Annotated in this window: 107 protein-coding genes and 3 tRNA genes (2 of these 110 only partly in view); 71 read left to right on the forward strand and 39 right to left on the reverse strand. The window is 63.8% G+C overall.

Features of this window, described 5'->3' with window-relative positions; all coding sequences use genetic code 11:
* On the forward strand, positions 1–885 hold the 3' portion of the coding sequence (locus tag AC1RUR_RS17845) for a PatA/PatG family cyanobactin maturation protease (RefSeq protein WP_492846259.1). The gene continues 1,698 nt to the left of window position 1, outside the view; the window shows 885 of its 2,583 coding nt (coding positions 1,699–2,583); its start codon lies off the left edge, out of view; the stop codon is at positions 883–885.
* A gap of 215 nt (positions 886–1,100) precedes the next feature.
* On the opposite strand, the gene AC1RUR_RS17850 is transcribed toward AC1RUR_RS17845, so the two are convergent.
* Positions 1,101–4,604 (reverse strand): PAS domain-containing sensor histidine kinase, encoded by a 3,504-nt coding sequence (locus tag AC1RUR_RS17850; protein ID WP_492846261.1) that lies wholly within the window; start codon positions 4,602–4,604, stop codon positions 1,101–1,103.
* Positions 4,605–5,274: 670 nt separating this feature from the next.
* Between AC1RUR_RS17850 and AC1RUR_RS17855 the strand changes: the two genes are divergently transcribed.
* The 6 genes from AC1RUR_RS17855 to AC1RUR_RS17880 all read left to right on the forward strand — a co-directional run bounded on the left by AC1RUR_RS17855 (position 5,275) and on the right by AC1RUR_RS17880 (position 12,107).
* Positions 5,275–5,709 carry a phasin gene (locus AC1RUR_RS17855; RefSeq protein ID WP_492846263.1) on the forward strand — a complete coding sequence of 145 codons (435 nt, stop codon included), beginning with the start codon at positions 5,275–5,277 and terminating at the stop codon, positions 5,707–5,709.
* A 334-nt stretch (positions 5,710–6,043) separates the two neighbouring features.
* Positions 6,044–6,120: transfer RNA gene (locus AC1RUR_RS17860), tRNA-His, on the forward strand.
* 163 nt (positions 6,121–6,283) lie between these two features.
* Positions 6,284–7,624 (forward strand): GSU2403 family nucleotidyltransferase fold protein, encoded by a 1,341-nt coding sequence (locus AC1RUR_RS17865; RefSeq protein WP_492846265.1) that lies wholly within the window; start codon positions 6,284–6,286, stop codon positions 7,622–7,624.
* 64 nt (positions 7,625–7,688) lie between these two features.
* Positions 7,689–7,765: transfer RNA gene (locus AC1RUR_RS17870), tRNA-His, on the forward strand.
* 167 nt (positions 7,766–7,932) lie between these two features.
* On the forward strand, positions 7,933–10,206 hold the full coding sequence (locus tag AC1RUR_RS17875; protein WP_492846267.1) for an ATP-dependent nuclease: 2,274 nt from the start codon (positions 7,933–7,935) through the stop codon (positions 10,204–10,206).
* A gap of 53 nt (positions 10,207–10,259) precedes the next feature.
* The gene (locus AC1RUR_RS17880; RefSeq protein ID WP_492846269.1) at positions 10,260–12,107 is read left to right on the forward strand and encodes a UvrD-helicase domain-containing protein; all 1,848 of its coding nucleotides are present in this window, start codon (positions 10,260–10,262) and stop codon (positions 12,105–12,107) included.
* 16 nt (positions 12,108–12,123) lie between these two features.
* Here the strand turns inward: AC1RUR_RS17880 and AC1RUR_RS17885 are convergent, their stop codons facing one another.
* Positions 12,124–12,717 carry a hypothetical protein gene (locus AC1RUR_RS17885; RefSeq protein WP_492846271.1) on the reverse strand — a complete coding sequence of 198 codons (594 nt, stop codon included), beginning with the start codon at positions 12,715–12,717 and terminating at the stop codon, positions 12,124–12,126.
* Between the two features lie 217 nt (positions 12,718–12,934).
* Here AC1RUR_RS17885 and tenA point away from each other — a divergent pair, with 217 nt between their 5' ends.
* On the forward strand, positions 12,935–13,609 hold the full coding sequence (gene tenA, locus AC1RUR_RS17890; RefSeq protein ID WP_492846273.1) for a thiaminase II: 675 nt from the start codon (positions 12,935–12,937) through the stop codon (positions 13,607–13,609).
* 236 nt (positions 13,610–13,845) lie between these two features.
* Here tenA and AC1RUR_RS17895 read toward each other — a convergent pair whose 3' ends face one another.
* Together AC1RUR_RS17895 and AC1RUR_RS17900 are read right to left on the reverse strand one after the other, a co-directional pair.
* Positions 13,846–14,163, reverse strand: coding sequence for a hypothetical protein (locus tag AC1RUR_RS17895; RefSeq protein WP_492846275.1), 318 nt, complete (start codon positions 14,161–14,163; stop codon positions 13,846–13,848).
* A 48-nt stretch (positions 14,164–14,211) separates the two neighbouring features.
* Entirely contained in the window at positions 14,212–14,622 is a 411-nt protein-coding gene (locus AC1RUR_RS17900; RefSeq protein WP_492846277.1) for a hypothetical protein, read from the reverse strand.
* 261 nt (positions 14,623–14,883) lie between these two features.
* Between AC1RUR_RS17900 and AC1RUR_RS17905 the strand changes: the two genes are divergently transcribed.
* The gene (locus AC1RUR_RS17905) at positions 14,884–15,054 is read left to right on the forward strand and encodes a hypothetical protein (protein WP_492846279.1); all 171 of its coding nucleotides are present in this window, start codon (positions 14,884–14,886) and stop codon (positions 15,052–15,054) included.
* Between the two features lie 27 nt (positions 15,055–15,081).
* On the opposite strand, the gene AC1RUR_RS17910 is transcribed toward AC1RUR_RS17905, so the two are convergent.
* Positions 15,082–15,486: a nuclear transport factor 2 family protein gene (locus tag AC1RUR_RS17910; RefSeq protein ID WP_492846281.1), complete on the reverse strand. Its 405-nt coding sequence runs from the start codon at positions 15,484–15,486 to the stop codon at positions 15,082–15,084.
* Between the two features lie 334 nt (positions 15,487–15,820).
* A complete protein-coding gene (locus tag AC1RUR_RS17915) occupies positions 15,821–16,765 on the reverse strand; it encodes an AEC family transporter (protein ID WP_492846283.1) in 945 nt (314 codons plus the stop codon).
* Between the two features lie 336 nt (positions 16,766–17,101).
* Between AC1RUR_RS17915 and AC1RUR_RS17920 the strand changes: the two genes are divergently transcribed.
* Positions 17,102–17,476, forward strand: coding sequence for a hypothetical protein (locus AC1RUR_RS17920; RefSeq protein WP_492846285.1), 375 nt, complete (start codon positions 17,102–17,104; stop codon positions 17,474–17,476).
* A 435-nt stretch (positions 17,477–17,911) separates the two neighbouring features.
* Positions 17,912–18,589, forward strand: coding sequence for an AAA family ATPase (locus AC1RUR_RS17925; protein WP_100233799.1), 678 nt, complete (start codon positions 17,912–17,914; stop codon positions 18,587–18,589).
* Positions 18,590–18,666: 77 nt separating this feature from the next.
* Here the strand turns inward: AC1RUR_RS17925 and AC1RUR_RS17930 are convergent, their stop codons facing one another.
* The 5 genes from AC1RUR_RS17930 to trxB all read right to left on the reverse strand — a co-directional run bounded on the left by AC1RUR_RS17930 (position 18,667) and on the right by trxB (position 22,531).
* Positions 18,667–18,864: a hypothetical protein gene (locus AC1RUR_RS17930; RefSeq protein WP_492846287.1), complete on the reverse strand. Its 198-nt coding sequence runs from the start codon at positions 18,862–18,864 to the stop codon at positions 18,667–18,669.
* 99 nt (positions 18,865–18,963) lie between these two features.
* Positions 18,964–19,110: a hypothetical protein gene (locus AC1RUR_RS17935; RefSeq protein ID WP_492846289.1), complete on the reverse strand. Its 147-nt coding sequence runs from the start codon at positions 19,108–19,110 to the stop codon at positions 18,964–18,966.
* Between the two features lie 169 nt (positions 19,111–19,279).
* Positions 19,280–20,188, reverse strand: a complete 909-nt coding sequence (locus AC1RUR_RS17940) for a 4-hydroxy-tetrahydrodipicolinate synthase family protein (protein ID WP_492846291.1) — start codon at positions 20,186–20,188, stop codon at positions 19,280–19,282.
* A 448-nt stretch (positions 20,189–20,636) separates the two neighbouring features.
* Positions 20,637–21,560, reverse strand: a complete 924-nt coding sequence (locus AC1RUR_RS17945; protein WP_027534296.1) for a LysR family transcriptional regulator — start codon at positions 21,558–21,560, stop codon at positions 20,637–20,639.
* A gap of 5 nt (positions 21,561–21,565) precedes the next feature.
* On the reverse strand, positions 21,566–22,531 hold the full coding sequence (gene trxB / locus AC1RUR_RS17950; protein ID WP_492846293.1) for a thioredoxin-disulfide reductase: 966 nt from the start codon (positions 22,529–22,531) through the stop codon (positions 21,566–21,568).
* A gap of 267 nt (positions 22,532–22,798) precedes the next feature.
* On the opposite strand from trxB, the gene AC1RUR_RS17955 reads away from it, so the two are divergent.
* Complete coding sequence (locus AC1RUR_RS17955) at positions 22,799–23,278, forward strand: Lrp/AsnC family transcriptional regulator (protein ID WP_027547667.1); 480 nt, start codon at positions 22,799–22,801, stop codon at positions 23,276–23,278.
* Between the two features lie 189 nt (positions 23,279–23,467).
* On the opposite strand, the gene greA is transcribed toward AC1RUR_RS17955, so the two are convergent.
* From greA to AC1RUR_RS17970, 3 genes are all read right to left on the reverse strand, one after another.
* Positions 23,468–23,941, reverse strand: a complete 474-nt coding sequence (gene greA / locus AC1RUR_RS17960; RefSeq protein ID WP_027547666.1) for a transcription elongation factor GreA — start codon at positions 23,939–23,941, stop codon at positions 23,468–23,470.
* 228 nt (positions 23,942–24,169) lie between these two features.
* Positions 24,170–27,634, reverse strand: coding sequence for a carbamoyl-phosphate synthase large subunit (gene carB / locus AC1RUR_RS17965; RefSeq protein WP_492846295.1), 3,465 nt, complete (start codon positions 27,632–27,634; stop codon positions 24,170–24,172).
* Between the two features lie 144 nt (positions 27,635–27,778).
* The gene (locus tag AC1RUR_RS17970; RefSeq protein WP_492846297.1) at positions 27,779–28,948 is read right to left on the reverse strand and encodes an MFS transporter; all 1,170 of its coding nucleotides are present in this window, start codon (positions 28,946–28,948) and stop codon (positions 27,779–27,781) included.
* 112 nt (positions 28,949–29,060) lie between these two features.
* Here AC1RUR_RS17970 and AC1RUR_RS17975 point away from each other — a divergent pair, with 112 nt between their 5' ends.
* Positions 29,061–29,432 carry an ArsR/SmtB family transcription factor gene (locus tag AC1RUR_RS17975; protein WP_492846299.1) on the forward strand — a complete coding sequence of 124 codons (372 nt, stop codon included), beginning with the start codon at positions 29,061–29,063 and terminating at the stop codon, positions 29,430–29,432.
* 362 nt (positions 29,433–29,794) lie between these two features.
* On the opposite strand, the gene AC1RUR_RS17980 is transcribed toward AC1RUR_RS17975, so the two are convergent.
* Complete coding sequence (locus AC1RUR_RS17980; protein WP_492846301.1) at positions 29,795–30,496, reverse strand: class I SAM-dependent methyltransferase; 702 nt, start codon at positions 30,494–30,496, stop codon at positions 29,795–29,797.
* A gap of 113 nt (positions 30,497–30,609) precedes the next feature.
* On the opposite strand from AC1RUR_RS17980, the gene AC1RUR_RS17985 reads away from it, so the two are divergent.
* Entirely contained in the window at positions 30,610–31,134 is a 525-nt protein-coding gene (locus tag AC1RUR_RS17985; RefSeq protein WP_492846303.1) for a Dps family protein, read from the forward strand.
* A 125-nt stretch (positions 31,135–31,259) separates the two neighbouring features.
* On the opposite strand, the gene AC1RUR_RS17990 is transcribed toward AC1RUR_RS17985, so the two are convergent.
* A complete protein-coding gene (locus AC1RUR_RS17990; RefSeq protein WP_492846304.1) occupies positions 31,260–31,781 on the reverse strand; it encodes a hypothetical protein in 522 nt (173 codons plus the stop codon).
* Between the two features lie 147 nt (positions 31,782–31,928).
* Between AC1RUR_RS17990 and AC1RUR_RS17995 the strand changes: the two genes are divergently transcribed.
* Complete coding sequence (locus tag AC1RUR_RS17995) at positions 31,929–32,144, forward strand: hypothetical protein (RefSeq protein ID WP_492846306.1); 216 nt, start codon at positions 31,929–31,931, stop codon at positions 32,142–32,144.
* Between the two features lie 42 nt (positions 32,145–32,186).
* On the opposite strand, the gene carA is transcribed toward AC1RUR_RS17995, so the two are convergent.
* Positions 32,187–33,377 (reverse strand): glutamine-hydrolyzing carbamoyl-phosphate synthase small subunit, encoded by a 1,191-nt coding sequence (gene carA / locus AC1RUR_RS18000; RefSeq protein WP_492846308.1) that lies wholly within the window; start codon positions 33,375–33,377, stop codon positions 32,187–32,189.
* Between the two features lie 146 nt (positions 33,378–33,523).
* On the opposite strand from carA, the gene AC1RUR_RS18005 reads away from it, so the two are divergent.
* A complete protein-coding gene (locus AC1RUR_RS18005; protein ID WP_492846309.1) occupies positions 33,524–34,225 on the forward strand; it encodes an alpha/beta fold hydrolase in 702 nt (233 codons plus the stop codon).
* Between the two features lie 4 nt (positions 34,226–34,229).
* Here the strand turns inward: AC1RUR_RS18005 and AC1RUR_RS18010 are convergent, their stop codons facing one another.
* The gene (locus AC1RUR_RS18010; RefSeq protein WP_492846311.1) at positions 34,230–34,598 is read right to left on the reverse strand and encodes a hypothetical protein; all 369 of its coding nucleotides are present in this window, start codon (positions 34,596–34,598) and stop codon (positions 34,230–34,232) included.
* Between the two features lie 74 nt (positions 34,599–34,672).
* On the opposite strand from AC1RUR_RS18010, the gene AC1RUR_RS18015 reads away from it, so the two are divergent.
* The 6 genes from AC1RUR_RS18015 to AC1RUR_RS18040 all read left to right on the forward strand — a co-directional run bounded on the left by AC1RUR_RS18015 (position 34,673) and on the right by AC1RUR_RS18040 (position 39,487).
* On the forward strand, positions 34,673–35,128 hold the full coding sequence (locus AC1RUR_RS18015) for a GatB/YqeY domain-containing protein (RefSeq protein WP_492846313.1): 456 nt from the start codon (positions 34,673–34,675) through the stop codon (positions 35,126–35,128).
* A gap of 90 nt (positions 35,129–35,218) precedes the next feature.
* Entirely contained in the window at positions 35,219–36,355 is a 1,137-nt protein-coding gene (locus AC1RUR_RS18020; protein ID WP_492846315.1) for an epoxide hydrolase family protein, read from the forward strand.
* Positions 36,356–36,473: 118 nt separating this feature from the next.
* Positions 36,474–38,084 carry an acyl-CoA synthetase gene (locus tag AC1RUR_RS18025; protein WP_492846317.1) on the forward strand — a complete coding sequence of 537 codons (1,611 nt, stop codon included), beginning with the start codon at positions 36,474–36,476 and terminating at the stop codon, positions 38,082–38,084.
* A 9-nt stretch (positions 38,085–38,093) separates the two neighbouring features.
* A complete protein-coding gene (locus AC1RUR_RS18030; RefSeq protein WP_492846319.1) occupies positions 38,094–38,561 on the forward strand; it encodes a MarR family winged helix-turn-helix transcriptional regulator in 468 nt (155 codons plus the stop codon).
* A gap of 126 nt (positions 38,562–38,687) precedes the next feature.
* Complete coding sequence (locus AC1RUR_RS18035) at positions 38,688–39,041, forward strand: nuclear transport factor 2 family protein (RefSeq protein ID WP_492846321.1); 354 nt, start codon at positions 38,688–38,690, stop codon at positions 39,039–39,041.
* A 2-nt stretch (positions 39,042–39,043) separates the two neighbouring features.
* Positions 39,044–39,487 (forward strand): hypothetical protein, encoded by a 444-nt coding sequence (locus tag AC1RUR_RS18040; RefSeq protein ID WP_492846323.1) that lies wholly within the window; start codon positions 39,044–39,046, stop codon positions 39,485–39,487.
* Here the strand turns inward: AC1RUR_RS18040 and AC1RUR_RS18045 are convergent, their stop codons facing one another.
* Complete coding sequence (locus AC1RUR_RS18045; RefSeq protein ID WP_492846325.1) at positions 39,488–41,719, reverse strand: ATP-binding protein; 2,232 nt, start codon at positions 41,717–41,719, stop codon at positions 39,488–39,490.
* Positions 41,720–41,981: 262 nt separating this feature from the next.
* Here AC1RUR_RS18045 and AC1RUR_RS18050 point away from each other — a divergent pair, with 262 nt between their 5' ends.
* Positions 41,982–42,755 carry a DUF2189 domain-containing protein gene (locus tag AC1RUR_RS18050; RefSeq protein ID WP_492846327.1) on the forward strand — a complete coding sequence of 258 codons (774 nt, stop codon included), beginning with the start codon at positions 41,982–41,984 and terminating at the stop codon, positions 42,753–42,755.
* Between the two features lie 28 nt (positions 42,756–42,783).
* On the opposite strand, the gene AC1RUR_RS18055 is transcribed toward AC1RUR_RS18050, so the two are convergent.
* The 5 genes from AC1RUR_RS18055 to AC1RUR_RS18075 all read right to left on the reverse strand — a co-directional run bounded on the left by AC1RUR_RS18055 (position 42,784) and on the right by AC1RUR_RS18075 (position 45,674).
* Positions 42,784–42,975: a hypothetical protein gene (locus AC1RUR_RS18055; protein WP_492846329.1), complete on the reverse strand. Its 192-nt coding sequence runs from the start codon at positions 42,973–42,975 to the stop codon at positions 42,784–42,786.
* On the reverse strand, positions 42,975–43,781 hold the full coding sequence (locus AC1RUR_RS18060; protein WP_492846331.1) for a transglutaminase-like domain-containing protein: 807 nt from the start codon (positions 43,779–43,781) through the stop codon (positions 42,975–42,977). Before AC1RUR_RS18060 ends, AC1RUR_RS18055 begins: the two co-directional genes overlap by 1 nt.
* A 606-nt stretch (positions 43,782–44,387) precedes the next feature.
* Positions 44,388–44,900 carry an SRPBCC family protein gene (locus tag AC1RUR_RS18065; protein ID WP_492846332.1) on the reverse strand — a complete coding sequence of 171 codons (513 nt, stop codon included), beginning with the start codon at positions 44,898–44,900 and terminating at the stop codon, positions 44,388–44,390.
* Positions 44,900–45,367: an SRPBCC family protein gene (locus AC1RUR_RS18070; RefSeq protein WP_492846334.1), complete on the reverse strand. Its 468-nt coding sequence runs from the start codon at positions 45,365–45,367 to the stop codon at positions 44,900–44,902. The genes AC1RUR_RS18065 and AC1RUR_RS18070 overlap by 1 nt, the downstream gene beginning before the upstream one ends.
* Positions 45,360–45,674: an ArsR/SmtB family transcription factor gene (locus AC1RUR_RS18075; protein WP_492846336.1), complete on the reverse strand. Its 315-nt coding sequence runs from the start codon at positions 45,672–45,674 to the stop codon at positions 45,360–45,362. The genes AC1RUR_RS18070 and AC1RUR_RS18075 overlap by 8 nt, the downstream gene beginning before the upstream one ends.
* 116 nt (positions 45,675–45,790) lie before the next feature.
* Here AC1RUR_RS18075 and AC1RUR_RS18080 point away from each other — a divergent pair, with 116 nt between their 5' ends.
* The 3 genes from AC1RUR_RS18080 to AC1RUR_RS18090 all read left to right on the forward strand — a co-directional run bounded on the left by AC1RUR_RS18080 (position 45,791) and on the right by AC1RUR_RS18090 (position 48,611).
* The gene (locus AC1RUR_RS18080) at positions 45,791–47,236 is read left to right on the forward strand and encodes an LVIVD repeat-containing protein (protein WP_492846338.1); all 1,446 of its coding nucleotides are present in this window, start codon (positions 45,791–45,793) and stop codon (positions 47,234–47,236) included.
* 26 nt (positions 47,237–47,262) lie between these two features.
* Positions 47,263–47,772 (forward strand): hypothetical protein, encoded by a 510-nt coding sequence (locus tag AC1RUR_RS18085; RefSeq protein WP_492846340.1) that lies wholly within the window; start codon positions 47,263–47,265, stop codon positions 47,770–47,772.
* Positions 47,773–47,990: 218 nt separating this feature from the next.
* Complete coding sequence (locus AC1RUR_RS18090) at positions 47,991–48,611, forward strand: LysE family translocator (protein WP_492846342.1); 621 nt, start codon at positions 47,991–47,993, stop codon at positions 48,609–48,611.
* A gap of 68 nt (positions 48,612–48,679) precedes the next feature.
* Here AC1RUR_RS18090 and AC1RUR_RS18095 read toward each other — a convergent pair whose 3' ends face one another.
* Positions 48,680–49,483: an N-formylglutamate amidohydrolase gene (locus AC1RUR_RS18095; RefSeq protein WP_492846344.1), complete on the reverse strand. Its 804-nt coding sequence runs from the start codon at positions 49,481–49,483 to the stop codon at positions 48,680–48,682.
* 90 nt (positions 49,484–49,573) lie between these two features.
* Between AC1RUR_RS18095 and AC1RUR_RS18100 the strand changes: the two genes are divergently transcribed.
* The 3 genes from AC1RUR_RS18100 to AC1RUR_RS18110 all read left to right on the forward strand — a co-directional run bounded on the left by AC1RUR_RS18100 (position 49,574) and on the right by AC1RUR_RS18110 (position 51,939).
* Complete coding sequence (locus tag AC1RUR_RS18100) at positions 49,574–50,485, forward strand: transglutaminase family protein (RefSeq protein WP_492846346.1); 912 nt, start codon at positions 49,574–49,576, stop codon at positions 50,483–50,485.
* The gene (locus tag AC1RUR_RS18105; protein WP_492846348.1) at positions 50,486–51,298 is read left to right on the forward strand and encodes a transglutaminase-like domain-containing protein; all 813 of its coding nucleotides are present in this window, start codon (positions 50,486–50,488) and stop codon (positions 51,296–51,298) included.
* A gap of 242 nt (positions 51,299–51,540) precedes the next feature.
* The gene (locus AC1RUR_RS18110) at positions 51,541–51,939 is read left to right on the forward strand and encodes a gamma-glutamylcyclotransferase family protein (protein ID WP_492846350.1); all 399 of its coding nucleotides are present in this window, start codon (positions 51,541–51,543) and stop codon (positions 51,937–51,939) included.
* Here AC1RUR_RS18110 and AC1RUR_RS18115 read toward each other — a convergent pair.
* Entirely contained in the window at positions 51,936–52,499 is a 564-nt protein-coding gene (locus AC1RUR_RS18115) for a chlorite dismutase family protein (RefSeq protein ID WP_492846352.1), read from the reverse strand. The genes AC1RUR_RS18110 and AC1RUR_RS18115 overlap by 4 nt on opposite strands.
* Before the next feature lie 332 nt (positions 52,500–52,831).
* On the opposite strand from AC1RUR_RS18115, the gene dnaG reads away from it, so the two are divergent.
* Positions 52,832–54,862 carry a DNA primase gene (gene dnaG, locus AC1RUR_RS18120; protein WP_492846354.1) on the forward strand — a complete coding sequence of 677 codons (2,031 nt, stop codon included), beginning with the start codon at positions 52,832–52,834 and terminating at the stop codon, positions 54,860–54,862.
* A gap of 375 nt (positions 54,863–55,237) precedes the next feature.
* The gene (gene rpoD, locus AC1RUR_RS18125; protein ID WP_492846356.1) at positions 55,238–57,397 is read left to right on the forward strand and encodes an RNA polymerase sigma factor RpoD; all 2,160 of its coding nucleotides are present in this window, start codon (positions 55,238–55,240) and stop codon (positions 57,395–57,397) included.
* An 85-nt stretch (positions 57,398–57,482) separates the two neighbouring features.
* Here rpoD and AC1RUR_RS18130 read toward each other — a convergent pair whose 3' ends face one another.
* Positions 57,483–57,719, reverse strand: coding sequence for a hypothetical protein (locus AC1RUR_RS18130; protein WP_492846358.1), 237 nt, complete (start codon positions 57,717–57,719; stop codon positions 57,483–57,485).
* 137 nt (positions 57,720–57,856) lie between these two features.
* Here AC1RUR_RS18130 and AC1RUR_RS18135 point away from each other — a divergent pair, with 137 nt between their 5' ends.
* From AC1RUR_RS18135 to AC1RUR_RS18145, 3 genes are read left to right on the forward strand one after another with little or no spacing between them, the layout of a single operon-like run.
* Positions 57,857–59,170, forward strand: coding sequence for a tetratricopeptide repeat protein (locus AC1RUR_RS18135; protein WP_492846360.1), 1,314 nt, complete (start codon positions 57,857–57,859; stop codon positions 59,168–59,170).
* 28 nt (positions 59,171–59,198) lie between these two features.
* Complete coding sequence (locus AC1RUR_RS18140) at positions 59,199–59,642, forward strand: hypothetical protein (RefSeq protein WP_492846362.1); 444 nt, start codon at positions 59,199–59,201, stop codon at positions 59,640–59,642.
* Positions 59,639–60,556, forward strand: coding sequence for a hypothetical protein (locus AC1RUR_RS18145; RefSeq protein WP_492846364.1), 918 nt, complete (start codon positions 59,639–59,641; stop codon positions 60,554–60,556). The genes AC1RUR_RS18140 and AC1RUR_RS18145 overlap by 4 nt, the downstream gene beginning before the upstream one ends.
* 396 nt (positions 60,557–60,952) lie before the next feature.
* On the opposite strand, the gene AC1RUR_RS18150 is transcribed toward AC1RUR_RS18145, so the two are convergent.
* The 3 genes from AC1RUR_RS18150 to AC1RUR_RS18160 all read right to left on the reverse strand — a co-directional run bounded on the left by AC1RUR_RS18150 (position 60,953) and on the right by AC1RUR_RS18160 (position 62,968).
* Positions 60,953–61,306 (reverse strand): hypothetical protein, encoded by a 354-nt coding sequence (locus AC1RUR_RS18150; RefSeq protein ID WP_492846366.1) that lies wholly within the window; start codon positions 61,304–61,306, stop codon positions 60,953–60,955.
* A 74-nt stretch (positions 61,307–61,380) separates the two neighbouring features.
* Entirely contained in the window at positions 61,381–62,325 is a 945-nt protein-coding gene (locus AC1RUR_RS18155) for an OmpA family protein (RefSeq protein WP_492846368.1), read from the reverse strand.
* A gap of 115 nt (positions 62,326–62,440) precedes the next feature.
* Positions 62,441–62,968, reverse strand: a complete 528-nt coding sequence (locus tag AC1RUR_RS18160; RefSeq protein ID WP_492846370.1) for a hypothetical protein — start codon at positions 62,966–62,968, stop codon at positions 62,441–62,443.
* Positions 62,969–63,125: 157 nt separating this feature from the next.
* Between AC1RUR_RS18160 and AC1RUR_RS18165 the strand changes: the two genes are divergently transcribed.
* Positions 63,126–63,932, forward strand: coding sequence for a lytic murein transglycosylase (locus AC1RUR_RS18165; protein ID WP_492846372.1), 807 nt, complete (start codon positions 63,126–63,128; stop codon positions 63,930–63,932).
* Positions 63,933–64,000: 68 nt separating this feature from the next.
* On the opposite strand, the gene AC1RUR_RS18170 is transcribed toward AC1RUR_RS18165, so the two are convergent.
* A complete protein-coding gene (locus tag AC1RUR_RS18170; RefSeq protein ID WP_492846374.1) occupies positions 64,001–64,849 on the reverse strand; it encodes an SDR family NAD(P)-dependent oxidoreductase in 849 nt (282 codons plus the stop codon).
* A gap of 128 nt (positions 64,850–64,977) precedes the next feature.
* Between AC1RUR_RS18170 and AC1RUR_RS18175 the strand changes: the two genes are divergently transcribed.
* The 4 genes from AC1RUR_RS18175 (at position 64,978) to AC1RUR_RS18190 (ending at position 68,567) form a co-directional block, all read left to right on the forward strand.
* Entirely contained in the window at positions 64,978–65,352 is a 375-nt protein-coding gene (locus tag AC1RUR_RS18175; protein ID WP_492846376.1) for a response regulator, read from the forward strand.
* Between the two features lie 59 nt (positions 65,353–65,411).
* Positions 65,412–66,023, forward strand: a complete 612-nt coding sequence (locus AC1RUR_RS18180; RefSeq protein ID WP_492846378.1) for a LysE family translocator — start codon at positions 65,412–65,414, stop codon at positions 66,021–66,023.
* A 671-nt stretch (positions 66,024–66,694) separates the two neighbouring features.
* Positions 66,695–67,906 carry a GGDEF domain-containing protein gene (locus AC1RUR_RS18185; protein ID WP_492846380.1) on the forward strand — a complete coding sequence of 404 codons (1,212 nt, stop codon included), beginning with the start codon at positions 66,695–66,697 and terminating at the stop codon, positions 67,904–67,906.
* A gap of 34 nt (positions 67,907–67,940) precedes the next feature.
* Complete coding sequence (locus tag AC1RUR_RS18190) at positions 67,941–68,567, forward strand: peptidoglycan recognition protein family protein (RefSeq protein ID WP_492846382.1); 627 nt, start codon at positions 67,941–67,943, stop codon at positions 68,565–68,567.
* A gap of 42 nt (positions 68,568–68,609) precedes the next feature.
* Here AC1RUR_RS18190 and AC1RUR_RS18195 read toward each other — a convergent pair whose 3' ends face one another.
* The 3 genes from AC1RUR_RS18195 to AC1RUR_RS18205 form a co-directional block, all read right to left on the reverse strand.
* Positions 68,610–68,951 (reverse strand): hypothetical protein, encoded by a 342-nt coding sequence (locus AC1RUR_RS18195; protein ID WP_492846484.1) that lies wholly within the window; start codon positions 68,949–68,951, stop codon positions 68,610–68,612.
* Between the two features lie 186 nt (positions 68,952–69,137).
* Positions 69,138–70,037 (reverse strand): RNA polymerase sigma factor RpoH, encoded by a 900-nt coding sequence (gene rpoH / locus AC1RUR_RS18200; RefSeq protein ID WP_492846384.1) that lies wholly within the window; start codon positions 70,035–70,037, stop codon positions 69,138–69,140.
* Positions 70,038–70,256: 219 nt separating this feature from the next.
* Positions 70,257–71,264, reverse strand: coding sequence for an RluA family pseudouridine synthase (locus tag AC1RUR_RS18205; RefSeq protein WP_492846386.1), 1,008 nt, complete (start codon positions 71,262–71,264; stop codon positions 70,257–70,259).
* Here AC1RUR_RS18205 and AC1RUR_RS18210 point away from each other — a divergent pair.
* From AC1RUR_RS18210 to AC1RUR_RS18220, 3 genes are all read left to right on the forward strand, one after another.
* On the forward strand, positions 71,263–71,607 hold the full coding sequence (locus AC1RUR_RS18210; protein ID WP_492846388.1) for a hypothetical protein: 345 nt from the start codon (positions 71,263–71,265) through the stop codon (positions 71,605–71,607). The two genes, AC1RUR_RS18205 and AC1RUR_RS18210, sit on opposite strands and share 2 nt — an antisense overlap.
* A gap of 57 nt (positions 71,608–71,664) precedes the next feature.
* Positions 71,665–71,739, forward strand: a tRNA-Glu gene (locus AC1RUR_RS18215).
* Between the two features lie 390 nt (positions 71,740–72,129).
* Entirely contained in the window at positions 72,130–72,312 is a 183-nt protein-coding gene (locus tag AC1RUR_RS18220; RefSeq protein ID WP_492846390.1) for a helix-turn-helix domain-containing protein, read from the forward strand.
* A gap of 657 nt (positions 72,313–72,969) precedes the next feature.
* Here the strand turns inward: AC1RUR_RS18220 and AC1RUR_RS18225 are convergent.
* Positions 72,970–73,395 carry an Lrp/AsnC family transcriptional regulator gene (locus tag AC1RUR_RS18225; protein ID WP_492846392.1) on the reverse strand — a complete coding sequence of 142 codons (426 nt, stop codon included), beginning with the start codon at positions 73,393–73,395 and terminating at the stop codon, positions 72,970–72,972.
* Positions 73,396–73,528: 133 nt separating this feature from the next.
* Here AC1RUR_RS18225 and ocd point away from each other — a divergent pair, with 133 nt between their 5' ends.
* The 3 genes from ocd (at position 73,529) to AC1RUR_RS18240 (ending at position 76,602) form a co-directional block, all read left to right on the forward strand.
* Complete coding sequence (gene ocd / locus AC1RUR_RS18230; RefSeq protein WP_492846394.1) at positions 73,529–74,578, forward strand: ornithine cyclodeaminase; 1,050 nt, start codon at positions 73,529–73,531, stop codon at positions 74,576–74,578.
* A 2-nt stretch (positions 74,579–74,580) separates the two neighbouring features.
* A complete protein-coding gene (gene ctlX, locus AC1RUR_RS18235; RefSeq protein ID WP_492846486.1) occupies positions 74,581–75,528 on the forward strand; it encodes a citrulline utilization hydrolase CtlX in 948 nt (315 codons plus the stop codon).
* A 135-nt stretch (positions 75,529–75,663) separates the two neighbouring features.
* A complete protein-coding gene (locus AC1RUR_RS18240; RefSeq protein ID WP_492846395.1) occupies positions 75,664–76,602 on the forward strand; it encodes a LysR substrate-binding domain-containing protein in 939 nt (312 codons plus the stop codon).
* A 4-nt stretch (positions 76,603–76,606) separates the two neighbouring features.
* Here AC1RUR_RS18240 and AC1RUR_RS18245 read toward each other — a convergent pair whose 3' ends face one another.
* Complete coding sequence (locus tag AC1RUR_RS18245) at positions 76,607–77,578, reverse strand: agmatinase family protein (RefSeq protein WP_492846396.1); 972 nt, start codon at positions 77,576–77,578, stop codon at positions 76,607–76,609.
* A gap of 360 nt (positions 77,579–77,938) precedes the next feature.
* Between AC1RUR_RS18245 and AC1RUR_RS18250 the strand changes: the two genes are divergently transcribed.
* Genes AC1RUR_RS18250 through argH form a run of 8 tightly spaced genes read left to right on the forward strand, consistent with a single transcriptional unit; the run spans position 77,939 to position 86,774 of the window.
* The gene (locus tag AC1RUR_RS18250) at positions 77,939–79,078 is read left to right on the forward strand and encodes an amidohydrolase family protein (protein WP_492846397.1); all 1,140 of its coding nucleotides are present in this window, start codon (positions 77,939–77,941) and stop codon (positions 79,076–79,078) included.
* A gap of 17 nt (positions 79,079–79,095) precedes the next feature.
* Entirely contained in the window at positions 79,096–80,118 is a 1,023-nt protein-coding gene (locus tag AC1RUR_RS18255; protein WP_492846398.1) for an ABC transporter substrate-binding protein, read from the forward strand.
* Between the two features lie 35 nt (positions 80,119–80,153).
* Positions 80,154–81,215 carry an ABC transporter ATP-binding protein gene (locus AC1RUR_RS18260; protein ID WP_492846399.1) on the forward strand — a complete coding sequence of 354 codons (1,062 nt, stop codon included), beginning with the start codon at positions 80,154–80,156 and terminating at the stop codon, positions 81,213–81,215.
* Complete coding sequence (locus AC1RUR_RS18265) at positions 81,212–82,066, forward strand: ABC transporter permease (protein WP_492846400.1); 855 nt, start codon at positions 81,212–81,214, stop codon at positions 82,064–82,066. The genes AC1RUR_RS18260 and AC1RUR_RS18265 overlap by 4 nt, the downstream gene beginning before the upstream one ends.
* The gene (locus AC1RUR_RS18270) at positions 82,063–82,878 is read left to right on the forward strand and encodes an ABC transporter permease (protein WP_492846401.1); all 816 of its coding nucleotides are present in this window, start codon (positions 82,063–82,065) and stop codon (positions 82,876–82,878) included. The genes AC1RUR_RS18265 and AC1RUR_RS18270 overlap by 4 nt, the downstream gene beginning before the upstream one ends.
* A gap of 54 nt (positions 82,879–82,932) precedes the next feature.
* The gene (locus AC1RUR_RS18275) at positions 82,933–83,811 is read left to right on the forward strand and encodes an ABC transporter substrate-binding protein (protein ID WP_492846402.1); all 879 of its coding nucleotides are present in this window, start codon (positions 82,933–82,935) and stop codon (positions 83,809–83,811) included.
* Between the two features lie 20 nt (positions 83,812–83,831).
* A complete protein-coding gene (locus AC1RUR_RS18280) occupies positions 83,832–85,211 on the forward strand; it encodes an MmgE/PrpD family protein (RefSeq protein WP_492846403.1) in 1,380 nt (459 codons plus the stop codon).
* 60 nt (positions 85,212–85,271) lie between these two features.
* Positions 85,272–86,774, forward strand: coding sequence for an argininosuccinate lyase (gene argH / locus AC1RUR_RS18285; RefSeq protein WP_492846404.1), 1,503 nt, complete (start codon positions 85,272–85,274; stop codon positions 86,772–86,774).
* 143 nt (positions 86,775–86,917) lie between these two features.
* Here the strand turns inward: argH and AC1RUR_RS18290 are convergent, their stop codons facing one another.
* Entirely contained in the window at positions 86,918–87,760 is an 843-nt protein-coding gene (locus AC1RUR_RS18290; protein ID WP_492846405.1) for an IclR family transcriptional regulator, read from the reverse strand.
* Positions 87,761–87,896: 136 nt separating this feature from the next.
* Between AC1RUR_RS18290 and AC1RUR_RS18295 the strand changes: the two genes are divergently transcribed.
* Genes AC1RUR_RS18295 through AC1RUR_RS18320 form a run of 6 tightly spaced genes read left to right on the forward strand, consistent with a single transcriptional unit; the run spans position 87,897 to position 96,940 of the window.
* Positions 87,897–89,966, forward strand: coding sequence for a hydantoinase/oxoprolinase family protein (locus AC1RUR_RS18295; protein WP_492846406.1), 2,070 nt, complete (start codon positions 87,897–87,899; stop codon positions 89,964–89,966).
* Complete coding sequence (locus AC1RUR_RS18300) at positions 89,963–91,615, forward strand: hydantoinase B/oxoprolinase family protein (RefSeq protein WP_492846407.1); 1,653 nt, start codon at positions 89,963–89,965, stop codon at positions 91,613–91,615. The genes AC1RUR_RS18295 and AC1RUR_RS18300 overlap by 4 nt, the downstream gene beginning before the upstream one ends.
* Positions 91,616–91,625: 10 nt before the next feature.
* On the forward strand, positions 91,626–93,146 hold the full coding sequence (locus tag AC1RUR_RS18305; RefSeq protein ID WP_492846409.1) for an ABC transporter substrate-binding protein: 1,521 nt from the start codon (positions 91,626–91,628) through the stop codon (positions 93,144–93,146).
* Between the two features lie 4 nt (positions 93,147–93,150).
* Positions 93,151–94,104, forward strand: a complete 954-nt coding sequence (locus tag AC1RUR_RS18310; RefSeq protein WP_492846411.1) for an ABC transporter permease — start codon at positions 93,151–93,153, stop codon at positions 94,102–94,104.
* Complete coding sequence (locus AC1RUR_RS18315) at positions 94,104–95,963, forward strand: dipeptide/oligopeptide/nickel ABC transporter permease/ATP-binding protein (RefSeq protein WP_492846413.1); 1,860 nt, start codon at positions 94,104–94,106, stop codon at positions 95,961–95,963. Before AC1RUR_RS18310 ends, AC1RUR_RS18315 begins: the two co-directional genes overlap by 1 nt.
* Entirely contained in the window at positions 95,960–96,940 is a 981-nt protein-coding gene (locus tag AC1RUR_RS18320) for an ABC transporter ATP-binding protein (protein ID WP_492846415.1), read from the forward strand. Before AC1RUR_RS18315 ends, AC1RUR_RS18320 begins: the two co-directional genes overlap by 4 nt.
* 189 nt (positions 96,941–97,129) lie before the next feature.
* Here AC1RUR_RS18320 and leuD read toward each other — a convergent pair whose 3' ends face one another.
* Positions 97,130–97,783 carry a 3-isopropylmalate dehydratase small subunit gene (leuD, locus tag AC1RUR_RS18325; protein ID WP_492846417.1) on the reverse strand — a complete coding sequence of 218 codons (654 nt, stop codon included), beginning with the start codon at positions 97,781–97,783 and terminating at the stop codon, positions 97,130–97,132.
* A 7-nt stretch (positions 97,784–97,790) separates the two neighbouring features.
* Positions 97,791–99,200, reverse strand: a complete 1,410-nt coding sequence (gene leuC / locus AC1RUR_RS18330) for a 3-isopropylmalate dehydratase large subunit (protein ID WP_492846419.1) — start codon at positions 99,198–99,200, stop codon at positions 97,791–97,793.
* A 152-nt stretch (positions 99,201–99,352) separates the two neighbouring features.
* Here leuC and AC1RUR_RS18335 point away from each other — a divergent pair, with 152 nt between their 5' ends.
* From AC1RUR_RS18335 to AC1RUR_RS18390, 12 genes are all read left to right on the forward strand, one after another.
* The gene (locus AC1RUR_RS18335; protein WP_492846421.1) at positions 99,353–100,150 is read left to right on the forward strand and encodes a GntR family transcriptional regulator; all 798 of its coding nucleotides are present in this window, start codon (positions 99,353–99,355) and stop codon (positions 100,148–100,150) included.
* Between the two features lie 42 nt (positions 100,151–100,192).
* Positions 100,193–101,419 (forward strand): ABC transporter substrate-binding protein, encoded by a 1,227-nt coding sequence (locus AC1RUR_RS18340; RefSeq protein ID WP_492846422.1) that lies wholly within the window; start codon positions 100,193–100,195, stop codon positions 101,417–101,419.
* Between the two features lie 99 nt (positions 101,420–101,518).
* Positions 101,519–102,388, forward strand: a complete 870-nt coding sequence (locus tag AC1RUR_RS18345; RefSeq protein ID WP_008139183.1) for a branched-chain amino acid ABC transporter permease — start codon at positions 101,519–101,521, stop codon at positions 102,386–102,388.
* The gene (locus tag AC1RUR_RS18350) at positions 102,385–103,356 is read left to right on the forward strand and encodes a branched-chain amino acid ABC transporter permease (RefSeq protein ID WP_492846425.1); all 972 of its coding nucleotides are present in this window, start codon (positions 102,385–102,387) and stop codon (positions 103,354–103,356) included. Before AC1RUR_RS18345 ends, AC1RUR_RS18350 begins: the two co-directional genes overlap by 4 nt.
* Entirely contained in the window at positions 103,353–104,111 is a 759-nt protein-coding gene (locus tag AC1RUR_RS18355) for an ABC transporter ATP-binding protein (protein WP_492846488.1), read from the forward strand. Before AC1RUR_RS18350 ends, AC1RUR_RS18355 begins: the two co-directional genes overlap by 4 nt.
* 4 nt (positions 104,112–104,115) lie before the next feature.
* Complete coding sequence (locus tag AC1RUR_RS18360) at positions 104,116–104,817, forward strand: ABC transporter ATP-binding protein (protein WP_492846490.1); 702 nt, start codon at positions 104,116–104,118, stop codon at positions 104,815–104,817.
* A gap of 2 nt (positions 104,818–104,819) precedes the next feature.
* Complete coding sequence (locus tag AC1RUR_RS18365) at positions 104,820–106,199, forward strand: MmgE/PrpD family protein (protein ID WP_492846427.1); 1,380 nt, start codon at positions 104,820–104,822, stop codon at positions 106,197–106,199.
* A 26-nt stretch (positions 106,200–106,225) separates the two neighbouring features.
* Positions 106,226–107,113, forward strand: coding sequence for an isocitrate lyase/PEP mutase family protein (locus AC1RUR_RS18370; protein WP_492846492.1), 888 nt, complete (start codon positions 106,226–106,228; stop codon positions 107,111–107,113).
* Positions 107,114–107,124: 11 nt separating this feature from the next.
* Positions 107,125–108,816, forward strand: coding sequence for a hydantoinase B/oxoprolinase family protein (locus AC1RUR_RS18375; RefSeq protein WP_492846429.1), 1,692 nt, complete (start codon positions 107,125–107,127; stop codon positions 108,814–108,816).
* Entirely contained in the window at positions 108,813–110,873 is a 2,061-nt protein-coding gene (locus tag AC1RUR_RS18380) for a hydantoinase/oxoprolinase family protein (protein ID WP_492846431.1), read from the forward strand. Before AC1RUR_RS18375 ends, AC1RUR_RS18380 begins: the two co-directional genes overlap by 4 nt.
* Complete coding sequence (locus AC1RUR_RS18385; RefSeq protein WP_492846433.1) at positions 110,870–111,481, forward strand: cysteine hydrolase family protein; 612 nt, start codon at positions 110,870–110,872, stop codon at positions 111,479–111,481. The genes AC1RUR_RS18380 and AC1RUR_RS18385 overlap by 4 nt, the downstream gene beginning before the upstream one ends.
* Positions 111,478–112,710: the 5' portion of an FAD-dependent oxidoreductase gene (locus tag AC1RUR_RS18390; RefSeq protein ID WP_492846435.1), read on the forward strand. The gene runs 171 nt beyond the window's last position; only the first 1,233 of its 1,404 coding nucleotides appear in the window; the start codon lies at positions 111,478–111,480; its stop codon lies beyond the right edge, outside the window. Before AC1RUR_RS18385 ends, AC1RUR_RS18390 begins: the two co-directional genes overlap by 4 nt.

Genomic DNA, 112,710 nt, shown 5'->3' on the forward strand with positions numbered 1-112,710 from the left:
GGTGCGGTCACCGATCTGGTCCGGCCGAGCACGGCTCATTCCGGCCTGATCTATGCGCTTGGCCGCCTGTCCTTCGATCTGGCATCCGAAGCCGGTCAGCAGGCACTGGCGCAGCGCATGGCGCGGGCCGTGCAAGCGGGCGAGCTCGATCATGCGGATCCGAACGACGTACGCAGTCTGATCGAATATCTCGACAAGAATCCGACCGAGCGGCGTTGCATCATCTGGACCCTGGAGCTGGATGGCGGACCGATCTACGCGCTGGAGCCGAGGGGGCCTTACGCGGATGCGATCTACGACGTCCTTTTGCAGTTGCTGGCGGGGCAGGTCATGCCTTCCGATGCAGCCGAGTTCGTGGAGCGCGTCAGCATTCCGGCCCGCCGCACCGAACGCACGGTGCAGTTGCTGGCGAACGCCACGGTGCCGGTCGTTGCGCTGTCCGATGTGCGCGGCATCTATGGCTGGCAGATCAACGCGCTGGCGCGCGACGCGGTCGCCTCGGCCGTCCTGCCGCCCGGCGGCGCCCCGGACGATCAGAGGCTTCACGACGGGATCGTCGATTTCCTCAATCGAGTCTATTTCGAGCTGCGCAATTACGGATCCACCTCACGCGATCGGGCCATGAACTTCGCGGCCACCAATTGCGTGCAGGCCGCATCCGGCTTTGCCAGGGCGCTGGCCGAAGGGAGGAAGCTTGAAGCCGTGACTGTGGCGAAGAGCCCGGTTTGCCGAATGCACAGCGATTGCTGGGAATTGTATCTGACGTTCAATGACGCCGATGACGAGCGGCGCGCAACGCGGGTCTTTCACTTTACGGTCGACGTCTCCGACGTCATGCCGGTCACCGTCGGTACCGTGAAATCATGGATGAAGAGGCGGATCTAGTCGCGCGTGTTCGGGTCATTCGGCCATTCCCGACGGCAGCAAGGCCGAGCTGCGCCAGAAACTCGCCGACTACCAGCGCGACTTCTCCGCCTGGATGGAGACCGCGCTGAAGCTGGCGGCCGAGCTGAAGGCCATGTCCGAGGCCTTCTCTTCGGTCGAGCCCGTGATCGAGGTAGAGGTTGCAGCGAGTATGCCGCCGGATCGAGTAAGCCCTCCTACGCCCCCGCCACCACCGGCGCGAACGCCACTTCGATCAGCGTGCCGTGGCCTGCGCTCTTGATGTTGAACCGGGCGCGGTTGGCTTCGACCAGGGCCTTGGTCAGCGACAGGCTGAGCGCCGAATTGTCCTCGGCATCGCCCGGCGGCGGGGTGCGGAACGGCTCCATCGCGGCGGCGACCTCGCGCTCGGTGAGGCCATGGCCGGTGTCGCGGATGCGAAGCGCGATCTCGCCGCGATCGGACAGCGCGGTCGAGACGATGACCTGGCCGCCGGCGCTGGCCAGCCGGATCGAGTTCGAGATCAGGTTCATGGTGATCTGCCGCATCGCGCGCGCGTCCACCGTCACCTGCGGCAGCGCGTGCGCAAGCGAGGTACGGATGATGATGCGCTCGCGGTTGGCCTGCGGCTGCATCACCACGACGCAGGCCTCGACCAGATCGTTGAGGTTGAGGTTGGCGAAGTTGAGGTCGAGCTTGCCGGTCTCGATCCGCGACAGCTCCAGCAGATCGTCGATGATCGCGATGACGCGCTCGCCGGAGGCGCGGATGTCCTTCATGTATTCGCCGTAGCGCTCGTTGCCGAGCGTGCCGAAGCGCTCGGAGATCATCACCTCGGCAAAGCCGATGATGGCGTTGAGCGGCGTGCGGATCTCGTGGCTGATCCGCGCCAGCATGTCGGCCTTGGCATTGGCGGCGCCGTCGACGAGGCGGCGGGCCTGCGTCAGCTCGCTCTCGCCCTTCTTGCTCTGCGAGAGGTCGCGGAACACGGCGAAGAAGTTCGGGCCGTCGGGTCTCGTGCGCCCCATGATCATGGCGAGCGGAATGACGCCGCCCTTCTTCTCGCGTCCCAGCACCTCGCGGCCATGGTCGAGCAGGCTCGCAATGTCCTGGCTCTTCAGGCTTTCGAGATAGTCGAGCACGACGTGCTGGCTTTCGGGCGCGAACAGCGTCACCAGGTTCTGCTGCATCAGGGCCTCGCCGTCGTAACCGAACAGCGCCTCGGCGCTGCGGTTGCAGGCGTGGATGTTGCCTTCGGCATCGAACATCACGATGCCCTCGGCCGTGGTGTCGAGGATCGCGGCGAGATCCTCGGCGTCGGCTTCGCCGGCCTCGGGCTCGGGCTCGTAGGGGAAGGATTCCGCGATGACAGGCTCGGCGACGACGGGCTCGGCGGCAACGGGCGGTGCGACGACAGGCGCGGTAATCACGGGCGCGGCCACAACAGGTGCAGGATTGGGCAGCGCGCAGATCAGCGCATGCGCGCTCTCGCCGTCCCAGTCGATGGTGTGCAGGTGCGCCTCGGTGGTCGGCAGCGGCTCTTCGCCGTTGGCAACCGTCGCGCTGATCGTCACCGGCGTGCCGGCCTGCGAGGTGCTGCTGGCGGACGACACGCCCGGCTCGACATAGAGCGCATCGAGCCCGCCGGCATTCTCCAGCGCGCCCACGCTGGCATGGCCCATGCGCGCGAGGAACGCCGGGTTGGCGTAGAGCAGGCGGTCGAGGCGATAGATCAGGATGCCCGTGGGCAGCAGGTCGAGCAGCGCGCGGTCGCGCAGGCTTTCGCCGCGCGCCGGCGGCGCCGGCTCGGTCAGCCATTGCGCCGGCGCGGGCGTCGTCTCCGGCGCCTCGATCGGCGGCTCGGCTGCGATCTCCTCTGCGGGGGGCTCGGTCGCGCTGGCGGCGATCGTCTCGCGCTCGCGTTCGAGCCGCTCGGACAATTGCCGGGCGAGCTCGTTGAACGCGCTGTTCTCGATCGGCGTCAGCGTCGGCGATCTCTGATCACCGGGCGATCTGGTATCGCCGGGGGTGCGGAACGGCACAACGTTGGGAGGCGTTTCCACTGGCGTTTCCGGTTCGGTCTTGTGTGAATTCGCTTCGATGACGGGTTCGGGCAGTTCGGCGACGGGCTCGGGTGCAGGCTCAGGCTCGGGTTCGGGCGGCCCGGCCGGCGGAGGCGGCGCCTCTGCCACCGGCTCCGGCTCCGGATCCGGATCGGCGATGTCGGCGGAGAGGCCGTGTTGGGCCGGCGGCTCGACGAACAGCTCGAAGCGGCGGAGCGCATCGAGCCGGTTGAGGCCGTCGAGATCGCGGCAGACGCCAAAGCCCTTGAAGCCGGCAAAGTTGCGCGCGTGGTCGTAGACCGGCAGGCCGGCGAGCTCGACCGGCAGATGCTCGCCGCCATCGGCCGGCCAGTTCACGGTGATCCCGGCCCAGGTGTCGTGGCTGGCAAGCGCCTGCGCGACGCGTCCCTCGGGGTCGAGCGCGAACTGCTCGGCGATCTCGTGCCAGGGGCGGCCGAAACCGGCGGCGGTGTGCGCGCCCATCAGGCGGATGAATTCGCTGGACGCCAGCACGAAGCGGCCCTCTGCATCCATCTGCCAGAGGAAGCGCAGCGGATGCTGATGCGGCGCGGGCGTCTCTGTGGGACCCGACGGCGGCTCGACCATAAGGGGCGTGATCGGCGCAGCCTGCGGCGACACGATGGCTGCGGCCAGGTTTTCAACCGGAGATTCTTGAGCGGTTTCGGCTGCCTGGTGGGCCGTTTCCTGAACCGGCTGTTCGCCCGCCTCCCTGACGGCCTGCTGGATCGAGACGAGCTCTGCCGCCGGCTCGCTCGCAGGCACGTCCTGCGCGATCGTCCCGATCGGCGCGGGCGTTTCGACAGGCTCGGCGAAGGCGTCGAACATCGCGATGTCGGACGGAGCCTCGTTCGACGGCGCGCCCTGCACCTGGTCCGGCACCGCGGCCGGAGGTTCGGCCGACGTAATCTCTGGCGCGGGCTGAACGGCCTCTTCGCGCGCGGTGTGCTCTGCGGCCTCAGGCGCAGTCTCCGCCGTGGCCGCCTCCGCCACAGCCGGCTCGATCAGCGCGACCAGGCCGACATCGGCGCCCTTGCCGACCCGTTGCAGCACCATCTGCCCGATGCCTACAGGCGTCTCGGCGCGGCCGTCGCGAAGCGCATCGCTGCGGGCCTGCTCGAGCCCGGCCTCGCCGAGGTCGCGGAAGCCGAGCAGGGACCGGGCGGCCTCGCTGGCGCCGGCGAACATTCCGTCGGGCGCGAACGCCGCCATCGGCACCTGGGCGCCCTCGACGAGGCGATGCAGGCGCTCGACCAGCGGCATGGTGCGCATAGTTGTGTCCATCGCGGTGACGAGCACGCCATGGCTGCCGTCGGCGAAGTCGAGCCGCGCGCAGGCGCAGGTCATCAGCGTGCCGAGCCGGGCGCCGAAGCCGCGCAGCCGTTCGAGCCTGACGGCGCCGCCTCCCGGCAGCTGGAGCGCGAGCCGGACGACCTGGCGGCGATGGCTGTCGGCCGGTCCAAAAGTCCTTTTCGCCAGCGCCGCGGCATGCGCCGCGCCGAAGAATTTCGCGCCGACCGGATTGGCCCACAGCACCCGCGTGCCGTCGACCGACCAGAGCCAGGCGGGCAGCGGGGACGTCGCATGCACGGCCAGCCGGGGATCGCCCACGCCTCGCAACTGGAAATCCGAACTCGTCATCCGACCGGCTTTAAGTCTCGCTGTCACGCGTCTGGTCCCAAGGCTGCCGGGAATGACAGCCTTAAGAAAGGGTTAGTATCGCGCGCGGGCGCGGGCAGGTCCACGGTCCCAGCCTAGGGGGAAGGGCCTAATGCCGCGATAACCTTAATCCAGCCAAACCCGCAAGCCGCACCGACGCGGCATCCGCAGGATTCGCGGGGCGGGGCGTGGCTAGCGCGGCACCAACAGGTGCCCATCCTCCCCTGGAGGGGGAGGATCGGTTCGAAGGGCGCAAAGCGCCCTGCGAACCGAGGTGGGGTGACAGTCTCTCCACCGAGGCGCTGCCCGCGGGGAGAGATCACCCCACCCGCTCGCGCTGCGCGCGATCGACCCTCCCCCTTCAGGGGAGGGTAAGAATGCTGGCCCCTTTCACCAGGTCAGTATCATTTACTCAACCACCGGTTCCGCCACTCCGGAGCCTCATCCTCCCCGAGATTAAATTTTCGCGACGCACCCGGATCGCGTTGCGCTGCACAATGTTGACATGTTAGGCAGTAATACTACCGGGCGTTGGGCGAGCCATCTCGTTTCGCGTATCCGGTCTCCGCACCGCTGAATTCGAAGGCCCAGATTGGGGCCGGCGGGCGCGCCAGAAGGCTCACTCCATTTTCCAATATCGTGAGGGACAACCATGACAGGTGCGACTGATCCATTCTCTGCCTCCATCATCCCGTTCGAGGTGCCGGAGCAGATGCGTGCGTTCGCCGAAAAGGGCGTTTCGCAGGCCCGCGAGAGCTACGCCAAGTTCAAGGACGCGGCCGAAAGCCATAACGGCACCGTCGAGGCCGTGTTCTCCTCAGCCAGCAAGGGCGCGAACGAATACACCGCCAAGCTGATGGAGTTCATGAAGGCCAACACCACGGCCCATCTCGACTTCACCCAGGAGCTGCTCGGCGTGAAATCGCCGTCCGATGCCTTCGCGCTGTGGACCAGCCATGGCCGCACGCAGCTCGAGACCTTCCAGGCCCAGGCCAAGGAGCTCGCCGAGATCGCCCAGCGCGCCGCCACCGCGGCCGTCGAGCCGATCAAGGCCAGCGCCTCGAAGTTCTACCCGCCCGCCGCCTGAGCGGATCGGGTCTGAATGAGTTGAAAACCCGGGCCGCAAGGTCCGGGTTTTTCTTCACCTCTCCCGTGCTTGTCCGCCGAAGCCTTTTGGCGAAGGCGGATGCGGGAGAGGGCTCTCGCGTCACGGGGAGTGTCGCCGCCAGGCGGGCGAGGGGAGCGCAACCTCGCTACGGTCGCCATCAAGCCCGATTTCATCGCGCTCAGGGTGATTTACCCCGGTTTTTCGTCCGTTTGCGGCCTTGCCAAAAACGGCCGTTGCACCTAGTTTCCGCCCCGTCCAGCCCCCCTCGGTGACCGGCCCGTCAGGGCGCCCCCAAGGCGCGGCTCGCAAGGATGCAGTTGTAGCTCAGTTGGTTAGAGCGCCTGTCTGTGGAACAGGAGGTCGGTGGTTCGAGCCCACCCAACTGTACCAGTGCCGGCAATGATTTAGCCCCGACACCCCGGAACGGATTTGTGGCCGCCCGCCTTGGCGGCCGCAATTATCATCATTTCGCGGACTGCGTATAACCGCTTGGGACCCGCCAAAAATCTGTTATACTCAACTTGCGAAATGAGTATAACTCCGGTGAGGAGCGATGGCACCCCCGAAGCTGGTCCTGCAAACCACCTACGCCGAACTGTTGGACCGAAGCACCAACGCGGCGTTTGACGATGCGTTCGCGGAAGATGGTTCGTTCATCGCCAAGACGGTGAAGCAGCGAAAGTACTGGTACTTTCAAGCGGGCGCGGGCGAAAATCGCAGCCAAAAATATGTCGGCCCCGAAACCCAAGAACTGCTGGACCGGATCGCGCGTCACAAGGAGCATCGCGACGACATCAGGGAAAGGCGAGCGCTGGTATCGACGCTTGTCAGGTCCTTTGGTTTGCCGCGACCGATTCCGGACATCGGCAACGTTCTGGCTGCCTTGGCCAAAGCGGGGGTATTCCGACTTCGCGGCGTGCTCGTCGGCACCATTGCATTTCAGACCTACCCCGCGATGCTCGGCGTGCGGCTTCCTGGCGCTTTGCTGCAAACCGGCGATATCGACATTGCGCAATTCACGAATGCGTCCGTCGCGGTTGGAGACAGCACGCCTCCGGTTCTCGACATCTTGAAGGAGGTCGACGCGACTTTCCGGGCGGTGCCGCACGTCGTCGATGGACGGCGCGTGACGAGCTACGCGGCGAAGGGCGGCGTGCGAGTCGATTTCCTCACGCCCAACACCGGTCGCGAAACGGGCGAGCCTCAGGCCCTGCCTGCGCTGCAAACCGACGCGCAACCGCTTCGCTTCCTGGATTATCTGATCCACGATCCCGAACCGGCCGTGATACTGCACGCTTCAGGCATATCCGTTCATGTTCCGGCGCCGGCACGGTTTGCGATCCACAAGCTCATCGTTTCGAGGCGCCGGAGAGAGGGGGCGGCCAAACGCGATAAAGATATTCAACAGGCCGAGGCGCTGTTGCGGACACTTTCCGAGCTGAGGCCGCATGATGTGAAGGAAGCCTGGGACGAAGCACGCGAGCGTGGCCCAGCATGGCGCCAACTGCTGGAAGAAGCACTGACAGAGGTCGAGAGCGTCACCCGTGACCTGACGCTGAGAACGGTCGGTGCCGTGCGGTCTCTGCTTCCGGGCATCGATCTCAATTTCGACAGCGCCCCTCCGCGCTACGATGTCAGCCGGGACGTCGTTGCATTCGCAGGGCGAGCCCTTGGCCGGCAGGTGGCCTGCGCGATCAGCCGGGAGGCGCTCGACGACCACTTCGGGACCGACGGCCTCGACAAGGAGGGAAGGGTGCAGGCTTTCCTCAGGAGCCGGTCGAAGATCGAGCAGATAGCGCGCGCGAAATATCTGAATGGTCCGATCGAGGAGCCGGATGTAGTGCTCGTGAATACGTCGGACGTGCGGGGGGCGGCGCGGCCGTCGCGCCGCTAGGTCTGGATCCAGCCCCTCGGTGACCGGCCCGTTCAGGGCGCTCAAAGGCACGGCTCGCAAGGATGCAGTTGTGGCTCAGTTGGTTAGAGCGCCTGTCTGTGGAACAGGGGGGCGGTGGTTCGAGCCAACCCAACTGTACCAGCGGGATTCCTTCACGACCTCGCCTCACCAAGCAGCGGGCTGCTGTCTTACCCTGTTACCAATCTTCGTCGGTGACGAATTTCATTCGTGACAGTATGTGCCGGCGGCCACATCCTTAGGATGTTTGACGGCTGTTCGGCCAGCCTGCCCTTTTTGGGGGAACTTGTATGCACATCCAGGCACTTCGGATTCGAAACTTCCGGCGGTTGAAGAATGCCCGCGTTGATTTTCAGAAAGATATTTCAATCTTCGTGGGTGCGAACAACAGTGGCAAGACCTCGGCCGCTCACGCCATAGGTCTCTTCCTGGGCGACGAGAGCGGGGGGCTGACGGTTCACGACTTCAACGCCGAGACCTGGACAACGATGAACGCGTTCGGCAACGAAGAGCCCGACGCCGAGTTGCCCACCATTTCCATGGATTTGTGGCTGGCTGTTGGGGAGAATGACCTCTACCGCGTCCTCGAGCTGCTTCCGCGCGTAAAATGGCAGGGTAGTGTCGTCGGCGTGCGAATTGAGTTTGCCGCAAGCGATTCCGCAGGCCTGCTCGCGCGATATAAAGAACGAAGACAAGCTGTTCTCAGCGCCGTACCTCCCGCAAATGGACAGGAAAAGGGCGAGTTCGACCCTTCTCCTAGAAACATGCGCGAGTTCCTGACTACGAACATCAAGCGCGAGTTCGGACTTCGCTATTTCGTACTGGATCGAAATAGATTCGATGCCAATTTTGAGGCCATCGGCGACGTCCAGCCGCAGCCCTTCAGTCGAGAGCATGGCAAACAGGGTAGAGACGTGCTCGCGTCTTTGATCAAGGTGGACATGCTCTATGCCCAAAGACACCTGTCGGATGCGGCGGGTGGAGCTAGAGCCGAGGACCTAACCAAGCGTATCGGACGGATTTACGCGACGGGTGCGAACGAGCGTGGAAACCATCCAGAGGCCCTTCGAGCGCTGATGGATGCCGAGCAAAATTTTAACAAGCATCTCAAGGACGTCTTTGAGCCGTTCCTAGCCCAAGTCGCGCAGATGGGTTATCCCGGTGTCGCTAATCCGCATCTCATCATCAAGTCCTCTCTCAATCCAATGGCGGTGCTGGCTGCCGCGGACGGCGCTCAGGTTCATTATGCGCTCACTGATGCGCAAGGCGACGCTGAACTGACCTTGCCCGATCAATATAACGGCCTCGGGTACAAGAACCTCATCTACATGATTATCGAACTCTTCGATCTGCACTCGAGATGGCTCAAGATCGAGGACAGCCGGCCGCTCCTGCATCTGATATTCATTGAGGAGCCCGAAGCCCACCTGCACATGCAGTTGCAGCAGGTCTTTATTCGGAAGGTCCTCGACATCGTTAAGGTCGTTGGCGAGGCCGCCGACTTCGCAACGAGCCAGGTCGTAGTGACGACGCACTCATCGCATATTGTCTACGAACTTGGATTTGTCCCCGTTCGCTACTTCCGACGCTCTGGTGTCGGGAAGGGGCAGCAGTCAGAGGTATTGAACCTCTCACTCTACTACGAGCAACTCGGACCGCCTTTGAGCGAATTTCTGGTCCGCTATATGAAGTTGACCCATTGTGATCTGTTCTTTGCCGACGCAGCCGTGCTGGTGGAGGGAAACGTCGAACGTCTCCTACTCCCCGAAATGATTGCGATCGCCGCACCCCGCTTGCAGTCCACATATCTCAGTGTCCTCGAAGTTGGTGGTGCCTATGCACATGTGTTCCGCAGCCTAATCGGTTTCATCAACATTACCACCTTGGTGCTTACCGATATCGACAGCGTCGTAGGGCCCAAGGAGGAGGGTGCTATAATCGACGGTGCAGTCGTCGATCTGGCGGGCACTGTCGATACTGATGACGATGACCCCGGTGAGGCCTGCCTTGTTGCCACTCCTGGCGCGATAACGTCGAATCGCACGCTGATCAGCTGGTTGCCAGGGAAGACCAAGATTGCTGATCTTCTCGCTGCCACGCCCGAACAGAAAACGCAGAAAGGTACGCTCGTGCGGATCGAGTACCAAAGCGCCACCGAGTTCACGTCGAACGGCGAGACGAAGGCGGTGGTTGGGCGCACGCTGGAGGAAGCTTTCGCACTCGAAAACTTCGACTGGTGCCAGGGTGCCGAGCGGAAGAGTTTGGGACTTCGGCTTAGGGGAGCGGCCAGCTTGACAGTCGACGAGCTCGTTGAAAAAATTCATAAGCGTGTCACCTCCTCTAGTTTCAAGAAGACAAATTTCGCACTCGCCTTACTGGAACAGGATCCCGGAGCGTGGAAAGTCCCACGGTACATTCGCGAGGGATTGGAGTGGCTTGAGAAGGAGGTGGCCCCGCCTCCATCTCCTTCCGAGGCCAAACCAGAGTTCGTGATCGAAATCGGCACCGCAGAGGACAAGGTCGCGCCCGAGACTTCCCCAGTGCCGGAGGAAACTGGAAAGTGACAATTCGAGTCCATCAACCTGATACTCAGGCCGACCAGGAGCTTAGGGCGTGCTTGGATGAGAAGCCGATCCATAGCTTCGTCATGACCGCCGGCGCTGGATCGGGAAAGACCACATCGCTGGTCAAGGCCCTTGCTCATCTCGCGGCGACAAAGGGCCCGCAGTTTCGCCAGAGAGGGCAACGCGTCGCTTGTATCACCTACACCGAGGTAGCGGTCGGCGAAATTTGGGGAGACGTCGGCAATGGGCCGCTGTTTCATGTCTCAACGATTCACAGCTTTCTCTGGAGCATCATCCGACCGTTCGCCGACGACATTCGGGAGTGGGTGGAGTCGCGTGTCAACGAGAAGGTCGCTGACACTAATGAGCGCATCGAGAAGCCCCGGACCCAATCGGCAACAAAGGCGAGATTGAGAGAGGACCTGGTCCGCTACGCAGAACAGATCGAGGCCATCAAGAGCGTGGCCTATTTCACTTATGGCATCGGGAGCAACTACTCCGAAGGTGTGCTCGGCCATGACGACGTCCTCAAGATCGGACGAGCAATGATCACGGACAGCGCGTTGATGCGCCGTTTGGTTGCTGATCGTTTTCCGTATCTCTTTGTCGATGAGAGCCAAGACACCGATCCTGCCGTCGTCGAAGCTTTTCGCCTCATAGAGCGGGATCACGCGGGCCGCTTCTGCCTAGGGTTCTTCGGAGACCCCATGCAGAAGATTTATTTGACGGGCATAGGCCCTATCGAGATAGCGGAAAAGTGGTTTTCAATTACCAAGCCCGAAAACTTCCGCTGCCCCCGGCTGGTGCTCGACGTCGTAAACAAGATACGCGCGAAGGGCGATGGCCTCGAACAGACCCGCGGGAGAATGGTGGAGACCGATGGCAAACTCGTTTCGGTTCCGGGGACCGCTAGGATATTTGTGTTACCAGCCGACAATGCCCGCAGTCAGCGCCTCCAAGGAGTCCGCCAGTGGCTTAGGGAGAAAAACAACGACGAACAATGGCTTGATGATTCGCTTGACGGAGGTGTCAAGGTCATGGTGCTCGTTCATCGCATGGCGGCGCAGAACATGGGCTTCCCTGACATCTACGCTGCGCTAAATGATAATGGTTCGAGCAGCCTCAAAGATGGTCTGCTCGATGGTTCTGCTTGGGTGTTGCGCCCGTTCCTCCAGTATGTCCTGCCGATCGTACGCGCGAGTCGCAATGGCGATGACTTCGCTGTGATGAATCTGCTGCGGGCCACCGCGCCCGCGCTACAAGCCGAGAACGTCAAACCGCAGACGATCCGCCAAATACTTGATAAGCTAGAGGCCGATATCGACGATCTCGTCACGCTCTTCCAGAGGACGAACCCGCCAACGACGCGCGAGGTGCTAACACTGCTCCTTAATCGCAACCTCTATCCCATCGATGAGCGGCTTTTGTCTTACCTCGCGGATCCGCGTCTCGGTTCTGACCCTACCGAGGGTTCTGGCGACGACGCAGCGGTCGCCGCTTTCTTTGCCTGTCCCGCGACGCAAATGTCGGCATACGAGGATTACGTGATGAGGCAATCTCCCTTCGATACTCACCAGGGTATTAAGGGTGCCGAGTTTTCACGCGTCCTAGTCGTGCTCGACGATGAGGAGGCAAACTACAATCTGTTCTCGTACGGGAAGTTCTTCGGTGTCACATCGCTCTCAGATACCGACAAGGCAAACATCAAGGACGGGAAAGAGTCGGTCTTAGACCGTACCAGGCGTCTCTTCTACGTGTGCTGTTCTCGCGCCGTCGGCGATCTGGCAGTCGTGCTCTACGTGCCCGAGGCGGACGTTCCGTTAGCCGCACAAAATGCCAAGGAGTTCTTCCGAGAAGAGGACATCTTCACTGTGGGCGATCTAGCCTCGCATCAGGGCTGACAGGGACGACACCTGACTAGTCCTCCAACTCTTTTTTGGGCTGAAGTCGATTGCCCTGGCCATACTCCAGGTAGGCTGCGGGCGATCGACCGCTCAACGCTGCGACCAAAACGATATGGATCAGGTCGCGCACGTGGTGAAGTTCCGAGATAGTTTCGCGGAACTGGTGGGCCTTCTTGACAGAGTAGTCGATGCCGCCCTGGCTCTTTCGCTTGAATGCACGCGAGGTCTTTATACCCTCGAGCCGGCCATATAGGTTTTCGTCGCTGGGGAAGTCCGTGTACCATAGGCGATGCACGATGTCGTTGCGCCTTCCATTGACCTTGTCGATGCGATCCGAGACTGAGTCGACTATGCTGTGCGCTTCAGTATCATTTTCGAAGGTCGCCTTGACGAGCGCAGTCCAATACCGCCTCATACCTTCAATGTTGTATCCAGCCAAGACAATCTTGGCGTATTCTTCATCCAAGCCACCTTTAAGTACGAGGAGCATCCACAAGGCGTCGTTCATTGCCCTATTGAGATGCTCCGTCCTCACGGTGATCTCGCCAATCTCTGCATAGAAATGCTTGAGGTCTTTGTCGCGCGTGTTCTGCTTTTCGTCGGCCAACTCTCTCCTCCCCAATCAGCGCCCAGGAATCCCTATCCGAGATGCAAGCCGCCGCATTATGGTGACAGTGCACAAAACTCTCGACGCGGGGCGCGCCCCATTCGCAACGCCGCTCAAAGCCAGTTTTGCGCGCGGTCACCGTAGCCCCTCCGTCCGCGATGCGCTATCGGTAGCCAACCAAGACGTCCATGAACAAGCAACCCCGGCGAAAAACATCGTGACCTTCTTCGAGCGTCTCAAGACAGCAGCATCCGTTGAGTGGCGGGCTTACACCGAGCATCCCTTCACGAACGGATTGGCGGACGGCTCGCTCCCTGAAGCTGCGTTTCGTCACTACCTCGTTCAAGATTACCTGTTTCTCATCGAGTTTGCGCGCGCCTACGCGCTCGCGGTCTACAAGTCGCCCAGGCTTGCCGACATGCGGGAAGCAGCTAGCGGCCTGTCGGCCATCCTCGATGTCGAGATGAACCTGCATGTAAAACTCTGTGGCGAATGGGGGCTGTCCCCGGCCGACCTCGAACAGGCCCCTCCGGCGGCCGAGATGCTGGCCTATACACGCTACGTGTTGGATGCGGGAATGCGCGGCGATCTGCTGGCCCTCAAGGTGGCGTTGGCCCCCTGCGTGATCGGCTACGCGGAGATCGCAACGCGGCTCGCCTCGCGACCCCATGCGGACGCTGCGACGAACGCCTATCGCGTCTGGATCGCCGAGTACGCCGGCGCGCCGTACCAGGAGGTCGCGGCCAAGGCGCGGGCGCACATGGAGCATCTCGCCGATCTCTACGCCACGCCGGCCCGCGAGGCCGAGCTGATGGCGATCTTCAAGGAAGCCACCCGGCTCGAGGCAGACTTCTGGGAGATGGCGTGGCGCGCGGGCCAGCGAGTTCAATGACCTTCCGGCCGTCGGGACCCGAAAGCTAAAGCGGGATGTGTTTTGGTTGAATCGATGCCAACCGAGAGCTCCGATCACCTCTCCCGTAGGGAGAGGCATAGGCCGCCCTTGGCGGCCGTTCCTAAGAACGCCGAAGCGAAGCTTCGGCTACGTCGCATCGAAGATGCGGTCCGGGTGAGGGGTTTTGGTCTCACTGGGTGCCGCGGCCCCTCACCCGGATTGCTCGGGCGCTCACATCAAACCTGATCGCTGCGCTGCGAGCGAGCCAATGGGAGGGTATTGGAGGACTCGGCGGGCCCTTGCTGGGTATGGGCAAATGCCTCATCTCGTTTAACTTCGCCAGCTGCTTCCAGTGCGGTCAACGCTACCGGCTGAGATGCAGGGCCCGAAGCGCGGGTAGCGCTTTTGGACATATGATCAAACAGATCTTTCCAACCCTTCTCCCTTGCGATCGCGGCTTTTCGTCTGCGCTCCTCGCGCTGACGATGCCGCTTACGCTCTTTCCGCTGCTCGTGAAGCGCGCAAATCATTTTCATGAGGATATTGCTCGTCATCATCGGATTCCGCGTCGCGCAAAGGGATCAACCTGAATATCGCGTCTGTCAGTTCGGCTGAGACCGTAAATTGGCCGACGCGCCCTTTGTTGATGTTGCGCCATGCGCTGTGGTGGTATCGGCGATTTTGTCCTGGGATCGCTTTGTTCGACCGACGATTTTGGATCGCTTTGTTCGACCGACGATTTTCAGCTTCGAAACAACCTCGCTGTTTTCCTCTCGGATCACCGTTTCAAAAGTGTTCTCGATCGACTCGAGCTTTGCTCGCGAAAAATGGGGGCTGTTGGGATCGAGGTCGAAGTCGACTTCGACGACCAGCGTCTTCTTGCGATGATGTCCTTTGATCTCCAGCTCGAAATGGGTTCCGACCACTCCCCCGATACGCTCGACGAGTTCTCTGACCATCGCTTTGTCTTGCGCTTTGTCCTGCGCTTTGTCTTGCGCCTTGTCTTGGCTCACGGGACCCTCCATAGACTGAATGCGTCTGGTCATCCTTGGGCAGAACTCGAACACACGACGGGCACGTCCGTTCCATCTTCGGCTGCTTTCCGTAACCGTGGCCGGATTGGTCGTGGCCGATCAGCAGGGTGGGGCGTGGCGGGCTCTTCCGTCAAGGTGGCTGGCGGTAGGCTGGCGGCAGGCTGACGGTACCTGGGCCTCGACCTTACCCCACCCCTGGAGTAGTCTTCTCGCACAGCAACATGTCAGCGGAGGTCCTCCGTGGAACATCGCGGCGTCAGCTTCTCGGTCGTTCGAATGAGCTATTTGTCCGGCTGGCAGTGGACCGTCGGAAAGGGCCGAACCGTGTCGGTCGGGGTCTGTGCGACGAGGGCGGACGCGATCCGCCAGGCTCAGACCTTCATTGACGCGATCATGGACTGGGCCGCCTAAGCGGCGCGAGGCTTACCTTGCCCCGCCTCACGCGATCATCGCCTTGATCTGAGCCGTATCCGCAAACTCGATCAGCTCGGCGATCTTGCCGTCCTGAAACCTGAACAGGTGCAGGATCTCGGTGCTGACCGCTTTGCCTGTTGGATGGTATCGAACGAGAACGCGGGAATGGACGGCGACACGATCTCCGTCGACCAGCTCGGCCAGGATTTCGCGGCCTTCGAAGCCGAAGTCGGCGATCAATTGACTGAACGCGCCGCGCAGGGTCGGGTGGCCCTGCATGCTTCCTGTCAGTTCGAGCGCGCTCTTGTCGCCCATCAAGGTGAACGCGCCCTCGGGATGAAAAGCCGTCACCAGGCCCTCGGCGTCGTCGCCATCGCGCGCGGCGTAGGCGGTCCTGATCAATGCGAGCATCTCTTCGCGTTGTCCCATGTCACCCTCCCGGCAAGGCGTATCAAGGCAGATTAGCGACCTTTGCGTGCAAAGGCAAAATCATCGGAACCAGGGTGCGCGGGCTCACCCCCGTCGTCCGAACGAATGATCTGGACAGTCGGGACGGCAACGCGACCCTTCGTAGCGCCAATGGCAACGTGACTTGCCGGTCCGAACCCGCAAGCGGTTGCGTCATCCGCAGCCAGCTCACGACCGACGTTGCGCGCGTGAGGTTCAGCTACAAATTTCAATAGTTTCCGGATCCCTGTCGTCTTCGGGAAGCCTCGGTCCGAGCCGGGGCTTCCTCGCAACCGGCTGTCGGGATGAAGGCGGGCTACTTCAATCCGGCGACGATCACCACCACCACCGGCAGCGTCACCGCCGCCAGCAGCGTGCCCAGCGCCACCGCGCCCGACACCGGGTTCACCAGCCGCTTGTACTGGACCGCGAAGATGTACGCGTTCGCGCCGGTCGGCATCGCCGCGAACAGCACGATGACACCGGCGGCAACCGGCGGCAGGCCGAGCAGCCTGGCCAGCACGAACGCGGCCGCCGGCATCGCCATCAGCTTCAGCGCGCACATCACGACGACGCTCAACATCTCGCCCTTCACCTCGAAGCGGAACAAATTGATGCCGAGCGCGATCAGCGCCGCCGGCGATCCCGCCTGCGCCAATAGCTCGATGGTCCGGTCGACGACGGGATGGAGGCCGAGGCCGGTGAAGCGCCAGACCACGCCGAAACCGATTCCCAGCATCAGCGGGTTGCGGGAGAGATCCGCGAGCACGGGCCAGATCACCGTCAGCGCCGAGCCGGTTCGCTTGCGGCTGACGAGCTCCATCTGCAGGATGCCGCAGAGCCAGAGCAGCGGCGTGTTCACCGACAGGATCAGCGCCATCGGCCCCGCGGCCTCGTTGCCCAGCGCCGAGAGCACGAGCGGAATGCCGAGCATCACGATGTTGCCGTAGACCGAGCCGATCGCGAGCACGACGCCGTCCTCGCGGTCCTCGCGCCGTTCGCGCAAGCATGCCGAGAGCGCCAGCGCCGCGATCCAGGTGATCGCCAGCGCGCCGTAATAGGCGCCCCACATCCGGTAGGGGCTGACGTCGGGGAATTCCGACACGACGATGGTGCGGAACAGCAGCGCCGGGATCGCGATGCTGAAGGCGAATTCGGAGATGCCCTTGTGCGCGGTCTCGGAGACGAAACGAAACAGCACCGCGGCATAGCCTGATGCGATCAGGGCAAACACCGGCGCGACGATCAATATGGTGGCCATGCGCCCCTCAACCTCACGGGGATCTCGGCCGACCACCCCACGCAATCCTCGATGATGTCATCATGCCACTGTTTTGCCCGACGGGTCAAACTGATTTCGTAAAATCCGTATGTCGTGCCGGGCCGGGCTACTGTGCATGGGGTTGTTTTCGCGTTTTTGTTGGAGGGGGCAGGCGCGCTGCTCTCCCGCTTGCGGGGGCTGGGGTGGGGTGTCGCGGAAAGCCGGGACCCGCGCCTGTTGCCGAGACCGCACACGTCCGAGCTTTCGCCTCGGGCCGCGTTGCCAACGAACCGCCGTTCACCCACACTCCGGCCGACTCGAGATTTGGGGGGATCGATGCCGGCGTTTCGCTTGAGGAAGTCCGTTATTGCTGCCGTCGCGGGGCTCGCCCTGGCCGTGCTGGTCCTGCCCGGCGCCGGTTTCGCCTACACGCAGGAGGAGCAGCAGGCCTGCACGCCGGATGCGATGCGGCTGTGCGGCGAGTTCGTGCCGAACGTCGACGCCATCACCGCCTGCATGATCAAGAAGAAGGCGCAGCTGTCGCCGCAGTGCAAGGTTTTCTTCCGGCCGGGACCCGAACCCGGCGGGGCCGCCGCGCCCCGTGCCGGCAAACCGGTCAGCATCACGCCCAAGAGTGCGTCGAATAGCGCGAAGAAGAGCACCAAGCCGGCGCCGAAGGCGACCAAGAAGAAGAAATCCGACGAAGGCTGAGCGCCGCGCGCGTTCCTTCCCTGAATCTCCATCATGCCGGGCGCCAGGTGCGAAGCGCGTCGTCGCGCTTCGCACCGCGAGTCGAACTGCCCGGGCATCGGCCAAGCGACAGCTACCGGACTCGTTTTGTTCGCGCAGATTGCGCGCCTGCTTGCGGCAATGGTCATCACGGGCGATCAAAAAGAGTCGCGATGCGATTTGCCCGGCAAGGTTGCATTCCAACTTTTCCCGCGCCGCTGCTCAAAAAACGCACGATTGCTCGCGCGAAAGGCGCTTCATTGCAGTTCGTGTCGTCGTCACACGCGGCAGTGTGACTCAAAAGCCAACACGCTTTGTTATTTCGTGGCGGCGAGGCAACTCCCGGTAAATTTTTCTTTCACGAATCAGCGCGGTGATTCATTTTCGTGGCCTGGGGTCAATCTGGAGGCCGAAGGTATGAACGTTATTGTTTTTGCATCGCGTAAAGGCGGCTCGGGCAAGAGTACCCTGGCCGCACATCTCGCCGCGCAGATCAAGGCGAGCAAGCAGGTCATGCTCGTGGACGCGGATCCACAAGGCTCGCTCACGCTCTGGCACAAGCTGCGTGGCACCAACGAGCCGCCGATCAAGGCTGCCGTGAATTCCGTCAGCGGCATCGTCTCCGCTGCCAAGCGCGACGGTTATGAATGGGTGTTGATCGACACGCCGCCGAACCTCTCGGCCGTCGTCGACGACGCGATCCGCAACGCCACGATGGTGATCATTCCGGCGCGTCCCGGCGTGTTCGACGTCAACGCGGTGCAGGAAACCATCCAGATGTGCCGTGCGGCGCGCAAGCCCTACGCGGTCGTGCTCAACGGTGCGCCGGCGCGCCGTGACGACGCCGAGAGCCCGATCGTCACCATCGCCCGCGAGGCGCTGGCGAAATTCCGTGCTCCGGTGTGGGGCGGCCAGATCACCAACCGTTCGGATTTGCTGATGGCGCTCAGCCACGGCGAAGGCGCGCGGGAGTATCAGGCCGAGAGCCGTGCGGCTCAGGAGATTGCAAGGTTGTGGGCAGCGATCGAGCGTTCGGTCAAGGCCATTCGCGGCACGGCGTCGGCATCCGGCGCAATGCACAAGCAGGCGGCATAATTTTCATTAATCATTCCCCGGACGAAAAACGCGCGGATGTCCGCGCGTTTTGCGTTTCAAGGATCGGGTGAAGGTGCTTACGCCACCATCAGCATGTAGAAGACGATGACCGGCGACAGCGTCAGGATCACCGACCAGATGCCGACGGCCCAGAGAATGTCCTCGGTGGTGAAGCTCTGCTCGGTGGTAAAGCCCTGCCGTCCGGCGCCGTAATGCGACGCCATCTCGTTCTGACTGTTCACAAACGCCCCCGCGATTTCTTCGCTTATGGGCATCGACATTACGTCTGATGTTTTAAAATTCCGGGTTGCACCGTCGCTCGCATTTTGAACGCATTTGTGACCCCGGCTTAACCATCCGCGCGAGCAGCGGCCTCAGGCGAGCCAGACCCGAAACAGCAGCACCGGCATCAGGCCGAGCATCACCGCCCAGAACCCGAACGACGAGACGACGAGAATTCCCTTCAAGAGATCGGCGGGCGCGAATTGCTGCGCGGCCGTAGGCCGGGTGCGATGCCCCATTGGTTTATTCCCCCTTCGGAATGCTTTGGAGAAAACGATAGGAGCGGATGCGTAAACGAGACGTGGATGCGCCATGCGGCAGCTGCGAAGGCGATTGGGGCGCGGTTAACCACGGCGCATCTTGCCCTCCCCCTCCAGGGGGCCCTGGAGGGGGAGGGCAAGCGAAGCGCTACGCCGCGACTTTCATCCGTCGCTCGATCTCGCGATCGATGGTGGCGGCGAGTTCGCTGCTGACTTCCACCATCGGCAGGCGCACTTCGGGACTGTCGATCAGGCCGTTGCGCCACAGCCAATACTTCGCCGGCGCCGGGCTCGGCTCGGCGAACAACAGCCGCGTCAATTCGGCGACCTCGTGCCAGCGCGCCTGCGCCGCATCGTGATTGCCGCGCTTGTGCTCGGCGTAAACCGCGGCAAAGGTCGCGGTCTCGACATGGGCTGACAGCACGATGCCGCCGTCGGCGCCGTCGGTGAGCGCCTCGAGATAGTTCGCGTCCTCGCCGGTGAGCACGCGAAATCCCTCGGGCCTGTCGCGCAGCAGCGCGATCGATTGCTCGCGGCTGGCGCCGCAATCCTTCAGGCCGACGATGTTGGGATGCTCGGCGAGCCGCAGCATGGTCTGGTTGGTGATGTTGACCGCGCAGCGATAGGGAATGTTGTAGAGCGCCAGCGGCCAGGCGGCGTGATCGGCGAGCGCCTCGAAATGCGCCAGCAGCCCGCGTTGCGACGGCCGCACGTAATAGGGGCTCGCGATCAGGTAACCGTCGATCGGCCAGTCCGCGGTTTCATCAAGGCGCTCCTTCAGCCGCGAGGTGTCCGCGCCTGACAGTCCAAGGCACACTGGAATATTGCGCCGGCCGGCGGCCATCTCGTCGCGCACGATGGCGACAAGCCGTTCGAGTTCGCCGTCGCGAAGCGTCATGCCTTCCCCGGAGGTCGCCCCGAGGACAAGCCCGTCGATGCCTTGTCCGCTGTAATGCCGCGTCAGCCGCCGCAGCGAGGTCTCGTCGAGCTTGCCGCCTAGAAACGGCGTCACCAGCGGCAGCCAGAGCCCGTGCAAATGATCTCGTAGTCCGGTCATGTTCCATCTCCTTCTCGGGAAAAAACCTGAGACGGAGGTCACATGAAAAAACCCCGTCCAGGCGGCGGGGTTTTCGGGATTTGTTGCGATGACGAAGTCTGTCTAGCGCGCGCAAAAATCCGAGGCCCCGGGATGGGGGCCTTTTTTCGAGACGATTGCGCACGACTTCGTGATCATTCGCAAATGATGCGGGGTATGCCCCAAACTGTCAATACACGCGGAAAGCGAAAGATAATTTCGACCAAAAAAAAGCCGGGCTCGAACGAGCCCGGCTTAAGGTATTGGCCACGTGAGGCCGACACAATCACCTTCCAAGAGGGATTACTGAACTCCCGCGCCACTGGAGGAGGGGGACAAATGCGCAACGCGAAGGCTCAGCGTGCAAACATTATGAGCTTGCCGAACGCCATGCAGCAACAGCCGAGGCCGCATGTCAGACATGCGGAAATCAGGACGGCCAGCGCTGCGCCTTGCTCACCACGAAGTCGCGGAACACCTGCACGCGTGCGACCGTCTTCAACTCCTCGGGATAGACGAAATACGTATCGAGCTGGATCGAATCCGATTCGCCGAACAGTTGGACGAGACGGCTCTGCTCTTCGATCAGATAGTCCGGCAGCGCGGCGATGCCGAGGCCCTGCTGACAGGCGCGCACGAGGCCAAGGATGTTGTTCACCCTGAAATAGGCCTCGCGCGGACCCGAGCCGTTGCGGCCGGCTTCGACCAGCCAGTTGCGGTTCTGCAGATGCGGCGCGAAGTTGCCGTCGGAGAGCGTGATGATGCGGTGGGAGTCGAGCTCCTCCAGGGTGCGCGGCGTGCCGAAGCGCTTGATGTAATCCGGCGAGCAATAAGCGTGGAAGCCCATCGCGAACAGCTTGCGCTGGATGAGATCGGGCTGCGTCGGCTTGCGGGTGCGGATCGCAACGTCGGCCTCGCGCATCGACAGGTCGAGCTCCTCGTCGGTGACGATCAGCGAGATCCGGATCTCCGGATAGAGCGCGGTGAATTCGCCGAGCCGCGGGATCAGCCAGTTGATGCCGACGCCGGGCGTGGTGGTGATCTTGAGATCGCCGCTCGGCCGCTCGCGGCTGTCGGTCAGTTTGGCGCGCGCCGCCTGCAACTGCATGAACACGTCATGCGCGGTGCGGAACAACAGATCGCCCTGCTCGGTGAGGATCAGGCCGCGGGCGTGGCGGTGGAACAGCGAGACCGAAAGCTCCTGCTCCAGCGCCGAGACCTGGCGCGAGACCGCCGATTGCGACAGGCCGAGCTGCTCGCCCGCATGCGTGAAGCTGCCTGCTTCAGCCGCCGCGTGAAACACCTTCAGCTTGTCCCAGTCCATATCCGTAAATCCGTCGCGTGTTCGAGGCATGATCTTTATTCCGCTGCCGCGCGCTCGCTGGCGCGCAGGGCCAAGAAACGTTCGGCCTCGAGTGCTGCCATGCAGCCGAGGCCTGCGGCCGTCACGGCCTGGCGATAAGTTTCGTCGGCGACGTCGCCGGCGGCGAACAGGCCGGGCACCGAGGTGGCGGTCGAGTTCGGGGCGACCTCGACATAGCCCGACGGTTTGAGCTTGACCTGATCCTTCACGAGCTCGGTCGCCGGGGCATGGCCGATGGCGATGAAGACGCCGTCGGTCTTCACGTCCGTCAGCGTGCCGGTCTTGACGTTCTTGAGGCGGACGTGGGTGACCTTGTTCGGGTTCTCAGTGCCGCAGATCTCGTCGACGGCGCAGTCCCAGATCACCTTGATCTTGGGGTGCTTGAACAGACGCTCCTGCAGGATGCGTTCGGCGCGGAAGTGATCGCGACGATGCACGATGGTGACCTGCGAGGCATGGTTGGTGAGGTACAGCGCTTCCTCGACCGCGGTATTGCCGCCGCCGACCACCACGACGTCCTTGCCGCGGTAGAAGAAGCCGTCGCAGGTGGCGCAGGCCGAGACACCGCCGCCCTGGAACTTCCCTTCGGACGGCAGCCCGAGCCAGCGCGCTTGCGCGCCCGTGGCGAGGATCACGGCTTCGGCGAGATAGACATCGCCGCTGTCGCAGGTGAGGCGGAACGGCCGTTGCCCGGTCTCCAGCTTGGTCACGAGGTCGGTGACGATCCTGGTGCCGACATGCACCGCCTGCTTCTCCATCTGCTCCATCAGCCAGGGGCCCTGGATCACGTCGGCGAAGCCCGGATAGTTTTCGACGTCGGTGGTGATGGTGAGCTGGCCGCCGGCCTGTATGCCCTGGATCAGGATCGGCTCGAGCATCGCCCGCGCGGCGTAGATCGCCGCCGTGTAGCCGGCGGGGCCGGAGCCAATAATCACGACCTTTGCATGAACAGGAGCGGACATTTCGATGGACGCCTTTCACGGGGGATCTGCAGCGCGGGCGCGGAAGGAGCCAGGAGGCCTCGCGGAGGCGCTGAAATATCAGAGCTAATCTAAGCCTTCTGGTGAGCTATGCAAGAATTGCATTCCCTGTCGGCGGATTTTTCCAACAGGGAACAAAAGTCGATTGCGCTGCACGCGCAATAAAATTGCGCTAACCGTGCGGACTGGGTTATGAGGATTGCGACAGACCCACCCAATACCGCAGCAAAGGCCAGGAGTTCCAATCACGTGTCGCGGAACCTAGACGAGATCGACCTGAAAATTCTCACCGAGATTCAGGCCGACGGTCGAATCACCAATGTCGAGCTGGCCAAGCGGGTCGGCATTTCCCCGCCGCCCTGCCTGCGCCGGGTCCGGGCGCTGGAGGAGGAGGGCTATATCCACGGCTATCGCGGGCTGCTCGACGCGCGAAAGCTCGGTTTCGACGTCACGGTGTTCGCCGCCGTGCACCTGTCCAGCCAGGCCGAGGCTGACTTGCGCGCCTTCGAGGAATTCGTTCGCGCCGAGCCCCTGGTGCGGGAATGCTGGATGCTGTCGGGTGAGGTCGATTTCATCCTGAAATGCGTCGCGCCCGACATGGCGACCTTCCAGGATTTCGTCACCCACCTGACCGCCGCGCCCCATGTCCGCAACGTGCGGACCTCGCTGGTGCTGCACAATTCCAAATATGAGGCGGCGGTGCCGCTGGACGTGAAGGGAAGAAGATAGGGGCGCCTTCTCATGCCCCGGACGCAGCGCAGCGCTCCTTCAGCGGTGCTGCTTGTCCGGGGCACGAGACCAAAGGCGTTGCTGTCGCCTCCGTCGTTGCGATCGCTCTTCGTCAAGCAACACGCCGAAACAAAAAGGCCGCGCATCGCGCGGCCTTTTCAAAAAATCATCACCGGCAGCGGCAAATCCCTACCGCCACTCCACCTTGGTGATCTCATAGGCCTTGGCGCCGCCGGGGGCGTTGACCTCGACGGTCGAACCCTTCTTCTTGCCGATCAGCGCGCGCGCGAGCGGCGAGGTGATGGAGATGCGGCCCTTCTTGGCGTCGGCCTCGACCTCGCCGACGATCTGCCACACCGTCTTCTTCTCGGTGTCCTCGTCGACCAGCGTCACGGTGGCGCCGAACTTGATGGTGTCGCCGGACAGTTTCGAGATGTCGATGATGTCGGCGCGCGCGAGCTTGTCCTCGAGCTCGGCGATGCGGCCCTCATTGTGGGACTGCTCTTCCTTCGCGGCGTGATATTCCGCGTTTTCCGACAGGTCTCCGTGCGAGCGCGCCTCCGCGATGTGCTCGATGATGCGCGGACGGTCCTCGGACTGGCGCTTCTTCAATTCTTCCCCGAGCGCGGCAAACCCGGCCGAAGTCATCGGAACCTTTTCCATCTTCTCTCTCGTCCTTCGATCGTGCGCCCCAGAACGCAATTGGGCGCCCAACCTTGATTCGTCGGTCTTTCCGGGGCTCGACACATGGGCCGCCGGACGTTGACAGATATGGGCTTGGCGCCGGAACAGAACAACCATATGGCCGGACAGTTCCTCCGGCCATTGTGGCTTGATCGCCAATCACTTAGCGAAAGGCTTGCCCCTCAGGGCCTGGCCTTCCGCTGGCGATCAGGTTTCCGAAAAGTAGCTCTGCAGGGTACGAACCTCAAGGTCCCCGCCCAAATAGGCGCGGATGCCCTGCGCGGCCGCCACGGCCCCGGAAAGAGTGGTGTAATATGGCACTTTATGCAAGAGGGCCGCGCGCCGCAGTGAACGGCTGTCGGCCAGCGCCTGCGGGCCTTCGGTGGTGTTGAAGACCAGCTGGACGTCGCCATTGGTGATGGCGTCGACGATATGCGGCCGGCCCTCCAGCACCTTGTTCACCTTCTCGGTCGGGATGCCCTGGTCGGTCAGGAAGCGTTGCGTACCCGACGTCGCCAGCACCTTGAAGCCGAGCGAATGCAACTCGCGAACAGCCTCGGCGATGCGCGTCTTGTCGCTCTCGCGCACCGAGACGAACACCGTGCCCTTGCGCGGCACCCTTGTGCCGCCGCCGAGCTGGCTCTTGGCGAACGCCACCGCAAACGAGCGGTCGATGCCCATGACCTCGCCGGTCGAGCGCATCTCGGGACCGAGCACCGTGTCGACGCCGGGGAAGCGCGCGAAGGGGAAGACCGATTCCTTGACGCCGACATGCTTGAAGTCCGCCTTCTTCAGCTGGAAGTCGGCGAGCTTCTCGCCGGCCATGATGCGTGCGGCGATCTTGGCGACCGGCGTGCCGATCACCTTGGCGACGAAGGGCACCGTGCGCGAGGCGCGCGGATTGACCTCGAGCACGTAGATCTCGCCGTCCTTGATGGCGTATTGCACGTTCATCAGGCCGACGACGTCGAGGCCGAGCGCGAGTTCGCGCGTCTGCCGCTCCAGCTCCTCGATCATCTCAGGCTCGAGCGAGTGCGGCGGCAGCGAGCAGGCGCTGTCGCCGGAATGGATGCCGGCTTCCTCGATGTGCTCCATGATGCCGACGATGAAGGTGTCCTTGCCGTCGCAAAGGCAGTCGACGTCGATTTCGGTGGCGTCGGACAGATAACGGTCGAACAGCAGCGGATTGGTGCCGAGCACGGTGTTGATCTGCCCGGTCTTGTCGTTCGGGTAGCGCGCCTTGACGTCACCGGGCACCAGCTCGGGCAGGGTGCCGAGCAGGTAATCGCTGAGCTGGTTCTCCTCGCGGATGATCTGCATCGCGCGGCCGCCGAGCACGTAGGACGGGCGCACCACCAGCGGCAGGCCGAGATCGGTTGCGACCAGGCGGGCCTGCTCGACCGAATAGGCGATGCCGTTCTTCGGCTGCTTGAGGCGAAGCTTGTCGAGCACGCGCTTGAAGCGGTCGCGGTCCTCCGCAAGGTCGATGGCGTCCGGCGAGGTGCCCAGGATCGGCACTTCGGCAGCCTCCAGCGCGCGCGCCAGCTTCAGCGGCGTCTGGCCGCCGAACTGCACGATCACGCCGTGCAGCGTGCCGTTGGTGCGCTCCTTCGCGATGATCTCCAGCACGTCCTCGGCGGTGAGCGGCTCGAAATAGAGCCGGTCCGCAGTGTCGTAGTCGGTCGACACCGTCTCCGGGTTGCAGTTGACCATGATGGATTCGTAGCCGGCGTCATGCAGCGCGAAGCAGGCGTGGCAGCAGCAATAGTCGAACTCGATGCCCTGGCCGATGCGGTTCGGCCCGCCGCCGAGGATGATGACCTTCTTCTTGTCCGACGGCGTGCTCTCGTCCGCCGGCGCGCCCGCGAACGGCGCCTCATAGGTCGAGTACATGTAGGCGGTGGGAGAGGCGAATTCGGCCGCGCAGGTGTCGATGCGCTTGTAGACCGGGCGAACGCCGAGCGCGTGGCGCTTCGCGGTCACCTCGGCCTCCGTCGCCTCGGCGAGCACCGCGAGCCGTGCGTCGGAGAAGCCCATGGCCTTGAGCGTGCGCATGCCGAAGGCATTGCCCGGCAGGCCGTTCTTCCTGACCTTCTCCTCCATGTCGACGATGCCGCGCATCTCGCCGAGGAACCACGGATCGATCTTGCAGGAGTTGAAGATGTCCTCGTTCGACCAGCCGAGCCGCATCGCCTGGGCGACCTGGAGCAGCCGGTTCGGCGTCGGCGTACCGAGCGCGGCACGGATCGCATTCTTGTCGTCGTCGCGGCCGAGGCCTTCGATCTCGATCTCGTCGAGGCCGGTCAATCCGGTCTCGAGCCCGCGCAGCGCCTTCTGAAGGCTTTCCTGGAAGGTGCGGCCGATCGCCATGACCTCGCCGACCGACTTCATCGATGTCGTCAGCGTGGTGGAAGCACCGGGGAATTTCTCGAAGGCGAAGCGCGGCACTTTCGTGACGACATAATCGATGGTCGGCTCGAACGAGGCCGGTGTCGCGCCGCCGGTGATGTCGTTGGCGATCTCGTCCAGGGTGTAGCCGACCGCGAGCTTGGCGGCGACCTTGGCGATCGGGAAGCCGGTGGCCTTCGACGCCAGCGCGGAGGAACGCGACACGCGCGGATTCATCTCGATGACGACCATGCGGCCGTCGTCCGGATTGACGCCGAACTGCACGTTGGAGCCGCCGGTCTCCACGCCGATCTCGCGCAGCACCGCCAGCGAGGCGTCGCGCATGATCTGGTATTCCTTGTCGGTCAGCGTCAGCGCCGGCGCCACCGTGATGGAATCGCCGGTGTGCACGCCCATCGGATCGAGGTTCTCGATCGAGCAGACGATGATGCAATTGTCCTTCTTGTCGCGCACCACCTCCATCTCGTACTCCTTCCAGCCGAGTACGGATTCTTCGATCAGCACTTCGTTGGTCGGAGACGCGTCCAGGCCGCGCTCGATGATGTCGAGGAACTCTTCCTTGTTGTAGGCAATGCCGCCGCCGGTGCCGCCCATGGTGAAGGAGGGGCGGATGATCGCGGGCAGGCCGATCTCGGACAGCGCCATCATGGCCTGGCCGAATGCGTATTCCTGATAGCGCTTGCGGCGCTCGCTCTCGCCCAGCGTCCACTGCCGCTCATGCTCCTCGAGCGCGGCGCCGGAGAGCTTCTCGCGCTCGGCGAGGTATTTGTCGCGGAACGACTTCTTCAAGGCCGACGCGTTGGCGAGCCGCGACTTCGGCGTCTCGAGCCCGATCTTGGTCATGGCCTCGCGGAAGAGCTGCCGATCCTCCGCCTTGTCGATGGCATCGGCGGTGGCGCCGATCATCTCGACGTCGAATTTGTCGAGCGTGCCTTGGCGGCGCAGCGACAGCGCGCAGTTCAGCGCGGTCTGGCCGCCCATGGTCGGCAGCAGCGCGAAGCCGCCGGGAATGACGTGACGTTCCTTCTCGATGATCTTGGCGACGATCTCGGGCGTGATCGGCTCGATATAGGTCGCATCGGCCAATTCCGGATCGGTCATGATCGTGGCCGGGTTGGAATTGACGAGGACGATGCGATAGCCCTCTTCCTTCAGCGTCTTCACCGCTTGCGTGCCCGAATAGTCGAACTCGCAGGCCTGGCCGATCACGATGGGGCCGGCGCCGATGATCAGGATGGTGGTGATGTCTGTACGTTTGGGCATCAACTCTCGCCGAAGTGGAATTTGGGCACAAAAAAAGGGCGCGCTTGCCGCGCGTCCCCTTGAGCCGAGAGCGCGGGGGTCTCCCTCGCGCGCGGACGGGTCTTAGACCAGTTTTCGGGGCGGCGAAACCCCGAAAAACACCCATCAACCGGCAATTTTCACGGGTTTTGGCCGCGCCTGCCAGCCACGGGCGAGGTGCACCAGAAGCGAGGCCGCAACGCTCGTTCCGCCGATCCAGCCGAGGTCGTTTGGCGAGAGGGTGGCCAGCACCGCACCCCCCAGGGCACCGCCGATGGCGAAGCCCAGATACATCGAGGAGGCGTTGAGCGAGAGCGCGATCATCGAGGCCTGCGGCTCGATCCGGATGATGCTGGCGATCTGGGCCGGATAGAACGCCCAGCCCGAGATGCCCCAGAGGAAGATCGCGCCCAGCACGGTGTAATGCGCCTGTCCGGGCATCAATTTGAGGACCAGCGAATGCAGGATCAGCGCGGCTGCCATGCCGGCGAGCCCGAGACCTGCGGTAGCAAGCGTGCCGAGCCGGTCGGCCAGGACGCCGCCAAGCATGTTCCCGATCGCGGCCGCGCCGCCGAACACCAGCAGCGCAAGGCTGATCTGCGCGGCGTCGAAGCCGAGGCCGCGCAGCGGGACCGCGAAATAGGTGAACACGGTGAAGCCGCCGAGCGCCCATAAAATCGTGATCACAAGCGCGACCAGGACATTGCCGTGACGCGCCACCGCCAGCCGTTCGCCGAGCGAGGCGGTGTTGCGCGGCAGGCCGCGGGGCAGGCCCAGCAGGAGGCCGGCGAGCGCAACGGCGCCGATCAGGGCGACCATCGCGAAGGTCGCGCGCCAGCCGAGCAGGCTGCCGACGAGATTGCCGAGCGGGACGCCGATCACGGTCGCGACCGTCAGTCCCGAGGTGACCAGCGCCACCGCGCGGCCACGCCTTTCGGGGGCGGCGACGGCCACCGACACCGCGAGTGCCGTCGGCATGCACAGCCCGGAGCCCAGGGCCATCAGCATCCGGGAAGCCAGCAGCAGGACGTAGCTGGAAGCCACCATCGCGGCGAGATTGCCGGCGATGAAGGTCGTCAGTGCCACGGCCAGCACGGTCCGGCGGTCGATATTGTTCAGCGCCACCGCCAGGATCGGCGAGCCCACCGCGTAGGTGAGGGCGTAGGCGGTGACCAATTGGCCGGCGGCCGAGACCGAAATCGACAGGTCGGTGGCGATCGCCGGCAAAAGCCCTGCAATCACAAAGCCTTCGGTGCCGATCGCGAAGGCCGCCAAGGCCAGCCAGAAGACGCTCATTGGAGACAATCCCTATGTTCAATGTTTATTGAACTATCGAACGCGACGGTTTCGGTGTCAATTGGTTCAAGAACTATTGAACATTGCGGCCGCATCGCTATGATTCCGGACCATGAGCCGCACGCCCCTCCATCCCACCCGCGAGCAGATCGAGCTGCCGATGGTCCTGGATTGCCTGAGCGATCCGATCCGATTGGCGATCGTGTATCAGCTCGCCCAGCAGGAACGTGTCAGCAGCGAACTCTGCTGCGGCGACTTCAACGGTCTCGCTGGCAAGTCCAACCTCGCCTATCACTTCGCCAAATTGCGCGAATGCGGCCTGATGCAGACGCGCGTGGCGGGTACCAACCGCTTCATGCGGCTGCGCCGCGAGGACCTGGAGGCACGTTTTCCAGGCCTGCTCGACGCCGTGCTCAACTCCGCGACGAAGGATGCGGACCGGCTTCAACTGCTGTCGGAGTGCGAAACGGTCGCCGCAGACTGAAATCGAGGGCGATTGCGCGCGGGCCGCTGATTTGCCCGCCGCGTCAATGCCTTCGCAACATCCTACGGGCATCGCGCCGGCCATCGCCGGCTACTGTGCATGGGGTTGTTTTCGACATTTTTGTTTTGGGTGGCAGTCCGTCTTCGCCAGTCCGCCTTCGCGAAGGCGTCGGCGGGACAGCCTTCGCTACGACAGGGCTTGCCTAGCCGAAGCTGGCGGAGCCAGCGAAGGCTGGAGACCCGGCCTGGATTTGAACCAGGATGAAGAGCGATGCACCGCCCTCGCGTAGACGCTTCCGCCACCGGGCCGCACCGATCATGTCCGAACGGGGTGCGACAAGCCACCTCAGGTGGTCGTTATGCTTAACGGACCAGAGGCGGCCGCGCGACGAAGGTCATGCGCCAGCGATTGTGGCCGATATTGGTGTGGGCGCGCTGGACCGCGAACCCGGCCGCCTTGAGCCTGGCGGTGATCTCGTCCTCGCTGTAGCGCTGGAGCCCGATGCGCGAGCGCAATTGACGGTAATCCGACAGCGCGGTGCTGATCAGTCCGATCAGCGCGTCCTTCAGGAAGCCGTGACGCAGGCCGAAGCTGAGCAGCGCCATCACGTCCCTGAACATGCCGACATTGGGCTGGAGGACGTCGCCGAGCACCAGCTTGCCGGAGGGCTTCAGGATACGGCGGATGTTGAGCAGCGCGGCATCGAGCTCCTCCGGTGTCATGTACTGCGCGACCGAGTTCATCACCGCAAGGTCGATGGATTCGGCCTGCATCTTGCGGACGTCGTCGAGCGAGCGGACTCGGATCTTTGTGTTCGGGGCAAACCGCGCGATCAGCCGGCCGCGCACGCCGGGCGCAGGCTCGGCCAGGATCAGCTTGCCGCAGGCCGATGCCACCTGGCTCGCCGACAGCGCCTCGCCGCAGGCATAGTCGAGCACGGTCGCCTCGGGCGAGGAGATGTAGCCGATGATGTCCCGCGCGATGATCTGGAAGTGCAAATCGCGATGCAGCTTGCTGACATAGATCGTGTGCGTCGAGTCGTAATAATCGATCCAATCGTCCATGGTATCCGCGGGCCCCGGCCAAACGGTTCCTGCTCAGGAACCGGCGCTGCCCGCCTGCGTTAGGGGTGCGACGGCGCGCCGTCAATGTCCGCGTCCTAACAGGAAGGTTTATCGTGAGCAAAGCCCCCAACAAGGTCTCGCCCGACCTCGACACCCCCACAGATCTGGCACCCCAGGCGGTCAACAAGGTTTCCGAGGTGCTCAACGTGCTTCTGGCCGATGCGTTCGCGCTGTACCTGAAGACCAAGAATTTCCACTGGCACATCAGCGGCCGGCATTTTCGGGACTACCATTTGCTGCTGGACGAGCAGTCCGACCAGATTTTCGCGACCACCGACCAGCTCGCCGAGCGCGTCCGCAAGATCGGCGGAGCGACGCTGAAGTCGATCGGCCAGGTCGCAAAGCTCCAGACCATCAAGGACAACGACGAGGACTACGTCCCGCCACGCGAGATGCTGCGCGAGTTGATGCAGGACAACAAGCATGTCGCGAGCGCGATGCGCAAGGCGCACGAGGTTTGCGACGACGCCGGCGACGTCGCCAGCGCCAGCATCCTCGAAAACTTCATCGACGAAACCGAGCGCCGCACCTGGTTCCTGTTTGAAGCGACACGGCAGGAAGGCGCCAACGAGGCTTAGGCACAGTGCGGTAGGGTGGGCAAAGGCGCGCCCTTCGCGCGCCGTGCCCACTAATCTATCCACATAGTTCAAATCGATTGGTGGGCACGCTTCGCTTTGCCCACCCTACGGCACCGCGCTTGTGACTACCGCCACAACCGCATCATCGCCCCATTCTTGCCCGTCACAGGATCGGCCGGCGGCAGCGCGACTTTCGGAATCGTCTTCAGCGCCTTGGCGTGGTTCTCCGGCGTTGCCCGCGTGATCTCCATCTTCGATCCCGGCGGATAGGCGCCGATCACACAGAAATCACCGCTCGCCTCGATGCACTGATGCCCGGTGCCAGCCGGCAGGATCGCGACGTCGCCTGCCCTGATTTGAAGCTCCTGGCCGTGATCGCCACCGAAACGGACTCGCGCACTGCCGCGCGCAACGCCGAGCACTTCATGCACCGTCGCGTGATAGTGCAGATAGTCGTAGACGCCGTTGCGCCACCTGCCGCCCCAGCCGTTCGCCTCGAACAGGTTTTCGATCGTCTCCTCCGGATGCTCCGGGGCGAGCTTCACCGCCCCCTGGTAGACCAGGAAGGGGAGAATGTTGTTCGGCACGAGCCCGTCATCCTCGAACACGATGGCGAGCGGCTCGGCATTGTCGCGGACGACGGACATGGCTGGGCTCCGAGTAGCAGTTGACGCAGAATCAAGACGGCGCGGACGCGCTTGTTCCTGACGCAAGTCCACATGCCGGCTTGACGGAGATCAAGGCGCGGGCGGCCATTCAAGGGCACGCAAATCGATGCGAAAGAAGGGGACGCCATGTACGCATCCGATGTTGCGCAGCGCCATTTTGCGGCGGCCCTCGACGAGGCGGGGACGGTAGGCCTCGGGCACGAAGCGGTCTGCCGCGCGCTGCTTGGTCTCGTAATCTCGAAATATCTGGAGACGAGGTCGGTCGCCGACATCCAGGCGGAGTTGCGCTTCATCGCCGAGAACTGCGATCCCGACACGGACTTCATGTTCATGCGTCCGTGACGGCGGGCCCCGGCGGATTGATCCGCCGGGTGATCTTGCCGCTTACGCGCTCTTCTTCTGCCGCATCAGGTCGGCAAAGCGCTGGAACAGATAGTGCGAGTCGCGCGGGCCCGGCGAGGCCTCGGGGTGGTACTGCACCGAGAACACCGGCCTGCCGTCGAGCTGGATGCCGCAGTTGGACCCATCAAACAAGGAAATGTGGGTCTGCGTCGCCCCCTTCGGCAGCGTCTTCTCGTCCACGGCAAAACCGTGGTTCATCGAGGTGATCTCGACCTTGCCGGTCGTCTCGTCCTTGACGGGATGATTGGCGCCGTGATGGCCCTGATGCATCTTCTTCGTCTTGGCGCCGACCGCGAGGCCGAGCATCTGGTGGCCAAGACAGATCCCGAAAGTCGGCGTGCCCGACTTGATGACGTCCTGGATGACCGGCACGGCATATTTGCCGGTTGCAGCGGGATCGCCCGGACCGTTCGACAGGAACACTCCGTCCGGCTTCATCGCCAGGATGTCTGCGGACGAGGTTGTCGCCGGCACCACCGTCACCTTGCAGCCGACGCCGGCGAGCAGGCGCAAGATGTTGCGCTTGATGCCGTAGTCGATGGCGACGACGTTGAATTCGGTGTTGTCTTGCCGGCCAAAGCCCTTGTCCCAGAGCCAGGGCGTTTCGTCCCAGGTGAAGCGCTGGCCGGAGGTGACCAGCGGCACGAGGTCCATGCCCTCGAGGCCCGGCCATTCGCGCGCTTCTTCCTTGAGACCATGCAGGTCGAACTCGCCGTTCTTGGCATGCGCGATCACGGCGTTGGGCATGCCCTTGCTGCGGATCAGCGCGGTCAGCGCGCGGGTGTCGATGCCGGAGAGGCCGATGATGCCGCGGGCCCTGAGCCAGGCGTCGAGATGCTTGGTGGCGCGGTAGTTCGAGGGATCGGTGATGGCGGTGCGCAGGATCACGCCGCGCGCGCCTGGCGTCGCGGCCATGTTCACGGTCTCGATGTCTTCCTCGTTGGTACCGACATTGCCGATATGCGGGAAGGTGAAGGTGATGAGCTGGCCGGCATAGGAGGGATCGGTGAGGATCTCCTCGTAGCCGGTCATCGCGGTGTTGAAGCAGACTTCGCCGACGGCGTGGCCTTCGGCGCCGAGACCGAAGCCTTCGAGCACCGTGCCATCGGCGAGCACGAGGAGCGCGGTCGGTTTATGGTCCGGCCAGGCGGGATCGTTGTCATGTTGTGTCATGAGCGCGTTTCATAGTCCCCGCGGACGCCGCCGTCAAAGCGGGAGAGGGTGGATTCACATGCGTTTTTGCATATTTGACAGCCCATCCCGGCCACTTAAGCTCGGCTGCACAATTTCCGGCAATTCTTGGGGCTTACGTGGCAATAATGGACCAGACCACGCCGCTTCTGCTGGTTCCGGGGCTGGCCTCCTCGGCCCGGATCTATGCGCCGGTGATCCCGGCGCTATGGCGGTTCGGCCCGGTGATGGTCGCCAACCATATCCGCGATGACAGCATGGCGGCGATCGCGGCCCGGGTGCTGAGCGAGGCGCCGCCGCGCTTTGCCCTCGCCGGCCATTCCATGGGCGGCTATATCGCCCTTGAGATCATGCGCCAGGCCCCTGAGCGGGTGGCCAAGCTTGCGCTGATCAACACCCAGGCCCGGCCCGATACGCCGGAGGCGACCCAGCGCCGCCGCGGCCTGATGGAGCGGGCGAAGCGCGGCGAGTTGCGTGCCGCGCGTGAGGAGATGTTTCCGGAACTCGTGCATCCCTCGCGCCGCGACGATGCCGACATTCGCCGGCTCGTGCACGAGCAGGGCGATGACGTCGGCGTCGAAGGCTATCTGCGGCAGCAGACAGCGATCATTGCGCGGGTCGACTCGCGGCCGACGCTGGCGACGATCAAATGCCCGACACTGGTGCTGACCGGCGATCAGGACAACACCATTTCCAACGCCTTCTCGAAGGAGATGGCGGACGGCATTGCCGGCGCGAAGCTCGTTGTGTTGGCGAATTGCGGGCATCTGCCGCAACCGGAACAGCCGGAAGCCACAGCGCGGGCGCTCGCCGAATGGCTCGCGAGCTAGGCGCTCATCCGCAATAAGCGGCCTTGGTCCACAGCGGCAGGAGGAAGAAGCCCGCCATGGCAAGATCGACCACGTAAAGGAGGCGCCGGACCTTCACCGAGACCGGATTCGTCGAGTGCTCACCCTCGTAGACCACGAGCGGATCGACCCTCGTCTCCCAGCCGAGCTTGTACGTCAGCAGCGAAATGAAGTCGTAGACTGGCAGGTACAGCAGAAGGATCAGAAAGAGGCCGTTCATGGCGATGGCGAGCCATGACGAGCTGGTTTCGCCCGTGAAGCCTGGAAGCGTGCCGCAGGCATAGGGGCCGAAACGGCTTGCCCAGAGCACCACAAGGCAGACCGCGAACATGGCGAGATGCTTTCCGGCCTTCATGCAAGCACCTATATTGAGCCCAGATCTTGTTGTAGACCACGAGTCTTTCCGGACAGTTTCCAAGTGAGGCGACCATGCTGCGCGACGACATCAACAATGCGGTCAAGGAGGCCATGAAGGCCAAGAACGAGCGCAAGCTGTCCACGCTGCGCATGGTCAACTCGACCATCAAGAACGCCGACATCGACGCCCGCGGCAACGGCAAGCCGCCGCTGTCGGACGCCGATCTGCTCGCGGTGCTTCAGAAGATGATCAAGCAGCGCCAGGAGGCGGTCGAGCTCTACGACAAGGGCGGCCGCGCCGAACTCGCCCAGCAGGAGCGCGAGGAGATCGCGGTGATCTCGGCTTATCTGCCGAAGCAGATGTCGGACGACGAGGTCAAGAAGGCGATCTCGGACGCCATCGCTGAAACCGGCGCTGCCGGCATGAAGGACATGGGCAAGGTGATCACCGTGTTGCGCGCGAAGTACGCCGGCCAGATGGATTTCGGCAAGGCCAGCGGTTTGGTGAAGGCTGCGCTGACGGGCTAGTGCTGTTCTTCCCTGAAGGGGGCGGACGGGCGCCTTTGATGCGGCGCGCATCCGGTCTACTCTCCCGACAGAAAGATCGGGAGCCAACCGATGACCGCCATCAAACCGTTCCGCATCGCCATCAGCGACGACATCCTCGCCGATCTCAAGTCGCGCCTCGCCTGCACGCGCTGGCCGGAGGCCGAACTGGTCGACGACTGGAGCCAGGGTGCGCCGCTGAAGTGGATCAAGGAGATCTGCACCTACTGGGCTGATGGCTACGACTGGCGCGCCCGCGAGGCAAAGCTCAACCGCTTCGCGCAGTTCACCACCGAGATCGACGGGCTGGATATCCATTTCCTGCATGTACGCTCGAAGGAGCCGTCCGCACTGCCGCTGATCATCACCCACGGCTGGCCCGGCTCGATCGTGGAATTCCAGAAGGTGATCGCCCCGCTGGTCGATCCCGCCGCGCATGGCGGCAATCCCGCGGATGCCTTTCATGTCGTCTGTCCCTCGCTGCCGGGCTTCGGCTTCTCGGCCAAGCCCAAGACCACCGGCTGGGGCGTCGACCGCATCGCAGCGACATGGGCCAAGCTGATGGATCGGCTCGGCTACGCGCGCTACGGCGCGCAGGGCGGCGACTGGGGCTCGGCGGTGACGACCTCGCTCGGCGCGCAGGATGCCGAACATTGCGCCGGCATCCATATCACGCTTGCCTTCAACGCGGCGCCGAAGCTCGAGGGCGAGCCGACGGCGGAGGAGAAGCGCGCGCTCGCCGGCCTCAAGCATTATGTCGATCTCGACTCCGGCTATTCCAAGCAGCAATCGACGCGGCCGCAGACGCTGGGCTATGGCCTAACGGATTCGCCGAGCGGGCAGGCTGCCTGGATCCTGGAAAAATTCTGGGCCTGGACCGATTGCAACGGTCATCCCGAAAACATCTTCGAGAGGGACGAACTGCTCGACAACGTCATGCTCTATTGGGCGACGGAGACGGCGACCTCGTCGGCGCGGCTTTATTGGGAAAGCTTTGGCAAGCGACGCACCACCCCGAAGGTCAGCGTGCCCACGGGCGTCGCGGTGTTCCCGAAGGAGATCATCACGCCGGTGCGGCGCTGGATGGAGCCGAACTTTTCCAACATCACGCATTGGAGCGAGATGGAGAAGGGCGGCCATTTCGCTGCCTTCGAGCAGCCAGAGCTGTTCGTGCGCGATGTCAGGAAGTTCTTTGCGACGGTGCGGTGAAACACACTCTCCGTCATGCCCGGGCTTGTCCCGGGCATCCACGTCTTTACACTGCGAAGCAAGAAGACGTGGATGGCCGGGTCAAGCCCGGCCATGACGATGCTGCCGGGAAACGACCATGCTCACCGAAGCCAAGACCTATGACGAGCTCACTCGCAACTTCCGCTGGGACGTCCCGGCGCGCTTCAATATGGCGGAGGCGTGCTGCGACCGCCATGCCGACGGCACCGGCCGCCTCGCGCTGATCTATGTCGACGAGAACGGCGCCACCACGCGCACCTCCTTCGACGAGGTCGCCGAGATGTCGCGCCGCTTCGCCAATGTGCTGAAGGCCGATGGGCTCGGCCGCGGCGACCGCGTCGCGGTGTTTTTGTCGCAATCGCTGGAATTGCCGATCGCGCACATGGCGGCGTTCCGCTCGGGCATGATCTCGATCCCGCTGTTCGCGCTGTTCGGCGAGGACGCATTGGAATTCCGCCTGTCGAACTCGCAAGCCAAGGCCATCGTCACCGACGAAGGCGGCTGGGAGAAACTCGCGAAGATCCGCGACCGCCTGCCGGACCTGAAGAACATCTACATCGTCGGCGAGCGCGCGCCTGCGGGCACGAAATCGTTCTGGGATGCGGCGAAGGCGGCGTCGCCCGACTTCACGCGGGTCGATACGTCCGCCGACGATCCCGCTTTGATCATCTACACGTCAGGGACCACGGGCAATCCGAAAGGTGCGCTGCATGCGCATCGCGTGGTGCTCGGCCATCTGCCGAACGTCGAGATGTGTCACAACTTCCTGCCGCGCCCCGGCGATCTCATGTGGACGCCGGCGGACTGGGCGTGGATCGGGGGGCTCGTCAACGGCCTGCTCGCATTCTGGTACCACGGCATCCCGCTGGTCGGCCATCGCGCGCGAAAATTCGAGCCGCAGGCGGCGATGCAGATGATGGCCGATCTCGGCGTCCGCAACGTCTTCCTGCCGCCGACGGCGCTGAAGCTGATGCGGCAGGCCGGCGTGAAACATTCCGGCGTCAAGCTGCGCAGCATTTTCACCGGCGGAGAATCGCTCGGCGGCGAGCTGCTGGGCTGGGTGCGCGAGACCTTCGGCATCGACGCGCACGAGGTGTTCGGCCAGACCGAGTGCAATCTCGTGATCGGCAGCAATTCCAACCTGTTTCCGATCCGGCCCGGCGCGATGGGCAAGGCGACGCCGGGCTTCGACGTTCGCATCATCAATGACAAAGGCGAAGAGCTGCCGCGCGGGCAACGCGGCATCATCGGCGTGCGCCAGCCATGCCCCGTCACCATGCTCGAATACTGGCGCAATCCCGAGGCGACGGCGAAGAAATATGCCGGTGCGTTCCTGCTCACCGGCGATCTCGGCGTGCAGGATGAGGACGGCTATTTCTGGTATGTCAGCCGCGAGGACGACGTCATCACCACCGCCGGCTATCGCGTCGGCCCGTCCGAGATCGAGCACACGCTGATGAAGCATCCGTCGGTGGCGATGACCGCGGTGGTCGGCATCCCCGATCCGATCCGCACCGAGTCGATCAAGGCATGGATCGTGCTGCGTCCGGGCTTTACCGGCAGCGACACGCTCGCGCGCGAAATCCAGGAGTTCGTCAAGGTGCAGCTCGCCGCGCACGAATATCCACGCTTCGTGGAGTTCGCCGAGACGCTGCCGATGACGGCGACCGGCAAGGTGCTGCGGCGCGAGCTGCGGGCAAAGGGTTAGCTTCTCAAAATGGCAAAGACGTCTCAAGCCGCGGGGCTTCACCGCGCCTCACTCGACAAGTTGCACGATCTCGATGCCGCGCTCGAGCTCATGTATTACGGCTGGCGCGGGATGACGCTGGAGGCCGACGATTTTCTTGCGAAGCAGGGCCTGTCGCGTCCGCACCACCGTATCCTCTACGTGGTGGCGCGCCGCCCCGACATCGCGATCGGGTCGCTCATCGAGGTTCTCGGCATTTCCAAGCAGGCCCTGAACCGGCCGCTCAACCTGCTGCTGGAGCGCAAGCTCCTGACGTCGAAGCGGGCGCCGCAGCAGCATCGCTCCAAGCTGCTGCGCCTGACGGAGGCCGGGCGGCGGATCGAGCAGAAGGCGTCGGACCGCGAGCGCAAGGTCTTGCGCGCAGCGTTCGATCGGGTCGGACCGTCCGGCGCGGCGGCATGGACCACCGTCATGGCGGCGATCGCCGACAACAACTGACGATCTTAAAGTCAATATAGTTGACATGAGGCGCGTGCTTTGCCACTTTCCCGGCAACGAGCCAGGGGAGGGTCGCGTCATGCGCGGATGGAAGCCGTGAGCGCTCAAGACACGAGCGCAGGGGAAATGAATCGTGCGGCTGCCGAACTATTCGTCGCGGCATGGTGCGCGAGTTGGCGCAGGGTCGATATCGACGCGGTCGTCGCGCATTTCGCCGACGATGCGCAGATGCGCAGTCCTCTGGCGCTGACGCTGACCGATTCCCCCGTCGTCACCGGGGCCGAGAACATCCGCGCCTATTGGCGGAAAGCCTATGGTCACATCGAAAGTGCCGACCCGAAGATCCTGAACTGGAGCTGGGACGAGGCGATCGCGCGACTGACGGTGTGGTGGCAGCTGGGCGACACGCGCGCCAGCGAGTTCATGGATTTCGACGCTGCCGGCCGCGTGGTGCGCAGCGAAGCCTTTTACGGAAAATAGCGATGCATCTTTCGGATTTCGTCCTGCTCCTCAATACGCTCTGGTTCGTCGGCGCCTTCATCCAGTTCAGCATCGCGCAAGCCAACACGCTGAAGATATTGCTGCCGCGGGAAGAGCGCGGCAATCCGATCGCGCCGACCCTGGCGGCCAGCGTGGCGTTCCTGGGCGGGATCAACCTGCCGATCGGGCTGTTGTCGTTCTATCTTCTGGTGGCGCGTCCGCTCTTCTTCCAGCCGGTCCACGCGCAGCTCGTGCTGTTCCTGTTCTTTGCCGCCTGCCACTTCAGCCAGTTCGCCTACAACCTTCCGGTCCTGATGCGCGGCGGGCGCGTCGGGGTTGCCTACTGGCCCGTGTTGAAGGGCCCGATGCTCAGGATCTTCGTCATCGACGCGGCTCTGTTTGCGGCCAATCTCGGCGTCGCGGTTCTGCTCGCGTCTGCTTCCTGACTATCGCGACGGCGCCGACAGGGCGGACCGCAGCATCGCGGCAAGATCCTTCCGCCGGAACGGCTTGGTGAGAATGCGGGCGTCGGCGACCCCGTCGGGCATCTTGACGGGATTTTGGGTGTAGCCTGAGGTGAAGAGCACCTTGAGCTCGGGCCGCAGCTGGGTGGCTTGCCTGGCAAGCTCCGGCCCGAACATGCCGCCGGGCATCACGACGTCGGTGAACAGCAGGTCGATGTGCCCTTCCTGACGCAGCAAGTCCAGCGCCGCGGGACCGTTCGACCGCGTGATGACGTTGTAGCCGAGCGCCTTCAGCTCGTTCTCGACATAGGCGCGCACCATGTCGTCGTCCTCGACGACGAGAATGGTTTCGCTGCCATCGGGTGCCGTGGTCCGCTCCGGGGGTAATGGCTGCTCGGCTGGCGGCGTTGCAAGGCGGGGAAAGAACAGCCTGACGACGCTGCCGCGACCCGGTTCGGACTGCATCTGCACCAGGCCGCCGGACTGTCGCACGAACCCGTAGACCATGCTCAGCCCGAGCCCGGTCCCCTTGCCGACCTCCTTGGTGGTGAAGAACGGCTCGAACGCGCGGCTTGCCACTTCGGCGGTCATGCCGCTGCCGGTGTCGGTTACGGCCACCATGACATAGTCGCCCGGCCGCGGCTCGCCGTTGACGTCCAGATCGGAGTCGCCGAGCGAAATGTTGCGCGCCTCAACCGTCAGCTTGCCGCCATCAGGCAGAGCGTCGCGCGCGTTCAGCACGAGGTTGAGCAGGGCAGTTGTCAGTTGGCCGGGATCGACGCTGGTCAGCCACAGATCCGGATCGAGCGCGAAGCTGCACTCGATGTGCCCGCCCAGGGTTCGGCGCAGCAACGGCTCCATGTCGCGAATTTTCCCGGCGATGTCGAGGTCTCTCGGTCGGAGCGGCTGCTTGCGCGCGAAGGCGAGCAGGCTCCGCGTCAGGTCGGAGCCGCGCTCGGCGGCGGTCGCGATGTCGCCGGCGATCCGGTGCAATTCCTTGTTCCCCGCCAGACTGTCGGCCAGATGCTCCGCATTGCCGAGAATGACGGTCAGCAGATTGTTGAAATCGTGCGCCACGCCGCCGGTGAGCTGGCCCATGGCTTCCATCTTCTGGGATTGGCTGAGCTTCTGGTTGAGATCCGCGATGGCGGCGCGTTGCTGCTGGAGCGACTCGGCGGTGTCATTGAGCACGGTCATCAGCCCGCCGAGCTCGCCGCGCGGATGGGGCGGCGCAATTCGCGCGCTGAGGTCACCGAGCCCGAGCTTCTTCGCCATCGTGGCGAGCCGCCCGACCTGGCGCCCGACGCTGACGGTGGCAAGGATCCAGACACCCGCCAGCAGCAGCAGCAAGGCCACCGCGAGGATCGCCATGTCCTCGTAAAGCCGGCGATTCCCCGCTGCGACAAGTCCATCCTTGGACCGTCCGACCAGGATGTAGAGGCCGGCAGCACGGGTCGAATGCGAGCCGGCGGCAACAGCCCAGACATGCGTCCGGCCGTCGCGATCAGTCACCTCCTGAAACGCCTTCTGGTCGGGCGTTGCAGCGAAGCGCAACAGTTCGGATCCCGCGATCGACGTGCCGACCGGCTCGGTCCAGCCTCCTCCGGAAGGGGTGACCAGAACCGTTCCCTTGCTGTCGACGAGCAGGATCTCTTTCTCGGCAAGCAGTCGCTTGTCGTGAAACTCCGCGAATTTGCGCAGGTTGAACGACGCGAGCAGGATCAGCTTCAGCGCGCCTGTCTCCGATCGCACCGGATAGGCGATCTGGAGCACCGATAGTCCGGTCAGCCGGCCGAACACCGGCTCGAGCGCGACGCCGCGCGAAACCAGGGCCTGCTTGAAATAGGCGCGATCCCGGAGGTCTAGCGTGCGGTTGGTCCGCAGCGAATCGCAGAACAGGCTGCCGTCGGGATCGATGGTCAAAATCCCGGTGAACTGCGGGTATTCCTCGCGCACTTCCGACAGAAACGCCGAGCACGCCGCCTTGTCGCGGGTGTCGAGGTCGCGCGCACGGGACAGACCGTAATGCAGCTGGGCGGTGCCCTGGATCTTCTCGTCCAGATCGCTTGCAATGTCGTCAGCCGTCGCAGCCAGATTGGCGAGAGACGCGTTGATCTCGCTGCTGCGATTCTGCACGAAACGCAGGCCAACGAGGCTCGCCGGCACTAGCATGGCCGCGATGACGAGTATCAGTAGCCGGGTACGCAAGCTCATCGGTCGAATGGTCCGCTCTGGTCATCGCGTGTGCTGGTTCGAAGGTACAATTTGCGGCACCGGCCTCCGTTCAGTCCATAGGCATCGTGCCGAAAAGCCCTCGATGGGGAAAGATTCTGAAGTGGTGCGCATCAAGGGGCGCCGCGGCGCTCCCATGATACCGTCATCCAGTGAACAACTTGCTCGTGCGCGTGGCGGCGGAGGGCGCTAGTATCGAGGACGCGTGCGACGAAGATCGCGCCGGCAAACGAGGAGGAAGCTGATGTCCATTTCGGGCAAGATCGATCCGGTGGTGCGTCCCGTGGTGGCGGCTGACATCGCCGAGGCGCTGGTCGAGGGCTTGCGCGATTTCCAGGCACTGCCGCTTTACGGGCTCTGCTTCGGCGCGCTCTATGCGGCCGGCGGCATCGCCATCATGCTGTGCGTCACCGCCTTCGGCATGGTCTATCTGGTCTATCCCCTGGCCGCGGGCTTCGCGCTGATTGGTCCGTTCGTCGCGATCGGTCTCTACGAAGTCAGCCGCCGCCGCGAGCGCGTCGAGCCCGTCTCGTTCGGCGTGATCTGGTCGGCGATCCGCGCGCGCAGCGAGATCGGCTGGATGGCGTTCGTCACGCTGTTCGTGTTCGTGGTCTGGATGTACCAGGTGCGACTCCTGATCGCGTTGCTGCTTGGCCTGCATGCCTCGTTCTCGAGCCTCCAGGAGTTCATGACGGTGGTGCTGACCACCAATGAGGGCCTGCTGTTCCTCGCCATCGGCAACGCAGTCGGCGCCGTGCTGTCGCTGATCCTGTTCTCGCTGACCGTGGTGTCGTTTCCGCTGCTGCTCGACCGCGAGGTCGATTTCGTCACCGCGATGGTGACGAGCGTGCGTGCGGTGGTGACCAGCCCGCTGCCGATGATCGCTTGGGCGGCCGTGATCGTGATGCTGCTGATCGTCTCGGCGCTGCCGTATTTTCTCGGGCTGGTCGTGACGCTGCCGGTGCTCGGGCACGCGACATGGCATCTCTATCGGCGGCTGGTAGTGCCGGTGGCGTAACGGCGCCGCCGGACGCTATGGCGGCGCGCTACTGACCTGCTGCCAGGCGGCGCGCGCCGGATGAGGTCAGTTCGAGTTCGCCGAGCCGCCTGATCGCATAACCCAAATTGGTCAGGCGTTCGCCGTGCGCTTGCGGAATGTCGCCTTGCGTCTTGCCCTTGCCGATTTCGGCCAATGACACAAATTCATCGGCGCTGAGCGTTGCGGTGCTGTCCGTCATCACGCAACCTCGTCGGTCCATACCTTGAAATTGAGTAGTTTATTCGGACCGAAAGTCTGGGTGATCGGGACGTCCGCTGCATCGCGTCCCTGCGCGATCAGCACGCGGCCGATCCGCGGCGTGTTGTTGCGCGGGTCGAACATGTGCCAGCTTCCACCGATGAAGGCCTCGAACCAGCCTGCGAAATCGCCCGCAGCCCACGGCTGCGGCGTGCCGATGTCGCTGAGGTAGCCGGTGCAGTAACGCGCCGGGATGTTCATGCAGCGGCAGAATGTGATGGCGAGATGGGCATAGTCGCGGCACACGCCCTTGCCTTCGTCGTAAGCTTCCCGGGCCGTCTTGGTCGCACGCGCGTGCTCATAGCCGAACGTGATGTGGCGATGAACGAAATCGCAGATGGCCTGGACCCGCGCCCAGCCGGGCGGCGTCCGCTCGAACAACTTCCATGCGATATCCGACAGGCGATCGGTCTCGCAGTAGCGACTGCCGAGCAGATAGACGAGCGTGTCGGTCGGCAGTGCTTCGACGGTGTGCTGAAACGCGTTGGGAAACGCCGGGTCGGGCAGACCGCTGTCGCGAACGACGCCGTCGCCGGCAAGGCGGAAGGCGCCGGCCGGCGCCACGATGCGGCTGCACCAATTGCCGAAGAGGTCGCGGTAGGGACTGATCGGCACCGAGGGGCTGGTGGTCAGCAGGTCGGGCACGATGACATCGGAGGCGCGCGTGAAGTGCGTGCCCAACACCATGATCATCGGCGTCGGCTGCGGGAACTCGTACAGCATCTCGAACCCGACGCGGAGCTTCATACGAAAGACTTTCCCTTGGCGAAGCTCTCAACATGGCTACGAAGCGGTCGATCACAAGGCTTCGTCGGCCTTATTCGATCGAGAGCGGCATTTGGCCCTTTTAAAGTGTGGGGCGGACGAGAAAACGATAGCTAATTGCCGAGATTGCGCGCACGGTGCGCCAATGTCAGAAAGAGCGGTCGTCTCTGCGCACACGCGGCGCCACGACGATACGCGACCTGAAATGGCTCATCTCTGGCACTGGCGGAGCCAGCTCATCGCGAGGTCGCAATGGCGACCGTTGCGCCTATGGCTCGTTCCCGCGAGCAGGTGGACGCGGCAGGCTCGTCCACCGCTGCCTGACAGATTCCACCGCGGCTCGATATGAGATCGAACGCCAACCGAAAGCACCTGATGCAACCTCAACCGATACAAGCTCTCTCGCCACGGCACGTCAAGACAGACGAGGCGCTCCGGCTCGGCGTCGAGTCAGGCTGGTACGCGATCAAGGTCAGCGGGACCTTTGTCTCGGGTCCGCACGATTCGGAAGGGGATTGCCGTCGCAAGATCGACGAGATTCAGCCGCCGCCAGCGAAGAAGAAGTGATCAGGGCGCAGATTCCGGCCGCTACGGCGTCTTGACCCCCATCATCTTCAGCGCATCCAGCATCCGCTGTGGCGGGCCCATCTTCACCACCAGCGGCCTGCCGGTCTCGAGCACGCTCTTGAGGCTGGACAGGATCGCGGGCCAACCCTGCCGTCCACCGGCAAGGATGTCGTCGCTCAGCGGCCGATCATGGCCTTCGCTCATGGTGAGCCGAACCGCGTCGCCGACCTGTTCGATCTCGTAGGTGACGAGCGTCGGGCCGAGCTTCTCGATCAGATCGGGCCAGTTGACGTTGAAGGTGACCGAGAGCTTTCGCGGCGGATCGTATGCCAGCACCTCGCCGCTGATGTGCAGGGCGCCATCAGGGGTGCGCACGACGAACGCGCCGCCGAGCCGCGGCTCGACCTCGACCGCGTTGCCGAAGAAGTACTGCTTGCTGAACTCCGCCGAAGTCAGCGCTTCCCACACCTTCTCCGGCGTGGAGGCGATGTAGATGGTGTAGACGGTCAGCGGCTTGAACTGGTCGAGGTTCATCACTCAAATCCTTCGATGCCGAGCGCAGCGGGCGGGATCGTGGGCGCCTTGCCGGTCTCCAGCAGGCTCTTGAGCCCGGACAGGATCGCGGGCCATCCCTTGGAGATGCCGTCGAGCAGCTTGCTGCCGCCGGTGAAGCCTTCGTGCGTCACCGTCAACTTCACGAGATTGCCGTAGGGCACAATGGTGAAGACGACTTTCGTCGCCGGTTCGTTCCGCATCTCCTCCATCAACTCGTGCTTGAACGTGTAGGAGAGCCGCCGAGGCCGGTCAGCCTCGAGGATTTCACCGGTGTCCGTGATCTTTCCGCTCATCACGAGGGCGAAGGGCGAGCCGACCTTCCAATCGGACCTGACTTCGGTATCGAACCAGTATTGACGCGTGAACGCACTGCTGGTCAGTGCCTCCCACAGCTTCTCCGGCGTGGTCTCGATGTAGGTCACGTAGACGAACTCTGGCTTACTCATCGCGCTTCTCCAACTGGCGTTTCAACTCGCCGAGCGCGGCGAGCTTGCTGCGCTCGAACTTCCTGATCCAGCGTTCGCCGATCTGATGGATCGGCACCGGATTGAGGTAATGCAGCTTCTCGCGGCCATGCCTGATCGTCGTGACCAGGTTGGCCTCCTCGAGAATGACAAGGTGCTTGGTCACGGCCTGGCGCGTCATCGCAAGGCCTTCACAGAGTTCGTTCAGCGTCTGGCCGTTCCTGGCGTGAAGCCTGTCGAGCAGCGATCGTCGTGACGCGTCGGCGAGCGCTTTGAAGACCTCATCCATGGTGACGATAATATGCAACCAAATGGTTGCATGTCAAGATGGTGTTTTTGGCGCTCGCAAACGGCTGTGCTAGCCTCGAAGCTCAGCCAACGCAGATTGGTTCCGGGAGGACATTCATGTTCCGTTGCGTCTTGACTGTCGCAGGCCTCGTCCTTCTTGCTTGCGGTACCACGGCACTCGCGCAGAAGCAGACGATCGGCGCGCCGCCGGAAGCCTCCAACATGAAGCTGCTCGGCACCAGCGACCTCCAGGCGCGCAGCGCGTATCAGCCGACCATCCATCACCAGGGCGACCGCTGGATCGCCTATATCGGCCATCATGGCGGCACCGACGATGTGCCCGCTCCCGTCAATCCGATGACGGGGCAGGCCGAGCCGAACGGAACCTCGATCGTCGACGTCACCGATCCCGCGCGTCCCAAATATCTGCGGCACCTGCCCGGGCAGGAAGGCAAGTACGAATCCGGCGGCGCGCAGATGGTGCGGGTCTGCGACGGCAAGTCGTTGCCGAAGGGCGATCCGAACGCGGTCTACATGCTGCGCACCTTCGGCAGCGAGGCGCATGAGATCTGGAATGTCGCCGATCCCGCCAGCCCCGCGCTGATCACGCGCATCGCCGGGCTGAAGGACACGCACAAGAGCTGGTGGGAATGCGACACCGGCATCGCCTTTCTCGTCTCGGGCGCGCCGGACTGGCGCACGCGGCGGATGACGCAGGTCTATGATCTCTCCGATCCCGCGCATCCGCAGAAGATCCGCGACTTCGGCCTGCCCGGTCAGGAGCCGGGTGCCACCGGCGCGGTGCCGACCGAGCTGCACGGGCCGATCTCGACCGGGCCCAATGGCAACCGCGTCTATTTCGGCTACGGCACCAACAAGGGCGGCATCTTGCAGATCGTCGATCGCGACAAGCTGTTGAACGGACCGAAGGAGCCGACGCCGGACAATCTGCGCTATCCCGAGATTGCGCGGATGCCGATGTCCGCCTTCAACGGCGCACACACGACGTTTCCGATGCTCGACATGCCCGTTGCCGAGTTCGCCGAGGACAAGGACGGCAAGACCCGCGACATCGTGATGATCGTGGACGAGGCGATCCTCAACGAATGCGGCGAGGCGCGGCAGATGGTGTGGTTCGCCGACGTCACCACCGAGACGCGGCCGATGATGATCTCGAGCTATACCGTGCCGGAGGCGAGCGGACAGTTCTGCCAGCGCGGCGGCCGCTTCGGCTCCCATTCATCGAACGAGAGCATGGCGCCGGTCTATTACAAGAAGATGGTCTTCATCGCCTTCTTCAATGCCGGCGTGCGCGCGCTCGACATCCGCGATCCCTATCACCCGAAGGAGGTCGGCTATTTCATTCCGTCGATCACGAGCGCGACCGACAAGCGCTGCATCCCGATCGAAGGCGGCGAACGCTGCAAGGTCGCGATCCAGACCAACAATGTGGAGACGGATGATCGTGGCTACATCTACGTCGTCGATCGCGCCAACACCGGTCTGCATATTCTCGAGCTGACGGGTCCTGCGCGCGCCGTCGCCGGCCTGCCGAAGAACTGACGATGCGGCGCGGGGCGCTCATGCTGATGGCCCTGGTTGCTCTCAGCGCATCGTCCGGCGGGCGTGCCTATGAGGCGGAACGCGCCGGGGCCTGGCGGGAGATTGCGTGGCCGTTTCCTCGCGACGGCTGGCCTGCCGGCCGCGCGTTCCGCTGTACTGCGGGCGGCTGCGCCGGCGCCGAGCTCTACGTCCGCGCCAAGCGCGGGTTCTGCAATTGCGACACCGGCGTTGCCGATGACGACGAGGTCGACCGCGTCACCGACATCGACCTGATCAGTCCGCGCTTCTCGGCTACCGCGGCGGGCGCGACCGTGAGCATCGCCGCCATGCAGGGCCGCATCAGGCATTACGGTCTCGACATGCCCGACGGCGCGCGTCACGCTGCCGCCGGCCTCGCGCTGTCGCGCCGCTGCGATCTGCTGGTCGTGGTGGCGCAAGGCACGGGCGAGGCGAATGCCGTGCAGCGTGCGGCGCTGGCGTTTCTGGAAACGGAGGAGATGAAGACATGGATGGCTGCGGCGCTGGATGGACGGTGAGGGCGTCGTTCTTCGCCTCTCCCCGCATGCGGGGAATGCGCGCGCAGCGCAGCTTCCGGGCGAGGGGAAGTCTCCGCGAGTCCGTTTCTCACCTTGTTTGCTGATGGAGCCCTTACCCCAACCCTCTTCCCGTAGGAACGGGGAGCAGGAGAAGTGCTTCCGTTCCCGCCCGTCCCATGCATTAATCTCCTCAAACCCCGCCCAGCCGAGTCCCTCCCATGATGTCCATGCAAGCCTATCTCGCCTTCGTCGCCGCCTGCATCGCGCTGGCGCTGCTGCCGGGTCCGATCGTGACCCTCGTCATCGCCAACGGCCTGCGTCACGGCACGCGGGCGGCGCTGACCAATGTCCTCGGCGCTCAAGTGGGGCTCGCCATCGTCATCGGCATCGTCGCGGTCGGCCTGACCTCGCTGATGGCGACCATGGGCTATTGGTTCGACTGGGTGCGCTTTGCCGGCGCGGCCTATCTGGTCTGGCTCGGCATCAAGCTGATCTGGGCGCCGGTCGAGGGCGTCAATGTCGACCAGCCGCCTCCGCCGCCGCGCGGCGGCTTCTTCCTGCAAGGTTTCCTGGTGCTGCTGTCGAATCCGAAGGTGCTGGTGTTCTTCGGCGCCTTCATCCCGCAGTTCATGGACATGAACCGCGACCACTTTCCGCAAGTCGCGCTGCTGGGAGCCACCTTCATGGTCACCGCGGCGATGACTGACGCGCTCTATGCCATCGCAGCGGGGCGTGCCCGAAAATTCTTCTCGGCCCGCCGCACCCGCCTGATGTCGCGCATCTCCGGTGGCTTCATGATCGGCGGCGGCATCTGGCTGGCGCTGACACGGGCGAAATGAGCTCCCCAGAGACCGGTTCGGCTTGACCCCTTCGCGGCGGCAATGCGTCCTCGCATTGAACCGTCGCGCTATACCAATCGCTCCGCCCGCAACTCCAATTCGATCTCCGCGAAGATCCTTGCCAGTCGCTCGGCCCATTGCTGCTGGCCGGACTGGTCCGCGATCAGATCCTGGCGGATCTCGATGCCGGTGTTGACGAGGCCGCGGGCTTCGCCGTGGATGGGGATGGTGTAGTCGGTGAGGTCGTTCACCGCATAGGGCTCGTTGTCGCCGACGACGAGGTCGCTTTCGGCGTGGAGATGTTTCAGCAGGAGCTGCGGCAGCACCGTGTCGCGGTTGTAGAGTGCGCCGATGTGCCAGGGCCGCGCGACGCCGGCATAGACAGGCGTGAAGCTGTGCAGTGACACCAGCACCGTCGGGCGCCTGTCGTGCAGGCGGCGGCCGATCGCAGCGTCGATACGATGATGATAGGGCTCGAAGATCTCGCGCCGCCTTGCCTCGCGCTCATGCTGCGAAATGCCCTCGTTGCGCGGGATCGTCGTGGCCTCGGAGATCACGGGGATCGAGCTCACGGCGCCCGGCGGGCGGTTGCAGTCGATCACCAGCCGCGAATAGCGCTGCGCGATCAGATGCGCATCGAGCATCTTGGCGAGCCGCTCGGCGACGCCGGCAATGCCGATGTCCCAGGCGATGTGCCTGACAAGCTCGGCCTCAGCGACGCCGAGATCACCGAGCGCGCGTGGCAAAATCCGCCCGTAATGATCCGAGGTGAGCAGAAAAGGCGATGTCCCCTCCGCATTCACCTCATGCACTGGCGGAATGTCACCCTCGCCAAGCAGTTGATCGGTCGCATTAGCTGTGTCTAAAGCCATCCAGATTGCCTACGGAAAGAGCAGTCACCCCCAGAATTGGGCAGAATCGCTATAGATTGATCCGCCCAAAGTCACCATGATCGCTTCACGATGCCGCTGCTCACGATTCATCACAAGACCGAATATCGCTACAACCGCCCCGTGGCGTTCGGCGAACACAAGATCATGCTGCGTCCGCGCGACGGGCACGATCTGCGCGTGCTCGACTCCAGGCTCGAAATCTCGCCGGAGCCGATGTCGCTGCACTGGATTCACGACGTGTTCGGCAATTCGGTCGCGATCGCCAATTTCGACGAACGTGCGGAGACGCTGACCTTCGACTGGCATGTCACCGTCGAGCACAACCCGGTGGAGGAATTCGCGCTGACGCCGGACGATCCGGCCTATTTCTATCCCTTCGTCTACGACGACGAGGAATTCCCCGATCTCGTCCAGTACATCACGCCGCAATACACCGATCCCGACGGCGAGATCGCGGAGTGGGCGCGCGGCTTTCTCGACGAGGATGCGCCGTCGCCGACCTTCAAGATCCTGACCGGTATCACGCACGGCATCCGCAAGCAGCTCAAATACCGCAAGCGCCATGAGCCCGGCACGCAGCATCCGCTCGATACTTTGCAGTCGGGCAGTGGAACTTGTCGGGACTATGCGCTGTTCATGATCGAGGCGTTGCGCCATCTCGGCATCGCCGCCCGATTTGTCTCCGGCTACATTTTCGTACCGGAGGATATCGAGCAGCGGCATGTCGGCGGTGGATCGACGCATGCGTGGGTGCAGGTCTATCTGCCGAGCGCGGGCTGGATCGAGTTCGATCCGACCAACGGCATCGTCGGCACCCGCGATCTCATTCGTGTCGCGGTCGCCCGCGATCCGCGCCAGGCGATTCCGCTGCACGGCGTCTATATCGGCCCCGGGGATGCCTTCGAGGCCATGGACGTGAATATCAAGGTGGTCTCGGACGACCAGCAGAGCGAGGAAGAGATGGAGGCGGAAGTTTCGTAGATGGAGATCAAAGTCGGCTTCGAGCTCACCTACGCGGCAGCGCAGCCGACACCGATGGTGATCATGCTCAACATCCACCCCTCCCGGCAGGCCGACATCATCGGCAAGGAGACGGTGGTCGCGGAGCCCGGTGTTGCGATCCGCTTCTATCACGACAGTTTTGGCAATGTCTGCGGCCGCCTCGTTGCGCCCGCCGGCGGCGTGACGCTGAAGGGCCGTGCACTGGTGCGCGATACCGGCCTGCCCGACGAGGTGATGCCGACCGCGCAGCAGCTTCCGATCGAGCAATTGCCGAACGAGCTGATGCTCTATCTGATGCCGAGCCGCTATTGCGAGACCGACAAGCTCACCGACGTCGCCTGGTCGCTGTTCGCCAAGACGAAACCCGGCTGGGAGCGCGTCGCTGCCATCAACGAGTTCGTGCACAAGCACGTCACCTTCGGCTATGAGCACGCCCATCACATGAAATCGGCGCATGACGTCTACGAGCAGAAGACCGGCGTCTGCCGCGACTTCGCGCATCTGGCGCTCGCCTTCTGTCGCTGCATGGGCATCCCCGCGCGCTACTGCACCGGCTATATGGGCGACATCGGCATTCCGCCGGATCCGGCGCCGATGGATTTTTCCGGCTGGTTTCAGGTCTGGCTCTCGGGCAAATGGTTCACCTTCGACGCCCGCCACAACGTCCCCCGCATCGGCCGCATCCTGATGGCGACCGGCCGCGACGCCGCCGACGTCGCGCTCTCGACGAGTTTTGGCCGGATGGAGTTGAAGAAATTCGTGGTGGTGAGCGATGAGGTGAAGGCGGCGTGAGGGATCGCTCCACGCTCGCGATGGGCAGCGTCGGGCATGATGTTTCCCCAACGTCGTCCCGGCGAAGGCCGGGACCCACCGCGTGATCTTTCGGTGAAGCGCGGTGCTAATTCCGCAGGACAACTTCTTCATTACTAGTCTCCGTCAAACTACTCCCTGGGGTCATGGGTCCCGGCTTTCGCCGGGACGACTGCGAACATGCAGCGCTGTCGTTCCGCAAAATTCGCGGCTATAGAGCCCTCATGACCTGCGATCGTCTCTTCGTCTACGGCACCCTGATGCGCGGCTTCGACCATCCGATGGCGCGGCTGCTGGCCGGCCATGCGGAATTTCTGGGTGAAGCGACCTGCCGCGGCCGGCTCTTTCTCATCAAGCATTATCCGGGGCTAGTGCTGTCGGATGCGCCGTCCGACCTCGTCCATGGCGAGCTGTTCCGCCTTCACGTGCCGGAAGAACTGTTGCGTGAGCTCGACATGTACGAGGCCTGCGGCGAGGGCTTTCCGGAGCCGACCGAATATCTGCGCAAGCTGATCGACGTGGCGCTGCCGGACGGCACCACCGAGAAGGCCTGGACCTACATCTATAACTGGCCCGTCGCCGATCTACCCCGCATCGCGTCGGGCCGTTTTCTGGATCATTAAGCCGACAGCACTTCCTTCACCACGCGCACGTCGACCTCGCGCTCGACGTAGGTCCACTCCTCGGTGCGCCTGAGCATCGCCACCAGCTCCTCGAACAGCGAGGCATGCGCGGGGGCGAATTCGAACCAGGTCAGGAAATCGAAGGGGCCGCCGAGGTCGCGGCAATGATAGAGCTGGCGCGCGATGGCGGGCAGGTAGCGCAGGCTGCTCGCGATGTGGTGCGACTTGTCCTCGAAAATCCTGCGGCGCTCTTCCTGCGTCAGCTCCCACCAGGCCTGCGACTTGCGGATCGGGATCAGCGCGGCGGAGGTCGCCTCAGGCCGGCCGAGCCCGGCCTGCACGGCCACGAGCTGCTGCTTCTCCGGCCGCTCGGTGTAGCGCAAGCTGCTGGGCGTGCCGACCAGCCGCCAGGCGTTGCGGGAGGGCACCAGCGGCAACGAGACGGCCTCGCTGTCGGTGACCGACAGCGCCGGCATGAAGGGCAGGGGCTCGCCCGTCACCGATGAAATCGAGGTGATGCGCCAGCCCCCGCTATGGCCGCCTCGAAACGTCCTGAACATGGCCCATGGAAGCGTGGAACCGGGCGGGGTTCAAGGCACTTCTGCCTCTGCTTGGCATTCCGGGGCGCCCGCCCCGTCATCCTGAGGCGCTCACACTGCAAAGCAGTGTGAGCTTCGAAGGATGAATCGGCCCGGATGCAGCCGGGCCGTCGCCCTTCGAGGCTCGCCGAAGGGGCGAGCACCTCAGGATGACGGCGAAAAAGGATTGCCTGGACGACGAGAAAGGCCTGTGAACAGCGCGTATAATCCTGACAAACCTGACTTTTAGGCCGGTCGCACCTATATCCCTGATCCTTCGCCCGACTCACCCTGGTTCGCGCTAGACACATCCCATGCGCTTCACGCCCCAATTCCTCGACGAGCTGCGCGCCCGGCTTTCGGTCTCCGAAGTCGTGGGCAAGCGCGTCAAGCTGAAGAAGGCCGGGCGGGAGTGGAAGGGGCTGTCGCCGTTCCAGCAGGAGAAGACGCCGTCCTTCTACGTCAACGACCAGAAGGGTTTTTACCACGACTTCTCCTCCGGCAAGCACGGCGACATCATCAACTTCGTGATGGAGACCGACGGCCTGCCGTTCGCCGAGGCCGTCGAGCGGCTGGCGAACATGGCGGGCCTGCCGCTGCCGGCGGTGACGCCGGATGCCGCGCGGCAGGAGCAGCGCCGCCGCTCGCTGCATGACGTCATGGATCTCGCCGCCAAGTATTTCGCCGAAACGCTGGCTTCGCGGGTCGGCGCCAAGGCGCGCGGCTATCTCGCCGATCGCGCGATCTCGCCGGCGACGCAATTGCAGTTCCGCCTCGGCTACGCCTCGCCCGATCGCTTCGCGCTGAAGGAGCATCTCGGCAAGCTCGGCGTCTCGGTCGACGACATGGTCGAGACCGGCCTGCTCGTCGGCGGCAACGACATTCCCTTGCCCTACGACCGCTTCCGCGATCGCGTGATGTTTCCGATCACCGATTTGCGCGGCCGCGTCATCGCCTTCGGCGGACGGGCGCTGGAGAAGGACGTTCCGGCCAAATATCTGAACTCGCCGGAGACGCCGCTCTTCCACAAGGGCGACAATCTCTACAACCACCAGACCGCGCGCAAAGCCACGTATGACGGCAGCGCGCTGATCGTGGTCGAAGGCTATGTCGACGTCATCGCCATGGTCACGGCGGGCTTTGCAGGCGCCGTCGCGCCGCTCGGCACCGCGCTCACCGAAAGCCAGCTCGCGCTGCTCTGGAAGATGGCGGACGAGCCGATCCTCTGCTTCGACGGCGACCGCGCCGGGCAGAAGGCGGCGTATCGGGCCGCCGATCTTGCGCTTCCCTTTCTCGCGCCTGGCAAGAGCCTGCGCTTTGCGCTGCTGCCGGAAGGGCAGGACCCCGACGATCTCGTGCGCTCCGGCGGCCGCGGCGCGATGGAAGAGGTGATCGCGGCGGCGCGTCCGCTCGCCGACATGCTCTGGTCGCGCGAGCTTGAAGGCGGCAATTTCGCAACGCCCGAGCGTCGCGCCGCGCTGGAAGCCCGCATCAAGGAGCTCTCCAATGGCATCCGCGACGAGGTGGTGCGGCGCTATTATCGCCAGGATCTCGCCGAGCGGCTTCAGCGCACGTTCGCGCCCGAGAGCGGGCGCGGCGGCTTCGCCGGCCGTGGCAATTTCCGTCCCGGTCAGGGCGGCCGTCCGTTCCAGCCGAGGGCCGGGGGACAGGCGAATCGATTCGGCGGCCAGGGGTTTGGCGGCCAGGGGTTTGGCGGCCAGGGCCGCCGCGGGCCGCCCGGTCCCGCCATGCTGCCCTCCGGTCCCTACCAGGCGGCGAGCCCCCAGCTTGCGGCAAGCCCGATCATGCGGGGCCAGCGCAGCGCCATCTCCCGCCGGGAGGCCCTGATCCTGCAAATCCTGATCAACCACCCCTGGCTGCTGCATGAGCACCTCGAGGAGGTCGCCGCCCTGGAGCTGGCCCACCCCGAGGCCCACAAGCTCAGGGCCGCCATCATCGCGGCTTTCGCCAACGACCATCACCATAGCCCGGACCCGACCGAGCAGGCCGAAAAGATGCGGGCCGACATCGAACGGGGAGGATTTTCTCAGCTTCTTCAAAGAGTTGAGAACGGTATCACGACCCAGGCGGTGTGGGGTGCGCTCGAAGGCGCGGCCAGGGACGACGTTCTTGCCACCTGGCACCAGCTCGTTGCCTTGCATCGGCAATACCATTCACTACTTAGAGAGTTGAAGGACGCCGAGCTGGCCTTGGGGGAGGACCCCAGCGAGGCCAATTTGGCGTGGCTGCGTGACGTCAAGGCCCGGCTGGCCGAGGTCGACGGTACCGAGGCCCTGATCGAGGGTTTTGGCGAGCTGTCGGGCCGGTTCCAGAAGAGCGTGTGATGAAAGAATCATGCGGACGGCCGGGACCGGAACCGCTAAAAGACTCGCCAAATCCATGGTTTGGCGGCAAAAACAGGGTTAATCGAGGCTTAACGGTCTTGTAGCACTTTGGCCCAGAGGCGGCCGCAGGCAGAACAGACGCGTCAGGAATGAATCCGCGCGAGCACTGTTGGCACTACACCTGCATCCGCTGCGACAAAGAGGCTCACGAAGCGTTAGGCAAATCCGGCGAGAGAAAGTTGGGGGTGGCGAGAGATGTGCGCGCCGCCCTTTCCGTGTCGAGAGCTGACGAAGCGAGAGCGTCGAGCAACAGGTTCAAGTGATTTCAGGCAGGCGGGGCGAGCCGTCTGTGTGAAACGCGTTTAGGAGCAATGGATGGCCACCAAGGCAAAGACGCTGCAGGCGAAGGACAAGGAAAAAGACGACAAGGCAGCGGATGCTCCCGAGAAGGATTCCCAGGATGCGCCCTCGCCGTTGCTCGATCTGTCCGACGCGGCCGTGAAGAAGATGATCAAGCAGGCCAAGAAGCGCGGCTTCGTGACCTTCGATCAGCTCAACGAAGTCTTGCCGTCCGACCAGACCTCGCCCGAACAGATCGAGGACATCATGTCGATGCTCTCGGACATGGGCATCAACGTCACCGAAGCCGACGATAGCGAAGGCGAGGAAGACAAGGACGAGGGCGGCGAGGACGAGACCGACAACGAGCTCGTCGAGGTCACCCAGAAGGCCGTCACCGAGGTCAAGAAGAGCGAGCCGGGCGAGCGCACCGACGATCCCGTGCGCATGTATCTGCGCGAGATGGGCACCGTCGAGCTGCTGTCGCGCGAGGGCGAAATCGCGATCGCCAAGCGCATCGAGGCCGGCCGCGAGGCGATGATCGCAGGGCTCTGCGAAAGCCCGCTGACCTTCCAGGCCATCATCATCTGGCGCGACGAGCTCAACGAAGGCAAGATCTTCCTTCGCGACATCATCGATCTCGAAGCGACCTATGCCGGCCCCGAAGCCAAGGGCGGCATGAACACCGCGATGATCGGCGGGCCCACCGGAGAGAACGGCGAAGCCACGGCCGAGGGCGGCGAGGCCGCAGTCGTGACCGGCGGCGCCCCCGCGCATGTCGCCCCGCCTGCAGCACCGCCGGCGCCGACCCCGTTCCGTGCCACGCCTGCCCCGGGCAATGGCGCCGAGGCCGAGAAGGATCCGGGCGAGGCCGCCGCCGAAGCCGACATGGACGAGGACGACGAGTTCGAGAACCAGATGTCGCTCGCGGCGATCGAGGCCGAGCTCAAGCCGAAGGTCGTCGAGATCTTCGACAAGATCGCCGAGAGCTACAAGAAGCTGCGCAAGCTTCAGGAGCAGGACATCCAGAACCAGCTCGAGAGCACCTCGCATGGGCCCTCGCTGTCGCCGCACCAGGAGCGCAAGTATCGCAAGCTCAAGGACGAGATCATCGTCGAGGTGAAGTCGCTGCGCCTCAACCAGGCGCGTATCGACAGCCTCGTCGAGCAGCTCTACGACATCAACAAGCGCCTCGTCTCGCATGAGGGCCGCCTGATGCGCCTTGCCGACAGCCACGGCGTCGCGCGCGAGGATTTCCTGCGCAACTATCAGGGTTCTGAACTCGATCCGCGCTGGCTCAATCGCGTCTCCAAACTTTCAGCAAAAGGCTGGAAGAACTTCGTCCATCACGAGAAGGACCGCATCAAGGACCTTCGCCACGAGGTGCATCAGCTGGCTGCGCTGACCGGCCTCGAGATCGTCGAGTTCCGCAAGATCGTGCACTCCGTGCAGAAGGGCGAGCGCGAAGCGCGCCAGGCCAAGAAGGAGATGGTGGAAGCCAACCTCCGTCTCGTGATCTCGATCGCCAAGAAGTACACCAACCGCGGCCTGCAGTTTCTCGACCTGATCCAGGAAGGCAACATCGGCCTGATGAAGGCGGTGGACAAGTTCGAGTACCGCCGCGGCTACAAGTTCTCGACCTACGCCACGTGGTGGATCCGGCAGGCGATCACCCGCTCGATCGCCGACCAGGCCCGCACCATCCGCATCCCCGTGCACATGATCGAGACGATCAACAAGATCGTGCGCACCTCGCGCCAGATGCTCAACGAGATCGGCCGCGAGCCGACTCCTGAGGAATTGGCCGAAAAGCTCGGCATGCCGCTGGAGAAAGTGCGAAAAGTCCTCAAGATCGCCAAGGAGCCGCTGTCGCTCGAAACCCCGGTCGGTGACGAAGAGGATTCGCACCTCGGCGATTTCATCGAGGACAAGAACGCGATCCTGCCGATCGACGCCGCGATCCAGTCGAACCTGCGCGAGACCACCACGCGCGTGCTCGCCTCGCTCACCCCGCGCGAAGAGCGCGTGCTGCGCATGCGCTTCGGCATCGGCATGAACACCGACCACACGCTGGAAGAAGTCGGCCAGCAGTTCTCGGTGACCCGCGAACGTATTCGCCAGATCGAGGCGAAGGCGCTGCGGAAGCTGAAGCATCCGTCGCGGTCGAGGAAGCTGCGGAGCTTTTTGGATAACTGATCGAGGCATTCAACAAACGAAAACGGCGGGCCGAGGCCCGCCGTTTTTGTTTGTACTGTCGCTTCGCATCTCTCGCCTGCGGCGCCTACTTCTTCTTCGCCCCGACCCGCTCGATCCGCTTGATCTCTGGCGGCGGTCGCCCGCCCTTTTCCGCGATCTCGCGGTCCTGCTCCATGATGAAGTTGCGCGCGGGTTCGTCGCCGTCCAGGCCACCGAGCAGCTCGGAGGGCACGCGCCGGTTGGAGCGCTGGGTGTCGTCTTCATAGAAGACGTTGAAAAAGGCGAATTCGCCCTTGGGATTGGTTCCGGGTTTTTTGGCCATGGCGGCTTGTCGTCGATAACAGGGCCGCAGTCAAATGACATTGCGAGCGCCCCCGGCCTGCGTCGGACTTGACCGGAGGTTGATCCTGGGGGAACATAAAGCTTTCAATTGCTCCACCGCATTTGGGAGCGCGCGATATGCCCGATACGGCAATGGACTATTCCAAAATCTGTTTCGTCATCATGCCATTCGGCAAGAAGGACGTCGCCGGCGCACAGGTCGATTTCAACGCGATCTATAGCGGTATCTTCCTTCCTGCGCTCGCCGCTGTTGATCTGCCAGAAGGCGGGAAGCTCGAGCCGCGCCGCACCGATCAGGATTTCTTCACTGGCGACATCAAGCTCGACATGTTCCAGTATCTGGAATATTCGCGTTTCGCGCTGGCCGATATCAGTGGGCTGAATTTCAACGTCGCCTACGAGCTCGGCGTTCGGCATCGCGCACGCGAGGCGGGCACAGCGATCTTTCGCCAGGGCAATGCGGCCCCGCCGTTCGACATCTCGTCGATCAAGGCCTTTCCCTACGAATATGCGCCGGCCGATGAGGCGGACAAGTCACGGCAGTTGATCACCCGCGTGCTGACCGAATCGCTCCAGCGCAACAGACTGGACAGTCCGGTCCGGATTGCGCTTGACGGACAGCGGCAATCGAGCGAGATCGACGTCCTCCTGAAGAATGCGGAGAATGAAATCCGCAATTTCAACCTGCCCGGCGCGATGGACATCTATCGCCAGGTCGTGGCCGCCGATCCCTCCAATCCCCTGCCGCGGATGAAGCTCGGCCTGTTGTGCCGGGATAACGGCATTTGGGACGAGGCGCTTGAGCAGTTTTCCGCTGCTGCTGCGACCTCGCCCGACTACAGCGAAGCCTGGCGCGAGAAGGGGATTGCGGAGAACAAGCTCGCGCAGCAGGCAAGCCAGCCGCTCGATGGCAATCCGGCGCCTGGCGAAGCGTCGATCAGGAAGGCAATCGCACTCAATCCAAAGGGCTTCGACGCCTTTGCCGCGCTCGGCGGCGTGCTCAAACGTGCGAAGCGATTTCAGGATTCGCTCGCGGCCTACGAGCAATCAATGAAGGTCTCCGGCAATCATCCCTATCCGCTGCTCAACGCGCTGGCGTTACGCGCGCAGGTTACCGGCCATTTGGCGCTGTCGGGAGCTGACAAGCTCGCGCTCGGGCGCGCGTTGGTTGTGCGTGAAGGGCAGTCCAGGCAGGATCCGCCGTTCGACCGTCCATGGTGCTTTTTTGACGCCGGCATGATCAAGCTCTTCCAGGGCGACGCCGCAGCTTTTCGCAGCATTTCTCTGGAGGGCTTTCAACATCCCGACACGGTCGATTGGCAGCGCAAGACCTATGTCGAGAACCTGCGTCTCCTGCTGCCCGCGGCGGACGAATTGCCGGGACTGAAGGAAGGCATCGCGGAACTGGAAACCATGTTGCCGACTGGGTGAGCGGCTGATCACGCACTGGAGATCTTCGATGAAGATCCTATTTCGAGCACTCACTCTGCTCTTTTCTATGATTCCCGGCCTTGTTCAAGCCGGGCCGATGTCCATCGCGCACATGGAGCCCTCGTTTGTCGTCCTGATCCAGCGCGGCTATCGACCGCCGCCGGTCTTCCATCCCGTCGAGCCTTCGCGTCAGGTTGAACAACCGCACCCGACCGAGTCGCCGCATCCTTTCCAACCCGATCCATCGGCGGGGCATTTCAACTCGACGCTGATACGCCCTCATGATTTCGCCCCAACGCGGCCCGGTCCTGATCTCGTTGTCGATGGTGGTGCCGTCAAGACTCAGCAAGAGCTCGATCGGGAGAACAGGGAAAAAGCGCGCGAATGTAATGATTCCACCGGCAACAGTCTGGCCGGCCGATTAAATTGCCCGCTCGGGCTCGATGAGCTGGGGACTCTGAAGGTTAGATGAACGCCACGGGTTACATGATCCCCGCTGTCGCCGCGCTGGTGTTTGTCTGCACGTTCGCACTGTCGGGTGATGTCGTAATCTCGCTGCTGTTCGCCGCGGTCGGCTCGGCTTTCTCATGGGGATCAATCGTCGCCCGACGGGAGCGGCAACGTAAGGACGAGTTGGCGCAAGACATACTCACCAGGATCGGTGAAAACGAAGAGGCGCCGATCGGAGTCTTTTTCTTCTATCTCCGTTCGTTCGCGAGCGATACGGCGACGACGGAAAACTGGCAGTTGACGCAAGTGGATCGCGCGAGCCGCACGACGCAGTCCGGCTCACCCAAGGCGGTTCTCGAGATTTTTCTGGAGCCTGCGGGAAAGCTGATCGAGCTCGGAGGCAAACAGCATTCGGGCTTGGGACAGGTGACCGTCGCCGACGAGGACTGGTGGCATGCGGCGGAAGGAATGATCATTCACGCCACCGCGATTTTCATCAGTCCCGGGTCGACGGAAGCCGTGCGAAAAGAGGCCGAGTTCATTCTCGGTAATCCAAAACTGCGAAGGCGCACCTTTCTGATCATGGAGCCGACGCACGAGACAATGTTGTCGGCGGCTTATGGGGAAGACCGCATCGCCGCCGCCGACAGGAGCACGCGCTGGGCCAGGGTTCAGGACTTCTACCGCAATCGCGGGGTGCACTTGCCGGCCTATCGGAACAGCGGTGCCGTCGTTAGCTTGTTCGATCCCAAGCGTTCGCTTCCGTTCGTCGGAATGAGCCGGCACAAGCTGTTTGATCTGTTGCACGACTTGTATGTCGATCTCGGCAAGCTTGGCTCTTACGACATCGATCCCAGTGACAACTGTCCGTGCAAGTCCGGCAGGGAATTCAGGTCTTGTCACTCAAGGAAGAAGGGCGACCCGGTCCGGCAATAGCAAGGCGACGTTCGAGACTGTCTTCGTTCGCCGGGCAGCCCAAACCTCAATAAACGGCGGGCCGAAAAGCCCGCCGTTTATTTTGGGTCTTCAGTGTCGCCCGGGGCTGGCGAGGCGACAACCTAGAATAGAAGATTATAACTTGCGCCATGCCGTGGCAAGTTAAATCGCGCCGCTGTCGCGGCGGGCGCAGCAGATATGCGTTGATTGATCTCCGGTTCCGATACACGTCGAAGTAGTCAGATCGCCAAATCACTTTGTTCATCTTACCTGCTCTCGCAATGCGGCGAGAGTTGCGCGCTTGTAGGAAGATGCGTCGGGTTGCACGTCTTCCCGTTTGCGTGCGGACAATGTGATCTGCTCTGTGCGGACGCGTTCCATCTGCGCGTACGCGTCTCAACGCGAGCGCCTGCGCTGCGCCAGTTCCTGGACGGCGAGCCGCGATGGGTGTCCGCCGCCGCGCCCGCTATCCTCGTCCTTGCGCCCCTGTGCCATGATCGCACTTCCCATCGCGGCGGAACCGAAGGTGATGAGGAACGAGGCGAGCAGCAGGATAAGCGCAACGCCGCCTGCGCGGTCGGCGAGGATCAGCTCGCGCAGATGGGCGGGGTTGAGCCAGAGCAGGCCGCCGACGAGGAGCGCCGCCGCGCAGGCGCCGATCACGAGGTTGATGGCGAGCAAGCGGAAGAGCGGGATGCGGAGGAGAGTGGGGCGGGTTGATACCATGGCAGCAACTCTCTCTTCGGTCATTCCGGGGCGCGACCGTTCATCTCATGTCGCCTGCGGCACAATGTTGACGCGCATCAAGCTGCGGATCGCCGTCCTCACGGCGCCACCAGCTCCACCCGCCGGTTGAGTGCGCGGCCGGCATCCGTGGCGTTCGAGCCGACCGGGGCCAGCAGGCCGACACCGGCGGTGCGCAGCCGTGCCTGCGCGATGCGAAAACTCTTCACCAGCTCGGCGGCAACCGCTTCCGCGCGGCGCTTCGACAAATCGAGATTGTACTCATAGGCGCCCTGGCTGTCGGTGTGGCCGACGATGAAGACGTTGAGCTGCGGCTGGCTCGTCAAGAGCTTGGCGATCTGCTCCAGCGTCGGGCGGCTCTCGGGCTTCAGCACGGCCTTGTCGGTGTCGAAATAGATGCCGTAGAGCGCGATGTGGCCGGTCTCGCCCAGGCCCTTCGCCATCGCGGCGGCGTCGACCATCTTGTTCGCGATCGCTCCCAGCTCGGCGACGGTGACCTGCGCAGTGATGTCCTGGTTGTTCTGGCTGACGATGACGCTGGCATAGGTCTCGCGCCCGCCCTCGCTCTTGCGGCCGGCAAAATAGCGGTAGTTGAAACCGTCCACCCACATCTGCGGCACCGGCAGCGTGTCCACGCTTTCAGTGAAGGGAATGGCGCCGCAGGCATCGGTGTCGCAGGCAAGCAAGGTTTCGAAGCCGGCCTTGGCGAGCTGCGTCTCGAAATTGCGCGACACCTCCAGGATCGAGGGGCCGGGATTGGTGCGATAGGCGATACGGAAGATCCGCCCCTCCAGCCGCCGCGCATCGGTCGGCTGGCCGTCCTTGAAGGCGGCCGCCTGCATTCGCGTTGCGTCAAAATCCTTCATGACATAGCCGGTGATGACGCTGCCGGCGAAGCGGCCGATGCCGGGATAGTCGCGGCTGCCGGCGACATCGCGCGTCTGTGCGGCAGCGGTGGTGACGGCAAGAAGGGAGAGCAGGGCGGCAAGGACGAGCGATCCGGTCATGTTTCGCGGCGCGGGCATCGGCACTCTCTGTCGGTTGAGGGAGGGGGCGCAGAGGTTAGTCGCCTACACCGCGCCGCCGGTTCTCGCCGGCGGCCCATTCCGTTGCCGATTGTCCGCAAAGCCGCCGCTTGTTTCAAGCGGCGGGCGCAATCCTGCCGCCGGCCTCGCGCGCCTGCGCCGCCTGCTGGCGTTCCATCATGGTCTGCCACAGCGTTGCGATGCTGGCCTGGGTCTGCGGTGCGACCAGGCAGTGGCCTTCATTGTCGAAGCCGCAGAACCGCACCGACGGGTCCTTCCTCACCTCGGTCAGCGCCTGGTTGATCATCTCCAGGCAGGTCATGACCTGGCCGACGTCCTGCAGGCGGGTGTGATGCAGCAAGTCCATCAGGCGGAACGTCATCACCGCGGGCTGGCCGAAGCTGATGCCGGGACGGCCGAGCTCGAACAGCACGTTCACGGCGGGAAACACGCCGCGGATGTGCTCGAGCACACCGGCCATGTCTTCCACGCTGCAGGCGACGAGATGGGCGGCCTGCGGCGGCGCGGCCGCCGGCGTCCGTGGTGCAAGGCCGAGCGAGGCGATCACCTCCTGCTCGATCCATTGCCGCACCAAAGGGGGCGCATTGCGGATCTGCTCGGCGGTCAAGGTAATTCCGGTCATGGGCCATTCTCCTGGGCGGCTCTCCTGGTTCGCTCAATCTAGAAAGCAGGACGTGAGATACGTTGATGCGGATCAAGCGTGCCGCTTTGACGGTGGCAGCTTTCCCGGGCATGATCGCGCACTGCTTCGCGCTGGGAATTTTGGGGGATCGCTCGACATGCTGAGATACGCTCTGGCCGCCGTTTGCTTCGTTGGTCTGGCCGGCGGCCCGGCCGAGGCCGCACGCTGCGGCGGCGACTTCAACAGCTTTGTCGCCAGCATGACCTCGGAGGCGCAGGCGGCCGGTGTCTCGGCGAACGTGACGAATGCGGCGTTCAGCGGCGTGACCCAGGACGGCGCCGTGCTCGCCTTCGACCGGCGCCAGCGCTACACCTTCAACAAGAGCTTTGAGCAGTATGTCTCGACCCGCGTCGGCCCGGGCCGCATCAATGGCGGCAAGGCGCTGCTGCAGCGTCACGCCGCGCTGCTCTCGCGCATCGAGCAGCAGTTCGGCGTGCCCCGCTATATCCTGGTCGCGATCTGGGGATTGGAGAGCGATTTCGGCAAGGGCGACATCGGCAAGCTGCCGGTGATCCGCACGCTGGCGACGCTCGCCCATGATTGCCGCCGCACCGATCTGTTCCAGGGCGAGCTGCTCGCCGCCCTCAAGATCGTGCAGCGCGGCGACCTGCCGCTGCGCGACCTGATCGGCGCCTATGCCGGCGAGATCGGCCAGACCCAGTTCCTGCCGTCGTCCTACATCAAATACGGCGTCGATTTCGACGGCGACGGCCACGTCGACCTCCGCCACAGCGTCCCCGACGTGCTCGCCTCGACCGCGAACCTGCTCCACACCAGCGGCTTCAAGATGGGCCAGCCCTACGGCGAAGGCACCGCCAATTTCGAGGCGATGCGCGAGTGGAACAGGGCGGTGGTCTACCGCAAGACCATCGGCTATTTTGCCGATCGGCTGGCGGGGCAGTGAGGGCGCGATCTCTTCCCATCGTCGTCCTGGCGAAAGCCAGGACGACGATGGAGGGCGTCGCGTTACACTCAACTCGCCGTCCTCTTCGCCATCTTCTCCAGCTTGCGCTGCAACCGCGCCCAGTACGTCCCCGGGCGGAAGCGCTGCAGCAGGTCCATGAAGCGGGCGTCGCTGCCGATCAGGATGCGCGGCTCGTTCTTCTCGATGCCCCTGATGATGCGCAGCGCGGCGTCCTTCGGCGTGGTCTTGGCCGCAGTCTCGAACCGCTCGATCATTTGCGAGCGGCGGGCATTGTCGGTGACGCCGACGCCGGTGCGCGAATTGCGCGCGATCGCGGTGGCGATGCCGCCGGGATGCACGATCGACAGCTTGACCGGACTTCCCGCCACCGCAAGCTCATGGCGCACACTCTCGGAAAACCCGCGCACGGCGAATTTGGCCGCCGCATAGGCCGATTGTCCCGGCGGTGCGATGATGCCGAAGATCGACGAGACGTTGACGATATGCGCCGCTTCCATCGTCTTCAGGTGCGGCAGGAAGGCGCGCGTGCCGTGCACCACGCCCCAGAAATTGATGTCGAACAGCCACTCCATCTGTGCCTGGTCGATCTCCTCGAACGTGCCCAGCAGCGCCACGCCGGCATTGTTGACGAGGATGCCGAGCGAGGGATGCGCCGCTATCGCCTCGCCGGCGAATTGGGTGATGTCACCGGGCTCGCTGACATCGACGCGATGCACGCTGACCTTGCGGGCCTTGTCGATTCCTTGGCCGATCTCGGCGGCGAGGGCCTTCAGCCCGGCCTCGTCGCGATCGGCGAGCGCGAGATCGCAGCCGCGCCGGGCGAGTTCGATGGCGAGTGCGCGGCCAATGCCGCTGGCCGCTCCCGTGATGGCAGCGGCGCCGCGAATCGCAGTCATGGATCCCCCGTCAAGCCTCGATTGTGGAACTATGATTTACATTTTTTCAGAATGGAACTGAACCGTATTCGAGTTGGCTCCTTAACTTACGTCATCTGGACGGAGGCGAGCGGCAGCGGGAGCCATCGATGGGACAATCAAGATCATTGACTGCAACGGCACTCATCGTTGAAGACGACCCCATGCAGCGGGAAATGCTCAGTCTCCTGCTGGAAGAGAGCGGCTATCAGGTCATCCAGTGCGAGAGCGCGGAAGCGGCCGAGCGCGTGCTCGAGAAGAGCGCAGGCGCACTTTGCCTGATGCTGACCGACGTGCAGCTTGCCGGCCGCATGGACGGCGTCGAGCTCGCCCACGTCGCCAAGGGCCGCAATCCCAAGCTCGACGTCGTCGTCACCTCCGGCCGCCCGTTGAAGCAGCCCTTGCCCGACGGCGCAAAGTTCTGGGCCAAGCCCTGGGCGCCGCTCGACGTGTTGCGCGAGGCCGAGCTCGCGCAATTGTCCTGATCGCCGACGAGCCGGCCGGCGCACTTTCTCGCCGTGAGGCGGGGTGATAAGGTCTGCCCATGACCTGGTCCTTCCTGCTCACCTCGCTCATCGTCGTCGCCTCGCCCGGTACCGGCGTGCTCTACACGCTGGCCGCAGCTCTCACGCGCGGCTCGCGCGCCAGCGTCGCTGCCGCCTTCGGCTGCACGCTCGGTATCGTGCCGCACATGGTTGCGGCGATGCTGGGCCTCGCCGCCGTGCTCCACACCAGCGCGCTTGCCTTTGCCGCGCTGAAATGGGGCGGCGTGCTCTATCTGCTCTACATGTCCTGGCAGGCGCTGCGCGAGCGGGGTGCGCTGGCGGTGGAGGGCGAGATCAAGGAGCGGTCGAGCGGCAAGGTCATCGTCACCGGCTTCCTGATCAACATCCTCAATCCAAAATTGTCGATCTTCTTCCTCGCCTTTCTGCCGCAGTTCGTCGCGGTGGATGAGACGCATGTGCTGGCGCGGATGCTGGAATTGAGCGGCGCGTTCATGGCGATGACCTTTGCGGTGTTCGTCGTCTACGGCCTCTGCGCCGCATCCGTGCGTGAGCACGTCATCTCCCGCCCCACCGTGATGACCTGGCTGCGCCGCAGCTTTGCGGCGGGTTTCGCCGCACTCGGCGCCAAGCTGGCGTTCGCCGAGCGGTAGGTTCTTCACCGCTCGCCGCTTGCGGGGAGAGGTCGGCCCCTCACCCTAACTCTCCCCCCCCCCGCAAGAACGGGGAGTGGGAATGGAAGCAGCACAGCACAGGGCAATAAAAAAGCGGGCCTCGCGCCCGCCACCTTCAAACTCTCTCAACCTTACCCGGAGCCCGGGCGGAGCGAGGCTCCACCCGGGCAAAGAAAAAGAAGCTGCGTTACTTCTTCTTCGCTGCCTTCTTGGTCTTTTTCGCCTTCGCCTTCTTCGCCTTCTTCGCTTTCTTAGCCATAGTATCCTCTCAAGGGTTCATGGTTAAACGCGACACGAGGGATGCTCGGCGGAGGGCCAGCCTCGCAATATCCTCAAACATAAACTCAGCAGATTCGCGGGCGCCTGCCCCGTGCTGTCACATCCGTGTCATCGCGTTATCCACAGCTCAGATGCATTTTCGGGTGATTTTTGCTCGCGAATCCGCTTCGCAGCGTCGCCGACGACATGCCTAACGATCCGACAACGTGCGCGCCGTTCATGAATCCAAAACCAAAGGCACGCATTCGCGGATCGCAGTGAGACTCCGTTAAGCGCAACGGCCGCATTGTTCCCGCAAGAAAACGGGGATGGGTCATGGACGGACGGCTGCCGGAGATGGAGGGCGGGACGCTGCGCGTGCTGCAGCGGCCATGCTGAACGTACCGACACTGTGGACGGTCTTCGCCGTCAATTTCCTGGCGCTCGGCCTGATCTGGGCCTACGTGACGCACTCCTATCCGAAATTCGCGGCCGCACGGTTCTGGATGGCATCGGCCTTCGTCGCCGCGGCGGGCGCGATGGCAGCCCTGGTCCGCCTGTTCGTCGCTTCTCCCGTTCCGCTGCTGGTCGGAGCCACCGGCGTCGTCGCGGCGAGCTGTCTCGCCGCCATGGGCATCCAGCGCTTCTACGATCGGCCGGTGTCGTGGCGCGTCATGGTCGTGACGGGCGTCTTGAGCCTCGGCGGTGTCGTGTTCTTCATGGTCGGCTTCGATCACATGCAGCTGCGCATGCTCAGCTACACGATCGGCCAGGCCCTGCCGCTGGTGCTGTCGCTGCGTCTGTTGCTGTCGCCGCCCGAAGGCCGCGTCAGTCCGGGCGCGCGTCTGTCCGGCATTGTCATCCTCGCCACCATCGCGATCTTCTTCGTCCGTACGCTGGGCAATCTGCTCGGTCACGATTTCTCGGCGGCTGCCGGCGGTCAGACCCATGCGGTCATGGTTCTGGGGCTGCTGTTCCTGTCGATGACCCTCAATTTCGGCTTCCTGCTGATGGCGATGGACCGGCTGCGCGGCGAGGTCGCCGATCTCGCGCTGCTCGACGATCTCACCGGCGTCGCCAACCGGCGGCATCTGTTGCAGCGCCTGGCCGAGGAATGCGCCCGTTCGGAACGCAGCGGCGAGCCGTTCTCGCTGCTGGTGATCGATCTCGACGGCTTCAAGACCATCAACGACACCCATGGCCATGCCGCGGGCGATGCCTGCCTCCAGCACTTCACCCTGATGGCGCAGACGCGGTTGCGGCCGGGCGACATGCTGGCCCGCACCGGGGGTGACGAGTTCTGCGTCGTGCTGCCGTCCTCTTCCTTGCGCGAGGCCGCCACGATCGCCCGCCGCGTGCTCGATGTCTGCCGGCAGGATGCGGCCGCCTGCAACGACAAAGAGATTCCGATCACGATCTCGATCGGTGTCGCCGAATGGGATCGCGGCATCGGCCAATTCCCGGACCGCCTGATCGCGCATGCCGATCACGCGCTCTATGCCGCCAAGAAGAACGGCAAGAACGACTTTGCCGTCTACGATCCGGCGCCGCCGCTGTCTCCCGAGCCGAACGGCTTCGGCGAGGCCGCGCGCAAATTCGCGTAAAGCCTGCTAGGATTCGGGTCCGCATTGGACCCGCATGATGATGTCTCGCCTGTTCGCGGCCATTTTCGCCGCTCTCTTCCTGATCGCCCCAGCCGCCGCAACCGACGCCGAACTCGCCAAGCTTGCGCGCGCGTCCGGCACGCCCGACATTCCCGGCCTGAAGATCGTGTGGCTTGCGCCATGGGGCGATGTCCGCAGCGCAAGACCCTGGCGCAACATCATCGTGCACCAGACCGAAGGGCCGGCGGGCTCGGCCCGCGGCGGCGCGGCGGAGCAGTCGAAGAACCCGACGCGGCGCGGCGTCACGGTGTGGGTCGAGACCGACGGCACGGTCTATTGGGCGGTGGCGGAAAACCTGGTGCCGACCCATGGCGACGGCGCCAACCGCAACGACAACAAGTATATCGACAACCGACCCACCTATCGCCAGGTCGTGCGCGACAATTCGATCGGCGTCGAGTTCGCCGGCAACTATCCGGATGTTGCGGCCGGCCCGACCGAGGCGCAGGTCGCCGCGTGGAAGATCCTCGTGAAGGTGCTACGGGCGCGCTACGACATCCCGCTCGATCACGTCTATGCGCACAACTGGATCGACTACAAGGACGCGCGCTATTGCGAAGGCTGCTGGCTCGCGACGCTGGCGAGGACATGGGGGGAGTGAAGGTGCGCTCCGTCGCCCCGCAAGCGGGGCGAGGCGAAGAGCCTACACCGGCTGCGCCATCCAGCCGAAGAACCGCCGGATCAGACCCGGACGCCGCGGCAATTCCGGCGGCCCGTCCACGGCGAGCACGCGTTTGAAGAAGTAGTCCAGGAACACCATGTCGTTCGGCTCGGTGACCGCAAAAGTCTCGTCGCCGAAGAACACGCTGTAGCTGTAGAAGAACGGCCCCATCAGCGGGATCGTCGCAGTACCGGCATAATCCTTGGAGATCACGAACTCCGACGGCTCCAGGCCGTGCTCGCGCATCGCCTGCTCGACCAGCGGCAGCTTGCGCATGAACTGGGCTGAGAAGCCGCCGACGGTGGATTGCAGGATGATCGACACGGTGGTGTCCATTCTCTTGGTGCTGCGCCCGATACTTTGGGTCGGTTGACCGGCGACGCTGGTTCAAGATGCCCCGGTCAGCGTCCGTGCGAACATGCTGCACCTCACACAAACAAAAAAGCCGGCGTTGCCGCCGGCTTTTCGTCTCTTTCGATCCGCCAATCTTTGGCGCCAGCGAAGCTCCGCTTAATGCGCGGCTTCCAGCGCGGCTTGTTCCGCCCTTGCGATCGTGCCCTTGACCGCGGACTGCACCTTCTCGAAGGCACGGACCTCGATCTGGCGGACGCGCTCGCGCGACACGCCGAACTCGGCGGCAAGGTCTTCCAGCGTCATCGGCTCATCGGCGAGGCGGCGGGCCTCGAAGATGCGGCGTTCGCGCGGGTTGAGCACGCCCATGGCGCCGTTCAGCGCGTCACGGCGGTGATCATACTCCTCGTGCTCCGCCATCATGGCTTCCTGGTTGGGCGTATTGTCGACCAGCCAGTCCTGCCATTCGCCGGCTTCGCCGTCGTCGCGGATCGGTGCGTTGAGCGACGCGTCGCCACCGAGGCGGCGGTTCATGTCGATCACGTCCTGGGCGGTAACGCCCAGCCGCTTCGCAATGACCGCGACCTGGTCGGGGCGGAGATCGCCTTCGTCCAGCGCGTTGATCTTGCTCTTCGCCTTGCGCAGGTTGAAGAACAGCTTCTTCTGGTTCGCGGTGGTGCCCATCTTCACGAGCGACCAGGAACGCAGGATGTACTCTTGAATCGACGCCTTGATCCACCACATGGCGTAGGTGGCGAGACGGAACCCCTTCTCGGGTTCGAAACGCTTCACCGCCTGCATCAGGCCGACATTGCCCTCCGAGACGACCTCGGAGATCGGCAGGCCGTAGCCGCGATAGCCCATGGCGATCTTGGCCACGAGGCGGAGATGGCTGGTGACGAGTTGGTGTGCCGCGTCGCGATCGTCATGCTCGCGCCAACGCTTGGCGAGCATGTATTCCTGCTGGGGTTCCAGCATCGGGAACTTGCGGATCTCGGCGAGGTAACGAGAGAGGCCGGATTCTCCGTTGAGCACCGGCAAAGCAGCGGTACGGGCCATAGTTGAGCCCTCCAAAGGTTCAGGCCCCCGATAGCGGCGGGCCAGGCAGACGACCGCTTTGTTAAAGCCGGCCGTAGCTGCGATGTTCCGCGTTGGTCATTTCCAACGCAGGCGCAATATACCCCATGGGGGGGCAAAAAGGGAAGGATTGCTGACGTCACGTCCCCGTGTGGCAGCTATAACTTTTTGTAATGTAACGCTTTTCCAAGGCGGCCTGCGTCATAGCGCCGCTTTCAGGGCGCCCTCCAGGAGAAGCAAATCCTCCGGCAGAGGCGCCTCCCAGTGGAGTAGTTCTCCCGTCCTCGGGTGCTCCAATACCAGCAGATAGGCATGCAGGGCCTGGCGTCCCAGCGCCGCCAAAGCGGCTTGCGACTCGGGCGCCAGCTGGTTCGCCTTGGTCTTGAAATGCGGGCCATAGACGGCATCCCCCATGAGAGGGTGCCCGATATGGGCGAGGTGGACCCGGATCTGGTGGGTGCGCCCGGTCTCGAGCTCGCAGGCGAGCAGCGCTGCGATCGGCTTGCCGTCCCGTCCGGCAAAGCTCTCCAGGATCTCCCAATGCGTCACCGCCTCGCGGCCGCCCTGGCGCACCGCCATCTTCTCGCGTGCATGCGGATGGCGGTCGATCGGCGCATCGACGGTGCCGCGATGCCGGCCGGGCACGCCCCAGGCGAAGGCCATATAGCCGCGCCGCATCGGCCCGGTGCGGCCGTGGTCGGCGAACTGCGCCGACAGCGAGGCGTGGGCGAGGTCGTTCTTGGCGACCACCATCAGCCCGGTGGTGTCCTTGTCGAGCCGGTGCACGATGCCGGGCCGGCGGACCCCACCGATGCCCGACAGCGTCGCGCCGCAATGGGCGATCAGCGCGTTCACCAGCGTCCCGGTCTCGTGCCCGGCCGCGGGGTGCACGACCAGGCCCTTGGGCTTGTTGATGACGATGATGTCGTCGTCCTCGAACACGATATCGAGGGCGATGTCCTCACCCTTCGGCTCGGCGGGGGCCGCCTCAGGCACGTCGATTGTGATCGTATCGCCCGAAGTGACGTGATAAGCGGGGTCCCGGATCGCGGCGTCCTTGAGGCTCACCGCGCCCGCCAAAATCAAGGCTTTCAGCCTCGAACGCGACAGGTCCGGCAGGCGCGCCGCCAGCACGCGGTCGAGCCGGGCCGAGCCCTCGGAGCCTTCGACGACAACCTCCAACCTTTGCGCAGAGCCTGAGCTTTCCATGACGACGTCTGATACCGCTGTTCCCGAACCGACCCCCGAGCAGGCCGCGCTGTTCGCGCGGGTGCGACGGATGATGCTGATTGCGGGGTTGACCACGGCGCTGGCGATCTGCGCCGTTCTGATTGCGGTGGGCTACCGCCTTTTCAAGTCGGAGGGAAGGGCAGTGGAAGCCGTCGGCGACGTCACCGCCACCCTGCCGAAGGGCGCCAGGATCGTGTCGACCGGGGTCGCCGGCGACCGCCTCGTGGTCACGCTTGATGTGGGGGGCGTCACCGAGATCCGCACCTTCGACGCCCACACCCTGAAGCCGGCCGGAAAGCTGAAATTTGCCAATGAGCCGTAAAAGGGCGTTTCGGGTCCTTGCGGCGGACAAATTTCGAGGTTATTGGCTAGCCGTCACGCTCCCTTCGTCTAGCGGTTAGGACGCGGCCCTCTCAAGGCTGAAACAGGGGTTCGATTCCCCTAGGGAGCGCCAGCAAACTCAGGCACTTGGGTTGCCATCAGCCGCGTTCGTTGAATAATGGTTGAATAAGACGCTGGTGAACAGCGGCGAACGCTTGCGGACTTTGCTGGCGATATTCGCCAAATTGCCTCGGCACGATGCCTCATTGTGGCTGGCGCATTCGCGAAAAATTTCGTCATCGCCCTTGGTGTCCGGAAATATTCAAACCGCCGCTGACGTGCGCTGTCGTACGCGAGCGCCCTCGGCTGTTCGCATTGACGTTGCTCGTCGCACAAACAACTCTTGTCCTGTCGAGCCTTGTGCGAATGGGAGGGCCATGCGAGATGCTCTCGACGAGAGAACACTTGCGGACAACAGTCACCAGTCAGTCTATCCGCTCCGAATGCCGCAGAACCGAGCACGGTGCCATTCGCCCAGCGGCTCACCTGCACGATTGACGATGCATGCGAAGTTACCGGCTTGGGACGCACGAAGCTTTACGAGTTGATAGGAGCTGGGCGTATCGTCACGACAACGATCGGACGTCGGCGACTGGTAGTGGTGTGCTCACTTCTGGCGCTCCTTGACACCAACATGTCGAACTAATGGTCGTGTGACTCCATTTTGATGACACGACCGCGTTCACTTAGTCGGAGCTCGTCCGCCCGCCACCGTATTATCCGCACGCGCTGCTGCCAGAATTCGGCGGCATGGGTATAGGCGCCACGGATTTCATTCGCCGCCTGATGCGCAAGTTGGCGTTCGAGTGCTGGGTCGGGTCGGGTGCTTGCGAGCGACTTACGAGATAGTAGTGCTAGTCACGAGGCAAGACGTTGTTGGCGGGGAAATAGTCGGCGCCATTACGATGGTTCGTTGTTCCCGCTGCAGGGGTATCGCGAACATCGCAAAGAATGATGCGGCAACCATGGCATCCGGATCGCGTCGCCAGCTTCATTCCCCTTTTGCTCTTATACGACAAACCCGCTTTCATACGACCTTCGGTTGGCGGCCGCTCAACCGTTCTAAGAGTCGTTTTGCCAGCGCTCGCGAGCTGTCATCGGATCCGGTATCGTAGGTTTGGCTGGTGCGGGGAAAGGCAGGAGCGCTCTCCCGCTGCCAATCTTACGATTCTCTACGCCAAACTACGATTTTCTGCGATTTGGCAACTCTTGACGGTCGCGCTCGGTGTGTCCCACGGCGTGGCGTCGCGCCTGCTTGTAATAGTCGATATCCTTGTGCGCCGTCGTCAACATCACGGCTGATCTAGACCGAACTCAACAGAATGCTGGTCTCGCTGTTGAGGACGCCATCGATGGTGCGGACCTCGCGCAGCACGCGGTCGAAATCGGCGAGGCTGTCGGCGCGAATCTCGGCGATCAGGTCCCAGGTGCCATTGGTCGTGTGCAGGGAGTGCAACTCGGGCAGGCCGCCCAATTGCCGGATCACCGCGGCAGTGGATTTGCCGGTAACCTCGATCATCATGATCGCTCGGATAGCCCTGACGTCGTGGTCTTTCCGGAAGCGCACGGTGAAGCCGAGCACGGCCCCAGTCTCGATGAGCCGGTCGAGCCGGCTCTGAACGGTCGCGCGCGAGATGCCGAGAATCGTCGCAAGTTTCGAGATCGGGGCGCGGCCATCCTCGCGCAGCACCGAAACCAGTCTGTGGTCGAGTTCGTCGAGAACGTGCATGAGCAATCTGCTAGTTGGTGCTGTTCTATTTGTTCAGTTTGGTGCCAGAAAACGAACTTGTTAGTAGTTTATAGCACAAATTGTTCCGATCTAGATTTCCTGAACGATCGGATTCGTGCAGGAGGCTTTACAGATGGTTCGGTATGTCGGTGTCGGGAACATGGTCCGGCTGATCGCCGCGGTTGGACTTGAGCCGTACCTGATCGGTCTCGCCGGCTATATCGAGGAGGATTTCCGGCGCTGGAACGCCTTCGAGAAGGCCCCGCGCGTCGCCAGCCACTCCCGCGACGGCGTGATCGAGCTGATGCCGACGAGTGACGGCGAGTTCTACGGCTTCAAGTATGTCAACGGCCATCCAAAGAACACGCGCACCGGTCTGCAAACGGTGACCGCCTTCGGCGTGTTGTCGGATGTCGAGACCGGCTATCCATGTCTGCTGTCGGAGATGACGATCACAACTGCACTGCGAACCGCCGCGACGTCGGCCGTCGCGGCGAAATATCTCGCCCGTGAGGACGCCGAGGTGATGGCGATCATCGGGCTCGGTTCACAGTCGGAGTTTCAGGCGCTCGCCTTCAAGGCGGTCAATGGCATCCGGCGGCTGCGCGTCTTCGACATCGACCCAACCGCCACCGCGAAGTTCAAGGCCAACCTGGCACCGCACGGCTTCGAGATCGAGGCGGCGGCGACCGCCGAGGCGGCCGTTCTCGGGGCCGATATCGTCACGACCGTGACCGCTGACAAGCAGAGGGCGACGGTCCTCTCCGACAACATGGTCGGAGCTGGCGTCCATATCAACGCGGTCGGCGGTGACTGCCCCGGCAAGACCGAATTGCAGCGCGCGATCCTTCTGCGCGCCGATGTCTTCGTTGAGCTGACGGAGCAGACCAGGACCGAGGGTGAAATCCAGCAGATGGCGCCCGATTTCCCGGCAACTGAGCTGTGGCGGGTCATTGTCGGTGGAGCGACGGGGCGCCGTTCGCCGGACCAGATCACGATCTTCGATTCCGTCGGCTTCGCGATCGAGGATTTCTCGGCGCTGCGCTACCTGCGCGATCTCGTCGAGGGTACGGACTACTATGAGGAGATTGATCTCCTGACGGAGCCGAAAGACCCGCGCAATCTGTTTGGCCTGCTCAACCTTGCGGCTCCGCAGCCGCGCAAGGTGCCGCAAGCGTGCTGATTATGCAGAAGCTCTCGGTGCAGGCGCCGCGTGGCGTCGTGATGATCCGCCCGCATCATTTCAGCCCCAATACGGCCACGGCCGAGGACAACGTCTTCCAGGCTAGCGATGCGGGCCGCACCGCCGCCGCGATCGCCGCTGCCGCCCATGCCGAGGTGACGCGGGCCGCCGAGGCCTTGGAAGCAGCCGGTGTCGCGGTGCATCTCTTCGAGGATAAAGGCCACGGGACGCCCGATTCGGTCTTCCCCAACAACTGGTTCTCGACCCATTCGGGCGGCCACGTTGCGCTCTATCCGATGTTCTCGCCGAGCCGGCGCAGAGAGCGCCGGCAGGACGTGATCGAGATGCTGAAGCAGCGCTATCGCGTGCAGGACGTGATCGACTATTCCGGGCTGGAACAGGACGGCCTCTATCTCGAAGGCACCGGTGCGATGGTGCTCGACCATATCGAGCGGGTCGCTTATGCCGCGCGTTCAAACCGTACCAACGAAGTCGCGCTGGAACGCTTCTGTACGCATTTCAACTTCGAGCCGGTGGTCTTCGATGCGGTGGATGCCATGGGGCGGCCGATCTATCACACCAACGTGCTGATGTGTGTCGGCACTGACTTCTGCCTGATCGGACTCGACACGATCCGCGATTCGGCGCGGCGCGCCGAGATCGCCGGGCGGCTCGCCGGAACGGGGCGCGCCGTGATCGACCTCAGCCATGAGCAGATCGGCGAATTCGCCGGCAATGCCATCGAGCTGCAGGGCAGCGGCGGGCGCATCGTGGCCATGTCGGCGCGGGCCCTGAAGGCGCTGCGGCCGCAACAGGTCGCGACGCTGGAGGGATTGGCCACCATTCTGCCGATCGAGGTGCCGACCATCGAGCTTGCGGGTGGTTCGGTGCGGTGCATGCTGGCCGGAATCCACCTGGCTGCGCGCAATCTTGCGTTGAGCACTGCCTGAAGCGGATGGCGAGCGTCGTGCCACGTCAACTTGCTGCCGCGGTCTCGTCGTGGCGAGGCGCGCATACCATTCTGGACAGGGGCCATTGGGGCAGGCGACAATATCGACCCCAAGCCAGCCTGGATCGAGGCGATCGTGTTCCGGAATCTGCCACTAGCCACTTTGCGTACGTTCGATGCGGCCGCGCGCCATCAGAGTCTGGCAAAGGCGTCGCAGGAGCTCAATCTGACCGACAGCGCCGTCAGCCATCAACTCAGGCGGCTGGAGGAGGCGCTCGGCGTCGATCTGTTCGAGAAGGCCGGGCGCGGCGTGGCGCTGACGGATGCCGGGCGGGTCTTCGCCCGCTCCGTTGCGGCGGCGCTGCACGACATTGCCCGTACCGCTCACAGCTTGGCGGACGCGGCCCAGGTCGGTGGGAGGCTCACCATCGCCTGCCCGCCGATGTTCGCGAGCAAATGGCTGGCGAAGAACATTGCCGCCTTCTGCGACGACCATCCGGCCATCGAATGTCAGATCAAGCTCGCTGACAATGACCACGTCGTCGATATGCCTGACGCCGATCTTGGTATTCAGTTTGGCAGCGGGTCCTGGCCGGCCAAATGGTCGACGCTGCTGGAAACGGTGGCGATAGCCCCGGCCTGCAGCCCCTTGCTATTCCGCCGCGCTGGTCACGCCTTCACCAGACCGTCGGATCTACGCGACGTCATCCTGCTGCATCAGGACGACGGAGCCGAGTGGCGACGCTGGCTGGCGGCCGAGGGGGATCACGCCTTCGAAGCCTATCGGCGCCATCTCTATTGCAGTGATCTCAGCATCGCGATTGACCTCGCAGCCGAAGGGGCGGGCGTGGTCCTGGTCAGCGATACCCTGTCGGCCTCGCTTGTCGCTGACGGGCTGTTGCTGCGTCCCTTCGCCGGGACCATTCTGGCGACCGGCGGCTGGTATGTGCTCTGCGACGATTACAAGCTCGAGCGCTCGAACACCCGGCTCTTCCTGCACTGGCTGCTGGCACGCTTCGGCAAGGCGTTGACGCTCCCCTCCGCCGGTGAGCCGAGCCGGGACGGGCAGGCGTGATCTTTCAGCTGTTGGCCTGGGACAGGCCGTAGAGCAGGCTCAGGATCAGCGAGGCGCCGGTCGAGCCCGTGATGTTGCGCGGATCGAAGGGTGGCGAGATTTCCACGAGATCGGCGCCAATGAGCTTGCCGCTCGCACCGATCTTACGCATGGCGTATTGCACGTCACGCGCGTCGAGGCCGAACGGATTCGGCGCGGCGGTGCCGGGGGCCTGCGAATGGTCGAGCACGTCGATATCGACCGAGAGATAAATGGCGTCGGTGCCGTCGCCGGCGATGCGCAAGGCCTGGTCAACCACCGCGGCAATGCCGCGCTCGCGCACCTCTAAGCCCGAGATCACCGTCACCCCCATCTCCTTTGCATAGTCGTCGAGTTGAGGAGAGTTGGTGAACTCGGCCATGCCAATCTGCACGAGATTGCGGCCGCTCAGCAGCGTACCCGGCATCTCCAGCGTCTTGCGGAAGGGAACGCCGCTCGATTCCGCACCGAGATGCGCCTTGCGCAGATCGTGATGGGCGTCGAAATGGATGACGCCCAGTTTCTTGCAGGGTCCCATCGCCTCGATCACCCCGCGGAGATTCGGGAAGGCGATCGAATGGTCGCCGCCGAGCATCACCGGCACAATGCCCTTGGCGGCAAGTGTCCGCACTGTCTGGGTGATACGCGTGAAGGTGCCTTCCATGTCCGTCAGTACGACCTGCACGTCCCCAATATCAGCGGCGCGGAACGCAGTCATGGTACGTCGGTCGCGGCTCGAATAGGTGGTGAAATACATCAGCCCCTGGCGGATTGCGTCGGGCCCATGGCGCGAACCGCTGCGCACGACCGAGGCGCCGTCATAGGGCACGCCGACGATCGCGCAATCGAGGTCGAGCGTACCGTCCCAGGTCAGCCAGGCTCCGGCCCGATGCTCGGCGACATCGCCCTTCATCGTATTGACGATCAGGCCCGGGGGGAGAAGGTCGAGTGTGGTCAAGGCGCGCTCCTTCATGTCGGCTGCGGGCCGATTAAAGGCACGCTCCCGGTGTGAGGTGAAGTGAAGGATACTCACGCATTGCCTGAGCCGATTTCATGGATCGAGCGACTGCTCAGTCATTGGGCTCAATGATACTGTTTTATACATGAAATCAGATCATGCTTTTGCTGATGAATGATCAATTGCCCCCGGTCGCGACCTCTTGCTTGATGAGCCCCTGGAAAGCTGCCGGAGCCTCACTGAGATCGTGCGCTCCCGGGTCGCTTCAGACAGGGGATGCGAATGCTCCGTGGGCAGCGCGGATCGGCTCGGGACGAAGAAGCGCGGGACGCCCCGTTGCGCCTCCTGCGAAGCTCGTGCGTGTTCGCGCCAGCCGAGCTTGGCGCGCAGGATATCCTGATCGGTGGCGGTCGCATCCTGGCCGTCGGTGCCGATCTGTCGGCCGCGGCGGCGCTTGCCGGCATCGTCCGCGTGGAGACATTGCCTCCGGGGCGGCTGATCCCCGGCCTGATCGACCAGCATGTCCATTTCATCGGCGGCGGCGAGGGCGATGGGCCGGATGCGCGCATGCCTGAACTCGGCTTCGAGGCCTTTGCCTCCGCCGGCATCACCACGGCGGTCGGCTTGCTTGGCAGCGAGATCGAGGCCAAGACGCTTCCGCTACTGCTGCGCAAGGCGCATGAACTTGATCGCGCCGGCCTCACGACCTTCATCTACACCGGCGCGATGGCGCTGCCGGCGCCGTTCCTGACGCAGAGCGTGCGGTCCGACATCATGCTGCTCGACAAGGTGATCGGCGCCAAGAGCGCGATCGCCGAGCGTGCCTTTCCCAATCTCGACTTCGCAGCCTTCGCAACGCTTGCCGGCGGCCTCGTGCAGGCGAAGGCGATCAGCGGCAAGGCCGCCGTGCTGCACCTGCATGTCGGACGACTGGCGGTAGGGCTTGCGCCGTTGTTCGACCTCGTCGAGAAGATTGATTTCCCGCCGTCCCAGGCCGTGCCGACGCATGTCAACCGCGCGCCTGATGTCTCGCCTGTCTTCGAGCAGGGCGTCCGCTTCGCCAAAGCGGGCGGTTCGATCGACTTCACCTGCTGTCTTGGCCCGCGCGACGGACTGCCTGCTGGCCTTGATCCGGTCGAAGCGGTCCTGCGCGCGCTCGATGCCGGCGTTCCGGCCGAACGGATCACGCTGTCATCAGATGCAGGGGTGGCGGTTCCGGATGGAAGGGGCGGCTTTCGCGCCGTTTCGCCCGCGATCCTGTTTCGCGATCTGCACCGGCTTACGACAGAAGGCGGTCTCAACTGGCCGCAGGTTCTGGCTTTCGTCACCGGCAACGTCGCCCGCGTCCTCGGGCTCTCCGACCGCAAGGGAGCGATCGCGCCTGGCATGGACGCCGATCTCGCGCTGGTCGGAGAGGACGGGCGTGTCGTCTGGACGATGGCTGCCGGCCGCGTCGTGTTCGACGCCAGAACGATCACTCGCGAAACGACGGTACATTAAGAGCAGAGGGGATGAACATGATGATGCTATCCGAGCTATCCTGGCGCGGTCTCGCTGCCGTCGCTGCGACGCTCGCCGCGTGCAGCGGTGCGTACGCGCAGCAGAAGCAGGTCAAGGTGATGACCTTTGGCTCCACCTGGGAGCGTGTGCTCAAGCCGCTGGCGCCCGCCTTCAAGGAGGAAACCGGCATCGAGATCGTGCCGGTCATCGAAAACAGCTCGGCCGAAGGACTGGCGAAGTTGCAGGCCTCACGCCAGAATCCCGGCGTCGATGTCTGGTTCACCGGCGAGGCGATCGCCATGCGCGCGGCGACCGACAAGGGGCTGTTCCTGCCGCTGCCGGTCGACAAGTTGCCCAATCTCGCCAAGCTCATTCCTGGTTCGCACAACGAGATGTTCGTCGCCTATTGGTATTTCCCGACAGCGATCGTCTATCGGCCCGATCTGGTGCCGGGTGGCAAGGTCACCGCCTGGAGCGATATCTTCCAGCCTGCCTTCAAGAATGCCATCGCGCTGCCGGCGCCGACCGTCTATCCCGGTCGTACCATCCTGATCGCCTCGCTGCTGAACGGCGGCTCGATCGACAATGTGAAGCCGGGCATTGAATTCCTCGGCAAGATGCGCGACCACGTTGCCATGTTCAATTCCTCCGACACCAACGCGCGTCGGGCGCTGGCGCGCGGCGAGATCATGGCGATGATCGGATCGCCTTCCGCGGTCAAGGAGCTAGCGGACCAGAACATCTCTGTTGCCATGGTCAGCCCCAAGCCGACGCCGCTGATCTTCGAGGGCATGATGATGGTCAACAATGGCAACGCCGACGCCGCGGCCATTTTCATCAACCGTTCGCTGGCCGCGGACTGGCAGAAGCACATGACCGATATCTACAACCTCGGTCCGGTCAACAAGGACGTCACGCCGGCCGAGGCGTTGGTCAAGGTCTTGCCGACACCCGAGAATGCAGTCACCTTCGACGAGGCCAAGATCAATCAGCGCCTCGGTGAGTGGACCGAGGAGTTCAACAAGGCGGTGGCCAAGTAACGGTCCTGCAAGGCCATAAACAAAGAGCGTCTGGCGTGATAAACAGGGGATCATCCTGCTGGCTGGAAGTCGACCGCGTCGCCAAGGCGTACGGCGAGGTCAAAGCTGTCGAGGATATCTCGCTTTCGGTCGAGCCAGGCGAGGTTCTCGCCTTGCTCGGACCTTCGGGCTGCGGCAAGACGACTTTGTTGCAGTCGATTGCCGGCTTCGTGGCTCCCGACAGCGGCGACATCCGGCTCGATGGGGCCTCGATTCTCTCGACACCTCCAGAGAAGCGCCGCACGGCGATGCTGTTCCAGCAATACGCACTGTTTCCGCATATGAGCGTGCGCGACAATGTCGGCTTCGGCCTGCGCATGGCCCGCGTGCCGAAGGCCGAAGCCTCCAGGCGTATCGAGCAGGCGCTGGCGCTCGTGCGCATCGCGCAACTGGCGGAGCGGCGGCCGGGGCAGCTCTCCGGCGGCCAGCGCCAGCGCGTCGCACTGGCGCGCGCCGTCGTCACCGAGCCGCGCCTGCTGCTGCTCGACGAGCCGCTCGGCGCGCTCGACCAGAATTTGCGTGAGGAGATGCAGGTCGAGCTGCGCAAGCTGCAGCGCAATCTCGGCCTGACCACGGTCATGGTCACCCACGACCAGCGCGAGGCGATCGTGCTGTCGGATCGCATCGCGGTCATGAAGGAAGGACGTATCGAGCAGATCGGCACGCCGCTGGAGATCCACGACCATCCGCAAACACGCTATGTCGCGACCTTCACGGGCGTCGAGAATCTGCTGCCTGGACGTTTCCTCGGCGATGACACCGTCGAGCTGAGCGGCAGGAAGATTTCCGGCGTCAAGGCGGCGGCGACTGCGCCTGGTGCCGCCACGCTGGCGATCCGGTCGGAGGCCATCAGCGTTCTCTCGCCCGGGCAGGGCGACATCGACGGCGTGATCGGCTTCGTCCAGATGCTCGGTGCTTCGGTGCGCTATGAAGTGGCGATTGCGGGCGACACGACGGTGACCGTGACGGAGGTGCGGCGCGACACGCCTCCGTTCGAGCCCGGTGCCGCCGTCTCGCTCAGGTTTGCCGCCAGCCGCTGTACGGTGCTGGCATCATGAGCCGCGGCACATTCCTGCTCGCGCTGCCGGCCATGTCCGTGCTGGCGCTGTTCCTGATCGTGTTGCTGTCCTTCGCCAGTGTCAGCCTGATGGTGGTCGATCCCGGCGGCGCCGTCTTCCACGGGCCGGCGACGCTGGCGAATTACAGCAAGCTGCTGGTATCGGAAGGGGCCTGGCGCGCCGTCCTGACCACCCTGCGGCTCTCGTGCGAAGTCACCGCGTTGACGGTCCTGTTCGGATATCCGTTGGCGCGGGTGCTGGCGCGCTCACATTCGCGAACGCTGCGTCGCGTCATCCTGTTCTGTCTGGTCGCGACCTTCCTCTCCGGCGGCGTGACGCGCGCCTATGCCTGGCTGATCATCCTCGGCAATCAGGGGCTGATCAATCAGGGACTGCGGGCCGTCGGGTTGCCACGCGCGGCGCTGATCAACAACGAATTCGCGGTCGTCGTCTCGGTGCTGAATTTCGTGCTGCCTTTCTTCGTGCTGACGCTCTTCGGCGCGCTGCGCACGATTCCCGAAACGTTGGAACATGCCGCGCGTAATCTCGGGGCGTCGCGCTGGCGCAGCTTCGTCTCCGTCACGCTGCCATTGTCCTTGCCGGGCCTCGCGGCGGCGACCTCGCTGTGCTTCGCACTCTCGCTGGGGGCCTTCCTCTTCCCGCAGATGCTGGGGGGTGGGCGTGTGCAAGTCTTGGCAACGGCGATCTACGATCGTATCCAGGCCAGCTATGATGTTCCCTCTGCGGCTGCGCTGGCCGTGCTGTTTTTCCTGCTCGTGCTGCTGATGTTTGCGGTCGTCGGCGGCATACGGCGCCTCGTTGCGATCCGTTTTGCGGGAGAGCCGACGTGAGGCGCGCCGTCATCGATCATGCGCGGTCCGTGTCTCCGGTGGTGACAGGGCTCGGGCTTGTGACACTCGGCTTCGTGCTGCTGCCGCTGCCCTTCATCGTCCTCTATGCGCTGAGCAAGAACAGTTACACTCTGTTCTCGCCTCAGGGCTTCACCCTGCAATGGTTCCAGCGCTTCTTCGAGAACGACCGCTTCATGGCGGCGCTGCAGAATTCGCTGGCGGTGTCCGTCATCACCACGGCGGTGGCGCTGATCATCGCCGCGCCGACCGCGATCGTTGCGGTCCGGCACCGCTTCCGTGGCCGTGATCTGATGATGGCGCTGATCTCGGCGCCGTTGCTGGTGCCGGGCGTCATCACCGGCACCGCCGCGCTCAGCTTCGTTGCACAGACCGGGATCGGACCCGGCTTCTGGCCGATCACGGTGGCGATGGTCTGCTTCACGCTGCCGCTGGTGCTGCGGCCGCTGGTCGCCAATCTATCGGGGCTGGATCCGGACCTCGAAAAGGCGGCGCGCAATCTCGGTGCGAGCCCGCTTGCGGCGTTCTGGACCGTGACCATGCCGCAGCTTGCGCCGGGTCTCGTCGCGGGCGGCACCTTCGCCTTCGTCGAGGCGATGGACAATTTTTCGATCACCGTCTTCCTGACCAGCATCACCACGACGACGCTGCCGGTCGAAGCCTACAGCTATATCCGCGACATCGACGACCCGACCGTCGCCGCGATGGCGACCTTGCTGATTCTGATGAGTATCGGGGTGGTCTTCGCGATCGAATGGCTGCTGGGCCTCGACCGCTTTCTCGACATGTCGTGAGGCAGCGGAATGAATGTGGCAACGACAGCTAACGTGACGAGAAAGGGGACTGCCATGCCATCGACCCGGAGCGCGCTTCGTCTGGTTTTCGGCGCCGCCGTCGCGACCGTTCTGGCCTGCGCCACGACGCAGGCCCAGGATCTCGCCTCCCGCGTGCCGGCGAAGATCAAGGAGGCGGGCAAGCTTGTCGTCGGCACCAGCGCGACCTATCCGCCGCTCGAATTCAAGGATCCGGCGACGCTCGAGCTGAAGGGGCTCGACATCGACCTGACCGAGGAGATCGGCAGGCGTCTCGGCCTCAAGGTCGAATGGAGCGAGCAATCCTTCGACCAGCTCATCAACTCGCTTGATACCGGCCGTATCGATATGGGTGCGTCCGGCATGACCGACATTCCGAGCCGGCGGGGCAAGACCGATTTTGTCGACTATTTCTCGACCGGCACCCAGCTTTTCACCATGCCGGCCGTCGGCGGCGAGTTGAAGACGATCGAGGACGTCTGCGGCAAGCCGGTCTCGGTCAACCGCAACGGCATCTTCTATATCCGCTTGCAGGACTTCAACCAGAAGACCTGTATCGCCAAGGGGCTGCCCGACGTCAAATACGTCCTCGTCGACAAGACGGCTGACGCGCGCCTGCAGCTGCTCCAGGGGCGCGCCGTGGCGGCCGCGATCGGCGTCGATGCGATCCGCTTTCTCAATGAAAGCAAGGACTCGCCCGATCGTGGCAAATACGCGCTGATTGGTGAGGCTATCGCGGTTGACTTTGCCGGGTTCGGTTTCGCGAAGCCCAACACTGCGCTACGCGACCTCGTGGCCGATGCGGTCGATGCGATGATCAAGGACGGCTCCTACGGCAGGATCTTCGCGAAATGGGAGATGCCCTACGCCGTTGTCAGGCAGACGACGATCAACGCCGCGCCGCGCAACCAATAGGCCTGCCTGAGGATCGTCGTATGCGCCCCCAGACCGCACACCCAGCCGCCGCGACGCTGGCCGCCTTCTACGCGAGGCTGCGTGCCGAGGATCTGCCCGCCGAGACAGTCCACGCGGTGCGGCGTCATATGCTCGACACGCTCGGCGCTGCGCTGGCAGGCGTCCGGCAACCCGAGCCGGAGGCCGTTTTCACGACGACCCGCATCGCCTATGGAGACGGCGGTGCCGCGCTGCTCTGGGGCCGGGCGGAGACCGCGGCGCCCGCGGCGGCTGCCCTCGTCAACGGCACGGCGGCGCATGCGCTCGAACTCGACGATGCCAGCGGCTGTGACCATAGCGGCGCAGTCGTGGTGCCGGCCCTGCTGGCGGCGTTGCCGCTGGCCGCCGGTGCGGGCGAGGGCGATCTCATCGCGGGCGTCGTGACCGGCTATGATTTGGGCCGGCGTATGCTGGAAGCGTCCGGAGGTTACGACGCGCACAACAATGCCGGCTGGCATTCCACGGGCACCTGCGGTGTCTTCGGTGCCGCGACCGCGGTTGCCCGCCTGCTTGGCTGCGACGAGGCAACGACCCGCAACGCGTTGGGCATCGCCGGCTCGTTTGCCTCAGGTACATGGGCCTTCATGAGCGAGGGCGCCATGACAAAGCGTCTTCATCCAGGCCATGCTGCAGCATCCGGCGTGCTGGCCGTGCTGCTGGCGCGTGCAGGGATGACGGGGCCGGCCGAGATCCTGGACGCGCCCTGGGGTGGTTTCCTTTCGACCTATGCCGGCGACAAGGCCGATTGGCCCGCGCTGACGGTCGATCTCGGCAAGGATTGGCGCATCCACCGCTCCTCGATCAAACCCTACGCCTCCTGCCGCGGGACCCATGCCGCTATCGATGCGATGCTGAAGTTTCGCAGCGAGGGCGCGTCGCCGGAAAATCTGGCCGCGATCCGCGTCAACGTGCACCCGACCATCGTGCGCATGTGCGGTGCGACTGATGTCTCGACCTTGCTCGACGCCCAGATGAGCCTGCCTTATGCGCTGTCGGTCGCATTATTGCATGGCGGGGCTGACCTGCCAATGTTCAGCGAAGCGGTGCGGCGGGATCATGCCGTGCTCGAGCAGGCGCGTCGTGTCGAAGTCGTGGAAAGTATCGAGCCCATGACCAATGTCGCAGCCGAGCTGGTGCTTGATTTCAGGGATGGCGGGCAGCGTCGATTGCGCATCGACGTCCCGCTTGGCTCTGCCACCAACCCGCTGCCGGATGACGGCGTGATTGCCAAATATCGATCCCTGGCGACCCCGATCATCGGGCCTGAGGCGGCGAGCCGACTCGAAGACGCCGTGCTGGGTCTCAGCAATGGGATATCGCCGAACCAGATCCTGCAACCGCTGCGCCTGCCGGCGCGATGACAACCAAACGATTTGCATCGCCGGCGCTGGCCGGCGGACCGACCTGATGGAGCAAGACCCATGACCAAGGCCTCGGACTATCGCGGCTTCCGCACCGCAGGCGCTCGGCTGACCGAAGAGCCGCTTGCCCATCTCGACTTCCATCGATCGAGCCTGCTCGGTGAGTCCGTGCATGCCATCCATGCCTTCGACAAGGCGCATGCGCTGATGCTGAGCGAGGAGGGCATCCTGCCGCGCGAGACCGGCATCGCGATGTTGAAGGCCTTCCGTGAGATGGAGCAACGCGACGTCGAGGCGTCGCGCGCCGAGGCCGATGGTGGTATGCATTCCGGCGAGCACTATCTCACCAAGACGTTGGGCGAGGAGATCGGCGGGAGGCTTCATCTCGGCCGCAGCTCGGGCGATCTGATCGAGGTGGCGCGGCGTATCACCTTCCGCGGCCATGTCCAGCGCATGCTGGCGGGGCTGGTGGTGCTGCGCGGTACGCTGCTCGACCTCGCCGAACAGCATCGCGAGACGGTGATGCCGGGCTACACCCATGGTCAGCACGCCCAGCCCACGACCCTCGCGCACTGGCTCACGATGTTCGAGGAGGTCTTTGCCCGCGATACGCAGCGGCTGCTGTCCTTCCATCAGCGTGTCAACCGGTCGCCCGCCGGGGCCGCGATCATGACCGGCTCCGACTTTCCGCTGAACCGCCAGCGCGTCTCGGACCTGCTCGGCTTCGATTCTCCGCTTTCGCACACAATGGATGCCATTCTCAGCCACGATCTGGAAATGGAATATGCCGGCGTGCTGGCTGTTCTTGCGCAGAATGTCGGCCGGTTGGCCGACGATCTCTTTATTTGGTCGACCGTGGAATTCGCCATGGTCGAACTTCCCGACCGTTACTGTGGCACGAGCTCGATCATGCCGCAGAAGAAGAATCCCGATGGGCTCGAGGACATCAAGGGCGTCGCCGCGCAATCACTCGGCATCGTCGCCACGGTGATGATGGCCGAGAAGGGTCCCACCGGCTTCCCGATCATGGAGCGCCGCAACAGCCAGGCGATCCTTTGGGACCTGGGTCGTGCACTCGGCGTGCGCCTGGAGACGTTGTCGCCGCTGATGCGCGACCTCAAGGTCAAGGTCGGCCGGATGCGTGAGCTTGCCGGCGCCAACTGGGCGCAGGTCACCGACCTTGCCGCGGCACTCGTCCGCGAGAGAGGCATCGATTGGCGCAATTCCCACCAGATCGTCAGCGTGTTCGTACGCCGCAACATCGCCGCGGGTGTCCGGCCGGACAAGGCGACATCAGCCTCGCTGGACGAGGCGGCCGGCGAACTTGGCATCGCGGCGCCCCACCTCCCGGCGGACATCTTTTCCGATGCCATGAATCCCGCAGCGTTCATACGCCGCCGCAAACTCCTGGGCGGGCCGGCTCCTGAAGCGATCAGCCGGGAAGTGGAGACTGCGCACGGTAAGCTCGATGTGGATGCGAAACTGCTCGACGGCCTAGAGAAACAGGCCGTACGGGCGCATGAGGTGCTGGAAGCGGCAATTTCTGCCTTCGTCGCCGATTGATGTCAGCTCAGGTTCGCGCGCGAGCTGTGTGCGTCATGTCAATGCCATATCGACTAATCCGTTCGACGCTGCCCAGCGCCAAGTATGGACAATATGCCGGCTCGTGATCGCATAGTCGCGAGGCGAAGAAGGTCGAGATGCTTCTAGCCGTGCGAAATTTCCATCGCAGCCCCGGCGCGGCGCAGTGTCGGGTCGAAGGGATTGAGCCTGGCACCGATTTGTCGTGCCTCATTCATCAGCATCTCGGAGATCACGGTGGTACGCTCGGGCGTCATGCGGTCGGTCGTGCTGCCGACGCTGAGCGCCGCGGCGGCGCGCCCGTCGGGCATGAGGATCGGAACGCCGAGCCCGGCCATGCCGGGAATCAAACCTTTTGCGCCATCGCAAAAGCCCATCGCGCGCACGCGTGCGATCTCGGCCCGTATGAAGGCTTCGTCGATGCCTGCAAATTCGCGCATGCGCGGCAGATTGTAGCGAATGACCTCGTCCTGCTCGGCCTTTGCCAAATGCGCAAGAATGGCCATCGAGCCCTGGCCGATTCCGAGCATCACGCTGCCCCCGATATCGCCCGTGAATGAACGAATTGGTAGAATGCCTGCGGTGCGATCGATGCAGACGGCATCGAACCCGCTGCGAACCAGGAGAAAGATGGTTTCGCCAAGAGCGCCCGTGAGGCGCAACAGGGCCGGGCGGCAGAGTTCGCGCAGATTCATCGGATTGCCGGCGCGCGCGGCGAGCACAAACAGGCCAAGACCGAGCCGGTAGGTCTTGGCATTGGTGTCGCGCTCGACCAATTCCTCCGTCATCAGGTTCGCCAGCATGCGGTGCACGGTCGGTCGCGGAAGTCCCGCGGCGTCTGCGATGTCCTTCAAGCGCAAACCTCGTCCATCGGGGGTCGCGAGCAGTCGCAGCAGTGCGGCGGTGCGATGAATGCCTCCACCCAGATCGTTCGATGGTTCCAATTTCCGGGCCTTAGCTTTGGACATTGGAAACGATAGTTTCACTCATCGAAATTTCAAACAGAAAAACTGTCGCTCCGTGAAATTTTCGTTGCAATCAGCGAGATGTTCTCTGAACCTTGCACGGGCCGGGAAGTGATTGATCGAGACGAGGACATCAGGCATGTCGCGTTGGCGTGTGGGCGTGGATTCCGGCGGCACTTTTACAGACATCTGTTTGTTCGAAGAGGATGAGGGCCGGGTCGAGGTCTGGAAGGTCTCCTCGACTCCCGACGATCCCTCCCGTGGCATCGCCCAGGGCGTCGAAGAAGGAATGCGCCGCGTCGCGCCGGAAGCCGGCGATCAGCCGGCGGCGCCCGTTAGCTACTTCGGTCATGGTACGACGGTCGCAACCAACGCGTTGATCCAGCACAAGGGCGTATCGACGGGCCTCGTCACGACAGACGGGTTTCGCGATCTCCTGGAAATTGGCCGGCAAAAGCGACCCGATCTCTACGACATCTTTGCCGACAAGCCGCCGACCCTGGTGCAGCGCGACCTGCGCCTCGAGGTCGCCGAGCGCGTGCGTCACGACGGTGCGGTGGAGATCGCGCTCGACGAAGAAGCTGTCCGTACGGCGGCGCGTAAGCTGCGCGCGGCCGGCGTGAGCGCGGTGGCGATCTCGTTCCTCTACAGCTTCGTATGCCCTGAGCACGAGCAGCGTGCAAAGGAGATCGTGCGGGAGGAATATCCCGAGGCGTTCATCTGTACCAGCCATGAGATCGCACCCGAATTTCGCGAGTTCGAACGTCTCTCGACAGCGGTGGTCAACGCCTATCTCGGCCCGGTGATGAAGCGCTACATCGATCGGCTTGCGCCGCGCCTGTCCTCGCTCGGGATGTCGGTCATGCCGCATCTCACGCAATCCAACGGCGGCGTCATCGGTTTCGAGACGGCCGCTGAAATGCCGGTGCGCACAGTGCTGTCCGGACCGTCGACCGGGGTGGTCGGCGCGCAGGCGATCGGTCGGGCCGCAGGCCTGCCCGACCTCATCACGTTCGATATGGGGGGCACGTCGACCGACGTTGCGCTGCTCAAGGCCGGCGAGGCGCGTCTTACCTCCGAGGCAATCGTTCATGGTCATCCGATCAAGGCGCCGATGCTCGATATCCATACGGTCGGCGCCGGCGGCGGCTCGATCGCCTATGTCGATAGCGGCGGCCTCTTGAAAGTCGGGCCGCGCAGCGCCGGCGCGGATCCCGGTCCGGTCTGCTATGGCAAGGGCAATGCCGAGCCGACCGTCACTGACGCCAACATCGTGCTGCAAACGCTGAACCCACGCCATCTGCTGGGCGGCCGCATGGCGGTGCGCCAGGACCTGTCGAAGGATGCGATCGGAAAGCTCGCGCAACGGCTCGGCCTCGGGTTGATGGAGACGGCACAAGGCATCATCTCGGTTGTCACCGCCAACATGGCCAAGGCGATCCGCGTGATCTCGGTTCAGCGCGGCCACGATCCTCGCGACTACACGCTGATGGCGTTCGGCGGCGCCGGTCCGTTGCACGCGGCGCGCCTGGCCAAGGAGCTCGATATCAAGCGCATCCTCGTGCCGCGCAATCCCGGCATCCTGTGCGCCATGGGCCTCCTGCTGACCGATCTGCGTGCCGACTTTGCCACCACGCGGCTGATGCCGCTTCAAGCCGGCGCGGTTGCCGAGATCGAGCGTGCATTTTCAGCCCTCAATGAGCAGGCGGATGCCTGGTTCGCCCAGGAGGAGATCGCGGCGGAAGCCCGTCGCCTGCAGCGCACGGTCGACATGCGCTATACGGGACAGAACTATGAGCTTGCGATTCCGCTTCCTGACGGCCCGATCACGGCTAGAACGCTCGATCTGCTGGCACAGGGTTTTGCCGACGCGCACCAGCGCATGTACGGCTTCCTTGCCGACGACGAGCCGGTGCAACTCGTCACCTTCCGTCTCGAGGCAACCGGCCTCGTCAGCAAGGCGACGATGAAGGCTTACCCGCCGGCCGGTGAAGATGCACGCCACGCGATTCGCGACAGCCGCGAGGTATGGCTCGCCGAGAGCAGGGCCTTCGTCGCCTGCCCGGTCTATGCCCGTGAGGAACTGAAGTCCGGCAACCGGTTCACGGGTCCCGCGATCGTCGAACAAATGGATGCCACCACCGTCGTGCTGCCCGGCATGACGGCGCAGGTCGATCCCTACCTCAACCTGATCCTGGAGGTCGCATGAATGTCGCCCTCGCGCCTCGACAGTCTGTCGGGCTCGATCCGATCACTGTCGAGGTCATCGGCGCGGCTCTGTCCTCGATCGTGGAGGAAACCGGCGAGGCGCTGATCCGCGCCTCATACTCGACAAATATCAAGGAGCGGCGCGACTGCTCGACCGCGCTGTTCAATGTCGAAGGCCGTACCCTTTGCCAGGCCGAGCATATTCCCATCCACCTCGGCAGCTTCATCGGCATCGTGCCGCAGATCCTCAAGCAGCACGCGGTCGAGTCCATGCGTCCCGGCGATGTCTTCGTCGGCAATGACGCCTACGAAGGTGGCGGCACGCATCTTCCTGACATTGTGCTCGCCGAGCCGATCTTCGTCGATGGCCGCATCGTCTCCTGGACTGTCAATCTCGCACATCACTCGGACTTCGCCGACCGCGGTCATGCTCACATCTATCAGGAGGGCCTGCGCATCCCGACGATCCGGCTCTATAAGGCCGGAGAGCTGCAAAAGGACGTGCTCGACCTCATCCTGTTGAACTGCCAGGTGCCGCGCGAGCGCCTCTCCGATCTTCGCGCGCAGATGGCGGCGAACCGCGTCGGCGTGCAGCGCTTTCAGGCGTTGTGCGCCAAATATGGCACCGAAGTCGTTCTCGCGGCCGGAGAGGCGTTGCTGGACTATGCCGAGCGCAAGATGCGCGCTGGCATCGCGGCGATCCCGGACGGCACCTACCGCTTCGATGACGTGTTCGACAATCCGGAGATCGACGGCACGCTGCCGATCTCGGTCACGATCACCGTCGCGGGTGACGGGATGCGACTGCACTTCGACAGCCCCCCGCAAGTGCGTGCCGGCATCAACATGACCTACACGGCGTTGCTCGCCACCACGTATTATATGGTGAAGTCGGTCGTCGACCCGACAATCTTGCCGAATGCCGGTCTTGCGCGGCCGCTGACTGTCACCGCGCCTGAAGGCACGATCCTCAATTGCAGGCATCCCGCAGCGGTGAATGGGCGCGTACAGACCTGCCAACGGGTCGCAGACCTCATTCTCGGTGCATTGTCGCAGGCCGTTCCCGGGCGGGTGTCGGCCTGTACCAACAGTTCGTGCTGCGTCGCGACGTTCAGCGGCGAGATGCCGAAGGATGGCACCATCTGGGTCTACGTCGAGACCATGGGCGGCGGCGCGGGCGCGCGGCCCAGCAAGGACGGCCTCGATGGTGTGCATGTCCATGTCACCAATACGTCGAACCTGCCCGTCGAGGCGCTCGAACTCGAATATCCGCTAACGCTTCTGCGCTACGAAATGGTCGACGGCTCCGGGGGCGCCGGCCAATTCCGTGGCGGCATGGGTTTGCGACGCGTCTATCGGGCGGAGGCCGATTGCCGCGTGCGGGTCGACGTCTCGCGCCTGCGCTCGCAATCCTGGGGACTTTTTGGCGGAATGCCGGGCGCGCATGGCCGCATGGTGCCGGGGCCGGGCGTCAAGTTCAATCGCGACGCCGCCGAATTGAAGGCCGGTGACTGGTTCGAAGTGATCACGCCCGGTGCAGGCGGTTATGGACCACCGAGGGAGCGCGATCGGACCGCGGTCGCGCGTGATCTCGCCGAAGGCGTCATCGACGCTGCGGCCGCACGTGACATCTATGGCTTCAACTCGTGAGGACCGTGTCATGCCGCTGACCGTCTCCCGTCGCTCCGTCCTCGCAGGCGCAGCGGCGCTACCCTTCCTGCGCCTTCCAGGCGCGCGCGCCGCGACACCGGGATCGCTCACCTTCGGCCTGTCGAGCTATCCGCCCAGCATTCAGCCCTGGGCGAATACAGGCACGGCCGCGGCCACCGTAAAACTGATGATCCATCGCGGTCTCACCGGATTCGCGCCCGACGGCAGCCTGCGTGGCGAGCTCGCGGAAAGCTGGGCACCGGAGGGAGCGACCGCCTGGGTGTTCAAGCTGCGTGACGCGACGTTCCAGAATGGCGAGAAGGTAACGAGCGCCGACGTGAAATGGACGATCGAGCAGGTCGCCGCGGAGAAGTCCACTGCCTATATGCGCGGGCAGATGCAGAGCATCGACAAGATCGAGATGCCTGACGACAAGACCATACGCTTGGTGATGAAGGAGCCACTGGCGACCCTGCCGGTCATGTTCGCCAACTTCCATATGCCGATCATTTCGCGGGTCTCCGATCCAAAGGCACCGGTCGGCGCCGGTCCTTTCACGATCAAGGCGCAGGAGCGCGGTGTCTCGATCGAACTTGAAGCGTTCTCCAAATACTACAAGCCCGGCCTTCCGAAACTGAAAGCGATCCGCGCAGTGGCGTACGCGGACGAGAACTTGCGTGTCGCGGCGTTGCAGGCCGGCGACGTCGACCTTATCGAATATGTTCCCTGGCAGTCGATGGAGACCATCGGCAAGGATCCCAAGCTCGCTCTCGACGCGGTCGATGGCCCTTACATGTATCTCGTCTTCAATGCGACCAGGGCGCCATTCAACGACGCACGTGTACGCAGGGCGGTCGGTCACGCCATCAAGCGTGAGGAGATCGTCAAGGCGGCGTTTTTCGGCAGAGGGTCGAGTCTGGCGCATCTTCCGATCCCGAAGACGAGCGAATTCTTCAATCCCGAATACGAGAACGGCTGGGGATACGATCCGGCGCTCGCCAGGAAGCTGCTCGCCGAGGCAGGCCATCCGGACGGTTTCAGCTGCTCGCTGCTGTCGACCGCGCAATACGGCATGCACAAGGATACGGCCGAGGTCGTGCAGCAGAATGTCGCGGCGATTGGCATCAGGGCCGAGCTCAATCTGCCCGATTGGGCGACGCGCGTCACCGTCGGCAACAAGGGGCAGTACGACATGGCGGTGATGGGCGACGCCGCCGACAGCAACGATCCCGATGGCATCGCCAAAGCGATAGACGGGTCGCTCTCGTCGGCCTATTCGCGCTCGTTCGGCCTCAAGACCGACAGGATCACCACGCTCATCAAGGCGGGCAGCGCCGAGTTCGACAAGGCGAAGCGAAAGACGATCTACAAGGAGCTCGAAGCGCTCGCGATCGAGGAAGCGCCAATGATCGGGCTGGCCTGGCGCAGCCAGGGTTATGCCATGCAGAAGCGGGTCAGCGGCTTCAAGAATCTTCCGGGCGCGCTCACTTTCTACTCGGGAAGCACCTTCGAAGACGCCGCGGTCGGGTGAGAGGATGCTCCGCTACGCGTTGACGCGAATTGCTGTCGCGCTTGGGCTCATCTGGGCCGTGGCTACGCTTGTCTTCCTGGTCATTCATGTCGTTCCTGGCGATCCGGCCGAATTGCTGCTGGCCCAGGGCGGTGTCGCGCCTGACCCGGCGGCCGTCGCGGAGCTGCACGAGAAACTCGGCCTCGATCGACCTATCCAGGCCCAATATCTTTCCTATGTCGTGGGTTTGCTGAAGGGGGACCTCGGCAGTTCGCTGCTCGACGATCATTCCGTCGCCGAGGAAATCGCATTGCGGCTGCCGCGTACGCTCGAGCTGATTTTCGCGGCCGGGCTGATCGCAACCTTGTTCGGCCTCCCGCTTGGAACGTTCGCGGCCTTGCGCGTGGGCGGCATGGTCGATCGCGCGCTGGGGGGATCCGCCAGCCTCGGCCTTTCGGTGCCGGTGTTCGTGGTCGGAACGGTCGCGGTTCTGGTGTTCGCCCAGAAACTTCACCTTGTCCCCGCCGGTGGCTTCGTGCCGATCTCCCGCGATCCCGGGCAGCACCTGCTGCTACTGCTGATGCCTGCCGGCACGATTGCTGTTGGCCTTGGAGCCGTGGTGTTTCGCATGACGCGCTCGTCGGTGCTCGAGGTGCTCGAACGTGACTATGTGCGTGCGGCCCACGCCAAGGGACTGACCGCAGGCCGTATCGCGCAGCATCATGTCGTGCGCAATGCGCTGATACCTGTTGTGACCGTGCTCGCCCTGCATATGGGCTCGCTGCTTGGCGGAACCGTCCTGATCGAGTTCGTGTTCAATTGGCCGGGTCTGTCCGGGGCCCTCGTGCACGCGGTCGAGCAGCGCGACTACCCCGAGGTGGTCGGTATCGTGCTTGTGATCTCGGTCGCGCTCGTCATCATCAATCTTGTAGTCGATCTGCTCTATGTGGTGATTGACCCGCGGGTCCGGCACGGCTGATGGCTGCGCGGACCACCCATCGGCTTGCTCTCTCGATGGCGATTGTGGTGGGCATCATTGCAGTCGCGCTTGCTGCGCCTCTGTTGCCGCTGCCCGACCCGGTAAAGATGGACGTGCCGGCTCGGCTTGCGCCGCCGTCATGGACTCATTGGCTCGGGCAGGACGAATATGGCCGCGACGTGCTGTCGCGACTGGTGTGGGGCGCACGCGTCTCGCTCGCGGTGGCGTTTCTGTCCGCGATGTCCGCTGGTGTGATCGGCACGACGCTCGGCCTGCTCGGCGGATACGCCCGCGGCCTCGTCGAAATCCTCGCCGTACGCTCGACGGAGGCGATCGTCTGCTTCCCGCCGATCCTGCTGGCTCTTCTGGTCGTGACCCTGATGGGGCCTGGGGCCGCAACCCTGGTGTTCGCGCTCACGATCCTCTACGCGCCCGGCTATACCCGCGTCGCTTTCGCGGCCACGCTGGCGACACGCGGCCTCGACTATGTCACCGCGCAGGAAGCACTCGGCGCAAGACCAGCGCGCATTCTCGCGCGCACCATCCTGCCGAACGTCGCGCCGCCGCTTCTGGTGCAATTCTCTCTGACTGTTGCCGGGGCCATGGTACTGGAGAGCGGACTCTCGTTTCTCGGTCTCGGCGTTGTTCCACCGGCGCCGTCCTGGGGGTTGATGATCCGAGGCGCGCGCTCCACCATGGAGCAGGCGCCCTGGCTTTTGCTGTGGCCATGCCTGGCGCTCACGGGCACCATCCTTGCTTTCAATCTCTTGTGCGACCGCCTGCGCGATGTGCTCGACCCCCGCGCGGGCAGGTCTGGAACACGTTGGCTGGGGAGGGTGGCCGCGCACATCCTGCCGAATACCGGGTCCGCGCTGGCGCCGTCGTCACTTCTGGCAGTCGAGGCGCTTACGATCGAAGTCGATACGCCGGACGGACCTGTTCGCCCGGTTCGCGATGTCTCGCTCTCGCTCGCGGCGGGCGAAACGCTGGCGCTGGTCGGCGAGAGCGGATCGGGCAAGACGTTGAGCGGCCTCGCGCTGCTCGGCCTGCTGCCAGCCTCGATGCGGATCGTCAATGGCCGTGTGCTGTTCGTCGACCGGACCGGTCGGCAGCTCGATCTCGCGCAATTGCCGGAATCCGATATGCGTCGGCTGCGCGGGAACGAGATCGCGATGGTGTTTCAGGATCCGGGCAGCAGCCTCAATCCGGTGCACCGGATTGGCAACCAGGTTGCGGAGGTGATCCGTGCGCACCGCGAAGCCTCGCGTGCTGAGGCGGCGAGAAGCGCGGAGAATCTGTTGAAGGACGTTGGTCTGCCCGACCCGCGCCAGCGCGCGCGCGCCTATCCGCATGAGTTGTCCGGCGGCCAGCGCCAGCGCGCCATGATCGCAACCGCGGTCGCCAACGGGCCACGGTTACTGGTAGCCGACGAGCCGACCACCGCGCTCGACGTGACCATCCAGGCGCAGATTCTCGACCTGCTGGCGGCGCTGAAGTCCAGAACCGGCATGGGCATGATCTTCATCACCCACAATCTTGCGGTCGTTTCCGAGATCGCGGATCGTGTCTGCGTGATGTATGCGGGCGAAATCGTCGAGGAGGGGCCGGTCGTTGAGGTGTTTGCGCAGCCGCGCCACCCCTACACCGCAGCCTTGCTCGCGAGCACGCCGGAGAGCGAGAGCGCACAGCTCAGCACCATTCCCGGCACGGTCCCGCCGCCCCATGCATTGCCGGCCGGCTGCACCTTCGCACCGCGCTGCGGGCGAGCCATGGAGGGCTGTCAGACCGTCAAGCCCGCTTTCGTCGAGGTTGGTCCAGGCCGTGGTTCGCGCTGTCTCAGGTGGCGGGAGATCGCATGATCGCACCGCTCGTCCGGGCCGAGAATGTATCACGCAGCTTTCGTGGCCGCGCGGGTTGGTTGGCGCGGACAGAGGTCAAGGCGGTGCGCGAGGTTGACCTGACGATCCACCGCGGCGAGGCCGTGGGCGTCGTCGGCGAGTCCGGATGCGGTAAATCTACGCTCGGCCGTATGCTGCTGCACCTCCTGCCGCCGAGCAGCGGTCGCATCGTCTTCGACGGACGGCCGCTTCACGATCTGACGCCGACGATGCGCCGTCGCCTGCGCGCCCGCATGCAGATGATCTTCCAGGATCCCTACGGCAGCCTCGATCCCCGGCGCCCGGCCGGCGCCCAGATCGCCGACGGGCTTTTGATCCATGGCCTTGCGGATCGCGGACAAGCGCGGGTACGCGTAAAGGATCTGTTGCAGCGTGTCGGCCTTGACCCCAGTCATGCCGATCGCTTGCCACATGAATTCTCGGGCGGGCAGCGCCAGCGGATCGCGATTGCACGCGCGCTTGCGACCCAACCCGAGTTCATCGTCGCCGACGAGCCGGTCTCCGCGCTCGATGTTTCGGTGCAGGCGCAAATCCTGACGCTGATGGCGGACTTGCGTTCCAGCTTCGGACTCGCGCTGCTGTTCATCAGCCACGACCTGCATGTTGTGCGGCATCTGTGCGAGCGCGTGGTGGTGATGTATCTCGGCCGCATCGTCGAGGAGGGAAAGGCGGCAGACCTGTTCCATGCGCCGGCTCACCCCTATACGCGGGCGCTGATCGCCGCGACGCCGTCGATCCGTTTGCAGAGGCGGTCTCGCGAGATGGCGCTGTCGGGAGAGTTGCCGAGCCCCGCTTCACCGCCGTCAGGTTGCGTGTTCCGCACGCGCTGCCCGCATGCCGTTGCTGGCTGTGCCGAGAGTGTGCCTGTGTTGACGGAAATTGCGCCCGGCCGACGCGTTGCCTGTCTTCGCGGCGACGTGGTGGCCCAGGGTGCGTGAGATGCACGATGTTCTGTGCGGCGAACCGCAGTCGTGCGCGCCGACGCAGCGCTCGCGGATGGCGATAGGTGCGGACCCATTCGATCGCCGTGCTTGCACGGTCGAGCAGCGTGAAAGTAGCTCAGCATCGCGGCGTGTGCACCGAGAGATCGGAGATAATCTCGGTAAAGCCAGCAGGGCGCGAGGCCTCTACCGGTTCTTGCCGCGCTGTGGACGGGTTGGAGGGGACTTTCCGGCAGGCTTCATCCAGGGACGCCGAATTTCGTCCTGTTCGGCGAACCGCGCGATCGTCTCGGCTTCGCTCCGGGTCATGTCGATGTCGTCCCAGCCGTTGAGCAACTGCTTCTTCCAAATCGGGTCGATGGAGAAGGTCACGACGAGATTGCCGACGGTGATGGTTTGCGCGGCAAGATCTATTGTCAAAGGCCGGCGCTCGACCAATTCGTCAGCGCGCAGCAGCCGTTCCGAATCTTCCTCGCTGATCTGAGCCGGGAGAACGCCGTTCTTGACCGCGTTGGAGGCAAAGATATCGCCGAAGCTCGAAGCAATCACGACTCGGATGCCGTAATCGGCGAGTGCGTAAACCGCGGCCTCGCGCGACGATCCGCATCCGAAGTTACGTCCGGCGATGATCATCTCACATCCGGAAATTTTCGGGTCATTCAACGGAAACTGCGGCTTCGAGGCGCCTTCAGCGTCGAACCGGAGGTCGTGCAATAGAAAGTTGCCGTAGCCCTCGGAGCGGGGGCGTCGCATGAAGCGCGCGGGGATCAGCTGATCCGTATCGATGTTGTCGATCGCCAGCTTGCCGGCGAGGGCAGTGATGGTGGTAAACGGACGCATTCGAAATCTACTCCTGGGCCAGGAGGAGGCGGCTATCGATGAGGTGACCGGCGACAGCCGCGGCGGCAACCATGGCTGGTGACATCAGGTGCGTCCGGCTTCCCAGCCCCTGCCGTCCCCTGAAATTTCGATTGGTCGTGGAGGCGCAACGTTCGCCGGATGGGACCGTATCGCCATTCATCCCGACACACATCGAACAGCCCGAGGCGACCCATTCCAGCCCGGCATCCCGAAATATCTGATCGAGGCCCTCTTGTTCCGCTTGTTGCTTTACCGCCAGCGATCCGGGCGATACCAAGCCTGGCACGCGCGAGCGCCGGCCTGCGAGGATTGCAGCAGCAGCGCGCAGGTCTTCAATCCGGCTGTTGGTACAGGAGCCGATGAAAACCCGATCGATCCGGATCTCGCTCAGCGCCTGCCCTGGACGAAGATCCATGTAGCCGATCGCTTCGCGCGCGGCCTCTGCCTTGTGCTCATCGTCCATCTTTGCCGGATCCGGCACCGACCCGTCGATGGCAGCCGCCTGTTCCGGACTGGTCCCCCAGGTTACGACAGGCGCGATGTCTTGCCCATCGAGGACGAATTCCCGATCGAACTCCGCGTCGGCATCGCTTGCCAGCAAGTGCCAGTCGTCGATGGCGCGGTCGAGATCATCACCGCGCGGTGCAAACGGAAGGCCTCGCACATAGTCGAACGTTGTCTGGTCTGGCGCGATCAGACCGAGCCGTCCGCCCGCCTCGATGGAGAGGTTGCACAGCGTCATCCGCCCTTCAATCGACAGCGCTTTGATGGCGCTGCCGGCGTATTCGATGGCGTGGCCTTGGGCGCCGTCGGCGCCGATCCTGGCGATGATCGTCAGGGCGATATCCTTGGCACCGGTTCCTGCAGGCAGTTGACCGTCCACGACGATGCGCATCCGCTTGGGCCGCTTTTGCCACAGCGTTTGTGTCATCAGGACATGTGCGACTTCCGACGCGCCGATGCCGAACGCGTAAGCGCCGAACGCGCCATGGGTTGAGGTATGGCTGTCGCCACAGACGATCGACAGCCCGGGCAGTGTCAGGCCTTGCTCGGGTATCGCGACGTGAACGATGCCCTGGCGCTGGTCGGATTGACCAAACGATAGAATGCCGTGCTCACGGGCGTTGCGGGCCAGTTGTTCGATCATGCCCGCCGCCTCGGTGTTGGCTGTGCTGGAGGCCGGCCGGGTCGGCACATAATGGTCGGCGATTCCGAAGGTCAGGTCGGGCCGTGCAACCGTCGCGCCGCGAGTCCTGAGTTGATCGAAGGCGTGAAACGAGCCCTCATGCACGAGGTGCCGGTCGATGAACAGCAGGGTCTGGCCATCCTCACGTGTTGTGATGGCGTGGGCATTCCAGAGCTTGTCGATGATACTTGCCGGTTGCGTGTCCGTCATGGAGCGTCCGAGTTCGCCGCTAGCCCCCACCGATATTCTGTTTTCCGACCAGATCTGCCGCTTATTTCCGACTTTCCTGCTCGCTCTATGGGCTTGCGGCTCAAGTTGTATCATATACTGTACATTTAAATGTATTAAGCACAAGGTGCCGCATGGCCGGTGTCGAACCGTCAAAGACCAGGCAAGTCTATCTGGTGCTGCGCGACCGGATCGCCGGTGGCCGGCTCGACGCTCAGGGAACGTTGCCGCCCGAGCAGGCGCTGGCGGCCGAATATGGCGTGTCGCGCGTCACCGTCAGGCGCGCACTTGCCGAGCTGGAGCAGGAGGGATTGATCGCTCGCCGCCGCGGCGCGGGTACCTTCGTGCTCGGCGCCGGCGGGGCCAAGCCGATCGTGGCGGATTTTTCCGATGTGCTGGCCAACCTGGTGGCGATGGGCCGTGAAACCGCAGTTCGGTTGCTCGCCTTCGACTATCGCGAGCCGTCGGCGGCGATTGCGTCCAGGCTCAAGCTCAACGCCGGTGAGAAGACCCAGTTCTCGGTGCGGGTCCGCCTGATCGACGGCCAGCCCTTCTCGCATCTGACGACCCACGTTCCCCAGCGCATCGGCGTCACCTACACCGAGGCCGATCTTGCCGCGCGCCCGCTGCTGTCCCTGCTCGAGCGCTCCGGCGTGCAGATCGAGCGCGCGACGCAGGAAGTGACCGCGGTGCTGGCGACGCCCGACGTTGCCGCCGCGCTCGATGTCGAAGTCGGGTCCGCGTTGCTAGGCACAACGCGGACGGTCTTTGCCGCCGACGGCAGCGGTGTCGAGCATCTCAGCGCGCTGTATCGGCCGGATCGCTATGCGCTGCACATGGAAATGGTTCGCACCGAAGCCGCTGGAGTGCGGCGCTGGGCCACCGTACTGGCGCCCGCGGCTGGCGATCGGATCACCAAGAAAGCGTCATGACCTCGGCCCGCACATCGGCCGCAATTGGATGGAGAGAACAGAATGACAAAGACAGGTAGCACCGGTTTGTCGCGCCGCCGCGTTCTCAAGGGCGGTGCGGCTTTGGTCGCCGGAGCCGTGGCGATGCCGGCCTATCTGCGGGCGCAGGGCGCTGCGATCAAGATCGGCATTTTGCAGCCGGTCACCGGGGCGCTGGCCTTTGATGGTGCGCAAGGCCAGATCGGTGCCGTGGCTGCCATCAAGGCGATCAACGACAAGGGCGGCATCAAGTCGCTGGGTGGCGCCAAGCTGGAAATGGTGTTCGGCGACGCGCGCTCGACACCCGAAGGCGGCACCGCGGAAGTCGAGCGCATGGCGGCAGATGGCGTCGTGGCGATCGTCGGCGGCTTCGCCAGTCCGATCTGCCTTGCGGCAACGCAGGCGGCCTCGCGCTATGATCTCGGCTACATCGTCGATGTCGGCGTTTCGGACCAGATCGTCTCGCGCGGCCTGACCAACACGTTTCGCTTCGCGCCCGGCTTCGGCATCGTCACCAAGAGTGCGCTCGACAATTTGGTGACCATCAACGATGCCGCCGGCAAGCCGGCCAAGACCGTGGTGCTGGTGCATGAGGACGGCCTGTTCGGTTCGGGCCTTGCCAAGCTGATGCAGGCCGAATTGCCCAAGCGCGGCTTCGAGATCCTCGATACCATCGCGCATCCGACCCCGGCACGCGACATGTCGAACGTGGCGCTGCAGATCCGTTCCAAGAATCCGGATCTCATCATCCCGTCGAGCTACTATGGCGAGTTCGTGCTGCTGGCGCGCACCATGCAGCAGCAGAAGATCAAGCCGAAGGGGATATTCTGCGTGCTCAACGGTGCTGCCTCCAACTACCGCTTCGTCAAGGAATTTCCGGAAGCGGCACAGAACGTCATGGACTGCAATCATTGGTACGATCCGCGCAACGCGGTGGCGCAGGCGCTTAAGAAAGAGGTGGAGGCGTCAGGCAAATTCTTCACCTACAACGTCGCCCTGAATTATTCGGGCGTCCTGCTGCTTGCCGATGCGATCGAACGCGCCGCGTCCGCGGACCGCAAGGCGATCGTCGCGGCTCTGGCATCCTCGACCTTTGCCGGTCACATCATGCCCTATGGTCCGACGCAATTCGTCGGTGGGCAGAACACAGGTGCTGCGCCCGTCAACACCCAGGTTCAGGACAACGACATCAAGGTCATCTTCCCGTCGAGCTTCGCCGACGCCAAGCCGGTGTTCCCGGTCCCGGCCTGATCATTTCCATCGCGTCGATCGGCAAGCCCGGTCTGCCGGGTTTGGTCGCCAATTCCGTCGCTCGCGCAAACGGCCCGCCGGGCCCAAGGCTCAAGGTCTATGACGTCGCTCGATATACTGGCTGCCGCGGTGCTGAACGGCCTGATGTCCGGGGCGGTCTATGCGTTGATCGCGGTCGGGCTGACGCTGGTTTACGGTGTGTTGCACATCATCAACTTCGCGCATGGCGCCATCCTGAGCGCAGCGATGTTTGCGGCCTATCTGGCGTTCCAGGCCGGGGTCGATCCCTATGTCGCAATGGTTCCGTTGGCGCTGATCTTTTTCGGACTCGGTTATGGTTTGCAGCGCCTGGTGATCGGGCCTGCCAGCCACGGCGATGATCGAAACATCCTGCTCATCACGCTGGGATTGTCGATCGTGATCGAGAACCTGCTGCTCGCGGTCTTCAATTCCGATACCAGGACCGTCGATGTCGCCTATGGGTTTTCCACGCTCGATCTCGGCTTCACGTTCCTCGCCTTGCCGCGTGCGGCGGCCTTCGGCGTCTCCTGCCTCGTCGCCGTGCTGCTATGGATTCTCCTGGCACAGACCGATACCGGCAAGGCGATCCGCGCGGTCGCCAAGGAGAAACTCGGCGCGTCGCTAGCCGGCATCGATGTCGCCCATATTTACGCGGTGACCTTCGGGCTCGGCGCGGCATGTCTTGCCATCGCGGCGTGCCTGCTGCTGCCGACCTATTATGTGCATCCGCGCGTCGGCAATGCCTATGTGCTCGTGGCCTTCACCATCGTGGTGCTCGGCGGCATGGGTTCTATCCCCGGCGCGATCGCAGGCGGGTTGTTCGTCGGTGTTGTCGAGAGCCTTTCCGGCCTGATGTTTGGCGAAAGCCTCGGTCAGCTCGGAATTTTCGTCATCTTCATCCTGGTGCTGCTGATCCGCCCGACCGGACTGTTCGGAGCCAAGGCATGAGCACGGCCCGGGCTTACGGCGCGATCGCGATCACGGCCCTGCTGCTGGCGTTGCTGCCGGTGCTGGTCCAGTCCAATACGGTCATCAATGCGCTGGTCACCGCGATGATCATTGCGCTGGCGGCGCAGGGCTGGAATTTACTGGCGGGTTACGGCGGGCAATTTTCCTTCGGCCATGCCGCGTTCTTCGGCGCCGGCGCCTATGGCAATGCGATCCTGCAAACCCGTTACGGCATCAATGCCTATGCGGCGATGCTGGCGGCGACCGCAATTGGAGCGGCCGTTGGCGCCGTCATCGGCTATTTGAGTTTCCGGTCAGGGCTGCGCGGCTCTTATTTCGCCCTGATCACGCTGGCCTTCGCCGAGGTCTTCCGGATCATCGCCAATGCCGCGCCTTTCACGGGCGGGGCCGCGGGCACCCTGATCAAGTTGCAGGTCTCCGCCGCGAATTTTCAGTTTGCGAGCCGCGCGATCTATTTCTGGATCATCCTCGCAATAGTAACCGCCATCATGTTCCTGATGCGCGGCATCGAGCGGAGCCGCTTCGGCGCCTATCTCGTCGCCGTGCGCGAAAACGAAGATGCCGCCGCGGCGCTTGGCGTTGATACGCTCGATGTCAAACTCAGGGCGATTACGTTGTCCGCAGCGATGACCGCATTGGCGGGCGCATTTTACGTCCAGTATTTTCTGTTCGTGGATTCGTCGATCGCCTTCGGTACCTGGATTTCGGTCGAAGCGCTGTTGGGGCCGATCATCGGTGGATTGGGCACCGTGTTCGGCCCGTTGCTCGGTGCCCTTGCGCTGCACTTCCTCGGCGAATTAGCCAAGGCCGTGGCGGGCCGGGTTCCCGGCATCGATCTGGCGCTGTTCGGTATCCTGCTGGTGCTGATCATCGCCTTTGCGCGCGATGGATTGCAGGGTCTTCTGACCAGGCTGTCTCGGCTTTGGCGCGCGCGGAGGCCGGCATGACGGCTCCCCTTCTCAGCGTCAGCAATGCCAGCAAACGGTTCGGCGGTCTCCGGGCCGTCGACAACGCCAGCCTGACGGTGAAGGCTGGAGGGATTACCGGCCTGATCGGGCCGAATGGCGCCGGCAAGACGACGCTCTTCAGTCTGATTTCCGGATTTGAGCCGCCGACATCCGGCTCGATCGTTTTTGACGAGGCGGAGATATCCAGCCTGCCTCCGCATCGCAGGGCGTCGCTCGGTATCGCCAGGACGTTCCAGATCGTTCAGCCCTTCACCGGCCTTAGTGTCCGCGAGAACATCGCTGTCGGCGCCTATCTGCATTGCCGTCGTCGCGATGAGGCGCTGGACCGTGCCGCTGCGATTGCCGAACGCGTCGGCCTGGCAAGCCGGCTGGATGCGCCAGCGGCCGGGCTTACGGTTTCCGCGCGCAAGCGTCTGGAATTGGCCCGCGCGCTCGCGACCAGGCCGCGTCTCCTGCTGCTCGACGAGGTTCTGGCCGGACTGAACCCGTCTGAAGTGCGCGATATCATTCCGGTCATCAGGGCGCTCGTCGCCGACGGCATCACCATCCTCATGGTCGAGCATGTCATGCAGGCGGTGATGAGCCTGTGCGATCACGTCTATGTTCTGGCCGAAGGGCGAATGATTGCCGAAGGCACCCCGGCCGAAGTGACGCGCGAGCCGAAGGTCATCGAGGCCTATCTCGGGCCGGGCGCTGCGGCGCGGATCGCATCGGGGGCGGCCAGCCATGGCTGAAGCGCTGCTCGAAGTGAAAGACCTTGTGGCCGGCTATGACGGCACTTCCGTGCTGTGCGGCATCAGCCTCGAGGTCGAGGCCGGATCGATCGTCGCGGTGCTCGGCGCCAACGGCGTTGGCAAGACCACCTTGAACAAGGTCCTGTCCGGCATCGTCCGCCCGCAACGCGGTGAGGTGATCTTCGACGGGGAGCGCATCGACCGAAAAAGCCCGGCGGATATCGTCGCGGCAGGCCTCGTCCACGTGCCTGAGGGCCGCAAGCTGTTTCCCGATCTCAGCGTGCGCGAGAACCTGGAGCTTGGCTCCTACCGGCGCGGGAAAGCCGAGCGTGCCCGGACCATGGAGCAGGTGCTGACCGTGTTTCCTCGCCTGAAGCAACGGTTCGCGCAGCGCGCTGGCACGCTCTCCGGCGGCGAACAGCAGATGGTTGCGATCGGCCGGGGCATGATGGGGCAACCAAGGCTTCTCATTCTGGACGAGCCTTCGCTCGGGCTGGCGCCGCGTCTGGTCGAGGAGATGTTTACGCTGATCGGTCGCTTGAATGAAGTCGGACTGACGATCCTTCTCGTCGAGCAAAACGTCATGCAGTCTCTGGAAGTCGCCGATGCCGCCCACGTGATGGAGCACGGCTGCCTGGTGCTTTCCGGGACCGGAGCCGAACTGGCCGGAAACAGTGAATTGGCCAAGACCTATTTGGGAATGTGACGATGCTGCAAAATGCTTCCTTCCAAACCACGAGGCCGCAATGGCTGCACCGATGGGCCGACTTTGCTGTAACGGCGACGGCGGAGCAGCTTCCCCGGGATGTCGTGGCGCGCACCAAGCAAGTGCTGTTTGACTGCATCGGGGCGATCGTCGCGGGTGCGCAGGAACCGGAGATGCAACGCCTCACGGCACGTCTCTGCCGTACGTCCGCTGACGATGCTGCTCCGGTCATCGGCGCCGGCCGTCGTGCTACGGCCGGTCTCTCGGCATTCCTGAACGGCACCGCCGGCACCATGCTGGAGATCGACGAAGGCAATCAGTTCGCGCGCGGCCATCCCGGGATCCATGTCGTGCCGGCCGTCCTGGCAGCTGCCGAAGAGCTTGGCAGCCGCGGTTCGGATGTGTTGCTGGCCATTGCACTCGGCTACGAAATCGGTTCGCGCATCGGCATTGCATCAAAGCTGCGCGTGACGATGCACCCGCATGGCACCTGGGGCACGGTGGGTGCTGCGGTGGCCGTTGCCAAACTGCACAGCGCGACCCGCGAACAGATGGCGGAAGTCATCAATGTCTCATCGACACTCGGGCTGGCGACAAGCCGTCGGACCATGCTGGAAGGCGGCACCGTGCGCAACAGCTTCGCCGGCTTCTCGAACGAAATCGGCCTGCGCGCATGGGAGATGGTGGATGCCGGATTTATCGGCGAGGCGGATGGCATCGGCACGATCTACGGCACCGTCATCGCCGATCAGTTCCAGCCTGAGGAGATGATTGCCGATCTCGGCTCGCGGTGGGAGATCGCGCGCAACTATTTCAAGCGCCACGCCGCCTGCCGTTATAACCACGGCGCGCTCGACGCGCTGCAAAGTCTGATCGCGGAGGCCGGCGGCCACCTGAAGCCGGATGATATCGCCCAAATCGATGTCGATACCTACATCTGGGCAGCGCAGCTCGATGCTCAGCAGCCCCGCAACATGCTGGCGGCCAAGTTCTCGCTGCCGTTTTCGCTGGCGACGACGATTGTCAATGGCGCGGCCTCGATCGCTGCCTTTCGCGACGATGCGCGGCGCGATGCCGTGACGCTCGCTTTGGCGGGGCGTGTTGCGGTGCGTGAGGACAAGGCGCTCACCCAGATGCTGCCGGGTCTTCGACCGGCGCGCGTGCAAATTACGCTGGTCGATGGCCGCATTCTTCGTGCCGAAGCTTACACCAACAAGGGCGATACCGAAGACCCCTACAGCGCGGAGGAAGTCCAGGACAAGTTCCGCGAGGTCGCAGGATCGGTCTGGAGCAGCGCGCATTGTTCATCGATTCTTAAAGCGGTCGAGGATCTGGACCGTGCGCCTGACCTTGCCGCTCTATCGCGTCTGCTTGCCGCGTGATCGGGGAGGGCTTGATGTCTGATCAAATGTCTCTCAAGACCATGCTGCGCGGGCCGGACATCGTGCTGGCATCCGGTGTTTACGATGCCTTGACCGCTTCGCTGGCAACCGATGCGGGGTTTCGTGCGCTTTATCTGTCCGGCGCAAGCATCGCCTACACCCGGCTCGGGCGCCCCGATATCGGGCTCGTGACCATGTCGGAGGTGGTCGAGACGCTGAGCCTGATCCGCGATCGCGTCGCCACGCCTTTGATCGTCGACGCCGACACCGGCTATGGCAATGCACTCAACGTCCAGCGCACCATGCGCTTGTTCGAGCGCGCCGGGGCCTCCGCGATCCAGCTCGAGGACCAGACCTTTCCAAAGCGCTGCGGTCATCTGCAGGACAAGAGTCTCATTCCGACGACGGAGATGGTCGGCAAGATCAGGGCGGCGACCGACGCGCGCCTCAGCAACGAAACCCTGGTGATCGCGCGAACCGACGCAGTGGCGGTCGAAGGCTTTGAGCAGGCCGTCGAACGCGCCGGGCGGTATGCGGAAGCCGGCGCGGACGTGCTGTTCGTCGAAGCGCCGCGCAACGAAGCGCAGCTTCTGGCCATCTCACAGAGACTCGGCGACCGGCTGCCCTTGATGGCGAACATGGTCGAGGGCGGCCAGACACCCATCCTCGGCAAGGACAAGCTGCTGGCGCTGGGCTTTTCGCTGGTGATCTTTCCAGGCGGCATCGTTCGTGCGGTCGCCAAGGCGGCCAAAGCGTTTTACGAGACGCTGGCGCGCGATGGCACCACCGAAGCCTTTCGCAATGACATGTTCGATTTCGACGCACTGAACGCGATCATCGGCACGCCGCAGATGCTGGAGCTTGGGCAGAGCTACGAATTCCCGGCGAACGGACCCGGCGACAAAACCGGATGAGGGCGGCACAGATGACCAAAACGATCGACCCCGTAACCCTGGCTGTGCTCAAGGGTCGCCTCGAGCAGATTGCCGACGAGATGGACGCCACGCTCTATCGTTCGGCCTTCAATCCGATCATCGCCGAGGCCCGCGATGCCTGTCATGGTCTCTATCACGCCGAGACCGGCGCGACCTTGGTTCAAGGGACCACCGGCCTGCCGATCTTTGTCGGCGCGATGGCTTTTGCCGTCAAAGCCGTGATCGACAAGGTCGCGCGTGATGCCGCCTCCGGCCGTGATCATCTGCAGCCCGGCGATACATTCCTGTTCAACGACCCCTATGAGGGTGGAACGCATCTCAACGACTTCCGGCTGGTCAGGCCGATTTACCGCAACGATCGGGTGTTCTGCTGGATCGCCTCGGTTGGCCATTGGCTGGACATCGGAGGCAATGTGCCTGGCGGCTTCAATTCTCGCGCCACCGAAAGCTTTCAGGAGGGGGTGCGGTTTCCGCCGATAAAACTGTTTCGCGCCGGCGTGATCAACGAAGACATGATCGATATCCTTGCCGCCAACAGCCGCGTGCCGACATCGAATTTCGGCGATCTGAACGGGCAGCTCAATGCTCTGGCGCTCGGCGAACGCCGCCTTGCCAGCCTGCTTGACGACTATGGCGAGGACACGATTTCGGCGGCGCTTGATGTCTTCACCCGCAGGGCTTCGGCGTTGATGCGCGAGAATCTCCGCGCCCTGCCCGACGGTGTCTACAGTTTCGAGGACTTTCTCGACAATGACGGCGTCACCGACGAGCCGCTGAAGATCGCGCTTGATCTCACCCTCGCCGGCGAGACCATGGTGCTGGATTTCTCCCGGTCGTCGCCGCCCTGCGCCGGCCCGCTCAACATCGCCTATGCGACCGCTGCCGCCTGCTGTTACGTGGCGCTCAAGCACGTCTTTACCGACGTGCCCGCCAATGCCGGTTGTCTCGAGCCGATCACCTTCATCATTCCCGAGACGACCCTGCTCGGCGTCAAGGCGCCGCGCCCGGTCGGCGGCTACACCGAGACCATCCTGCGCGTCATCGGCGTCGTGTTCGGCGCCATAGCCATCGCCGCGCCGGACCGCGCCATGGCGGCGCCGTTCGGCACCATCAACGCCTTGTCGCTCGCTGGGTATCGCAATGACGGTTCGCGCTGGGTGATGTTCTCGTTTTTCGGCGGCGGGCTCGGCGGCAACCCCCTCAGCGATGGATTGAACCACGGCAACAATCCGATTTCGATGGCGACGATCCCGCCCGTCGAGATCCTGGAAGCTTCCTATCCAGTCATGTTCACGCAATGGGCGCTGCGTCCGGACAGTGCCGGTATCGGCCAGCATCGCGGCGGCCTCGGCGCCATCTACGAGATCGAAGCGCTCGGTGAGACCGGCGCCGACGTGTTCCTGCTGGGCGAGCGGGGAAAATTTGCGCCCTTTGGCGTCAATGGCGGCGGCGCAGCGGCCCTGAACCGCTTCGTCTTTGACACGCCGTTCGGCAAGTCGTCACCGCCGCTCGCGTCGAAGATTACCGACGTGAAGATCGCCAAGGGACAGCGGGTCCGGCTTGAAACGCCCGGCGGCGGCGGATTCGGTTCTGCTGTCAGTCGCGATCCGGCGAAGGTCGAGCGCGACCTTCGCCTTGGCTATGTCAGCACGGATGCCATGGCATCCGGAGTGAAGTCATGAGCGGCTCCTCGATCATCGGCGTCGATGTCGGCGGAACTTTTACCGATCTGTTCTTCTATGACGAGGACCGCGCCCAATTCCGCACCGCCAAGGTGCCCTCGCAGCGTGGCAACGAGGCTGAAGGGTTTCTGCTCGGTCTTAAAGTCCTCGGGCAGATCAGCGACTTCGGCGCGATCGTGCATGGCACGACGGTCGGTACCAACGCCTTGCTGGAGCGTAAGGGCGCACGCATCGGCCTGATCACGACCGCGGGATTCCGCGATGTGTTGGAAATGCGCCGTCGGGACCGGCCGCATACCTGGGGCCTGTGGGGCGATTTTGTGCCCGTGGTCGATCGCGACATGCGCCTTGAAGTCGACGAGCGGGTATTGGCTGACGGCAGCATTCGCACGGCCGTCGATCCCGCGCAAATTCAGGCGCAGGCCCACAAATTGCTGGCGGCGGGAGCCGAGGCGCTCGCGATCGTCTTCATCAATGCCTATGCCAATCCGGCCAATGAACGCGCTGCGCTCGTTGCCGCACGCGCGGTCTGGCCCAATGACGATGTGGTCGCATCCAGCGAAATCCTGCCCGAGATCCGGGAGTTCGAACGAACCTCCACGACGGCGCTCAATGCCTATCTGCAGCCGCTGGTCGGCCGGTATCTCGGCAGACTGCAGGATGCTCTGAGCGGTGAAGGCTTCAAAGGGCAGTTTCATATCGTGCAGTCGAATGGCGGCGTCATGTCGACGGCGATGGCACGAAAATTCCCGGTGCGCACCGCGCTGTCCGGCCCCGCCGCCGGCGTGATCGCTGCCGGGGCCATTGCCCGCGCCGCCGGTTTTGAGAATGTCATCACCGGCGATCTCGGCGGCACCTCTTTCGACGTGTCCCTGATCGCCGGCGGCCAGGCCTCGCTTGCGGCGCAGACCACGATCGATTTCGGATTGGTGATCCGCACGCCGATGATCGAGATCACGACGATCGGTGCCGGCGGTGGTTCGATCGCGCATGTCGATCGCGGTGGATTGCTGCAGGTCGGTCCGGAAAGCGCCGGCTCGGTGCCGGGGCCGGTCAGCTACGGGGCAGGCAATGATCGGCCGACACTGACCGATGCCAATGTGGTGCTCGGCCGCATCAACGCCGAGAGGCCGATCGGGGGCAAGCTCGCGCGACTGGATGTCGAGGCGGCGAAAGCGGCCATTCTTCGCCATGTCGGGGACCCGCTGGGGCTGGATGCGATGGCGGCCGCGGAAGCCATCGTGCGGATCGCCAATGCGCGCATGGCCGGCGCGATCCGGCTGGTGTCGATCGAACGCGGTCATGACCCCGGCAATTTCGCCATCATGCCGTTCGGTGGCGGCGGCGCACTTCATGCGGGCGCGCTGCTGCGCGAGGTGGGGCTGAAGCTGGCTTTGGTTCCGCGCTTTCCGGGAATCACTTCGGCGCTCGGCTGCGTCATCGCCGATCTCCGGCATGACCAGGTGCAGACCGTCAATTTGATGCTGGAAGGTCTCGACGCAAGGAGGCTGGACCAGCGGATGATCGCGGAAGGCAAGGCGGCGCATGCCGTGGTCGCATCGGCGGGCGTCCAAGTCGACCGCATCGATGTGATCTACGAACTCGATATGCACTATGTCGGGCAAACCCATACCATCGGGGTGACGCTGCCGGTCGCTTTCGGCGACACCACCACCGGTATCGATGCCGCGATGATCAGACAGGCCTTCGAGGCGTCCTATCAGGCGCAGTTCAGTCGCAAATTGCCTGGCATTCCGGTCAAGATCGTTACGCTACGTACCGCCGCCATCGGCCGGCGGCCGCATTTCGACCTCGCCGCACTGGCACCGTCTCCCGATGCATCGATCGACAAGGCGAAGCTCGAGGACCGCAATGTCTGGTTCGACGGCGCCTGGCATCGAACCTCGATCTGGTCGCGGCTCGAACTGCCGACCGGTACGGTCATTTCCGGTCCGGCGATCCTGGAGCAGGGCGACGCCACCACCGTGGTTGAACCGGGCCTTGTTGCGCGCGTGGATGCGCTCGGCAACATCATCATCGAAAGGCAATCGGCATGAAGGGTGATCCGGTTCCGATAACGCGCACGGCATTGCTGATCGTCGATCTGCAGAACGATTTCCTGCATCCCGACGGCGCCTATGGGCGAGGCGGGCAGGGCGCCGCATCGATCGCAGCCCTGCCTTTGAAGCTGAAGCCGCTCGCTGACGCTTTTCGCGCCGCGGGTGGTTGGATCATCTCGACGCATTTCACGCTGGTACCCGGCAAAGATGGCGAACCGCTGATCTCGCCGCATCTGAAAGCGCTGCGGCCATTCCTGTGCAAGGGCGATTTCGCGCCGGGCCGTTGGGGGCATGCGCTGGTTGATGAACTCGGGCCTTCGGACCTTCAGATCGAAAAGATCGCCTATTCGGCGTTCTACATGACGCGGCTTGAATGGCTGCTGCGCAAGTTTTCAGTCGACAGGCTGGTCGTCGGCGGCATCGTCACCAATGGTGGCGTGGCATCGACGGTGCGCGATGCGCATGTGCGGGATATCGAAGCCGTCGTGCTGTCCGACGGCTGCGCCGCCTTCGACGATGCCACGCACCAGACCGCCATCGCGGCATTGAAGCCGGTTGCCCGGGTGGCAACCATCGCCGACATGCTGGCGGAAACGAAGCGGTGACCATCAAGCCAGTTCCGTCCGAGGGTTTCGAGACAACCATTTCCGTCCTTGTCGTCGGGGGCGGGGCGGCGGGTCTTTGCGCCGCGCTCGCTGCCCACGAGGCCGGCGCGGAGGTCGCGATTTTCGAGCGTGATCCCGTTCCGCGCGGTTCGACCGCTTTATCGGCCGGGCTGATACCGGCTGCGGAAACGCGGTTTCAGAAATTGCACGGCATCGTCGATACGCCGGAGCTCTTTGCTGGTGATATCCGCAAGAAGGCACATGGAGAGGCCGATGATGCGATCGTCGATCTCGTCACAGCGCAGTCTGGTCCTACGGTCGAATGGCTTGCCGATCGCTATGGCCTGCCATTTTCCGTGGTGCATGATTTCGACTATCCGGGCCATGCGGCGCGCCGGATGCATGGTCTGCCGAGCCGATCCGGCGCCGAGTTGATCGATCGTCTGCGGCAAGCGGTCGAGGAGGCTGGCTTGCCGTTGATAGTGCAAGCGACCGTCACTGGCCTCTTTAGCGATGCCGAGCGTCGCATTCATGGGCTTGAGATAACGCGACCGGATGGAACACGGGACGCGATCGGGTGCGATACTTTGATCCTCGCCTGCAACGGATATGGCGGCAATCCGGTCCTGGTTGGGCAACACATCCCGGAGATGCAGGGCGCGCTCTATTTCGGTCATCCGGGCAATCGCGGCGATGCTGCGCTCTGGGGCGAGGCGCTGGGTGCAAAACTCCTCCATATGTCTGGCTATCAGGGCCACGGATCAGTGGCGCATCCCCATGGCATTCTGATTACCTGGGCCACGATCATGGAAGGGGGCTTTCAGGTCAACACAAACGGCCGACGCTTCTCGAACGAAAGCCTCGGCTATTCCGAGCAGGCGGCGGCGGTGATTGCCGAGCCGGAGGCGATTGCATTCAGTATTTTTGACGAGCGAATTGCAATCATCGCACGCCAGTTCGAGGATTTCAGGCGCGCCGAGGCGAGCGGGGCGGTGATCGAGGCTGATAGCATCGAGGCGTTGGCAGTGCGTCTTAAATTGCCAGCCGATGCCCTTGGGGAAACTTTCGCAACGGTCGCACGTCTCGAGCAAAGTGACGGCGCCGACGTATTCGGGCGGAATTTTGCCGGCGTCGCGCCGCTGTTGCCGCCCTTCAAGGCCGTTCGTGTGACGGGTGCGCTTTTTCACACCCAGGGAGGTCTTGCCGTCGATCGCCAGGCGCATGTGCTC

This window comes from Bradyrhizobium sp. GW821-FHT12B03 (assembly GCF_058807535.1).

Bases quoted from the DNA above. Each gene is read 5' to 3' on its own strand.
- AC1RUR_RS17850 (WP_492846261.1), bottom strand. From the start codon at position 4,604: ATGACGAGTTCGGATTTCCAGTTGCGAGGCGTGGGCGATCCCCGGCTG.
- AC1RUR_RS17855 (WP_492846263.1), top strand. From the start codon at position 5,275: ATGACAGGTGCGACTGATCCATTCTCTGCCTCCATCATCCCGTTCGAG.
- AC1RUR_RS17865 (WP_492846265.1), top strand. From the start codon at position 6,284: ATGGCACCCCCGAAGCTGGTCCTGCAAACCACCTACGCCGAACTGTTG.
- AC1RUR_RS17875 (WP_492846267.1), top strand. From the start codon at position 7,933: ATGCACATCCAGGCACTTCGGATTCGAAACTTCCGGCGGTTGAAGAAT.
- AC1RUR_RS17895 (WP_492846275.1), bottom strand. From the start codon at position 14,163: ATGACGAGCAATATCCTCATGAAAATGATTTGCGCGCTTCACGAGCAG.
- AC1RUR_RS17910 (WP_492846281.1), bottom strand. From the start codon at position 15,486: ATGGGACAACGCGAAGAGATGCTCGCATTGATCAGGACCGCCTACGCC.
- AC1RUR_RS17915 (WP_492846283.1), bottom strand. From the start codon at position 16,765: ATGGCCACCATATTGATCGTCGCGCCGGTGTTTGCCCTGATCGCATCA.
- AC1RUR_RS17920 (WP_492846285.1), top strand. From the start codon at position 17,102: ATGCCGGCGTTTCGCTTGAGGAAGTCCGTTATTGCTGCCGTCGCGGGG.
- AC1RUR_RS17925 (WP_100233799.1), top strand. From the start codon at position 17,912: ATGAACGTTATTGTTTTTGCATCGCGTAAAGGCGGCTCGGGCAAGAGT.
- AC1RUR_RS17930 (WP_492846287.1), bottom strand. From the start codon at position 18,864: ATGCCCATAAGCGAAGAAATCGCGGGGGCGTTTGTGAACAGTCAGAAC.
- AC1RUR_RS17935 (WP_492846289.1), bottom strand. From the start codon at position 19,110: ATGGGGCATCGCACCCGGCCTACGGCCGCGCAGCAATTCGCGCCCGCC.
- AC1RUR_RS17940 (WP_492846291.1), bottom strand. From the start codon at position 20,188: ATGACCGGACTACGAGATCATTTGCACGGGCTCTGGCTGCCGCTGGTG.
- AC1RUR_RS17945 (WP_027534296.1), bottom strand. From the start codon at position 21,560: ATGCCTCGAACACGCGACGGATTTACGGATATGGACTGGGACAAGCTG.
- trxB (WP_492846293.1), bottom strand. From the start codon at position 22,531: ATGTCCGCTCCTGTTCATGCAAAGGTCGTGATTATTGGCTCCGGCCCC.
- greA (WP_027547666.1), bottom strand. From the start codon at position 23,941: ATGGAAAAGGTTCCGATGACTTCGGCCGGGTTTGCCGCGCTCGGGGAA.
- carB (WP_492846295.1), bottom strand. From the start codon at position 27,634: ATGCCCAAACGTACAGACATCACCACCATCCTGATCATCGGCGCCGGC.
- AC1RUR_RS17970 (WP_492846297.1), bottom strand. From the start codon at position 28,948: ATGAGCGTCTTCTGGCTGGCCTTGGCGGCCTTCGCGATCGGCACCGAA.
- AC1RUR_RS17975 (WP_492846299.1), top strand. From the start codon at position 29,061: ATGAGCCGCACGCCCCTCCATCCCACCCGCGAGCAGATCGAGCTGCCG.
- AC1RUR_RS17980 (WP_492846301.1), bottom strand. From the start codon at position 30,496: ATGGACGATTGGATCGATTATTACGACTCGACGCACACGATCTATGTC.
- AC1RUR_RS17990 (WP_492846304.1), bottom strand. From the start codon at position 31,781: ATGTCCGTCGTCCGCGACAATGCCGAGCCGCTCGCCATCGTGTTCGAG.
- AC1RUR_RS17995 (WP_492846306.1), top strand. From the start codon at position 31,929: ATGTACGCATCCGATGTTGCGCAGCGCCATTTTGCGGCGGCCCTCGAC.
- carA (WP_492846308.1), bottom strand. From the start codon at position 33,377: ATGACACAACATGACAACGATCCCGCCTGGCCGGACCATAAACCGACC.
- AC1RUR_RS18005 (WP_492846309.1), top strand. From the start codon at position 33,524: ATGGACCAGACCACGCCGCTTCTGCTGGTTCCGGGGCTGGCCTCCTCG.
- AC1RUR_RS18010 (WP_492846311.1), bottom strand. From the start codon at position 34,598: ATGAAGGCCGGAAAGCATCTCGCCATGTTCGCGGTCTGCCTTGTGGTG.
- AC1RUR_RS18015 (WP_492846313.1), top strand. From the start codon at position 34,673: ATGCTGCGCGACGACATCAACAATGCGGTCAAGGAGGCCATGAAGGCC.
- AC1RUR_RS18020 (WP_492846315.1), top strand. From the start codon at position 35,219: ATGACCGCCATCAAACCGTTCCGCATCGCCATCAGCGACGACATCCTC.
- AC1RUR_RS18025 (WP_492846317.1), top strand. From the start codon at position 36,474: ATGCTCACCGAAGCCAAGACCTATGACGAGCTCACTCGCAACTTCCGC.
- AC1RUR_RS18030 (WP_492846319.1), top strand. From the start codon at position 38,094: ATGGCAAAGACGTCTCAAGCCGCGGGGCTTCACCGCGCCTCACTCGAC.
- AC1RUR_RS18035 (WP_492846321.1), top strand. From the start codon at position 38,688: ATGAATCGTGCGGCTGCCGAACTATTCGTCGCGGCATGGTGCGCGAGT.
- AC1RUR_RS18040 (WP_492846323.1), top strand. From the start codon at position 39,044: ATGCATCTTTCGGATTTCGTCCTGCTCCTCAATACGCTCTGGTTCGTC.
- AC1RUR_RS18045 (WP_492846325.1), bottom strand. From the start codon at position 41,719: ATGAGCTTGCGTACCCGGCTACTGATACTCGTCATCGCGGCCATGCTA.
- AC1RUR_RS18050 (WP_492846327.1), top strand. From the start codon at position 41,982: ATGTCCATTTCGGGCAAGATCGATCCGGTGGTGCGTCCCGTGGTGGCG.
- AC1RUR_RS18055 (WP_492846329.1), bottom strand. From the start codon at position 42,975: ATGACGGACAGCACCGCAACGCTCAGCGCCGATGAATTTGTGTCATTG.
- AC1RUR_RS18060 (WP_492846331.1), bottom strand. From the start codon at position 43,781: ATGAAGCTCCGCGTCGGGTTCGAGATGCTGTACGAGTTCCCGCAGCCG.
- AC1RUR_RS18065 (WP_492846332.1), bottom strand. From the start codon at position 44,900: ATGAACCTCGACCAGTTCAAGCCGCTGACCGTCTACACCATCTACATC.
- AC1RUR_RS18070 (WP_492846334.1), bottom strand. From the start codon at position 45,367: ATGAGTAAGCCAGAGTTCGTCTACGTGACCTACATCGAGACCACGCCG.
- AC1RUR_RS18075 (WP_492846336.1), bottom strand. From the start codon at position 45,674: ATGGATGAGGTCTTCAAAGCGCTCGCCGACGCGTCACGACGATCGCTG.
- AC1RUR_RS18080 (WP_492846338.1), top strand. From the start codon at position 45,791: ATGTTCCGTTGCGTCTTGACTGTCGCAGGCCTCGTCCTTCTTGCTTGC.
- AC1RUR_RS18085 (WP_492846340.1), top strand. From the start codon at position 47,263: ATGGCCCTGGTTGCTCTCAGCGCATCGTCCGGCGGGCGTGCCTATGAG.
- AC1RUR_RS18090 (WP_492846342.1), top strand. From the start codon at position 47,991: ATGATGTCCATGCAAGCCTATCTCGCCTTCGTCGCCGCCTGCATCGCG.
- AC1RUR_RS18095 (WP_492846344.1), bottom strand. From the start codon at position 49,483: ATGGCTTTAGACACAGCTAATGCGACCGATCAACTGCTTGGCGAGGGT.
- AC1RUR_RS18100 (WP_492846346.1), top strand. From the start codon at position 49,574: ATGCCGCTGCTCACGATTCATCACAAGACCGAATATCGCTACAACCGC.
- AC1RUR_RS18105 (WP_492846348.1), top strand. From the start codon at position 50,486: ATGGAGATCAAAGTCGGCTTCGAGCTCACCTACGCGGCAGCGCAGCCG.
- AC1RUR_RS18110 (WP_492846350.1), top strand. From the start codon at position 51,541: ATGACCTGCGATCGTCTCTTCGTCTACGGCACCCTGATGCGCGGCTTC.
- AC1RUR_RS18115 (WP_492846352.1), bottom strand. From the start codon at position 52,499: ATGTTCAGGACGTTTCGAGGCGGCCATAGCGGGGGCTGGCGCATCACC.
- dnaG (WP_492846354.1), top strand. From the start codon at position 52,832: ATGCGCTTCACGCCCCAATTCCTCGACGAGCTGCGCGCCCGGCTTTCG.
- rpoD (WP_492846356.1), top strand. From the start codon at position 55,238: ATGGCCACCAAGGCAAAGACGCTGCAGGCGAAGGACAAGGAAAAAGAC.
- AC1RUR_RS18130 (WP_492846358.1), bottom strand. From the start codon at position 57,719: ATGGCCAAAAAACCCGGAACCAATCCCAAGGGCGAATTCGCCTTTTTC.
- AC1RUR_RS18135 (WP_492846360.1), top strand. From the start codon at position 57,857: ATGCCCGATACGGCAATGGACTATTCCAAAATCTGTTTCGTCATCATG.
- AC1RUR_RS18140 (WP_492846362.1), top strand. From the start codon at position 59,199: ATGAAGATCCTATTTCGAGCACTCACTCTGCTCTTTTCTATGATTCCC.
- AC1RUR_RS18145 (WP_492846364.1), top strand. From the start codon at position 59,639: ATGAACGCCACGGGTTACATGATCCCCGCTGTCGCCGCGCTGGTGTTT.
- AC1RUR_RS18150 (WP_492846366.1), bottom strand. From the start codon at position 61,306: ATGACCGAAGAGAGAGTTGCTGCCATGGTATCAACCCGCCCCACTCTC.
- AC1RUR_RS18155 (WP_492846368.1), bottom strand. From the start codon at position 62,325: ATGCCCGCGCCGCGAAACATGACCGGATCGCTCGTCCTTGCCGCCCTG.
- AC1RUR_RS18160 (WP_492846370.1), bottom strand. From the start codon at position 62,968: ATGACCGGAATTACCTTGACCGCCGAGCAGATCCGCAATGCGCCCCCT.
- AC1RUR_RS18165 (WP_492846372.1), top strand. From the start codon at position 63,126: ATGCTGAGATACGCTCTGGCCGCCGTTTGCTTCGTTGGTCTGGCCGGC.
- AC1RUR_RS18170 (WP_492846374.1), bottom strand. From the start codon at position 64,849: ATGACTGCGATTCGCGGCGCCGCTGCCATCACGGGAGCGGCCAGCGGC.
- AC1RUR_RS18175 (WP_492846376.1), top strand. From the start codon at position 64,978: ATGGGACAATCAAGATCATTGACTGCAACGGCACTCATCGTTGAAGAC.
- AC1RUR_RS18180 (WP_492846378.1), top strand. From the start codon at position 65,412: ATGACCTGGTCCTTCCTGCTCACCTCGCTCATCGTCGTCGCCTCGCCC.
- AC1RUR_RS18185 (WP_492846380.1), top strand. From the start codon at position 66,695: ATGCTGAACGTACCGACACTGTGGACGGTCTTCGCCGTCAATTTCCTG.
- AC1RUR_RS18190 (WP_492846382.1), top strand. From the start codon at position 67,941: ATGATGATGTCTCGCCTGTTCGCGGCCATTTTCGCCGCTCTCTTCCTG.
- rpoH (WP_492846384.1), bottom strand. From the start codon at position 70,037: ATGGCCCGTACCGCTGCTTTGCCGGTGCTCAACGGAGAATCCGGCCTC.
- AC1RUR_RS18210 (WP_492846388.1), top strand. From the start codon at position 71,263: ATGACGACGTCTGATACCGCTGTTCCCGAACCGACCCCCGAGCAGGCC.
- AC1RUR_RS18205 (WP_492846386.1), bottom strand. From the start codon at position 71,264: ATGGAAAGCTCAGGCTCTGCGCAAAGGTTGGAGGTTGTCGTCGAAGGC.
- AC1RUR_RS18225 (WP_492846392.1), bottom strand. From the start codon at position 73,395: ATGCACGTTCTCGACGAACTCGACCACAGACTGGTTTCGGTGCTGCGC.
- ocd (WP_492846394.1), top strand. From the start codon at position 73,529: ATGGTTCGGTATGTCGGTGTCGGGAACATGGTCCGGCTGATCGCCGCG.
- ctlX (WP_492846486.1), top strand. From the start codon at position 74,581: ATGCAGAAGCTCTCGGTGCAGGCGCCGCGTGGCGTCGTGATGATCCGC.
- AC1RUR_RS18255 (WP_492846398.1), top strand. From the start codon at position 79,096: ATGATGATGCTATCCGAGCTATCCTGGCGCGGTCTCGCTGCCGTCGCT.
- AC1RUR_RS18265 (WP_492846400.1), top strand. From the start codon at position 81,212: ATGAGCCGCGGCACATTCCTGCTCGCGCTGCCGGCCATGTCCGTGCTG.
- AC1RUR_RS18275 (WP_492846402.1), top strand. From the start codon at position 82,933: ATGCCATCGACCCGGAGCGCGCTTCGTCTGGTTTTCGGCGCCGCCGTC.
- AC1RUR_RS18280 (WP_492846403.1), top strand. From the start codon at position 83,832: ATGCGCCCCCAGACCGCACACCCAGCCGCCGCGACGCTGGCCGCCTTC.
- argH (WP_492846404.1), top strand. From the start codon at position 85,272: ATGACCAAGGCCTCGGACTATCGCGGCTTCCGCACCGCAGGCGCTCGG.
- AC1RUR_RS18290 (WP_492846405.1), bottom strand. From the start codon at position 87,760: ATGTCCAAAGCTAAGGCCCGGAAATTGGAACCATCGAACGATCTGGGT.
- AC1RUR_RS18295 (WP_492846406.1), top strand. From the start codon at position 87,897: ATGTCGCGTTGGCGTGTGGGCGTGGATTCCGGCGGCACTTTTACAGAC.
- AC1RUR_RS18300 (WP_492846407.1), top strand. From the start codon at position 89,963: ATGAATGTCGCCCTCGCGCCTCGACAGTCTGTCGGGCTCGATCCGATC.
- AC1RUR_RS18305 (WP_492846409.1), top strand. From the start codon at position 91,626: ATGCCGCTGACCGTCTCCCGTCGCTCCGTCCTCGCAGGCGCAGCGGCG.
- AC1RUR_RS18310 (WP_492846411.1), top strand. From the start codon at position 93,151: ATGCTCCGCTACGCGTTGACGCGAATTGCTGTCGCGCTTGGGCTCATC.
- AC1RUR_RS18315 (WP_492846413.1), top strand. From the start codon at position 94,104: ATGGCTGCGCGGACCACCCATCGGCTTGCTCTCTCGATGGCGATTGTG.
- AC1RUR_RS18320 (WP_492846415.1), top strand. From the start codon at position 95,960: ATGATCGCACCGCTCGTCCGGGCCGAGAATGTATCACGCAGCTTTCGT.
- leuD (WP_492846417.1), bottom strand. From the start codon at position 97,783: ATGCGTCCGTTTACCACCATCACTGCCCTCGCCGGCAAGCTGGCGATC.
- leuC (WP_492846419.1), bottom strand. From the start codon at position 99,200: ATGACGGACACGCAACCGGCAAGTATCATCGACAAGCTCTGGAATGCC.
- AC1RUR_RS18335 (WP_492846421.1), top strand. From the start codon at position 99,353: ATGGCCGGTGTCGAACCGTCAAAGACCAGGCAAGTCTATCTGGTGCTG.
- AC1RUR_RS18340 (WP_492846422.1), top strand. From the start codon at position 100,193: ATGACAAAGACAGGTAGCACCGGTTTGTCGCGCCGCCGCGTTCTCAAG.
- AC1RUR_RS18345 (WP_008139183.1), top strand. From the start codon at position 101,519: ATGACGTCGCTCGATATACTGGCTGCCGCGGTGCTGAACGGCCTGATG.
- AC1RUR_RS18350 (WP_492846425.1), top strand. From the start codon at position 102,385: ATGAGCACGGCCCGGGCTTACGGCGCGATCGCGATCACGGCCCTGCTG.
- AC1RUR_RS18355 (WP_492846488.1), top strand. From the start codon at position 103,353: ATGACGGCTCCCCTTCTCAGCGTCAGCAATGCCAGCAAACGGTTCGGC.
- AC1RUR_RS18365 (WP_492846427.1), top strand. From the start codon at position 104,820: ATGCTGCAAAATGCTTCCTTCCAAACCACGAGGCCGCAATGGCTGCAC.
- AC1RUR_RS18370 (WP_492846492.1), top strand. From the start codon at position 106,226: ATGTCTCTCAAGACCATGCTGCGCGGGCCGGACATCGTGCTGGCATCC.
- AC1RUR_RS18375 (WP_492846429.1), top strand. From the start codon at position 107,125: ATGACCAAAACGATCGACCCCGTAACCCTGGCTGTGCTCAAGGGTCGC.
- AC1RUR_RS18380 (WP_492846431.1), top strand. From the start codon at position 108,813: ATGAGCGGCTCCTCGATCATCGGCGTCGATGTCGGCGGAACTTTTACC.
- AC1RUR_RS18385 (WP_492846433.1), top strand. From the start codon at position 110,870: ATGAAGGGTGATCCGGTTCCGATAACGCGCACGGCATTGCTGATCGTC.